Origin of the sequence: Photobacterium ganghwense, assembly GCF_003025595.1 — a bacterium.
GTDB lineage: Bacteria > Pseudomonadota > Gammaproteobacteria > Enterobacterales > Vibrionaceae > Photobacterium > Photobacterium ganghwense.
Window position 1 is genome coordinate 115,344 of record NZ_PYMI01000001.1, and the last position, 115,343, is coordinate 230,686.

Annotated in this window: 92 protein-coding genes, 1 tRNA gene and 2 pseudogenes (2 of these 95 cut by a window edge); 46 read left to right on the forward strand and 49 right to left on the reverse strand. The window is 49.5% G+C overall.

The features are described from left to right. A protein-coding gene (locus tag C9I92_RS00535; protein ID WP_047885471.1) for a basic amino acid/polyamine antiporter crosses the window boundary here: on the forward strand, positions 1–169 show its 3' portion. 1,244 nt of this gene lie to the left of the window's left edge; the window shows 169 of its 1,413 coding nt (coding positions 1,245–1,413); the start codon falls outside the window, past its left edge; the stop codon is at positions 167–169. An 88-nt stretch (positions 170–257) separates the two neighbouring features. Here C9I92_RS00535 and C9I92_RS00540 read toward each other — a convergent pair whose 3' ends face one another. The 5 genes from C9I92_RS00540 to phnW form a co-directional block, all read right to left on the reverse strand. Continuing rightward, a complete protein-coding gene (locus tag C9I92_RS00540) occupies positions 258–656 on the reverse strand; it encodes a hypothetical protein (protein WP_047885472.1) in 399 nt (132 codons plus the stop codon). A 322-nt stretch (positions 657–978) separates the two neighbouring features. After that, on the reverse strand, positions 979–2,196 hold the full coding sequence (gene glgC, locus C9I92_RS00545) for a glucose-1-phosphate adenylyltransferase (RefSeq protein ID WP_047885473.1): 1,218 nt from the start codon (positions 2,194–2,196) through the stop codon (positions 979–981). Positions 2,197–2,567: 371 nt separating this feature from the next. Continuing rightward, the gene (gene phnX / locus C9I92_RS00550; RefSeq protein WP_047885474.1) at positions 2,568–3,380 is read right to left on the reverse strand and encodes a phosphonoacetaldehyde hydrolase; all 813 of its coding nucleotides are present in this window, start codon (positions 3,378–3,380) and stop codon (positions 2,568–2,570) included. A 108-nt stretch (positions 3,381–3,488) separates the two neighbouring features. Beyond that, complete coding sequence (locus C9I92_RS00555; RefSeq protein WP_047885475.1) at positions 3,489–4,886, reverse strand: aspartate aminotransferase family protein; 1,398 nt, start codon at positions 4,884–4,886, stop codon at positions 3,489–3,491. Positions 4,887–4,994: 108 nt separating this feature from the next. Then, positions 4,995–6,092 carry a 2-aminoethylphosphonate--pyruvate transaminase gene (gene phnW / locus C9I92_RS00560; RefSeq protein WP_047885700.1) on the reverse strand — a complete coding sequence of 366 codons (1,098 nt, stop codon included), beginning with the start codon at positions 6,090–6,092 and terminating at the stop codon, positions 4,995–4,997. A gap of 297 nt (positions 6,093–6,389) precedes the next feature. Here phnW and C9I92_RS00565 point away from each other — a divergent pair, with 297 nt between their 5' ends. Further along, positions 6,390–7,403, forward strand: coding sequence for a putative 2-aminoethylphosphonate ABC transporter substrate-binding protein (locus C9I92_RS00565; RefSeq protein WP_047885476.1), 1,014 nt, complete (start codon positions 6,390–6,392; stop codon positions 7,401–7,403). An 87-nt stretch (positions 7,404–7,490) separates the two neighbouring features. On the opposite strand, the gene C9I92_RS25310 is transcribed toward C9I92_RS00565, so the two are convergent. Continuing rightward, positions 7,491–7,652, reverse strand: coding sequence for a hypothetical protein (locus C9I92_RS25310; protein ID WP_157038321.1), 162 nt, complete (start codon positions 7,650–7,652; stop codon positions 7,491–7,493). Positions 7,653–7,992: 340 nt separating this feature from the next. Here C9I92_RS25310 and C9I92_RS00575 point away from each other — a divergent pair, with 340 nt between their 5' ends. The 3 genes from C9I92_RS00575 to phnR all read left to right on the forward strand — a co-directional run bounded on the left by C9I92_RS00575 (position 7,993) and on the right by phnR (position 11,826). Continuing rightward, positions 7,993–9,069, forward strand: a complete 1,077-nt coding sequence (locus tag C9I92_RS00575) for a putative 2-aminoethylphosphonate ABC transporter ATP-binding protein (RefSeq protein WP_047885478.1) — start codon at positions 7,993–7,995, stop codon at positions 9,067–9,069. 89 nt (positions 9,070–9,158) lie between these two features. Further along, entirely contained in the window at positions 9,159–10,874 is a 1,716-nt protein-coding gene (locus tag C9I92_RS00580) for a putative 2-aminoethylphosphonate ABC transporter permease subunit (RefSeq protein WP_047885479.1), read from the forward strand. A gap of 250 nt (positions 10,875–11,124) precedes the next feature. Next, a complete protein-coding gene (phnR, locus tag C9I92_RS00585; protein WP_047885480.1) occupies positions 11,125–11,826 on the forward strand; it encodes a phosphonate utilization transcriptional regulator PhnR in 702 nt (233 codons plus the stop codon). A 186-nt stretch (positions 11,827–12,012) separates the two neighbouring features. Here phnR and C9I92_RS00590 read toward each other — a convergent pair whose 3' ends face one another. Continuing rightward, positions 12,013–13,488, reverse strand: coding sequence for a Na+/H+ antiporter NhaC family protein (locus C9I92_RS00590; protein WP_047885481.1), 1,476 nt, complete (start codon positions 13,486–13,488; stop codon positions 12,013–12,015). Positions 13,489–13,517: 29 nt separating this feature from the next. Continuing rightward, the gene (locus C9I92_RS00595) at positions 13,518–14,861 is read right to left on the reverse strand and encodes a glutamine synthetase family protein (protein WP_047885482.1); all 1,344 of its coding nucleotides are present in this window, start codon (positions 14,859–14,861) and stop codon (positions 13,518–13,520) included. A gap of 349 nt (positions 14,862–15,210) precedes the next feature. On the opposite strand from C9I92_RS00595, the gene C9I92_RS00600 reads away from it, so the two are divergent. The 8 genes from C9I92_RS00600 to gabT are packed head-to-tail and all read left to right on the forward strand — an operon-like array spanning position 15,211 to position 24,076. Continuing rightward, on the forward strand, positions 15,211–15,975 hold the full coding sequence (locus tag C9I92_RS00600) for a gamma-glutamyl-gamma-aminobutyrate hydrolase family protein (protein WP_047885483.1): 765 nt from the start codon (positions 15,211–15,213) through the stop codon (positions 15,973–15,975). Beyond that, positions 15,953–16,510: an HTH-type transcriptional regulator PuuR gene (gene puuR / locus C9I92_RS00605; protein WP_047885484.1), complete on the forward strand. Its 558-nt coding sequence runs from the start codon at positions 15,953–15,955 to the stop codon at positions 16,508–16,510. The genes C9I92_RS00600 and puuR overlap by 23 nt, the downstream gene beginning before the upstream one ends. A gap of 26 nt (positions 16,511–16,536) precedes the next feature. Beyond that, a complete protein-coding gene (locus C9I92_RS00610; protein ID WP_047885485.1) occupies positions 16,537–18,015 on the forward strand; it encodes an aldehyde dehydrogenase in 1,479 nt (492 codons plus the stop codon). Between the two features lie 18 nt (positions 18,016–18,033). Further along, complete coding sequence (locus C9I92_RS00615) at positions 18,034–19,311, forward strand: NAD(P)/FAD-dependent oxidoreductase (protein WP_047885486.1); 1,278 nt, start codon at positions 18,034–18,036, stop codon at positions 19,309–19,311. 15 nt (positions 19,312–19,326) lie between these two features. Then, entirely contained in the window at positions 19,327–20,196 is an 870-nt protein-coding gene (gene aguB, locus C9I92_RS00620; protein WP_047885487.1) for an N-carbamoylputrescine amidase, read from the forward strand. 24 nt (positions 20,197–20,220) lie between these two features. Continuing rightward, positions 20,221–21,309 (forward strand): agmatine deiminase, encoded by a 1,089-nt coding sequence (gene aguA / locus C9I92_RS00625; protein ID WP_047885488.1) that lies wholly within the window; start codon positions 20,221–20,223, stop codon positions 21,307–21,309. Between the two features lie 51 nt (positions 21,310–21,360). After that, positions 21,361–22,794 carry an NAD-dependent succinate-semialdehyde dehydrogenase gene (locus C9I92_RS00630; RefSeq protein WP_047885489.1) on the forward strand — a complete coding sequence of 478 codons (1,434 nt, stop codon included), beginning with the start codon at positions 21,361–21,363 and terminating at the stop codon, positions 22,792–22,794. 10 nt (positions 22,795–22,804) lie between these two features. Then, on the forward strand, positions 22,805–24,076 hold the full coding sequence (gabT, locus tag C9I92_RS00635; protein ID WP_047885490.1) for a 4-aminobutyrate--2-oxoglutarate transaminase: 1,272 nt from the start codon (positions 22,805–22,807) through the stop codon (positions 24,074–24,076). 124 nt (positions 24,077–24,200) lie between these two features. Here gabT and C9I92_RS00640 read toward each other — a convergent pair whose 3' ends face one another. Next, positions 24,201–25,625: an FAD-dependent oxidoreductase gene (locus tag C9I92_RS00640; RefSeq protein ID WP_047885491.1), complete on the reverse strand. Its 1,425-nt coding sequence runs from the start codon at positions 25,623–25,625 to the stop codon at positions 24,201–24,203. Between the two features lie 451 nt (positions 25,626–26,076). Between C9I92_RS00640 and C9I92_RS00645 the strand changes: the two genes are divergently transcribed. Then, entirely contained in the window at positions 26,077–27,033 is a 957-nt protein-coding gene (locus C9I92_RS00645) for a TerC family protein (RefSeq protein WP_047885492.1), read from the forward strand. 207 nt (positions 27,034–27,240) lie between these two features. On the opposite strand, the gene C9I92_RS00650 is transcribed toward C9I92_RS00645, so the two are convergent. From C9I92_RS00650 to C9I92_RS00685, 7 genes are all read right to left on the reverse strand, one after another. Then, the gene (locus tag C9I92_RS00650; RefSeq protein WP_084712566.1) at positions 27,241–29,109 is read right to left on the reverse strand and encodes a L,D-transpeptidase family protein; all 1,869 of its coding nucleotides are present in this window, start codon (positions 29,107–29,109) and stop codon (positions 27,241–27,243) included. 547 nt (positions 29,110–29,656) lie between these two features. Then, positions 29,657–33,481: a cellulose synthase subunit BcsC-related outer membrane protein gene (locus C9I92_RS00660; RefSeq protein ID WP_249037517.1), complete on the reverse strand. Its 3,825-nt coding sequence runs from the start codon at positions 33,479–33,481 to the stop codon at positions 29,657–29,659. Beyond that, positions 33,472–34,611: a cellulose synthase complex periplasmic endoglucanase BcsZ gene (gene bcsZ, locus C9I92_RS00665; protein WP_047885494.1), complete on the reverse strand. Its 1,140-nt coding sequence runs from the start codon at positions 34,609–34,611 to the stop codon at positions 33,472–33,474. The genes C9I92_RS00660 and bcsZ overlap by 10 nt, the downstream gene beginning before the upstream one ends. Continuing rightward, a complete protein-coding gene (gene bcsB / locus C9I92_RS00670; protein ID WP_047885495.1) occupies positions 34,608–36,896 on the reverse strand; it encodes a cellulose biosynthesis cyclic di-GMP-binding regulatory protein BcsB in 2,289 nt (762 codons plus the stop codon). The genes bcsZ and bcsB overlap by 4 nt, the downstream gene beginning before the upstream one ends. Then, a complete protein-coding gene (bcsA, locus tag C9I92_RS00675; protein ID WP_047885496.1) occupies positions 36,886–39,522 on the reverse strand; it encodes a UDP-forming cellulose synthase catalytic subunit in 2,637 nt (878 codons plus the stop codon). Before bcsA ends, bcsB begins: the two co-directional genes overlap by 11 nt. A 3-nt stretch (positions 39,523–39,525) precedes the next feature. Next, complete coding sequence (gene bcsQ, locus C9I92_RS00680; RefSeq protein WP_084712567.1) at positions 39,526–40,308, reverse strand: cellulose biosynthesis protein BcsQ; 783 nt, start codon at positions 40,306–40,308, stop codon at positions 39,526–39,528. Beyond that, positions 40,305–40,511 (reverse strand): hypothetical protein, encoded by a 207-nt coding sequence (locus tag C9I92_RS00685; protein WP_146149649.1) that lies wholly within the window; start codon positions 40,509–40,511, stop codon positions 40,305–40,307. Before C9I92_RS00685 ends, bcsQ begins: the two co-directional genes overlap by 4 nt. 468 nt (positions 40,512–40,979) lie before the next feature. On the opposite strand from C9I92_RS00685, the gene bcsE reads away from it, so the two are divergent. From bcsE to C9I92_RS00700, 4 genes are all read left to right on the forward strand, one after another. Then, on the forward strand, positions 40,980–42,563 hold the full coding sequence (gene bcsE, locus C9I92_RS00690; RefSeq protein ID WP_047885498.1) for a cellulose biosynthesis protein BcsE: 1,584 nt from the start codon (positions 40,980–40,982) through the stop codon (positions 42,561–42,563). Continuing rightward, positions 42,560–42,721: a hypothetical protein gene (locus tag C9I92_RS25315; protein ID WP_169776029.1), complete on the forward strand. Its 162-nt coding sequence runs from the start codon at positions 42,560–42,562 to the stop codon at positions 42,719–42,721. Before bcsE ends, C9I92_RS25315 begins: the two co-directional genes overlap by 4 nt. A 4-nt stretch (positions 42,722–42,725) precedes the next feature. Next, positions 42,726–44,357, forward strand: coding sequence for a cellulose biosynthesis protein BcsG (bcsG, locus tag C9I92_RS00695; protein WP_047885499.1), 1,632 nt, complete (start codon positions 42,726–42,728; stop codon positions 44,355–44,357). A gap of 183 nt (positions 44,358–44,540) precedes the next feature. Beyond that, positions 44,541–45,350, forward strand: a complete 810-nt coding sequence (locus C9I92_RS00700) for a YjjW family glycine radical enzyme activase (protein ID WP_146149650.1) — start codon at positions 44,541–44,543, stop codon at positions 45,348–45,350. 118 nt (positions 45,351–45,468) lie between these two features. Here C9I92_RS00700 and C9I92_RS00705 read toward each other — a convergent pair whose 3' ends face one another. Then, positions 45,469–46,392, reverse strand: coding sequence for a LysR family transcriptional regulator (locus C9I92_RS00705; protein WP_047885500.1), 924 nt, complete (start codon positions 46,390–46,392; stop codon positions 45,469–45,471). Between the two features lie 117 nt (positions 46,393–46,509). Then, positions 46,510–47,163 carry a GTP cyclohydrolase I FolE gene (folE, locus tag C9I92_RS00710; RefSeq protein ID WP_047885501.1) on the reverse strand — a complete coding sequence of 218 codons (654 nt, stop codon included), beginning with the start codon at positions 47,161–47,163 and terminating at the stop codon, positions 46,510–46,512. A gap of 356 nt (positions 47,164–47,519) precedes the next feature. Here folE and moeA point away from each other — a divergent pair, with 356 nt between their 5' ends. The 4 genes from moeA to C9I92_RS00730 all read left to right on the forward strand — a co-directional run bounded on the left by moeA (position 47,520) and on the right by C9I92_RS00730 (position 51,250). After that, positions 47,520–48,752 carry a molybdopterin molybdotransferase MoeA gene (gene moeA, locus C9I92_RS00715; protein WP_047885502.1) on the forward strand — a complete coding sequence of 411 codons (1,233 nt, stop codon included), beginning with the start codon at positions 47,520–47,522 and terminating at the stop codon, positions 48,750–48,752. Between the two features lie 29 nt (positions 48,753–48,781). Beyond that, positions 48,782–49,528, forward strand: coding sequence for a molybdopterin-synthase adenylyltransferase MoeB (moeB, locus tag C9I92_RS00720; protein WP_047885503.1), 747 nt, complete (start codon positions 48,782–48,784; stop codon positions 49,526–49,528). A 424-nt stretch (positions 49,529–49,952) separates the two neighbouring features. Next, complete coding sequence (locus C9I92_RS00725) at positions 49,953–50,579, forward strand: MarC family protein (protein ID WP_047885504.1); 627 nt, start codon at positions 49,953–49,955, stop codon at positions 50,577–50,579. A gap of 215 nt (positions 50,580–50,794) precedes the next feature. Further along, a complete protein-coding gene (locus C9I92_RS00730; RefSeq protein WP_047885505.1) occupies positions 50,795–51,250 on the forward strand; it encodes a CC0125/CC1285 family lipoprotein in 456 nt (151 codons plus the stop codon). Between the two features lie 230 nt (positions 51,251–51,480). On the opposite strand, the gene C9I92_RS00735 is transcribed toward C9I92_RS00730, so the two are convergent. From C9I92_RS00735 to C9I92_RS00760, 6 genes are all read right to left on the reverse strand, one after another. Then, positions 51,481–53,097, reverse strand: a complete 1,617-nt coding sequence (locus C9I92_RS00735) for a peptide ABC transporter substrate-binding protein (RefSeq protein WP_047885506.1) — start codon at positions 53,095–53,097, stop codon at positions 51,481–51,483. Positions 53,098–53,315: 218 nt separating this feature from the next. After that, complete coding sequence (locus C9I92_RS00740; RefSeq protein WP_084712568.1) at positions 53,316–54,323, reverse strand: patatin-like phospholipase family protein; 1,008 nt, start codon at positions 54,321–54,323, stop codon at positions 53,316–53,318. 3 nt (positions 54,324–54,326) lie between these two features. Then, on the reverse strand, positions 54,327–55,568 hold the full coding sequence (locus C9I92_RS00745; protein ID WP_146149651.1) for a DUF4056 domain-containing protein: 1,242 nt from the start codon (positions 55,566–55,568) through the stop codon (positions 54,327–54,329). A gap of 142 nt (positions 55,569–55,710) precedes the next feature. Beyond that, on the reverse strand, positions 55,711–56,970 hold the full coding sequence (locus C9I92_RS00750) for a BamA/TamA family outer membrane protein (protein ID WP_047885507.1): 1,260 nt from the start codon (positions 56,968–56,970) through the stop codon (positions 55,711–55,713). 6 nt (positions 56,971–56,976) lie between these two features. After that, positions 56,977–57,882 carry a hypothetical protein gene (locus C9I92_RS00755; RefSeq protein ID WP_047885508.1) on the reverse strand — a complete coding sequence of 302 codons (906 nt, stop codon included), beginning with the start codon at positions 57,880–57,882 and terminating at the stop codon, positions 56,977–56,979. Between the two features lie 383 nt (positions 57,883–58,265). After that, complete coding sequence (locus C9I92_RS00760) at positions 58,266–59,105, reverse strand: CvfB family protein (protein ID WP_047885509.1); 840 nt, start codon at positions 59,103–59,105, stop codon at positions 58,266–58,268. Between the two features lie 289 nt (positions 59,106–59,394). Between C9I92_RS00760 and C9I92_RS00765 the strand changes: the two genes are divergently transcribed. Further along, complete coding sequence (locus C9I92_RS00765) at positions 59,395–60,771, forward strand: hypothetical protein (protein WP_047885510.1); 1,377 nt, start codon at positions 59,395–59,397, stop codon at positions 60,769–60,771. 74 nt (positions 60,772–60,845) lie between these two features. Further along, on the forward strand, positions 60,846–62,330 hold the full coding sequence (locus C9I92_RS00770; RefSeq protein WP_047885511.1) for a protein adenylyltransferase SelO: 1,485 nt from the start codon (positions 60,846–60,848) through the stop codon (positions 62,328–62,330). Positions 62,331–62,544: 214 nt separating this feature from the next. Here C9I92_RS00770 and C9I92_RS00775 read toward each other — a convergent pair whose 3' ends face one another. Then, positions 62,545–63,408, reverse strand: a complete 864-nt coding sequence (locus C9I92_RS00775; RefSeq protein WP_242551809.1) for a putative PEP-binding protein — start codon at positions 63,406–63,408, stop codon at positions 62,545–62,547. A gap of 412 nt (positions 63,409–63,820) precedes the next feature. Between C9I92_RS00775 and C9I92_RS00780 the strand changes: the two genes are divergently transcribed. The 6 genes from C9I92_RS00780 (at position 63,821) to C9I92_RS00805 (ending at position 71,152) form a co-directional block, all read left to right on the forward strand. After that, the gene (locus C9I92_RS00780; protein WP_047885513.1) at positions 63,821–64,873 is read left to right on the forward strand and encodes a 3-deoxy-7-phosphoheptulonate synthase; all 1,053 of its coding nucleotides are present in this window, start codon (positions 63,821–63,823) and stop codon (positions 64,871–64,873) included. A gap of 71 nt (positions 64,874–64,944) precedes the next feature. After that, positions 64,945–65,427, forward strand: coding sequence for a YajQ family cyclic di-GMP-binding protein (locus C9I92_RS00785; protein WP_047885514.1), 483 nt, complete (start codon positions 64,945–64,947; stop codon positions 65,425–65,427). Between the two features lie 224 nt (positions 65,428–65,651). Then, positions 65,652–67,391, forward strand: coding sequence for a glycoside hydrolase family 19 protein (locus C9I92_RS00790; RefSeq protein WP_053061841.1), 1,740 nt, complete (start codon positions 65,652–65,654; stop codon positions 67,389–67,391). Between the two features lie 513 nt (positions 67,392–67,904). Continuing rightward, positions 67,905–69,197, forward strand: a complete 1,293-nt coding sequence (locus C9I92_RS00795) for an HAAAP family serine/threonine permease (RefSeq protein ID WP_047885515.1) — start codon at positions 67,905–67,907, stop codon at positions 69,195–69,197. A 235-nt stretch (positions 69,198–69,432) separates the two neighbouring features. Beyond that, positions 69,433–70,074, forward strand: coding sequence for a DNA-J related domain-containing protein (locus C9I92_RS00800; RefSeq protein WP_047885516.1), 642 nt, complete (start codon positions 69,433–69,435; stop codon positions 70,072–70,074). Positions 70,075–70,312: 238 nt separating this feature from the next. Next, positions 70,313–71,152 carry a pirin family protein gene (locus tag C9I92_RS00805; RefSeq protein ID WP_047885517.1) on the forward strand — a complete coding sequence of 280 codons (840 nt, stop codon included), beginning with the start codon at positions 70,313–70,315 and terminating at the stop codon, positions 71,150–71,152. A gap of 168 nt (positions 71,153–71,320) precedes the next feature. Here the strand turns inward: C9I92_RS00805 and lpxL are convergent, their stop codons facing one another. The 5 genes from lpxL to torE all read right to left on the reverse strand — a co-directional run bounded on the left by lpxL (position 71,321) and on the right by torE (position 76,512). Then, on the reverse strand, positions 71,321–72,247 hold the full coding sequence (gene lpxL / locus C9I92_RS00810; RefSeq protein ID WP_047885518.1) for an LpxL/LpxP family Kdo(2)-lipid IV(A) lauroyl/palmitoleoyl acyltransferase: 927 nt from the start codon (positions 72,245–72,247) through the stop codon (positions 71,321–71,323). A gap of 392 nt (positions 72,248–72,639) precedes the next feature. Next, positions 72,640–73,221 (reverse strand): NapC/NirT family cytochrome c, encoded by a 582-nt coding sequence (locus C9I92_RS00815; RefSeq protein WP_047885519.1) that lies wholly within the window; start codon positions 73,219–73,221, stop codon positions 72,640–72,642. 11 nt (positions 73,222–73,232) lie between these two features. Beyond that, the gene (locus C9I92_RS00820; protein ID WP_047885520.1) at positions 73,233–73,688 is read right to left on the reverse strand and encodes a nitrate reductase cytochrome c-type subunit; all 456 of its coding nucleotides are present in this window, start codon (positions 73,686–73,688) and stop codon (positions 73,233–73,235) included. 49 nt (positions 73,689–73,737) lie between these two features. After that, entirely contained in the window at positions 73,738–76,230 is a 2,493-nt protein-coding gene (napA, locus tag C9I92_RS00825; protein ID WP_047885521.1) for a nitrate reductase catalytic subunit NapA, read from the reverse strand. 144 nt (positions 76,231–76,374) lie between these two features. Beyond that, positions 76,375–76,512, reverse strand: coding sequence for a trimethylamine N-oxide reductase system protein TorE (gene torE / locus C9I92_RS00830; protein WP_084712569.1), 138 nt, complete (start codon positions 76,510–76,512; stop codon positions 76,375–76,377). A gap of 386 nt (positions 76,513–76,898) precedes the next feature. Between torE and C9I92_RS00835 the strand changes: the two genes are divergently transcribed. The 5 genes from C9I92_RS00835 (at position 76,899) to C9I92_RS00855 (ending at position 83,555) form a co-directional block, all read left to right on the forward strand. Beyond that, positions 76,899–77,192, forward strand: coding sequence for a winged helix-turn-helix domain-containing protein (locus C9I92_RS00835; RefSeq protein ID WP_047885522.1), 294 nt, complete (start codon positions 76,899–76,901; stop codon positions 77,190–77,192). A 517-nt stretch (positions 77,193–77,709) separates the two neighbouring features. After that, complete coding sequence (locus C9I92_RS00840; RefSeq protein ID WP_207103702.1) at positions 77,710–78,336, forward strand: DUF2760 domain-containing protein; 627 nt, start codon at positions 77,710–77,712, stop codon at positions 78,334–78,336. Continuing rightward, positions 78,336–80,171 (forward strand): Hsp70 family protein, encoded by a 1,836-nt coding sequence (locus C9I92_RS00845; protein WP_047885524.1) that lies wholly within the window; start codon positions 78,336–78,338, stop codon positions 80,169–80,171. Before C9I92_RS00840 ends, C9I92_RS00845 begins: the two co-directional genes overlap by 1 nt. A 251-nt stretch (positions 80,172–80,422) precedes the next feature. Beyond that, on the forward strand, positions 80,423–83,251 hold the full coding sequence (locus tag C9I92_RS00850; RefSeq protein WP_047885525.1) for an Hsp70 family protein: 2,829 nt from the start codon (positions 80,423–80,425) through the stop codon (positions 83,249–83,251). A 100-nt stretch (positions 83,252–83,351) separates the two neighbouring features. Continuing rightward, a complete protein-coding gene (locus C9I92_RS00855) occupies positions 83,352–83,555 on the forward strand; it encodes a helix-turn-helix domain-containing protein (RefSeq protein WP_047885526.1) in 204 nt (67 codons plus the stop codon). 214 nt (positions 83,556–83,769) lie between these two features. On the opposite strand, the gene C9I92_RS00860 is transcribed toward C9I92_RS00855, so the two are convergent. From C9I92_RS00860 to C9I92_RS00870, 3 genes are all read right to left on the reverse strand, one after another. After that, a complete protein-coding gene (locus tag C9I92_RS00860; protein WP_047885527.1) occupies positions 83,770–84,609 on the reverse strand; it encodes a hypothetical protein in 840 nt (279 codons plus the stop codon). Then, the gene (locus tag C9I92_RS00865; RefSeq protein WP_047885528.1) at positions 84,606–85,460 is read right to left on the reverse strand and encodes an ABC transporter ATP-binding protein; all 855 of its coding nucleotides are present in this window, start codon (positions 85,458–85,460) and stop codon (positions 84,606–84,608) included. Before C9I92_RS00865 ends, C9I92_RS00860 begins: the two co-directional genes overlap by 4 nt. Before the next feature lie 435 nt (positions 85,461–85,895). Then, on the reverse strand, positions 85,896–86,204 hold the full coding sequence (locus C9I92_RS00870) for a hypothetical protein (RefSeq protein WP_047885529.1): 309 nt from the start codon (positions 86,202–86,204) through the stop codon (positions 85,896–85,898). 437 nt (positions 86,205–86,641) lie between these two features. On the opposite strand from C9I92_RS00870, the gene C9I92_RS00875 reads away from it, so the two are divergent. The 3 genes from C9I92_RS00875 to C9I92_RS00885 all read left to right on the forward strand — a co-directional run bounded on the left by C9I92_RS00875 (position 86,642) and on the right by C9I92_RS00885 (position 89,161). Beyond that, complete coding sequence (locus C9I92_RS00875) at positions 86,642–87,673, forward strand: ribonuclease T2 family protein (protein ID WP_047885530.1); 1,032 nt, start codon at positions 86,642–86,644, stop codon at positions 87,671–87,673. A gap of 412 nt (positions 87,674–88,085) precedes the next feature. Next, a tRNA-Pro gene (locus tag C9I92_RS00880) sits at positions 88,086–88,162 on the forward strand. Positions 88,163–88,483: 321 nt separating this feature from the next. Next, on the forward strand, positions 88,484–89,161 hold the full coding sequence (locus C9I92_RS00885; RefSeq protein ID WP_047885531.1) for a SanA/YdcF family protein: 678 nt from the start codon (positions 88,484–88,486) through the stop codon (positions 89,159–89,161). 317 nt (positions 89,162–89,478) lie between these two features. Here C9I92_RS00885 and C9I92_RS00890 read toward each other — a convergent pair whose 3' ends face one another. After that, the gene (locus tag C9I92_RS00890; RefSeq protein WP_047885532.1) at positions 89,479–89,748 is read right to left on the reverse strand and encodes a hypothetical protein; all 270 of its coding nucleotides are present in this window, start codon (positions 89,746–89,748) and stop codon (positions 89,479–89,481) included. 165 nt (positions 89,749–89,913) lie between these two features. On the opposite strand from C9I92_RS00890, the gene C9I92_RS00895 reads away from it, so the two are divergent. Beyond that, complete coding sequence (locus C9I92_RS00895; protein ID WP_047885533.1) at positions 89,914–91,284, forward strand: SLC13 family permease; 1,371 nt, start codon at positions 89,914–89,916, stop codon at positions 91,282–91,284. A 379-nt stretch (positions 91,285–91,663) separates the two neighbouring features. Here the strand turns inward: C9I92_RS00895 and C9I92_RS00900 are convergent, their stop codons facing one another. After that, positions 91,664–92,644 carry a Gfo/Idh/MocA family protein gene (locus tag C9I92_RS00900; RefSeq protein ID WP_047885534.1) on the reverse strand — a complete coding sequence of 327 codons (981 nt, stop codon included), beginning with the start codon at positions 92,642–92,644 and terminating at the stop codon, positions 91,664–91,666. A gap of 157 nt (positions 92,645–92,801) precedes the next feature. On the opposite strand from C9I92_RS00900, the gene C9I92_RS00905 reads away from it, so the two are divergent. Next, the gene (locus C9I92_RS00905; RefSeq protein WP_047885535.1) at positions 92,802–93,872 is read left to right on the forward strand and encodes a ketoacyl-ACP synthase III; all 1,071 of its coding nucleotides are present in this window, start codon (positions 92,802–92,804) and stop codon (positions 93,870–93,872) included. Positions 93,873–94,126: 254 nt separating this feature from the next. Here the strand turns inward: C9I92_RS00905 and C9I92_RS00910 are convergent, their stop codons facing one another. The 9 genes from C9I92_RS00910 to C9I92_RS25640 form a co-directional block, all read right to left on the reverse strand. After that, positions 94,127–95,389, reverse strand: coding sequence for a DEAD/DEAH box helicase (locus tag C9I92_RS00910; RefSeq protein WP_207103192.1), 1,263 nt, complete (start codon positions 95,387–95,389; stop codon positions 94,127–94,129). A 255-nt stretch (positions 95,390–95,644) separates the two neighbouring features. Then, a complete protein-coding gene (nagK, locus tag C9I92_RS00915) occupies positions 95,645–96,553 on the reverse strand; it encodes an N-acetylglucosamine kinase (RefSeq protein WP_047885536.1) in 909 nt (302 codons plus the stop codon). Between the two features lie 165 nt (positions 96,554–96,718). Further along, positions 96,719–97,450 (reverse strand): tRNA-uridine aminocarboxypropyltransferase, encoded by a 732-nt coding sequence (locus C9I92_RS00920; RefSeq protein WP_047885537.1) that lies wholly within the window; start codon positions 97,448–97,450, stop codon positions 96,719–96,721. A 232-nt stretch (positions 97,451–97,682) separates the two neighbouring features. After that, entirely contained in the window at positions 97,683–99,716 is a 2,034-nt protein-coding gene (locus tag C9I92_RS00925; protein ID WP_047885538.1) for a methyl-accepting chemotaxis protein, read from the reverse strand. A 360-nt stretch (positions 99,717–100,076) separates the two neighbouring features. Then, positions 100,077–100,853, reverse strand: coding sequence for an alpha/beta fold hydrolase (locus tag C9I92_RS00930; protein ID WP_047885539.1), 777 nt, complete (start codon positions 100,851–100,853; stop codon positions 100,077–100,079). 19 nt (positions 100,854–100,872) lie between these two features. Next, positions 100,873–101,304: an NUDIX domain-containing protein gene (locus C9I92_RS00935; protein ID WP_047885540.1), complete on the reverse strand. Its 432-nt coding sequence runs from the start codon at positions 101,302–101,304 to the stop codon at positions 100,873–100,875. A 276-nt stretch (positions 101,305–101,580) separates the two neighbouring features. Further along, complete coding sequence (locus tag C9I92_RS00940) at positions 101,581–101,928, reverse strand: DUF3802 family protein (protein WP_047885541.1); 348 nt, start codon at positions 101,926–101,928, stop codon at positions 101,581–101,583. A gap of 173 nt (positions 101,929–102,101) precedes the next feature. Then, entirely contained in the window at positions 102,102–103,094 is a 993-nt protein-coding gene (locus tag C9I92_RS00945; protein ID WP_084712570.1) for a sensor domain-containing diguanylate cyclase, read from the reverse strand. Continuing rightward, complete coding sequence (locus C9I92_RS25640; protein ID WP_248827381.1) at positions 103,091–104,227, reverse strand: response regulator; 1,137 nt, start codon at positions 104,225–104,227, stop codon at positions 103,091–103,093. Before C9I92_RS25640 ends, C9I92_RS00945 begins: the two co-directional genes overlap by 4 nt. Before the next feature lie 456 nt (positions 104,228–104,683). Between C9I92_RS25640 and C9I92_RS00960 the strand changes: the two genes are divergently transcribed. The 4 genes from C9I92_RS00960 to C9I92_RS00975 all read left to right on the forward strand — a co-directional run bounded on the left by C9I92_RS00960 (position 104,684) and on the right by C9I92_RS00975 (position 109,496). Next, complete coding sequence (locus C9I92_RS00960) at positions 104,684–105,043, forward strand: glutathione S-transferase N-terminal domain-containing protein (RefSeq protein WP_047885543.1); 360 nt, start codon at positions 104,684–104,686, stop codon at positions 105,041–105,043. 302 nt (positions 105,044–105,345) lie between these two features. Then, positions 105,346–106,032, forward strand: a complete 687-nt coding sequence (locus tag C9I92_RS00965) for a DUF3334 family protein (protein ID WP_047885710.1) — start codon at positions 105,346–105,348, stop codon at positions 106,030–106,032. A gap of 175 nt (positions 106,033–106,207) precedes the next feature. Continuing rightward, a complete protein-coding gene (locus C9I92_RS00970; protein ID WP_084712571.1) occupies positions 106,208–107,380 on the forward strand; it encodes a ParB/Srx family N-terminal domain-containing protein in 1,173 nt (390 codons plus the stop codon). A gap of 253 nt (positions 107,381–107,633) precedes the next feature. Then, complete coding sequence (locus C9I92_RS00975) at positions 107,634–109,496, forward strand: TIGR00341 family protein (protein WP_047885544.1); 1,863 nt, start codon at positions 107,634–107,636, stop codon at positions 109,494–109,496. Positions 109,497–109,598: 102 nt separating this feature from the next. Here the strand turns inward: C9I92_RS00975 and C9I92_RS00980 are convergent, their stop codons facing one another. Both C9I92_RS00980 and C9I92_RS00985 read right to left on the reverse strand, forming a co-directional pair. Further along, a complete protein-coding gene (locus C9I92_RS00980) occupies positions 109,599–110,051 on the reverse strand; it encodes a YaiI/YqxD family protein (RefSeq protein WP_047885545.1) in 453 nt (150 codons plus the stop codon). Positions 110,052–110,200: 149 nt separating this feature from the next. Then, positions 110,201–111,796, reverse strand: a complete 1,596-nt coding sequence (locus tag C9I92_RS00985) for an ABC-F family ATPase (RefSeq protein ID WP_047885712.1) — start codon at positions 111,794–111,796, stop codon at positions 110,201–110,203. Between the two features lie 1,073 nt (positions 111,797–112,869). Between C9I92_RS00985 and C9I92_RS00990 the strand changes: the two genes are divergently transcribed. Together C9I92_RS00990 and C9I92_RS00995 are read left to right on the forward strand one after the other, a co-directional pair. Further along, positions 112,870–113,202, forward strand: a complete 333-nt coding sequence (locus C9I92_RS00990) for a PBPRA1643 family SWIM/SEC-C metal-binding motif protein (RefSeq protein WP_047885546.1) — start codon at positions 112,870–112,872, stop codon at positions 113,200–113,202. 177 nt (positions 113,203–113,379) lie between these two features. Next, positions 113,380–113,610 (forward strand): annotated as a pseudogene (locus C9I92_RS00995) (IS110 family transposase); the annotation flags it as partial. Positions 113,611–113,981: 371 nt separating this feature from the next. Here the strand turns inward: C9I92_RS00995 and C9I92_RS01000 are convergent. The 3 genes and pseudogenes from C9I92_RS01000 to C9I92_RS01010 form a co-directional block, all read right to left on the reverse strand. Then, positions 113,982–114,545, reverse strand: a complete 564-nt coding sequence (locus tag C9I92_RS01000; protein WP_047885548.1) for an NADPH-dependent FMN reductase — start codon at positions 114,543–114,545, stop codon at positions 113,982–113,984. 401 nt (positions 114,546–114,946) lie between these two features. Further along, positions 114,947–115,105 (reverse strand): annotated as a pseudogene (gene tdh / locus C9I92_RS01005) (L-threonine 3-dehydrogenase); the annotation flags it as partial. 100 nt (positions 115,106–115,205) lie between these two features. Next, positions 115,206–115,343, reverse strand: the 3' portion of a protein-coding gene (locus C9I92_RS01010; RefSeq protein ID WP_047885549.1) for a contractile injection system protein, VgrG/Pvc8 family. Its footprint extends 864 nt past the window's final position; 138 of the gene's 1,002 nt are visible here — the last part of the coding sequence; the start codon falls outside the window, past its right edge; the stop codon is at positions 115,206–115,208.

Here is a 115,343-nt window from a genome sequence, read left to right on the forward strand (position 1 = left end):
GTTATTATCAGCACTGCTTTACCTGCCTGGGCTGTACTTTTATATCCAGGCTAAACGCGAGCAGAATATAAACCCGTTCGTCGGAAAGGAAAAAACCGCAGCCAGCCTGCTTACTGCGGCGGCCTGCCTGGCTGTCGGCATGCTCTGGCAAGGTATGCTTCATTTATAAGTTGCGCTTAGCAACCCGACTCTGCTTGAGCGCAAAAAGAAAAAGCCAGCACTTATATGCTGGCTTGTTTTTTGGTTGATTGGGCCTGTTACAGCATATGCGCTCTGATTACTTCACCCTGCTCATCCAACAGGATGAGTTTGCACATTGATTTTGATTCGATCTCACCTAATTGTTCATCCTCGAACGCATAGGGAAGCTGGATCGTTAACTCATCAATGTGCTCTGCTCGGGCCAGACGCAACAATCGAATAATATTGTTGGTATCACTCACACTGGTAGATAAAACTTTCAGTGCCTGCAACTGCAATTTTTCAGAGTTTGTCATTCCCGACGGCATTGTCGAAGTCCATGATATTTCAAATGCCGGAACGAGTGACTTTAACGCATCAAACAAAGTCATCCTCTGTTTGCAGGATGCAGATAAGAATGTGGTGTAGTTAAACGTCACATTCTCATGACTTGAGAAATCAACTGATGTTTCCATAATCGTCCTTACAAGAAACATTACTGCTGTTGGTAATCACTCAATGCATCGGGCTGATTACAAACTACCCTGTTTCCACTATACGTCGTAGCATTATTTGATCTATGTCGAATTTATAAAAATATGCAGCGGATCTTCTTTTTAAGTCATCATGTAGCAAATAGAAAATACATAAGAAACAATTGATTAACATCAACAAAACCGACGATAAACTTTTGGCCTTTCTTGATATAAAAGTCAATTTTTGCTAGTACGCTTGGATTTTGGCAGGTAAGCAGCGCTGGCAATTCGCTACATCTCGTCAAACTGCCAGCCTGAACATTTAAAACTGATAATCGGAAGGGATCACGACAACACCATTCGGAGAGACTTTGAAACGTTCTGCATCTTGCTTTTTGTTTACGCCAATTTGGGTACCCGGTGGAATCACAACGTGCTTGTCGATGATACAATTTTCAAGGTGTGCACCATCACCGACCGAGACATTCTCGAAGAGGATGCTGTTAATCACTACCGCAGCATTATCCACACGAACCGTTGGAAACAGGATAGAGTTCTGTACCGAGCCACCGGCGACGACAACGCCGCTTGAAATGATGGAATTAATAAAAATCCCTTCATTGCCCTGTGGTGAAGAAACCGTCCGCGCCGGCGGTAATTGCGGCTCATAGGTTCGAATCGGCCATTCTTTCTGATAAAGATCCATGGGCGGCTGCGGCGATAGCAAATCCATGTTCGCTTCATAGTAGGAATCAATCGTCCCCACATCTCGCCAGTACGCATCCTGACTCACCCGCCCTTCTTCACCACCGAACTGATAAGCATACACCCGCTCGCCATCAATCAATTCCGGAATAATGTCATTCCCGAAATCGTGACTGGAATCCGGGTTCGCGGCGTCTTTACGCAGGGAACGCTCAAGTGCATCCATCGAAAAGATATAAATCCCCATCGAGACCAGACAGGCATCTGGCTTATTCGGGATAGGAAGCGGATCGTCAGGTTTTTCTGTAAATGACTGTATTTTATGATTTTCATCAACAGCCATTACCCCGAAAGCACTTGCTTGCTCACGCGGCACTTCCATACAAGCCACAGTCAGTTCGGCTTCACTTTCAACATGGTGTTTGAGCATTGGCGCGTAGTCCATCCGGTAGATGTGATCACCCGACAATACAACGACATACTTGGCTTCGCTCCGGGTCAACAAGTAGAGGTTCTGATAAATGGCATCAGCCGTGCCCTGATACCAACTGGCACCAGTGCGCATCTGAGGGGGGACGGCTGTGATATATTCCCGCAACTCCGGATTGAAAATCGACCACCCATCCCGTAAATGCTTCTGTAAAGAATGGGATTTGTATTGCGTCAGCACCAGAATGCGTCTCAGGCCAGAATGAAGACAGTTGGTGAGCGTGAAATCGATGATGCGGTATTTACCACCAAATGGCACCGCCGGTTTTGCACGATTATCGGTCAAAGGCGATAATCGCGACCCCACACCACCAGCAAGAATGACGGAAATTGTCTCTTGTTTCATTACTTATCCCCTAACGCTTAATCCATATGAGCACATTTCAAAAACATAAACAGCAAGATTCAGACCAAAATGAGGGAATCGTAACCCAATGATTATTAATAAAAATCCTTCACCTTTTCATCAGATGAGTTTTCAGCGCTTCATTTTGGTGCCTCCAGTAAGAATAGTGCACTAAAAAAGCCCTAATGGCGTATGACCGCACCATTAGGGCTAACTGGTTCATTCAGATTAGGTTTTTGTTGTTATAAGCTGTGTTTCTTTTGCTTGAAGCCCGCTTTATTAGTCAGTTCAGGTTCCCCGCCGTGGAGAACCAGATGACGCTGCACCAGATCGTGGCAGCGCAAACTAAGCCACCAGCATCAAGCGTACCCTCAAGGGCGTTCACCTTCCGCCAGACGACGCTCAATATCGGCTACAACGTCTGGCAAATCCGCAATGGTATCAATTTGGTAATGTGCACCAGAATGGGCAAAGGCATCCTGCGCTTTGGCTCGCGCGGCAGCCAGCGTCGCTTCATCAGACGCTTCAAACTCCGCTTGAGTCAGACCCGCTTCGTTACCGGACAACAGCAGGGCGACCGTCCACATACCGGCATTCAGACCTTCTGTAATACCCGGCACAGAGTCATCCACTTTAATACACGCTTTGACATCACTGACCTGAAGCTCAATCATGTTCTGCAGCACCATGTAAGGTGCCGGACGACCGCCCGCAGCTAAGTCATCAGTTGCAACCGCGCAATCCGGGCTATAACCATTCGCTTTTGCGGCTGGGATGAGAGCGTCCAGCACGACACGCGGATAGCCGGTACATGAACCAATTTTAATGCCCTGCTCGCGCAGACCATCCACAACGGCTTTCGCACCAGGGATCAAATCCGCATGCTCACCGACCTTCGCTACCTGGAGCGGCATGAAGGTTTGATAAATCTTATCGATATCCGCTTTTTCCATCGCCCGGCCAAACTGAGCCTGCCAGCGCTGACTGACACTCGGCAGCGCACCAACCGCCTGAATGTGATCCCACTTACCGAGTCCCATCGGAACACGCGCTTCTTCCAGGGAAATGTCGAAGTCGTATTCACGGCGGAATGCTTCCACAAAAATGGTGGTAGGTGCAAACGAGCCAAAATCAACAATTGTACCGGCCCAGTCAAACATTACCGCCTGAACATACTTAGTCATGGTTCTATCCTTTTCTGTGTGAGGAGCCGCCCCGGGCTAACTGCACAATTATCGGGCAAACTCAGAGTTCAATCTTCTTTGATGTAAATAATGGTGATTCAACTGCCGCTAGCAGTTGTGCTGTAAATCCGATACTTCCCGGATTGCCTGTTCGACAATGTCCAAAGCGTGCTCCAGCTCGCCCCGCTCAATAATCAACGGTGGGCTAAGCTGCAAAACGTTACCCTGTGACACTTTAAAGCTGAGTCCCAGCTCAAGGCAGCGATACAAAATAGATTCGGCTTCATCCAAGGCGCGCCTTTTCGCTTCACGGCAGGTCACCAGCTCGATTCCCCAGAGCAGCCCCATTCCCCGAATGTCGCCAATCAGTGAATAGCGCGACTGCATTGCCCGGAGCCTGTCACGCACGTAGGCCTCATCGTCTTTAACTTTGGCCAGCAGTGATTCCTGCTCAATGACTTCTATCGTGGCCAGCGCAGCGGCGCAGCCCACCGGACTTTTCTCATGGGTGTAATGCCCCAGCGATACCTGTGAAGCCGTGTTGTATTTGTCTTTGGTCAGCATGGCCGCCATCGGGACGATGCCCCCGCCCAATCCTTTTCCAATACAAAGGATATCCGGTTCGATACCAAAAGCCTGATACGTAAACCAGTGACCGGTTCGGCCCATGCCGTTCGGTATGTCATCGATGATCAGCAACACATTGTGCTTGTCACAGATTTCTCGGATACGCTGCCAGTAGGCGCGGCTTGGAATTTGTACATCGGTATTTCGCAGTCCTTCAGCGATAAATGCACCGACGCCGCCCTCTTTTTCGATTACATATTCCAAATAGTCCGCATAGTGCACATCACTGCCATCCGGTGACGGGAAAGCACCCCGGTAGGTGATCGCAGGCGGAATTCGCTCCACTCCGGCCAGTAACGGCCCCATACCTTCACGAAAACACGCTTCCCCGCCGACCGCAATCGCATCCAGGGACGCCCCGTGGAATGAGTCCCACAGCGACACCACTTTGTAATTACCGGTAACATGGCGAGCCAGCTTCAGTGCCATCCCGACAACCGACGTTCCTCCCGGCGCAAACAGTACCCGGTTCAGTTCCCCCCCGGCGATTTCTGTCAGCTTTTTCGCGCAATCAATCGCTGTCTGATTGGTAAACCGGCGCGGTGAGAACGGCAACGCTGCGATCTGATTCTGAATCCGGTTCACCACGTGCGGATGCCCGTAACCCACCTGATGGACATTGTTGCCATGAAAATCCATATACCGTTTACCAGCGGCATCCCGCAGGTAAATCCCTTCCGCTTCAACCAGCGCATCAAGGCATGGCGTTGACATTGACTGGTGCAGGAAATACCGGCTGTCCTGCTCCAGCATTTGTTGGGTCGTGGGGTCCGCAATACTTTGCGTCCAGCGTTGCCGGGCCGGCGTAATATTGGTATCCCCTTCGCTGCGCAGTAACTGTGCCGACAGCGATGATTGCGAGTGGACCTGAGTAGACATGTTCAGAGCCTTTCTTTCCCGTGATTCTTTAAGCCTGCGCTTCGTTGAGTCATGCTTCTTTTATTACCAACGCATCCGTAAATTAATGCGTCTTTACAGCCATCACTTTCAGGCCCAGTACATTGACGCACGAATTGCATCAATCAGGCGGTGCATGTCTTGGTTGTGAACGTCACCGATATTTCCGATACGGAAGCAATCAGCGTTAGAAACCTTACCCGGATAGATAACAAAGCCTTTTTCTTTCAGCAGCGTGTAGAAACGTTTGAAATCATACTCAGCATGTTCCGGTGAGTAGAAAGACGTAATGATGGGTGAATGCAGCGATGCGTCCAGCAGACAACGGAAACCCAGTGATTCCATACCTTCAACCAAAATTCTCTGATTGGTATGGTAGCGCTGATAACGTGCCGCTACGCCACCCTCGTCAGCCAACTCAATCAGGGCCTGATGGAAAGCTCGAACCGTATGCGTCGGTGAGGTAAAACGCCATTTACCCTGATTTTTTTCCATGCATGCCCACTGATCAAACAAGTCCAGAGACAGCGAACGGGCACGACCACGGCATTGTTCCAGTTCCGCCTGCTTGGCTATCACAAACCCGAAACCCGGTACGCCCTGAATGCATTTGTTGGCCGAGCTGATCATAAAATCAACACCCATCACACCGATATCCATTGGGATCCCACCGAAACTGGACATCGCATCCAGAATCATGATTTTGTTTCGGGCTTTTACTACATCACATACCGCAGCAACTGGGTTCAACATACCGGTCGTGGTCTCACAGTGAACCATGGCAACGTGTGTGATGGCCGGATCCTGATCCAGTTGCTGAGCAATATAGTCAGCGTCAGGCTGCGCCACTTCACCGAGATCCAGCACTGTATGGGCAATGTTGAGGTACTGGGCAATCTGGCCGATACGCTCACCATATGCACCGTTATTGATCACCAGTAACTTACCGTCAGTCGGTATGACACTACCAATAGTCGCTTCTACTGAAGCGGTTCCGCTGCCCTGCATCAGGACACTTGTATAACCTTCCGATTCTGTTGCCAGCGCCACCAGTTGCTGACGGATCACCTCTACAACCCCTTTGTTGTATTCATCATCCCAGGTACACCAGTCTTTTAGCATGGCTTCACGTACTGTACGGCTGGTTGACAGTGGGCCCGGTGTCAGCAACAGATATTGATTATCCAAGTTTTCCATTTTTCTCTTCCAATTTTGGACTATACCAGATTGATTAAACTATACCGACCCGGATTATTTTGTGTAAATCCCCGGCCGGGACATTTCACAAAATCTTCATATGTCACTTTCATGACAAATTTGCGCTGATTAGCCGGAATTTGTCGTCAAATCCCTTTCAATAAAATTGTTAGCAAAATGCAATATTCCAATCATCTAACTGTCATCTTTCCTTCCTAGCATCATCCGGGTCGAAAACATCTGGTAAAGACCAGTTTGGTCGCCAATATCATTCATGGAGAAAGAACGATGAAAAACCGTTGGATTATTGCCCCTCTGACTGCAATTGCAGCCCTGACCGCTTCTTCTGCATTTGCAGCTGAGGAACTGACGGTCTACACAGCATTCGAAACTGACATGCTGGCGAACTACAAAAAGACCTTCGAAAAAGCTAACCCAGACATCAAAATCAAATGGGTTCGCGATTCAACCGGTATCATGACAGCCAAACTGCTGGCAGAAAAAGACAACCCGCGTGCTGACGTCGTCTGGGGTCTGGCAGGTTCATCAATGGCGCTACTGAAAGAAGAAGGTGTGCTGAAGCCTTACTCACCAAAGGGGCTGGCTGACGTTCGTCCAAGCATGGTGGATCCACAGGACAACAAAGCCTGGTTCGGTAACGATGCCTTCTTTAATGCGGTCTGTTTCAATGAAATGGTCGCCAAAGCTCAAGGCCTGCCAAAACCGGAAAGTTGGGACGACTTACTCAAGCCTGTTTACAAAGGCCACATCGCGATGCCAAACCCGGCTTCATCCGGCACCGGCTACATGCAGGTTTCCGCCTGGATCCAATCTATGGGTGAGCAACAAGCATGGACCTACATGGAGAAACTGGACAACAACATCGCGCACTACACACATTCTGGCTCTAAGCCATGTGTTCAGGCCGGTATGGGTGAAGTGGCTATCGGCATTTCAATGGCGCTTCGCGGAGCAACCCTGAAAACACAAGGTGCCCCTATCGACATCATCCTGCCAAAAGGCGGTGTGGGCTGGGAAGCTGAAGCCGTGGGTCTGGTGAACACGAAATCTGACGCTGCGAAACGTCTGGTTGACTGGTCAGTTTCGAAAGATGCGAACAAGCTGTACAGTGAGTACTACCCGGTTGTGGCACACAAAGACGTGAGTGCGCCAGTGAAGAATTACCCGGATGTAGAAAAAGCGATGCTGAATCTGGACTTCGGCAAAATGGCAGTCAGCCGTGAAGCCGTGCTGAAAACCTGGTCTGAGAAGTTCGACGCGAAATCTGAGCCTCGCTCATAAACGTTGGCCTAATCAGCACAAACAAAAAAAGCGTGGTGACGACAGTCACCACGCTTTCGTTTTTCTCTTAAACAGTCTGGCAACGCATCATAACTGATAATGCGCATAAGAGAGGCTCACCTGTTGTTCTTGTTGTTGTGCACTCTCTTGCTGCTCTTTGCGGGCATCCAGCTTTGCCAGCTCTTTTTTCATTTCAGACAGCTCACGCTCCATATAAGAGATATTGCGAATTAACATTTGTCTTTCCATGCTTCATTCCTTATGAAGTAAGTGTAACTTTCAGGGCCCCACCTGCCCGCATTCCCAGGTGGCCTCAAAGCATTAATGGATAGACTGGCCTACACCTTTCTGGTCAGTCCCCCCTCAGACATCGACATATTGAAGCTTCCGGGAAACAAAAAACGTGGCTTGCTCGTCATACTGCTTATTTTTGTACAACAAAAAATGCCGCATTCAGCACTGGTTAAGTATGGTCAGCCCGGACAAGATTTTCCATGTCAAAAATGTCTTTTTATCGTAAAACGCTTGTCATTTAAGTGTCATGCTGCGCCTTTAAATTTGGTATATACCAAATTTAAAGAGAAACAACATGGAAACGTATCTGAAGATTGAACATGTCAGTAAGCAGTACGGTCAGTTTACTGCGCTGAACGACATCTCCCTTGATATCCGCAAAGGCGAATTTATCTGTTTTCTGGGGCCGTCGGGTTGCGGTAAAACCACACTGCTGCGTGCCATTGCCGGACTGGATCTGGCCTCTTCAGGCAAAATTACCCAAGGTGGTAAAGAAACCACGTTCCTTTCCCCTGAAAAACGCGATTTCGGGATCGTTTTTCAGTCTTATGCCCTGTTTCCTAACCTTACCGTGTCAGAAAACATCGGCCTTGGCCTGCGTAATCAGGGCAAGGACAACAAAACCGTCGATGACGCCGTCAATCACTGGCTGGAAGTTATCGGTCTGCCCGATGCTGGTATCAAGTACCCGAACCAACTTTCCGGCGGTCAGCAACAGCGTGTCGCACTGGCTCGCGCCTTATCATTATCACCAGGTTTGTTACTGCTTGATGAACCTTTGTCCGCCCTTGATGCAAAAGTGCGATCTCACCTGCGTGATGAAATCCGTCGCCTGCAACGCAAACTGGGGATCACCACCATCATGGTGACGCACGATCAGGAAGAAGCGCTGGCAATGGCTGATCGCATCGTGGTGATGAATCACGGCGTCATTGAACAGGTTGGCACCCCACAGGAAATCTACCAGAAACCGGCCTCACGATTCGTGGCTGACTTCGTGGGCAACATGAATTTCATTCCGGCGTCTGTGGTCAGCGAGCAAGACATCCGTATTGGTGAAACCCTGCTGCCAAAACCGTGTGACAGCCTGAAACGCGGCGTGCAGTTCGAACTGGGAATGCGCCCGGAAGACCTTCACTTCCTGGAAATCGGAAAACAAACCGCTTCCAGTTTCCCGGTCAAGATTGAAGAGCTGGAGTTTCAGGGCACCTATGTACGGGCTGAATGCCGCGTGCAGGGGGAATATCAGGGCGGCACGATCAAAGTAGATGTCCCTATCCGTGAATTACGTGAACTGGCGCTGGAACGCGGCCATTACCACTTCGTCAATCTGTCGAACAAACACGCCCATATTTTTCAGGCGCAAACATGAATTCGGGCATGGACACAGGAAGAGAAACTGTAATGGATACTGGAATGAGCACGTTAAGTCCCCAAGAGACGGCCAAACGACAATCGCCAATGAACACGCAAACGGCACCTATAACAACACGCCAGCGACTGGCACAATTTTCCGCCTCTCTCAGTAAAGATAACCTGATCCTCGGCACCGTTCTGCTGCTGATTCTGGCCATACTGGGCACCTTTGTAATTGGTCCTCTGTTCGCCATGCTGCAAAAAAGCGTGCTCAATGCGGACGGAGAGTTCGTCGGACTTGCTAACTTTGTCACGTACTTTGCTTCACCGGCCCTGTGGCAGTCCTTGCAAAATACCCTGACCCTAGGGATCATCGTCACACTGTGCGTCGGGCTACTGTCATTTGGTTATGCCTTTGCGCTGACCCGCAGCTGTATGCCACTGAAAGGCCTGTTCAGTATTCTGGGCTCTGCACCTATTCTGGCGCCATCTCTGCTGCCGGCGATCAGTCTGATCTATCTGTTCGGTAATCAGGGGATCGCCAAAGATCTGCTCATGGGCCATTCAGTATACGGTCCGATCGGGATCGCCATGGGCCTGATCTTCTGGACGTTTCCTCACGCCGTGATGATTCTGACTACCTCACTGCGCACCTCGGATGCTCGTCTGTACGAGGCAGCCAAAGCGCTCAATACCTCATCCCTGAAAACCTTTTTCATTGTTACTTTGCCAGCCGCGAAATATGGCCTGATCAGCACCCTGATCGTGGTGTTTACCCTCGTGGTGTGTGATTTCGGGGTACCGAAGGTAATCGGCGGCAGCTACAACGTACTGGCGACGGACATCTTCAAGCAAGTTGTCGGTCAGCAGAACTTCTCGATGGGTGCCGTCACCAGCGTATTGCTACTGTTGCCTGCTCTGCTCGCCTTTGTGGCCGACCGCTGGGTACAGAAAAAACAACAGGGGCTGTTTGATTCCCGTTCGGTGGCTTACGTGCCAACACCGAGCCCGGTACGAGACGGCCTGTGCTTCCTGTTCTGCGCCACTCTTTCGGTGATGATCCTGGCCGTGATCGGTATGGCGGTCTATGGCTCTCTGGTGACCTTCTGGCCCTGGAACCTGACGCTCAGCCTGAACAACTACAATTTTGAGCAGTTCAGTACTTATGGCTGGGAACCGTATTTCAACTCGCTGCACCTGTCTGGCATGGTCGCTTTGCTGGGAACGGTGGTGATTTTTATCGGGGCGTACTGCATTGAAAAAGGCCGCCTGTTCGCCCCGCTGCGCAGCCTGCTGCAAATGCTCGCCATCCTGCCTATGGCTGTACCGGGCATGGTTCTGGGTCTGGGCTACATCTTCTTCTTTAACGATCAGGCAAACCCGCTGACGATGTTGTACGGCACCATGGCCATTCTGGTGATCAACACCGTGATTCACTACTACACGGTCGGACACATGACGGCACTGACGGCACTGAAACAGCTGCCAGCCGAGGTCGAAGCCATTTCTGCATCCATCAAAATGCCGCAATACAAGGTGTTTTTCAAAGTCACGGTGCCGGTTTGTCTGCCAGCCATCCTCGACATTGCGGTTTACCTGTTCGTGAATGCCATGACAACCACCTCTGCCATTGTCTTCCTGTATGCGACCGACACCCTGCCTGCGTCTGTATCGGTACTGAATATGGACGATGCCGGTCAGACCGGTCCGGCCGCTGCGATGGCTGTTATGATTCTGCTGACGGCCGCAGGCGTGAAACTGCTGCAAGTGGGTAGCCACCAATTGATTGAGCGTTACACCCAGGCGTGGCGCAAACGCTAACCGCCTCAGTGATTTTGGCGCAGGCTGCCACAACTTGCCTGTTTGCCTGCCGGGCCGTAACTCCCTGACTAATAAATCCATTATTAGAAAGCGTTGCGGCCCGATTCAACAAACCGTCATACTCATCGATTACCGTCCTAGTGCCGTTGGGTTTGTGCTTACAGCCGGTCAAGCAAGCCTGATATAATGCCAATCCAATTAACCGCCCGCAGGTGCCGTTAATCGAATTTGCATTCTGATAAGGTGAATTGTGCAATATCTGAAAATCATGGAAGCCATCAACGAGCAGATTGATGCCGGTCTGTTGGTTGCCGGAAATAAACTGCCTGCAGAGCGAAAGCTGGCAGAGTCTTTCAATACCACGCGTGTGACATTACGTGAATCTCTCGCGCTGCTGGAAGCCGAAGGAAAGCTGTACCGGGAAGACCGACGCGGTTGGTTTGTCTCGCCGCAACCGCTGCGATACGACCCTACCTACACCACCAATTTTCCGGAAATGGCACGCCAGCAAGGCCGGACGGCACGCAGTGAACTGATTCAGGCCCGGTTGATCCCGGCCAGCCGTCGTGCGGCATCGCTGCTCAAAGTTCCGCCCTTGTCGGAAGTTTACCGTATCGATCGGGTTCGTTTTCTCGAAAACCGCCCTGTGGTGGTAGTGACCAACTTTATCCTGCCGCGCTTTTTCCCTGGCTTGCTGGAAAGGTCGTTTACCCACTCGCTGACAACTATCTACCGGGAAGAGTACGGCGTGCTGTATTCCAAAACACGCTACCGGGTCAGAACCACTTCGTTACTCGGTGACACGGCCCAGCATCTGCGTGCTACGGCAGGTAGCCCGGCGATGCTGGTCGAGCGACTGAACTACGACCAGCACGGCAATGTGATTGACTGTGATCTGGAATACTGGCGACACGATGCGATCAGCATTGAGTCTACCGCTACGCTCGACTAAAACCTTGACTCACCATCGCGGTGGCCAAACGTGTTTGCCACACCACAGCTTTAACCCCTGATAAAACAAAAAGCCCGGACCAATTGGCCCGGGCTTTGTTTATACGGGTGTCTCATGGATAACCGTGTGCTTATCCATCAACCGTGTTTTTTTAACAACCGTGGTTTTTATCCAACAACCGTGGTTTTAGGCAACAGCAATGAAGAACACGGCTGTCGAGATAATACCGATCAGTGCATATGGCAGCTGAGTCAGCGCGTGTTGCATCGCCGTACAACCAGAGCCTTGTGCTGACAGAACTGTTGAGTCACTGAAGAAGCACGAGTGGCTGCCCGCGGCTGATGCTGACAGTAGCGCGCCCACAGTGATGTGAACCGGCACCCCAAGATGCTCACCCAGCGGGAACACGATTGGCATCGCTACCGCAAACAGTCCCCAGGACGATGCTGTCGCAAACACCAGCCCTGTCATCACCAGGAAGATAATCACCGGGAAGAAGCCAGGTGACATCCATGGTGACACCGCTTCAATCACGTATTGCGTCAGACCCAGCTGATCGTTCACGTTTTTCAGCATGAAACCACCCACTACTGTTGCCAGTGGCACCATCATCACTTTGATACCGTCGTAGATAGCATCAAACATGGTGTCCAGGCTCAGCAGTCGCTGAATACCGTAGAAGAAAATGGTGAACATGATTGCCGCAAATACGCCAGCCAGCAGGTCAATGTCAAAGTACCAGCTCGCACCAACCAGCACGACCATTGGCAGTACAAAGTTCATCACACCCAGGAACGCATTCGGATGAGGCTCAATGTTGTCACCGAAGTTGATCTCAGTCGCGCCTTCGGGCTTCACCTGTCCGCTCTTGGCACGTGCTTCCGCCACTTTCATCGCGCCCATGTCAGGCAGTTTGTCAGTTGCGACCAGCAGTACCACCACCAGCGTTACCCAGCCGTAAGCCATGTAAGGAATCGCCTGAATATACACACCCAGACCACCCCCGGTTTCGGCCACGTTGTTATCTTCCAGCAGGGAACTGAAGAACACCGCCCAGGTTGAGATAGGAATGATGATACAGATGGGTGCCGCCGTTGAATCGACCAGGTACGCCAGTTTCTCGCGAGAGATCTTGTAGCTGTCGGTGATGCGTTTCATTGATGATGAGATGGCAATTGCATTCAAGTAATCATCAATGAATACCAGAATCCCCAACAGGAAAGTCAGCAACATTGACTGCTTGCGGCTCTTCACTTTGGTGACCAGCGCACTGCTCAGGCTAAGAATACTGCCGCCTTTTTCGAGGATGGCAATCAGACCACCCATCAGACCACACACCAGAATAACCCAGGCGATCGTCTCATCCATCATCACGCTGAGAGAGACATCGACGACCCCGCCAACCAGGTTTGCCGGATCAATCATCAGCAAGCCCATGATCGCACCACTGAACAGGGCTTCAACTGTCCTGTGAGTGATCAACGCAAACGCAAGGACAAACAGGGTCGGTAACAGGCTTACCCAACCGTAAGCCTCACCCTGTATATGGTTGTTACCGATAATGACAAAGGTAGCAATGGCGCCAAAAACGGCGACCAGATAGAACCAATAGCTATTGCTGGGCTTGACGGGGGTATCAAGCACTGTGTTTTGGGTCGTCATACAGATTCCTTCCTTTATTTTGGTCTTTGCTAAGCTGTGTGCAGCATCCATTCAACTTCTAATGGCGTGACCGCAGTTTCAAATTCAGTCAGTTCGCTTTGCTTACAGGCTGAATAAATGTGAATAAATTCCTCTGATAGATACTGTCCGAATTCGCCCTGTTCCAGTTCAGCCAATGCATCAGACATTCGGGTCGGAATCGAGGCCGCATTCTTGCTTAATGGCGGTGGGCACTGCTCCGGAGTAAAGTGCGGAGCCGCAAGAACACTTGACAACACCACTGACGCCAGAACATACGGGTTTACATCGGCGCCGGCAATACGGTGCTCAATACGACGGTTACTGCTGTCACTCATCGGAATGCGAAGCGCAACACCACGGTGGTTTTCGCCCCAGTCTGCTTTTGTCGGAGTATACGACCCGAGCGAGAAACGGCGGTAAGAGTTCACATTCGGGCACAACAGTGCAATAGAACTTGGAATGGCGTGAATCATCGCCGCCAGCGTCTGGTAAAACAGCGGGCTGGCATCCCCATTCGAGTTCGAGAACAAGTTTTCGCCATGCTCATCCACCACACTCATATGAATGTGCTGACCATTACCGGCTTCATGCGCAAAAGGTTTCGCCATGAACGTCACATCAAAGTTGTGCTGATGCGCAACCTGACGGATCAGACGCTTGGCAAAAATCAGCTGATCACACGCCTTGAGCACATCGTCGGTATGGTTGAAGTTGATCTCAAACTGACCCGGCGCCGATTCTGACAGCGCACCGGACGTATTCAGATCCTGCTTCTGCGCTGCAGTATTAAGGTCAGACAGGAACGCCGCGTAATCATCAAGGCTGTCGATGTCATACACTGCCGTGTCTTTTTCCTGACGATTCTTAGTTGGGTTATGTGCCGGTCGCACCAGCCCGTTTTCCGCCCGCTTCTTATCGACCAGATAGAACTCCAGCTCCAGCGCGATAACCGGGTATTTTCCGTCTTTATGTAGCGTGTCCAGGATCTGCTCCAGCACGTTTCGAATAAACAGACGGCTTGGCTTCTCGCCGGAGCTGTCCATCATCGAAAGCAAAAGCTGCGCCACACTTGGATTGGCAGTCGGCGTCAGCGTGCCCGGAATCGGCATACAGATATGATCCGGTTCACCCAGCGCTTCTCCCAGCCCGGCTTCTTCAATCACGCTCCCTGCATTGCTCAGTGTGATTGTTGAAACCGGCAGTGGTACACCATTCACCACCTTCTTCAAGGCATTGACAGGAATACGCTTCCCGCGAGGGGTGGCATTAATGTCGGTAAAAACGAGATCCACAAATTCGGTTTCAGGCCATTTTTGTAAAAAATTTTTAATTTCAGATTCGAATGTATCCATACAATTGTCTCCGGCTAATTTTTCATCGCCTGTCATATTCAACCGAACGCAAAAATTAATTATTTAGAACACACCATCGAATGTTACAACTAAGCAAAAAGAAAAATATTCCTTATTTTTTAATTGTTTATTCTCTGATTGCGCATTTCAATTGACTCAAGCGAGTAACAAATTATTAACACAACGATCGAGTTTTGCTCAATATTTTAAACACTATTTTGGTGATTAAATGGCATTTCAGCGATCACAATCACAAAATTTCATTCTTTTTGAGCATGAACGTTGCGTAAATCGATTACGTTTTGTAACGTCAATGTTAAATATTTCGAACAAGAAGTGTTAGACAAAAATGAATAGATCACCAGTCATCGCCATCGTTAGCTGTCAGAAGAAATTGAATGGTTATTTAATTCAATCGGTTAATGAGTTTTATATTAATGCTGTCACTGACTTTGGCGGGATCCCGGTTCTGTTACCGGCGGCACTGAACAAAGATGCGCTGGGCACACTGTGCGAACAATTTGACGGCTTCCTGTTTCCGGGCAGTCACTCCAACGTTGCGCCACACCGCTATCAGGCCACGCATGATGAGGATTACACCGATGAAGGACGTGATGAACTCGCATTGCAGCTGATTCGCACCGCTATAGAGCAACGTATCCCTGCTTTGGGGATTTGCCGTGGCTTCCAGGAAATGAATGTGGCGTTAGGCGGCAGCCTGCACCCACACGTGCGCCATGTGGGTTATAACGACCACCGCGAAAATCCGTCAGAGGACTTTGCGGTTAAATACGGTCCGGCCCACCCGATTCATGTTGAACACGGCGGCCTGTTTTCTGACTGGCTGGGCGAGCAAAACACATTTAGCGTCAATACCCTGCACAATCAGGGGATCAATCAGCTGGCGCCTGGCTTACGCGTGGAAGGTTGCGCACCTGACGGCCTGATTGAAGCATTCAGTCTGCCTGAACACCCGTACTTTGTTGGTGTGCAATGGCACCCAGAATGGCAAGCAAAACACAATCAGTTCTCACAGTTTTTGTTCAGACACTTTATTATGGCTTCATCTCAACGTAATGGAGCCAAGAGAAGTGGACAACGAAGCGATAGGTAACAAAATAGCCAGTTTGCGTAAAGAGCACGGAATGTCTCAACGCGAACTGGCAGAGAAAGCACACATGACCAACAGTGCCATTTCATCGATTGAAAACGGCAAGGTCAGTCCATCTGTCAGTTCCCTGCAGAAAATCGTCAATGTGTTTTCTTTGTCGTTATCTGAGTTTTTCACGTTTGAACAAAACGAGAAGAAAGAAGCAAAGGTTGTACTCACTGCCGAAGAACTTGTTGAAATGGGCAGTGAAAGCGTATCGATGAAGCTGGTATGTAACGGCACCAAAGAACGCAAAATGGGTTTTCTGATTGAAGAATACAGCCCACATTCCAGTACCGGCGCGGCAGTGATTCAGCACGAGGGTGAAGAAGCCGGCACCGTACTGGAAGGCGAAATAGAACTGGAATACGGCGATAAAACTTATGTGATCAAGCAGGGAGAGTCTTACCTGATTGACACAACCATCGCCCACAAATTTACCAATAAATCCGACAGGGTCTGTAAGATCATCAGTGCTCACACGCCTGCGACTTTCTAGCGCCCTGTCCTGTTCAAGGAGAGCGTATGAAATCGCAGCAGGAATGGAAGCAACTGAAAGACCAAACCCGGCTTGAAACGCGGGCATTCATCAACGGGGAATATGTCAGTGCCGCTGACGGCGAGACATTCAGTAACATTAACCCTGCGACCGCTGAAACACTGGGCCAAATCGCACGCTGCAAACAACATGATGTTGATCTTGCTGTCTCATACGCCCGCCAGGCATTTGAAAACGGCTGCTGGCAACACCAGCCACCAGCCGCTCGTAAAAAAGTCCTCTACCGCTTTGCGGAACTGATTGACACTCACCGCGATACACTGGCGCTGCTGGAATCACTCGATACCGGCAAGCCCATTGCACACGCCCACTCGACCGATATTCCAGGTGCCGCAGCTTCTCTGCGCTGGTATGCCGAAGCCATTGACAAAGTGTACGGCGAAGTCGCCCCAACCGAACATGACGTTCATGCCTTTATTACCCATCAGGCGATGGGAGTAGTCGCCGCGGTTGTGCCATGGAACTTCCCGCTCTGGCTGGCCTGCTGGAAACTGGGACCTGCCCTGGCGGCAGGCAACAGCGTGATTCTGAAACCGTCAGAAAAATCGTCCCTGACTGCTATTTATCTGGGTCAGCTGGCCAATGAAGCCGGTCTGCCTGCCGGTGTGTTCCAGGTCATTCCGGGCTTGGGCCACGAAGCCGGTGAAGCACTGGCCCGTCATCACGATGTTGACTGTATTACCTTTACCGGGTCAACCAAGATTGCCGGACACCTGATGGTGTGCGCCGGTGAAACCAACCTGAAAAAAGTCTGGGCAGAAGCCGGTGGTAAGAACGCCAACATCGTCTTTGCCAACTACCAAGATCTCGACAAAGCGGCTGCCGAAGCGGCGGCGGGTTGTTTCTACAATCAGGGCGAAGTTTGTGTGGCTGCCACTCGTCTGTTGGTTGAAGAAAGCATCAAAGATGCCTTCATCGACAAAGTGGTATCAGCTGCGCAGCGTTTTGCGCCGAAAGATCCGCTCGACCCGACATCTTCGATGGGTGCACTGATCGACCAGGATCATAAAGACAAAGTGCTGTCCTACGTTGACCTCGCCCAGCAGGAAGGCGCTACTGTGCTGTGTGGCGGTGATGTGGATGCGAAAGGTGCCTTTGTCGCCCCGGTTATCCTCGACAACGTTACTAACCAGATGCGCGTTGCCCGTGAAGAAATTTTCGGCCCGGTACTGTGTGTGATTCCGTTCAAAGATGAACAGGACGCCATTCGTATTGCCAACGACTCCCCATACGGCCTGGGTGCCGCAGTATGGAGTTCTGACCTGAGCCAGGCACACCGTGTGGCCAAGCAGCTGGAAGCCGGTTCAGTATGGGTCAACAACTACAACGAAGGCGACATGACGGTGCCTTTCGGTGGCTTCAAAATGAGTGGCAACGGCCGTGACAAGTCACTGCATGCCATCGAGAAATTCACAGAAACCAAGACCACTTGGATCCGCTTGTAAAAATAAAAGGACGTGATTATGAACAAGCACACTGATTCTTACTACGCCAACTCCATCGACAATATGCCCGATTACCCGCAGTTGCAGGACCATATCGAGGCGGATATTTGTATCGTTGGAGCCGGTTTCTCGGGTCTCTCCTCTGCCCTGCACCTGAGCCAGAAGGGATTCAAAGTGGTCGTGCTGGAAAGTGCCAAGATTGGTTTCGGCGCGACCGGACGCAACGGCGGCCAGATTGTAAACAGCTACAGCCGTGACGTCGATGTTATCGAGAAGCGCTATGAGCCGAAAATCGCCAAAGCGCTATGTGACATGATTTTTGAAGGCGGCGACATCATCCGCGACCTGATCAACACCTACGATATCCAGTGTGATCATAAACCAGGCGGCGTATTTGCAGCACTGAACCATAAACAGATGCGTGGGCTGGAAGAGCACAAAACCAACTGGGAACGCTTTGGTAACGATCAGCTGAGTTTGCTGGACAAAAACCAGATGCGTGAAGCCCTGGGGACCGATGCCTATGTCGGCGGTATGCTGGATAACCGTGGTGGCCATATTCACCCGCTGAAGCTGGCTCTGGGCGAAGCAGCAGCTGTTACTCAGCTGGGTGGCCAGATTTTTGAACAATCCGCAGTCGTGCGTATCGAAAAAGGCGCCAAAGCTGTCGCGCACACCGCAAAGGGTTCCGTAAAAGCCAGTTACCTGGTTCTGGCCGGTAACGCCTATCTCGGCGGTCTGGCACCCAACATCAGTAACAAAGCGATTCCATGCGGCACGCAGGTCGTTGCTACCCAGCCGCTGACCGATGAACAACTGCAATCTGTGCTGCCATCTGACTACTGCGTTGAAGACTGCAACTACCTGCTTGATTACTTCCGCCTGACGGCTGACAAGCGCCTGCTGTTCGGAGGCGGTGTGGTGTACGGTGCCCGTGATCCGGAAAACGTCGAACAACTGATTCGTCCGAAGATGGAAGGGATTTTCCCGCAGCTGAAAGGCATCGGCATTGATTACGCATGGACCGGCAACTTCCTGCTGACCTACTCCCGCATGCCGCAGTTCGGCTGTTTTGATAACAATATTTACTACCTGCAGGGATACAGCGGCCACGGGGTTACCTGTACCCACCTGGCGGGCAAGCTGCTGGCTGAAACCCTAACCGGCCATGCCGAACGCTTTGATGCCTTTGCATCGCTGAAACACTATGCCTTCCCAGGCGGTCGCCACTTCCAGGTGCCGTTCACTGCACTGGGTGCGGCTTATTACAACCTACGAGACAAACTGGCTATTTAATAAAGGATTATCATTATGCCTAAAAACGTCACTTTTGCTGCCGTCCAGCTTTCTATCAGCTGGGATTTAGACAACAACCTGGAAAAGATTCGCCAGCATGTCCGTGAAGCAGCCGAGAACGGTGCTAACGTGGTGGTACTGCAAGAACTGTTCGCCGCTCCGTATTTCTGCAAGAAACAGGAAGCAAAATACTTCGAGCTGGCACAACCACTGGAAAACAGCCCGCTGATCAAATCCATGAGCGAGCTGGCCAAAGAGTGTGGCGTGGTTATTCCGGTCAGCTACTTCGAGAAATCCGGTAATACCTTCTTCAACTCACTGGTCATGATTGATGCCGATGGTACGGTGATGGACAACTACCGTAAATCGCACATCCCTGACGGCCCTGGCTACAGCGAGAAGTTCTACTTCAGCCCTGGCGACACTGGCTTCAAAGTCTGGGATACCCGCTTCGGTCGCTTCGGTGCCGGGATCTGCTGGGATCAGTGGTTCCCTGAGCTGGCGCGCAGCCTGGTGCTTCAGGGCGCGGAAGTGATCTTCTACCCAACCGCGATCGGCTCTGAGCCGCAGGATCCGACTCTGGACTCCCGCGATCACTGGCAGCGCACCATGCAGGGCCACTCTGCGGCAAACCTGGTACCGGTGATTGCTTCAAACCGTACCGGTGTGGAACTGGACGACGGTATTGAAACCACTTTCTACGGCTCCTCGTTTATCACCAACCACACCGGTGAAAAACTGGCCGAAGCCAGCCGTGATGAAGAAACCATCATCTATGCCACGATTGATCTGGAAGCCACGGCCAAAGCTCGCCACAGCTGGGGACTTTTCCGCGACCGTCGCCCTGAACTTTACCACCGCGTAAACAAGCTGAGTGATAACTGATTCAGAGAGATAAGGAGATCCCCGATGGAACTAGCCAGCACGCCTGCACAGGATGGCTTTTATTTCCCTGCCGAATTTGCCCGGCAGGAACAAGTCTGGCTCGCCTGGCCGGAGCGGACTGACAACTGGCGTAACGATGCCAAACCGGCGCAACGCGCGTTTGCTGATGTGGCCAATGCCATCGTGAAAACCGTCCCGGTATGCGTTGTTATCAGCAAATGGCAGGCAGAATATGCCCGCCAACTGTTGGATGATGCGATTTCACTGGAAATCATGCCGTATAACGATGCCTGGATGCGGGACATCGGTCCGACCATTCTGGTGAACGACCAAGGCGAGCGACGCGGCGTCAGCTGGCAGTTCAATGCCTGGGGTGGCGACTATAACGGGCTGTATGACTACTGGGAAGATGATGACCAGGTGGCGGCAGCCGTATGCGCCAAACTCGGTTTAGATCACTACCGTGCACCGTTTGTACTCGAAGGGGGTGCGATTCATACCGACGGTCAGGGCACACTTTACACGACAGAGGAATGTCTGCTGAGTCCGGGGCGTAACCCGTCCATGTCCAAAGCCGACATTGAGCAACAACTGGCCGAGTATCTCGGTATCCAAAAAGTCATCTGGCTGCCGAATGGCCTGTTCAATGACGAAACCGATGGCCACGTTGATAACCTGCTGCATGTGATTGCGCCGGGCAAAGTAGCACTGACCTGGACTGACAATGTCCGCGATCCGCAGTACACACTTTCCCGTGAGGCGCTGCGAGTACTGGTGAACAGTACCGATGCCCGCGGACGCCGGATTGAAGTGGTCAAGCTTCCGCTGCCGGGACCGCTGTATCTCAGTAAAGAAGAAGCAGAGGGTGTGATTCAGTCAGAGGGCATGAACCGTACTGAAGGGGAGCGTTTAAGCGGCTCGTACGCCAACTTCCTGATGATCAACCATACGGTGTTTATGCCACTGCTGGATCCGATCACCGATCGTCTGGCAATGCAATCCCTGCAGGATGCCCTGCCCGATTATCAGATTGTGGGTATCCCGGCACGAGAAATATTACTGGGTGGTGGCAACATTCACTGCATTACCCAGCAGATCCCAAGCGGATTATGACAAATTCAGGCCGCACGCAATGCGGCGGCCTGCTCTGAATTAGGACAAACTATGCACCAGATTAACAATGCAAGTTTGCTCAGTGGACTGAGCGAACAGGGTTCTCACACCCTGACCATCACCAATCCGGCTACCGGCGAAGTACTGGGTCACGTGCCTACCGTTAGCGAATCCGCCTTACAGGACATGATTGAGGCCGCTCACCAGGGGCAAAAAGCTTGGGCAAAGACCACGGCCAAGCACCGTGCTCAGTGCCTGAACCGCTGGTTTCAGCTGATTCATGACAACCAGGACGATCTGGCACGCATCATGACGCTGGAGCAAGGTAAACCGCTGGCAGAAGCAAAAGGCGAAGTGGCCTACGGTGCCAGCTTTATCGAATGGTTTGCAGAAGAAGCCAAGCGTACTTATGGTGAGACCATTCCGGGTCATACCGCAGACCGCCGCCTGATGACCATCAAACAGCCAATCGGTGTTGCCTGTGCCATTACGCCGTGGAACTTCCCGATTGCGATGATCACGCGTAAAGCCGCCCCTGCGCTGGCAGCCGGCTGTAGCTTCATTGTCAAACCCTCAGAACTGACTCCCCTGTCTGCGCTGGCTATCACGGAACTTGCCTATCAGGCGGGAATTCCACGCGACATTCTGAAAGTGGTATGCAGTGATAACGCGCGCATGATCGGCCAGATCTTCACCGCCAGCCCGCTGATCCGCAAACTTTCTTTCACCGGCTCAACCCGGGTTGGCAAATTGCTGATGGAACAATGCGCAGACACCGTGAAACGCACATCAATGGAACTGGGTGGCAACGCGCCGTTCATCGTCTTTGATGACGCGGATATTCCGGCTGCTATTCAGGGAGCCATCGCATCTAAATTCCGCAATGCCGGACAGACCTGTGTATGCGCCAACCGCTTCTACGTTCACAGCCGCATTTACGACGATTTCGTGGCTCAGTTCCACGCCACAATCAACAAACTGGTGACCGGTAACGGACTGGATGAAGGCGTCACTATCGGGCCGGTTATCAACCAGGCCGCCAAAGACAAAGTCACCCACCTGATCAATCAGGCTTGCCAGCAAGGTGCGACCCAACTGGGTGAGCCAATTCCGGCAGACGGCCTGTTTGTTCCACCTCAGATTCTGGTCAATGTCGACCACCAGATGGACATCGTTCAGCAGGAGATCTTTGGCCCGGTTGCTCCGGTGATCAAATTCGACAGCGATGAAGCACTGATCGAGATGGCAAACGACACACCATACGGTCTGGCCGCTTACTTCTACAGCCAGAACATCAAGCGCATCTGGAAAGTCGCAGAAGCACTGGAATACGGCATGGTCGGTATTAACGAAGGCATTATTTCAACCGAAGTTGCTCCGTTTGGCGGAGTGAAAGAGTCCGGCATTGGCCGCGAAGGTGCCAAACAAGGCATCGATGAGTACATGGAAATCAAATATCTCTGCTTCGGCGGCATTAACGAATAAGGAAATGAACATGAAATCCAATCAGGAACTGCACAACCAAAGACAACAAGTGATCGCTCAAGGCATGGGTGCCGCGTATCCGCTGTACGTAGAGAAAGCCCTGAATGCCAAGGTATGGGATGTGGAAGGCAACGAGTATATCGACTTCGCCGCCGGTATCGCCGTGAACAATACCGGCCACTCCCACCCTCGCATTGTGGAAGCCGTAAAGCAGCAGCTGGATAAATTTTCCCACACTTGCGCCATGGTCACGCCGTACGCCTCATTTGTTGAGCTGGCTGACAAACTGACAACAGTGGCTCCTATTCAGGATGCTAAAGCGGTCTTTCTGACCACGGGTGCCGAGGCGGTTGAAAACGCGATTAAAATTGCTCGTGCCCACACCAAGCGCAGCGGCGTGATTGCTTTCAAAGGTGGTTTCCACGGCCGTACTAACCTGACCATGGGTTTGACTGGTAAAGTCGCACCATACAAAGCGGGCTTCGGACCGTTCCCGAACGAGATTTACCACGTGCCTTACCCAAATGCGTACCACGGTATTTCAATCGATGACAGCCTGCAGGCCATTGACGACCTGTTCAGCTGTGATATCGAACCAAGCCGTGTGGCAGCCATTATCTTTGAACCGGTTCAGGGTGAAGGCGGTTTTTACCAGGCGCCTCCTGCATTTGCTCAACGCATTCGCGCCCTGTGTGATCAGCACGGTATTGTCCTTATCGCCGATGAAATTCAAACGGGCTTTGCCCGTACCGGCAAGCTGTTCGCCACAGAATATCTGGGTATCGAACCTGACCTGATGACCATGGCAAAAGGTATCGCCGGTGGCTTCCCGCTGTCTGCGGTTGTCGGTAAAGCCGCGATCATGGATGCCGCGGGCCCGGGTGGTCTGGGCGGTACTTACGCCGGTTCACCACTGGGCTGTGTCGCAGGTCTTGAAGTGCTGAACATCATTGAAGAAGAGCAGCTGTGTAACAAAGCCCTGAATATTGGTGAAATTGCCAAAGCCCGTCTGGAAGCACTGCAACAGGACGTGCCAGCCATGGGTGATATCCGCGCACTGGGTGCCATGATTGCCATTGAATTTACTGACCCGGCAACCGGTAAGCCGCTGCCAGACCTGACGAAAGCCATTATCGGTCAGGCACAGCAAGCCGGCCTGATTCTGTTGTCCTGTGGTGTGAAAGGCAATGTCATTCGCCTGTTGCCACCGCTGACGATTGACAATGAAACACTGGAGCAGGGTCTGAACAAACTGGCTGAGGTACTGAAAGCCACAGCCTGATAACGTCTCACGATATCCCGAGATAAGACCAACACCGCCTGTCGGGGCCAGCCGACATGGCGGTGTTTTTTATTGCAAGCAAGCAAACGGAGCAACACCACCAAAAAAGAGCGATAAATGGCGGTTATGCTTTATCTGTCTTTCCGGCAGCATTGGCCAGTTTAGCCAACTGCTTATCAAGCCACAGCGGGGTTTTACCTGCGTCTTCCGCCGCTTCTTTACGTCGAATCGCATTTCGCACCAGCATGGCACCGGTCCATCGGAAAGGCTCTGGCGGGAAGTACCCTTTCGGTCCGGTTGTTAAACCGCACCGGCTCCATTCATTGTCCAGATCCAGTACCATCGCAGAGAGGATCTTTCCCCCCATCCAGGTCTGCACCACGCCATTACCGGAATATCCCAATCCGTAAATGATGTCCGAATTTTGTTTCATGCGCCCAAAAAACGGCATGCCCGTCACAGAACGATCTGAGGCCCCGGTCCAGGTGGCGACAAATTTCTCCGCTTTCAGCGTCGGAAAGAAGCGGTCAAATGCCCCACGCAACAAAGACTGGTAACGGCTGGGTTCATCAAAGACCGGGCTGATGCGGTTGGCAAACGAAAAATGGTTTCCGCCTTTCCCCAACATCAAACGGCCATCCGGCGTTGTCCGGTAGTAGTGCACAAATGTGCGGGAATCAACCACGGCTTTACCATCCTCCAGCCCGATTGACGCCAGTTTGTCCGGCATCGGTCGGGTAATCGCCATGTCGGATGAGACCAGTACCACACTGCGCCTGAACTCGGGAAACTGCTCTGTCATCCAGGCATTCAGCGCCAACACCACCTTGCGGGCATAAATCTCACCCTGGGGTGTTGAAATGGTCACCGGCACCTCAGTGTTGATACTCTCCATCGGGGTATTCTCGTAAATGATCACACCCAGCTCCTCCGCTACCCGCTTCAGGCCCCGCACCAACATCGCTGGTTGTACACTTCCGGCAGCGGGCGAATAGAAGCCTTCGCTGTGCAAATCGGAGCCGGCGGCTCGTTTGACTTTGTCGGCCTGCCACGCCTGCCAGCTGTTCAGCGCCTTCTCATCCAGCGCAGCCATCACCGAGGCCATGCTGCCTTCCTGAGCCGGACTGGTTGCGGTGTACAAGGCGCCATGGCGACGCAGTTGCGCATCTATGTTGTGGGCCTGACAGAATGCTTCCAATTCATAAACGGCCTGCTCCGAGGCCGCAACCAGACGGGCCGCTTCTTCTTCACCGTACAGCTTTTTCATCGACAGGTACTTTGTTGACCAGGTCAGCATACAGCCACCGTTTCTCCCGGAGGCTCCGCTTCCGCACAATCCCTTGTCGATAATCACAACATCCAGATCTGGCTGCTGCTGTTTGATATTGATTGCCGTCCACAATCCAGTGTACCCGCCTCCGACGATACAGATATCGGTCTGAATATCGCTGGTTAAAACGTTCGGTTGAGCGCCCTGCTCCTGCTTCATTGCCTGTGCAAACCAGAAAGGTTGGCTGGCAGTCCCGTTGTGTTGCTTGTCCTTTGCCATGTAGTGTTGTTATCCCGCTCAGCTGTTGTCAGAACTAGAATGACGATAGTAAATTGGTATAGACCAAATTTGTTAAAGGCACTCTAGCGACCAACTGTGAACGCTTAATGACAATCCTTCACAAACAGCGTATAACTGAAAACACCAGCCAGTTACTTTTCCTTTGATGCGATACTTAGCAACACCAAGGGCAAAAAAGTGATACGGGCTGAAAAAGTACTGGCGTATTTTATTTTTTCTTCTTAGAATGCGCCCGCTTTGGGGAGTAGTCACCTTAGTTCGTCTGTCGTCATCTCGAAGCCAACGCTTCCGGCAGCCGAGGGTGGAACCACCATCCTGACGAGACCAACGCCATTGAACTGACACAACTGTGTCTGTGTTTTCATGCGCGAAAGGTCTTGGCACGTCTCATCATCCCGCCCCTTTCGCGCACCTGTGAAAGGAGATTTTCATGAGTCTTATCAGCTACGAAGGGTTTGCCCTGCTGACATTGTGTATGTTGGCGCTCGATTTATACCAAACCCGAAATGGCCAGGTCACGATCAAAAAAGCCACCATCTGGAGCTTGTTCTGGGTCGGGCTGGCACTGATTTTCAACGTGGTGATTTATTTCTACTGGCCGATGATGGCGCCGGACAGCAGCTATACCAATGGTGAAGCCGCGACCGCGTTCCTGACCGGCTACCTGCTTGAAAAATCCCTGAGTGTCGATAACTTGTTTGTCTTCGCCCTGATCTTCAGCCAGTTTGCGGTACCGGAAGCGATTCGCCCTCGGGTACTGATGCTAGGGGTCGTCGGGGCACTGGTGCTTCGCGCGATCATGATTGGTGTCGGGGCTGAGTTGCTGACTCAGTTCCACTGGATTCTGTACGTGTTCGCTGCATTCCTGCTCTACACCGGTTACAAACTGTGGCGGGAAGACGAAGAAGAGGATCAGGATTTTTCAACGTCACTGCCGGTCCGGCTGGTTAAACGTTGCTTCCGGGTCAGCGACAGCTATCAAGGCCACCGATTCCTGGTTAAAGACAGTCAAGGCTGGATGGCAACACCGCTGTTTATCGTGATCGCGGTGATCGCGATGACAGACGTCATGTTCGCCCTTGATTCAATACCGGCGATTTTTGCTGTCACCAAAGAGCCGTTTCTGGTACTGACTGCGAACGTCTTTGCCCTGTTGGGTCTGCGCTCGCTGTACTTTGTGCTGGAAGGCATGCTCAGCCGGTTCTGCTACCTGCGCCCGGCTCTGGCATTCATTCTGAGCTTCATCGGGGTGAAAATGCTACTGATGGAAACGCCGTACGCCATCCCGACCCTTGTGTCTCTAGGGGTAATCGTGGTGACTATCACCGTCGCGATTGTCGCGTCGTTACGTAAAACCCGACGTATTGAAGCGCCTGAATCCAACTAAAGTCCGTGAGCACCCGTTACACTCTTGAGCGAATAGCGGCATGCTGAGTAACGGGAAACCCAAAAAAACGGGGGCAACTGCATGGCAAGCCAGAAAACAGAAAAACTGCCCCATGATACAAAGACAGAAGAGCCCTGCATTTGCAGGGCTCTTTTTCGTTGACGGCCATCGGTCAAGCGTGGCTGACTATCACAGAGACTGACACGATCACTGGGTATAACGATAGTTCTTCATTGTCGAGAACACAGGATCAGCCGGCTCATCCGTCGGCCGGTCATAGCCATAGATATCTTCCCGCATCTGCAACTGATCATTATCATCAACCCATGCCGTCAGATAGGTCATGTCTACATCAATTCTTCGCGGCAAGCTGATAGTATCCGTGGAACTGCCCGCCACCAGCTTATCGTAACTGCGCCAGCTTGGCCGCTGCTGGTAATCAATGATAAACCGGGCCAGATCCGCCGCTTTTTCAACCCGAACACACCCCGAACTCAGATTACGTTTAGAGCGGTTGAACAACCCTCTCGCCGGGGTATCATGCAGGTAAATCGCGTAGTCGTTAGGCATGAGGAATTTCACATTCCCCAGTGAATTTGTCGGCCCCGGCCCCTGCATAAACTCATACGGAAAAGTTTCTGGGGTGACGCTTGCCCACTCGATCTGATCCGGTGAGATCTCGCTGCGATCCCGCCAACTGCGGATGATCTTCAGATCTTTCTTCCGCAGATAATCCGTTGATGCTTTCGCTTTAGGAATCACATCTTTTTTCTTGATGGTTTCCGGCACATTCCAGTTCGGATTGACCACCATGACATTCAGCGCCGATGAAAACAGGTTTGTCGGACGGGAATTACGCCCGACGATCACTTTCGACTCGAACACAATTTGATCGTGGTAAGCGATTTCCATACGGTAGTCCGGGATGTTAATCCGGATACTCGGCCGGTTTTCCCCGCTGGCGACCAGTTGACTGCGGTGCAGGTTCAGCGCCAACACGCGCGCAACTTCACTATACGGCAGCGCCAGTTGTTTCGCTGTCGCCGGGCCAATAACACCGTCATCTGCCATGCCGTTGCGGTGCTGGAACCGGCGAATCGCCTGATTCACTTCACCGTCATTGAGAATTTGACGACTTGCACGATAATGGTCAGCCACCTCACTGCTCATATCCCCATACGCAACCAACACATCCAGCATTTCATGGCCTAGAGGGATCACCTGCCCTTTTTTCACCAGCACCCGCCCCTTAGGCGTATAGTGGTGAGCCGGTAAGCGTTGGTACTTCTCGGCCATTCGAACAACACGTGACATTTGCTCTGTTAGCGTCGGGCGACCCTGCAATTCATTCAGCAGCGTTGATTCATTAATACCCGAGGTGATCACCGAGACTGGCAGTGTCGTCAGTGCAGAGCGCTCAATGGGCAGTAACGACTGATGGCGGAACAGACGACTGGGTTGGGCTTTCAGTTGACGGATAAACGCCTGATACACCAGATAGCTGTCGGTCGCTAAAATATCAAAGCCCCGTTGATCATTGTCATGCTCACGCTCTTTAAGCTCTTTCACACGCTGCTCGATACCCGGCGCAAGACCTGCGTAACCCAAAGCTGTCAGACGCAGAAACAGTGCATCACGTAACGCTTTCGTGTTCCAAAGCGGCATGTAGCCATTGATGTCATAAATACGATTAACCGGCCCGGCAAAGCACACTTGTGCCGCCGAATGCGGGCACAACGCCGCCACGCTGTCGAGTGGCTTCGCACCCAGAAGACTGAAATCCAGCCCTTTGTGACTGGCCGTCGTCGACCGTGAAGCGTCACTCGCTGCGGGCGGGTTTTCCGGCGTCGTCTGTCGGCTGACAGCAGCACGCACCGGCGATGATATCACCGGGCCACTGTCAGTAGATGGAACAAGTTTTATTTGTCCCGGAACAGTCGTCACGGAGGAGACAACATAAGAAGTGCCGGACGTACGTTCAGAAACAGACTCGAGAGAATGCGCCTGTTGCGCATAACCACCTATCACAAGTGCTAACAAACTTAGTGCGGTTGGTCGGTGTCGGTAGCAAGACATCACTGGTACCCTGAGCTAAACAATGCTTTTTAATGCTCAATCCTTGAGGGAGTTATTGTAATCAATCATCCTGATTGTGATTTACTTCTCATTATATTTAGTCAAATTTTTGACATCATGACAAGTAAATAGTCATGATTATCACCAACATTATGAGACACAACGCATATATTATCATCTCGTTGCACTCAATCTTTCATGGGGATAAACCAATTCGTGATCAAAACCGTTGGATTTCAGATATAGAAAACAGTGATTGTATTTTTTTCACTTCAGGATTTGATGAATATAACTCTCAGCTAAACGAAATAATCAAGAACCCCGTCGCTATCACGCAGCAAACTTTAGATACAAATTGGGTAAACATTGAGAAAACAGTCCAGCAAAAATAATCAGAATAATGGCTGAAGAAAAATTTGAAACAACTTGAGACAAGATGACGAAAAAATGGGAATAAGATCTGTCAGATAAATGATGGAGGCTGCCCCCCATCATTAAATCACCCTACTTGACATGTTCATTTAGCAGAATGTGAAGTCAGCCTGCGTTAGTCAAAATCACTGTATAGCTTCGGTACCGCTGGTGGAAACTCAATAGGCTGCCAGCGATCATTGAAGGTATATTTGGCATAGAACATAAAATGGTTCGGCGTGTAAAAATCTGACCGTTGCAAATCAAAGGATGCCCCAAGATACCAACGTTCACTGACTCGTTTTTCTAAAGCAGCTTGCAGCGAGTAACCAAAACCACCTCCGGTATCTGACTGACCACTGGATAGATAAGGCGCATCTTCCTGCGTCCAGGAGTTCGATACCGAGCCACTGATCAAGTACGACCAGGTATTGTCATAACGACCATAGTAATTAACCGGCAAAGAGATAGAAAAATAGCTTTGCGGACTGTAATAACCACCATGCAGTAACGAATACTCGCTGAGATTTTTGTCATAGCTGAGATACATCAGGTTAGTCCCGACACTCAGGCGACGATCATCGGTAGCGATAAGCTTATAATATGCCCCTCCCAGCAGCCCCAGGCGCGTGTTGTCGGCCACCTTTTCACCATTCATAAAATGGAACTGCGCACTACTCCAGAACCCGTAAGATCCGCCGTCGTCCCAACTGGCATTGAATTTCACGCCGGTTCGTACAACACCGCCCCATTCTGTGCCGGCTGGGTCTGAAGCCTCTGAAGGGACCGTCATTCCCGCATAAGAAAGCGTACTACTGGTCTCCGGACGGCGCGATACCGTTGCCGTCCAGCCAATATCTCCGAGATCACCATCCACACTTAGACCGCCCACCCAGGTCGAATGATTAAAACCTAACGGGGTCGTGCCTATGTCAGCTCGCCAGTTTTCGGCTTCCCAGCCAACTCCCAGCGCCATACCGGATGCCTTGTTACGGAATCTGGTGATATCTTTGTCAGTATTTTTGTCGTAATAGCCCAGCTCACCGGAATCGACAGAGATATAATCCGCTCTCAGTAGAAGATGCCCCTCCCATTGGGTAACCGGAATACGTGCTTCAATGGGTATCTGACTGGATTTATTTTCACCGTCACGGGCGCTGTAATCCCAACCAATCAGAATATGGCCGTCAGTACGATCACGAAGCTTATCAATATCCGTTTTAACGTTTCGGGTTAACCAGTAATCGTCTGCTGTGTCGTAAAGCTCCCTGGGCGTTGGTGTTTCAGACTTAGCCACTGCGGTGTCTTTGCGTTTTTCGATACGATCGCTGTTTAATGCCTGATAGGCCCGCATTTCAGCCAGGTTCCACTGCTGATTGTCCATGGCAATGGCCATACTGTCGCGATAGTCCATGGCATCAGCGTCCGACCGACTATCCAGCAATGCGTTAAATTCACTGGCTTTTTGTTGATAACCCACTCGATGTAGCACTGTCGCAGCAGCCATAAGCTGACGCGCACTAAGTGAATGGCGCTTAGCATCTAAAGCCGCCACCAAATTCGGATAGCGCGCTTTATCACCTAACTCTGCGGCAGCCAGAAGCATACCTATCTGGCCCTGAGTCTGATATGGCTCTTGCTCCGATGACGCTTTTTCGTAGCCGTCAAAGGCACGTTTTGCATCGTGACGGGCCAAAAGAATATCGGCCTCTGCCAACCAACGTCGGGTTTGGAGAGCATCCAGTTCCCTCAATTCAGAGGCTGATAGTTTGTCGGAAACTGAACGTTTTCCTGTCGTGAGCTGAGGGGACAGAGTGTTGTACCAGCGATCAAAATCGGCAAAATGCATGAGACTGACCATCAGCCCGCCATACGCCAAATGCGCATCAGCGTCCCAGCTACCGGAAGGCTGTAACGTTCGGTATATACGTTCCGCCTCTTGCGGATGCCCTACATCTACCCATGCATTCGCGATACGAGAAAGAGGCTGAACCTGACCCGCAAACTGTTTCTCCAGACGATGAAGTGTCTCTCTGACCGCTGACGGGGAGATCGCATACTGCTTATGAAGATCAGTAAGATCACGGTTCAGTTGCAACCGGATCAGATTGCGCTGCATCGACTCAGTACGGTTGTTTACCGGCACACGTTCCAGTGCCGCGATGGCCGCATCCGGCTGCTCGGTATCCGCGAGATACAAGGCATACGCAAACTGCATTTCAGGATCCGCAGTCTCGGCCGCCCATCGCTTCATCTGTGCATCAGCCCGGGATCGCTCGCCCAGAGACAGCAGCACATTGGCGATATCCAGACGTAACCACGGTGACGTTGGATTAACCTCAATCAACGCTGCCAGATATTTCTCTGTCCCGGCTCTGTCATCATTCGCCATGGCTGTACGCAAATTGCGCAAAATAGTGTCCGACTGAATAGCCGCCATTTTATCGGCAACCACAGATTGTTGCGCCGGAGTATAGCGTTGCGCCAGTTTCAGAGCTCCAACAGCATCATCCTGCTCTAACAGCACATCAAGACGACCACGAAGCGCTGAGCCATTGAGCTTATCCCGCTCAAGTGCCATACGGTAATACCTGTCCGCGGCAGCGTACTTACCTTGCTGAAGGTATAACGCACCCAGCGATGTAAACGCGTAAGGCCCGCTTTGATCGATGGTGATGGCGCTTTTATAGCGCTGCTCAGCCTTGGAAAAATTGCCCCGCGCAGCAAACTTGTCCCCGTCGTCCAGATAGGTCCAGTAACTCGACGTCTGAACCAGGTTCTCCCATTTGGACTGCGTATCCGGGTTGGTATTCAGCGCCAGCGCCTGCTTGAAATAATTGAGCGCTTGCTTTTGATTGCCCGCTCTCAGGTAAACCAACCCCAGCCCGCCAAGAATGTCAGGGTCTTGAGGTCGTGTCGATAAAGCGTAACGTAACTGTTTTTCCGCCTGCGCGTTTTTCCCTTCATCCAGCAGCTTCAAGCCTCTCAGCTTAGCGAGATAAGTCGGATCTTTCCTCAGCTCCTGCTCGATTTCCCATCGCTTAGCCGCTCCCTGACTGGCTCGCTGAAGATCCATGTCCGAAGGAAAATAACTGGCAAGCAAAGAGTATTGCTTAACGACGTCGGCCGAGATAGGAACGATATCCAAAGCCCTCATCCATGAATTACGGACAGTCGTTCCCAATCCCGGGGTAAAGGCAAGCTGACGATAAGTGTTCAGCACCCAGGGATCCGCCGGGTTTTCTTTCATAATATGATTGGCCAGTGCCAGCTGATATTGCGGCACTCCCGGGTAATCAGCATTCAGGCGTTCCAGCCCGCGTTTAACGTCCGCCCAGCGACTGCTCAGATTGCCTTCCAGCTGGAGGTATTCCAGCTGCAATGCCGGTGACGGCATTCCTTGGGGAAACAGTGTGTTATACGCGGAAAGCGCTTCCTGATAACGACCTGATTTCGCCAGTAAGCGGGCATGTTGATAGGCCAGCCTGTCTTTACCGCGAAGGGCCAGAATGACGCCTAACGCCTGAGTGTGGCTTGAGCGAGGCGCTGATTTTTTCAGACGCTCATAAACCTGCTGGGCCAGTTCGGGTTGTTGCCTTTTCAGGTACATATTGGCTTCATAATAAAGCCCGGCAGGATGATTCTCTTCAATGGCGAATAATCGTTCCAGCGTGCTTTCGACAATATCATCCCGTCCGACCGCATCCGCCAGCTTAAGCTGATTCAACAACCACTCCACCGAGTTAACCCGAGGCACAGCCGTCGCAAACTGCGCTGGCTGTACCGGCTGATACACCGCCTCAAGTTGAGCCTTGGTTAAAGGTGCCGTCGAAATCTGCTGGATACCGGCGTGTGCGCTCAGGGAGGAAAAAAGGCTACTTACCCCCAAAGCAACAGGCATCAGATGCGTTACACTTATTTTTACGGCTGGTTTTAAAGCTGGACCTGTCCTTACTGGCATTGATTACTCCATGAAGGAAGAAGTTCGCCTTTAGGACCAAAACGATAACGCTCGTTGTGCCAGCCTAAACCAAACAGCGCCAGCACATTGTCATAGTAGTGATCGTAACGGTCGTGGTTAAACACTGCTGATGCCCGGTCAGCCTGTGAAGCCAGGACAGCCTGCTGGCCGGAAGCGGCCAGTAATGGCAACATAGCCGCTGAAAAACCGGCGCTTCCAGATTGGGAATAAGTCCCTTCAACGGTATTCACTTCTCTTGGCGGCGCTTGCAACTCGATTGTTGCCTTCACCATTGGCTGCATGGCTTTTACTAAGCGCGCTTTTTCTTCGACACTATCATCCAGCATCCCCGCCCATAAATAGGTACGAATGGCGTTATAGCTGCCTACCGGTCCAGTCTCAGCATCTGCTGAATATTGCCCGCCTTTCAGCCTTGCCCAATCAGGACTAAAACCTGCGGGCATCGTCTTCATCAACATGGCGGTGCTGGATTGATACAAGGATGCCCATTCCGGCTGCGGGTACAGGGAATGCATTCTTGCAACCAGCTGAAGCGGCTGATAACTCGGATTAATCCGGAATTCACCATTACCCTGCGCAAACCCTTCCGGTGCCGGAAGTAATACCATTCCGATACCATCAAGCGTAATTGTCTCTTCACGCAAAATCCGGCTGGCCAGCAGGTAAGCCAGCGACTGATAATAATAGTTGTCCCAAATACGCCCGGCTTCCGCCAGTGAATATGCGATCCACAGATCAGAATCAGAGGCCGGATTGGCATCCAGCACACCAAATTGACCATCTGGCTTGCGGCCCCACAGCCAAGCCGGTAAACGAGCCGTTAAATCACCACCACTCAGGTGTGTTTGCGTCCAGTCCAGCACGTCACTAAATGCCTGTTTGTCATTCGCGACCAGAGCAAAAAACAGCGCATACGACTGCCCTTCAGAAGTGGTGATCAGACGGGCATCACTCCCGTCAATGACCCGCCCCTGCTTCATGTAGACAGACTTAAAATGCTCCCATTGCGGCCAGTCGCAACTGTTCGCCAGTTCCTGGGAAGCAAGCACCTGTGACGAAAGCACCTGTAACGAAAGCATCATGGTCAGGATCGCAATCCACTTTCTCATTCTTCGTCCTCGGTATTTTCAGTGCGTTTCTGGGCAATCTGACGCAGTACCCGCCACAGTACGATAGTCACAATCACCACCAGCAGAGCAGCAAAGAAAGCAACGATCACCGGATGATTTGAGAAGTGATACCAGACAAGCTGCCATACCGGTAATTTACCCATATAGTAGTGCGAGCCAACGTTGTAACTGGCGACCTCACCATTACGCAGCGTCACCACAGAACCAAACATGTGTGCCACTTTACCGGAATCAGTGATTGCCTGATCCACCGCGGCAAAGTCTGCCGGTTTGGATGCCATAATGGAGACCAGAGTACGGTTTGGCGTAAATGGGGATTCCATGCCCGTAATGGCGGCAAACGAACCGCTCGCCTCAACAGAGACGAAATCAGCGGCATCCTGTTTGCTATTGGACGGATTCATCCAGTTCAAGCCAAGCTGTTGTTCGTTTTTACCCGGCAACAGAATCTGGCGTTTTCCGGCTTGCAGAACCAGATTGACCTGATCAGCATTTTGCGCAGCGTCTTTCAGTTCTGGCACCACACCAATACTCAGAATGTCTTTATTCTTCAGCGCCGCTTTATCCCATTGATCCGTTAACGTGACTTTAATGCCCGGATAGCCCGAGTCACCGCCCAGAGAGCCCATCACATTCATAAACGTTTGCAACGCTTCACGTGAGGCATTTTGCGGAATGACAACCACGGTTTCAGACAAGTCAGCCATACGCGTATACGGGAAACCGGACGTCGCAAAGGCACGCATGTTCGGCATTTCAATGTAATGCGGGAAGCCACTGAAATCGATGGTCGAATCGCCATCAATAACAGCATATTGCTTGCTCGGTTGCGTGACCAGACATTGCCCGTCAGTCACCGATGCAAAACCAAATTCAAACTCAATCTGGTTCTCACTGCCCACTTTGAACGCCGGGATACGAACCAGATCGTTAGTGCTCAGAAAACTGTCATCCAGCAGAGGGACACGAACGCGGTTGGAATCACCACCCTGTCCTGAAGTGGTCAGGTTGAAGGCTTCCACAAACTGATCGTTAATGCTCAGCGTCAGGCGCGACCCTGAGTTATCTTTAGTCGGTGGTGAATAGCGGTAGCTCAAATCCATCGGAATACCTCGGCTCTGCCAGGTAAACAGATCCGGCGGCAGACGCAAGCTGACATTGATCGGCGGCGGTGTCCGACCTTCTACCTGCAGCATGCTCTTTTGTTCAACCAGCTCTGACAACGCGACCGGGCGACTGGTGCTAACCCAGTTTGGCGCGTCATACGGCACCCGAGGCTTAATCTGCTTGACCTCGTTGATTTTAGCCATGGGACCGGTCAGCAACTGGTTACCCAGCGCCAGTCCCTGCACTGCCGTGTTCAGATCATTGCTGTCGCGGCCGATCACCAGCAGCAGTTTGACATACGGATTTGTCGGATGACTGATGATCTGCAAGCGTGGGCCATCGGCATCAGGAAAATCACGCAGAAACGCCGGTTTGTTGTCATTGCTGACAAATACCACGGCGTTATGCTCAGGAACGCTATCAAAACTCAGCGGAAAGTGAGCGCCCCGCCAACCGGCTAACGAGCCAAAATAGGATGACAAGACCCCGGCCGCTTTGATTTCACTGAGCGAATAGTTATCTCCCATGATAATCGGCAGATTCAGCGGGCTGAAATCACGCACATCAAAGAAAGGCGCTGGCAGTAAACTCAGATCACTCTCCAGTTCCGTCTTTTGCACGTACATTTCGATACGGCTGCTCTGGCTAATTTCGGCCCAGATACTGGAGTCATTCGGGTTTGAACACTCTTTTTTGGTATTACCAATCAGTTCAAAACGAATCTGGTTAAAGTTACTGAAAAAGCGCGTATCCAAAGGCATCGAGAGGCTGAGCTTTTTCCCCTGCTGACCATCTTCAATGGAAGTGACACCCATCAGTTCATTATTCAGGTACACCTTGATATGCGAAACCAGTGACAACAATGCAGGTGACGGTGTCACATCAAAGTACAAGTTAGCCTTCGACACCACCTCATCAAGACGGGAACCAAAGCCAATGTATGCGTTTGCCTCACTGCCCAACATCGCAATCGAGCGGTTAAAGCCCAATTGGTTAAACGGCATCACCTTCTTGATAACAAGGGAAGCATCAGGAGTTTGAGACTGATCGTTGGAAACTGAAGAAAGCTGACTGACTTCCACAGCGGCAGCATCACCTGCCAGACAGGCAAGGCTTAATGCCGCAGTAAGCGCTGTTATTTTTTTATTAATTTTCATGAATAATGGTCCTGTTTGGGACATTTCGAGGTCGTAATGACCAAATAAAATTGCAACCTGCCATTACCGCACTGACACAAACGGTAACCGGCTTCGGACTGTGCTTAAGCAATCGCTTATAACCATTAAGCCCGACAAGAAGAACGGCCTGCATGCTCGACAAAGGCTTATCTGACTGATAACTCTGTTGCCATTTTGCCCATGTATCCGCGCGGGCAAACGTACACTGGACGTAATCAATTTGCTGCTGGTTAGTCAGTTCAGACAACTGCAAACCAACGATGCCATTGCGCGCGTAAGCGACAACCATAGGGAAAACATACTCATGGCCGCCACGATTGAGCACGACGTCCAGCGGCTGCCCATTCTCGAACAAACCGATATCAGCCTCAGATTCACTCATCTGAATGCGAACACCACCCAAAGAGAAGTCTTTCATTTCCGCCTGCACCAAATGCCCGGAATTGAGTCGAACGGCAATAGGGATAGAAACTTCAACGCGATGATCTTTACGTACTTGCTTGGCTTCTACAGCCACCGCGACAGCAGCCCCCAGAATCAACAGGTTGTATAGCGTCCAGACGATATTGACAATGACAGTACCAATTTCGTCCTGCGGCCCCCATCCGAGTCGGTAAACACCGGCTGCCAGACCTAAAATATTCAGCGCAACCAGTGCCAGATATGGCCGGGAGATAACCCAGTCGTAATGTGACTTCTCGACCAGACCACCTTTCGCAGTTACGTTAAAGGTTCCTTTATGCGGCGCAAACAAAGCAACTGTGGTTGGCCTTGCGATATACCAGGCCAGCACCGTTTCATAGACCTCACCCCAGAATGAGTAGCGATAATCGCCCTGCATCCGCGAGTTAGTCATGCTGGCGTGAATCATATGCGGCAGCACGTACAGAATGATTGCTAACGCTGGTGCATAAATCACATAAGAGTGCAGAAGCAAATAAGCCAGTGGTGCGATCAAAAACACAATCCGTGGTATGCCCGATAAAAAATGCAGCATGGCATTGGCATAACACAAGCGCTGGGACAATTTCAGCCCTTTACCTTTAAAGGGGTTATCGACCCTGAAGATCTGCGCCATCCCCCTCGCCCATCGAATCCTCTGCCCCACATGGGCTGACAAGGTCTCTGTCGCCAGACCTGCTGATATCGGCTGCTTCAGATACGCAGAGTGATAACCCAAACGGTGCATACGTAACGACGTGTGCGCATCTTCCGTTACCGTTTCAACCGCAATCCCGCCAACTTCTTCAAGCGGTTCACGACGCAAAATGGCGCAAGAACCACAGAAGAACGTTGCATCCCACAAGTCATTACCATCCTGAATCAAGCCATAGAAAAGGTTGCCTTCATTCGGCACATTCCGGAAGTTAGACAGGTTACGCTCAAACGGGTCCGGCGAGAAAAAGTGGTGTGGCGTCTGAATCAGCGCCAGTTTCGGATCTTTCAGAAACATACCCATGGTGAGCTGAAAAAAGGCCCGGGTTGGAATATGGTCACAGTCGAAGATCGCCACGTACTCGCCACTGGTCTGCTTCAGGGCGTAATTGATATTACCGGCTTTGGCATGCTCGTTCGTTGGCCTTCGGATGTAATTCACCCCAATACTTTTGGCGAATTCACGAAAGTTGTCGCGTTTACCATCATCCAGAATATGGATCTTCAGCTTATCTTTCGGCCAGTCGACCCCCAGCGAGGCGTACACAGTTGCCCTTACAACGTCTAAATCTTCGTTGTAAGTCGGTATCATAATGTCGATTGTTGGCCATAAAGACTGATCATCCGGCAATGCCACAGGCTTGCGATTCAGCGGCCAGATATTCTGGAAATAGCCCAGAATCAGCACGACCCAGGAATAGGTTTCTGCCAGTAATAGAATGCCGCCAAGAAACAAGGCAAGCGGATCATCCCAGTTGAGCGTGGAAGAGTATCGCCACCACAGGTAACGGCACGACGCGGTGACCGACAAAATGATCAGCAACATCGTCGGGAAACGTCCCGGCATGCGCCGAAACATCATCGCCAACGACCATAACAGAAGAACAAAAACGATTTGCGCTTGATACCCAAATGGTACGGTAAAACACAGCAGTGCCAGGAACACAACCACAAACAGCAACAGATAATTCAGCAACATCGCTGACTTACTGGCTTTCATCTGTTCTCGAACTTCAGGTGATTTCGCCTGATTCGCCTTCTTCTCAAGCCATTGCACACCTTTGGTAATGAATTCAAACGGCAGGTAGAAGCACTCTGTCAGGACATCCAATGCTTTACCGGCCAGAAGATGTAAACGCTCAAGAAAAGCCATCGTCGCCTGCTGTTTGAAACACAGCAGCCAGATGCTCTGGATGATAAAGCGAAGAGGATCCAGTAACCCCGGTGCAGCAAAGTTAATCTGCGGGAAATACACCAACGGCAGTTTCCATGACGGAACACCTGCGATTGTTGGTTTTAAGAAGATAAAGGCAAAGCTGAGCCAGATTGTCAGACAGCACTCCCCTATCCAGGACGCACGGCAATCCCACTCACGTTCGTAAGTTCGCTTTTGCTTTTTGAACTGGTCAACAATCCAGTCCTGAAAAAAGAGATTCAGGCTACGAAACATAATCTAGTCATCAAGTTGATGTGAGGACAGAAACGACACGCACCAGAATGCCAGCGACTGAAAATCTTTTGCCGCCTGACTGGCCGGCGCATAGTGCTGAACTGTCGTAAGGTTGGCGACACTGTCCATGAGAGCCGTATCCTGATGAACAATAACCGGGACCAGAAGACCAGCCAGTTCCTGTTTCAGTACCAGCATAAAATCGCGGCCAACTTCCGTTTCTGGCTGGTATTTATTGGCGATAAATCGCAGCTTGCCTTGTTTGCTTAACACCTCTGCCGCAGGATGCGACTCTAACCATGACTGTAAAACCGTGTAGCTGACGGCATCTGGCGTTACAACAACAAACACCGCATCCATCGATGCCACAGCTTCTGCCAGGTATGAAGCATTCAGATCGGACATTTCCGCATGAAACAACATCCATTGTTCCCTGTCGGCAGAATCAAGCAGGTAGGTTTGCTTATTCAGGTCAACCAAGTATTGTTCGCGCGAAGCGTCAAATTGCTGTCGTTGTTCCGGTAACAACTGGCCAAAAGGTAATAAGGCAGCACCCTGAGGACTCTCAAAGCCAGCCTCATACCATGGGAGCCCTTTGAACAGATGGTGTGCCCATCCGTCAGTAGTAAAATTAGGAAGGCCAAAATGAAGGCGCAGCAGGTTAGCCGGCGCCGTATCAATCGCCAGCACATGCTTGTTGATCTTAACCAGAGCCTGAGCTAGGTTGGCGGTCACTGTCGTTGCGCCGCATCCACCTTTTAGGCTGACAAAAAGTAGTCGCTTCATACAGTATCCTGTTGTTCAGTGCCAGCAAAGGAGTGCCCTTTCTGGTCTGTATGGGTTGAAGCGATATCTTCATTTGACTGCAATACCAGCCATTTACGACGAGCCCGCAGGTACGCTTCCTTTTCTGTAATTTCAATGTACTGGTGATTGTTCACCTTATATGATGCATAGATCGCATTAATATCTTTTGCTGATTCTGACACAACAATCATCCACTAATATGAGAGGGTTAACGCAACCTTGATGTTGCTTACGAAAATACTAAGAAGAAGCTTGAGCTAGGCACGCTACATGAAAAACCAGACTGTTAAGTTTTTGTAATCAAGTCACAAACAAGAATCAACACAATATGGTAGAATTGAGACCTTAGTTCTGCACATCACAAGCATTGTCATCAAAGAGGATGAATCTGATAAGAACACATCATTAAAAATGATATTATCCCTGACAATATAATTACTTGTGATTTTTTGCTTGTAATTAATTGATTTACTTATCCATTAACAACTATTGCGCAAAATTGTATATCTATTTTTATTTTTTATCAATTTAGTTTAAGATTAAAGCGCCATTTTTTTGTCACTAATGATAAAATTCTGTCAGAAGACGTTTAAAGGCACTAACTGAAAGGCTATAACCTTTCTTAAGTTGCAAGAATTTAAGGTATTTTTATGTCTGGCGTTCAAGGCCTAACTGCTATTACAAGCGAAAAACAGCTGAGATCTGTTTATGTCAATTTATTTTCACATAAAAGCTTAGCAATCGATTACCTTGCAAATTCTTGCTCTGTTGAAGATAACATTACCTTTACAAGCTGTTCTGATAAAGAATCCTTTTATTCGGGATTAAACAACCACAGCCAAGAGCAATTTAATGCTTGCGTCAATTCACGAATAAAGAATACCTATTTCCTTAATATTAAATACTCATCAAAGTTAATTAATATTTCTGATCTATCTGAAGATCTGTGCCGTATTAAAATTCAGAATAAATCCATTTTTATTCTTCTTATTCCTGACGCATTACTTTCAAATAGCAGTGATGCAGAAATTAATGATTTTTTGAAAAGGTTCAGCTCCTTTTCAAAAAAACACACAGCAACAGTACAACTTTTTATATACGGTTCACTGGCACTGTCCCTGCTAAAGCCCAAGCTGCTAACAGCCAACAGTTATTTATCAGGTCTCGCAACGATGACCGTACTGGACGAGTACCGTTACAGTTACCTGGTGGATTTCTGGTCTAACACTCACGGTGTAAAGTCAGATGTTGAGTATATTTTGTCCCGGCTCGAAAATGGCGAAATTATTGCCGAGACGAATGAAAGTGCAGCACCAAGCATGCTAATTGAAGATAAAGCAGACAGTGAGCGTATGTATCTGAGTCAAGATGTACTTGGCGATAATACTATTCCGCCCAAAGGCGTGTATATCGCAGAGAACAATAAAGCATTATTAGGCTTACTCCAGAGTCCGCGTGCTTCTACGGTGATTTTCAGTTGCAGCAGTCAGAGCGAGATCCGTCAATTAACGATTGATTGCTTCCAACTTCGTAACCGAGCTGGTAATCAACTCAAAATCATTATTCGTGAAACCAGTCAGTGTTTACGTTACGCGGATGAAAAGTTTCTTATGCGGGCGGGGGTGAATCTGATCTCACCTTTCCAGGTGCCATTCGTAAGATTCATGACACAGGTTGAAGCTATTCAAGGACAAATACTTATCCGTCCTCAGCCAAAGAGTCTTGAAGAGTTGCTTAAATATGATCAAAAGTTCGGCCGAAAAGGATATTTACACAATAGCGACTTTACACATTATTGTCGGGACGTATTGAATAAATCCCTACAATCTAATATTCGCTTTGCGTTAATTCGCCTTCAGTTACTTCCGGGTATGAATGCAGAAGAATGTTTACGTCTTTGTCATATTCGCCGCGATGGCGATGTTATTACTGCGAGTGATAAAGCGCTATATGTTCTGTTTAGTGCAATCAGGCAAGATGACATTAATATTGCGCTAAACAATATTTTTGAGTTTCCGGTGAGGGATTTGTTCCATTCTGTTCGAACTTTCGAGAATCACCATGATATCGAAATTGAGCTCAAAAAGATTGATGAAAATGAAGTGATAATTTCTGAAGAAGTTTCAATGCTGGCTACAGAGAAACGTATTTTCTCATCAAAGCCAACATCAAACGAAAACACGCCATCACTTTATGCCGTCAAAAAACCGCTTTCAGTTAAGGTGAGCGCATGAATATTAATGATTTCCTACTCACAACCGGAGTTAGTTTAACCATAGGATTGCTTGTAGGTTATTTCATTCGGGATTTAATTGAGAGCGGTAAACGCTTTTATCAACGAAATCTCAAACGTTCGCGTTACTTTGAACAAGATATGACTACTAAGAAATAAGACAATGACGACCACTTCGAAAAACACCCCAACCCTACTGCAGGGACTTGGTTGGTGGAACATGTACTTTATTATCAAGATTGCCTTGTTTTTACAGGGGGTAATTGACTTCCACCCTGTCGAGAACTTTGCTCTGCTACTGTTGATCTTGTTTCCACTGCGTCAGAAAGCAATCAATGTGACCCGCCATATCGTTGCGGTTCCATTGGCTGTCTGGTTGATGCACTACGATTCATACCTGCCGCCGTTGGATCGGCTATGGGCACAAACCGGTCAGCTGCTGCAGTTTGAAACCGCTTATCTCATCGAATTACTGGGACGATTTGTCACATATCAGGTAATGATCGTGCTGTTCGTGCTCTGTACGGCCTATTACATATTGAGTAAGTTTTTGCGTGTGTCGGTACTTGTTGTAGCAACCATGATGTACATCAGTATCCCCCAACAGCAGACAGCACAAACCGTGGTGGCAGCGCCGATCACAAACCAGCAAACAGGTACTGCGGCCGGTAGCAAAGGAAACATGACAACAACACCTGTTGAAATCAATGACAGTGTTCTAAACAACCTTAAAGCGGACTTCTTTGAACGGGAATCAGCTCGTCAGGTTAATTTCAGTGCAGACAGCAGCAACGATGTTCCGTTTGATCTGTTGTTTCTCAGTATCTGTTCTGTTGCTTGGGATGACATCGAAATTACCGGCCTTGGTGACCATCCCCTGTTCAAAGAATTCGACATTATGTTCGATAATTTCAGTGCTGCTACCTCGTACAGTGGTCCGGCGGTCATTCGTTTGCTTCGAGCCAGCTGTGGCCAACAAAAGCAAGACGCGCTCTTTGAACCTGCACCAACTCAACAGTGCTACCTTTTCGACAACCTGAAAAACCTGGGCTTTGAAGAAAACCTGTTATTGAACCATAACGGTGTATTTGACAGCTTCCTGGATTTGATCCAGAAAAACGGCAACCTGCAAGCCAATATGATGCCTCAGACGGGATTAACCCCTTACCAGAAGTCATTTGATGGCTCGACAATTTTCAGGGATAAGCAAGTCTTAAATCATTGGTGGAACGAACGCTTGTCCAGTAACAGCGACAAAGTTGTGGCTCTGTACAATACCATCTCGCTTCATGACGGTAACCGTATCATCAGCGCCAACTCGTCAACCTCCATGGTGAGTTACAAGCGACGCCTCAATAATTTACTGGATGACTTGTACGATTTCTTCCAGACCTTGAAGGCATCAAAACGCAACATCGTGGTCGCACTTGTTCCAGAGCACGGAGCAGGTATGCGTGGTGATCGGATGCAAATCTCCGGTATGCGTGAAATACCGGCTCCGACCATTGTTCACACACCAGTAGGGCTAAAAATCTTTGGTGAAGGGATGGAACGTATTGGTGACAGCGTCGCAGTGAAGGCACCATCCAGTTATCTGTCTTTATCTCAGTTGGTGGCGAACATCCTTGAACAGGACATTTATAAAACCAAGCGTTATTCTCCAATCGCTTTAACTAAGGGTCTGCCTGAAACTCGTATGGTTTCTCAAAACTCTGGTTCTACGATGATGGAAGTAAATGGCAAGTATTATGTCACGCTGGATGAATCAAGCTGGAGTGAATACCCGGTTAAATAACGCAAACCACGTACCTCAGTCAGCCAGGAATAGATCATTCGACTGACTGAAAGACCACAGTACTCATCCAGTAACCCGCCGGATGAGTACTGCAACCTCAGGCTAAACTCTATTTAACCTTCTGGCCGCGTATGCTGAGCCGTTTTATCGTTCCTGCCGTCATCATTTACATCGGAAAGAACAATGAAACCTGACCTTCTAACTACCATTAGCAGTGATATTTTGCACTTTTCCTGCCACAGCGCACCGGGCAACCGCTTAGCACTGTATCTGCAAAATTGCCGTTCCCGCAGTCCCAATTGCCATACTCCTTCGTCTTCTCTCCCCTCAACAGATGTTGTGAGTTACCGGGTTCCATCTTGCCTGTGCGACCCTGCTGCCAACACTTTTGCACTGTCCGTTGAAGAGGCATTGACGCATATTCATCGCGAGCTACCTTTTATATCTGGCATCACGATTAGCTGTAATGAGGCAACACTGAAAGCCGATCTGGCGTTAGAATTGACGGTGGCGCTTTTCTCCGCCATCAAAAACAGTCCGGCACTGTGTCATTTGACTTGCTTGATCGACAGTAGCGGTTGTTTCAGTGAGGAAGGCTGGCTGAGACTGATGCCGTTTATGGATGGAGCGATGATTGATCTTCAAACCTGGCAAGCAGATACCCACCAATGGGTCACCGCTCGAGATCAGCACCGAGTAATTAGATCAATTGCTTTACTGTCACGTCATGACAAAGTGGAAGCGCTGAAATTGTTTTATATTCCGGGCATCACAGATTTTGAAGAAGAGTTAATTGAGCTTGCCCGTTGTTTAGGACAATTACCAGATAGAGCGCAGATTCAAATCAATCGATTTCAGCATCATGGTATGGATAGTGAGGTAGTGAACTGGGATATCTGCACCCACTATCAAGCAGTCGAATTTACTGAACAACTCAGGTTACTGGGAATAACCAGCGTCTGCCAAAGCGGGCTTGAAAAGAGGAAGAGCTAATGTGGCAAGGCAGTGCATTCGCTCCGACCCATCCGCTCCATTCATTCACTTTTCAATGCTTTCGATTTTCAATAGTATCACTTTTCAATAAAGAGGCAGATGGCTGGAACTCTGGTGATTAGCTCTCGCGAGCAACATGGACAATCTGCTCATAGAGCCACCGCTGGGCTGGATCATTCATGCCGGGCTGATGCCACACCAGTGAGTAAGCCACTTCACCGTAATCAAACGGCAGGGATTTAACCACTAAGCCCTTAGCCTGCCGCGCCGTTTCCGCCCACTTTTTCGAGCAGGTGAACAACAAATCGCTTTCGTGACACATGACTGCTGCGCTGCCAAAATCAGGCAGTTGTACTGACACCCGACGATGTCGGTGCTGCTGAGCCAATTGCAATTCAAAATATGGCACCGCGAGTTCACCATCAGAGATGCCAACATGGTTAAATCGCAGGTAATCATCAATCGTTAACGAATAAGCGGCCAGCGGATGCTCAGGCCTCATCAGGCACACCATCTCGTCATCCAGCAAACGTTCCCAGACCAGGTTACTCTGCGAGCTGGGCGGCTGGCTTTTGTCATGCGGCAAAATGATAAAATCCAACTGACCTTTACTCAGGCTATCGAACCCCATACTATCCCGCGAACAGATTTCCAGTCTCATGCCCGGAGCCTGACTCAATACCCGCGCGGACAATCGAGCAGCCAGCAATTCAAATGTACTTTCACGCATCGCCAGAGAAAACCGCCCCTGATAAGACGCCGGATCAAATGCCTCCTGCGTCAGCATCTGGTTCATTTCATTTATCATCTGGTGCACGGTTGGCCCCAGCCGACGAGCCAGCGGTGTGGCAATCAACTGATTACCGTGCCGGTAGAAAAGCTCATCATTGAGGCTTTCACGTAACTGACTCAGGGTTTTACTGACAGAGGAAGGACTCAGGCATAGCCGCTCAGCACTCACCGTCACGCTCAGAGTGTCCAGCATGACATGCAAAGTGATGAGGTGTTTCATACTGACACGCGACAGCTTGATAAGATCCATAACCCTTCTCTGGCTGAACAGTGGTAACAAAGGACGTTTAAACGTGAAAAAAGCCAGCAGTGAACCTGCTGGCTTATTGATAGTATCTGAACCGAGTGGTTATCTTCAAATGAAGATTTATCTTACACCATGCAGAAATTCAGCACGGGTCGCAGGGTTTCGTTTGAAAATCCCCCCCAGTGCCGTTGTGGTGGTCACACTCGTCGCATCCATAACACCACGCGCTTTCACACAGTAGTGAGTGGCATCCATGGTCACAGCCACATCGTCACTTTCCAGCAAGGTTTGTAGTGCAACCAGAATCTGCTGAGTCATACGCTCCTGCACCTGCGGGCGCTGAGCAAAGAAGCGAACAATGCGGTTGATCTTTGACAGACCAATAATTTTGCCACGCGGAATATAAGCGACAGTCGCTTTACCGTCGATAGTAACCAAGTGGTGCTCACAGGTACTGGTCAGTGTAATGTCTTTAACACGTACCATTTCATCACAGTTCATTTTATTTTCAATGACCGTGATTTTTGGGAAGTTGGCATAATCCAGACCAGAAAAGACTTCGTCGACATACATTTTCGCGATGCGATGTGGTGTCTCAACCAAGCTGTCATCGGTCAGATCCAACGACAAAAGCTCGAGGATTTCACGCATGTGATACTCAATCCTCTCTTTTTTCTCTTCGCGGCTGACAACCTTGTCGGTCATCGGGGTTTCAAGGCCACGATCAATCAGTGCCTGGCGCACCTTCAATGCAGATTCGCTGTATGCAGTCATTCTTTTCCTCCAACCGGCTGGCCGTACGACAAAACCATCTGCAGTTTTTGACTGAGACAACTTTCCGCTCTCCTTCCCCGTCATAAATCGGGACTGTCTTCTTTTTGCCGTCAGTAAATCGCATGCAATAAAAGAAGACCTGAGCTCCTGAACCTTCCGCAGCGATGAACACGAAAGACGCCTGAAACCCAGCAATGACATGAGATGAGAGCATGCCAGCAAACTTTGAGACCGAAGGATACCTGTAAATGGGAACAATTACACCACGAATTTGATCGGGTATTAGTGAACAACTTATTTTTTTGTCATAATAAGTGCTTACACAAAACAACGAAGATTATAGACGGATAGCAATTATGGGATGTTGTGACACACCAGGGTTGATGCCAGTTGAAGACGCACTGCAGAAGATTCTGGAACAAGTTAAACCACTGGAAACCGTCAATACGGTATCCCTGGCAGATGCCATGGGGCTGGTACTGGCTGAAGATATTCGCTCGCCGATTAATGTACCGCCTTTTGCCAACTCAGCGATGGATGGTTACGCCCTACGCAGTGCCGATCTGGCGCAGTCAGATACCTTGACCCTTGCCGGTAAATCATTCGCCGGGATCCCGTTTGAAGGCACCTGCGAAGCAGGCCAGTGTATCCGTATCATGACCGGTGCCCAAATGCCGGACGGTACTGATACAGTAATTATGCAGGAAGAGACCGAAGCGCATGGCGAGCAAATTCGCTTTCTGACGAAAGCGCCGGCGGGTGATAATGTGCGCCCGATTGGTGATGATGTTCGCCAGGGGGATGTTGTGGTTGCCAAAGGCACCCGTATCACCGCACGTGAAATGCCGTTACTTGCCTCTCTGGGTATTGCTACCCTACCTGTTTATCGTCGCCCTGTTGTTGCTTTCTTCTCAACCGGTGACGAACTTAGTCCGGTGGGTGAACCACTGGAAGCCGGGCAGATCTATGACAGCAACCGATACGGCATTCGTGCTCTGCTGGAAAAATTCGGTTGTGATGTGATGGATTTGGGCATCATCCCGGATTGCCCGGAAAAACTGTGTGATGCCTTTGCGGCGGCCACTAAAGCGGATGTTCTGGTCACTTCCGGCGGCGTCAGCGTCGGTGAAGCAGACTACACCAAAGATATTCTGGATGAGCAGGGAGAAATTGGTTTCTGGAAAATTGCCATGAAACCGGGCAAGCCATTTGCTTTCGGTACCATCAAAAACACCTGGTTCTGTGGTCTGCCCGGCAACCCGGTATCCGCCATGGTAACGCTATACCAGCTGGTTCAGCCTATGTTGGCTAAACTGTCTGGTCATACTCAATACCAGCCACCGCAACGCATGAAAGCTAAAGCGGCGACTGTCTTTAAAAAACGTCCGGGCCGGGCTGACTACCAACGCGGTATTTATCAGATTAATACCAATGGTCAGCTGGAAGTCTCCACCACCGGTAATCAGGGCTCTGGCGCGTTCAGCTCAATGCACCTTGCAAACTGTTTTGTCATCCTTGAGCAAGAGCGCGGTCGCGTGATGCCTGGCGAAGAGGTGACTATTGAACTGTTTAACCAGGCCATGTACTAATTCAAGGCAGTAACTGACAGGATATACCCGTGGTAGAACTTACCGATGCAGAGATGCTGCGTTATAACCGCCAGATCATTCTGCGCCAATTTGATTTTGAGGGTCAGGAGGCACTAAAAAGTGCTTCTGCCCTGGTACTGGGAGCTGGCGGACTTGGATGTGCCTCAACCCAGTATCTGGCTGCAGCCGGTATTGGCACGTTAACCCTGATTGACGACGACAAGGTGGAAGTCTCAAACCTGCAGCGTCAGGTACTGCATAACGACAATACGGTCGGTATGCTCAAGGTTGAGTCTGCGAAGCAAGCATTACAGACCATCAACCCGAATGTATCCGTCTCCACCATTGCCGCACGTCTTGATGACAACACTCTGCATGATTTGATCGCAAAGCACGATATCGTGCTGGATTGCAGTGATAACGTGGAAACCCGTAATCAGCTGAACCGTTTGTGCCACCAGCTGAAGACGCCTTTAGTGTCAGGGGCCGCCATTCGCATGGAAGGCCAGATCAGCGTCTATACCTATCAGGCCAATGAACCTTGCTACCAGTGCCTGAGCGCACTGTTTGGACAACAGGCACTGACCTGTGTCGAAGCCGGAATCATGTCACCTGTGGTCGGTATCGTGGGTGCAGTACAGGCAATGGAGACCATCAAAGTGATTGCTGACATGGGGCAGCCCTTGTCAGGAAAAATCCTGATGCTGGACGCCATGACTATGTCGTGGCGCGAGATGAAGCTCAGTAAGCAACCTGCCTGCCCGGTGTGCGGATAACAGACGCCATCAGCTCATTGATATAAACGGGCAGCGAACAAGAATTAATCGGTTTATTAGTTCACTGCCCGCTTTTTTATTGTCGATTTTATTTTGGTTTCTTGCTTCTGACAGGCTCACTGGTAAACAGGCGAGTTCGCGGACTCCCCTATGCTCCGTACTATTACGGCGTTGCCTCTTCAAATTTTGGCGACAATCTCATCTCTGTAATTTGGCAATACGACGATTGTGCTTACGCACGCCCATCTTGATTTTCAGCAATCAGCGCACTTTTGCCTCCTGCTTACCTCCTGCGCTTGCGGAGGCTCCTTCCAAATCGATCAAGTTCTCAATTCACCGACTAACCTTCTATAAGGCAATCACAACGCACTAGAATAGATTCAAAGACTTAGCGTTATCAGATCCCTTTGCTCAGGAGTATCTCATGCAGGACTTATTCACGGTTATCGTTACGGTATTTATGGGTTTTTTTGCCATTATGAACCCCATTGCCAATACCGCAGTATTCGTCGGCCTCACCGGACAACAATCCGTCGAACAGCAACGCAGAACCGCTTTTAAATCAGTATTTACCGCTTTTTTGGTTGTCGCCGTATTCAGCCTGTTAGGCAAAGCCATTTTCTCGCTTTTTGGTATCACACTACCGGCATTACGGCTGTCTGGCGGTATTCTGGTTTTTATCGTCGGCTACCACATGCTGCAAGGCAGTAGTTCAACCATGCACAGCTCTACTGACAATTCTGACCAGGACATTGCTATTTCCCCGCTGGCAATCCCGATTCTGTCCGGGCCCGGAACCATTGCCACCGCAATGAACTACTCGGCAGCAGGAGGATTCTTACAAATTCTGGTAACCATTGTCGCTTTTGCCATTTTGTGTGTCATTACCGTGGTTTGTTTCCTCTACGGTCAGCGGCTCGTGAAATATATGGGTTCGGAAGGCATAGGGATTGTCACGCGTCTGATGGGACTCATCCTGACAGTCATTGCGATGCAGATGTTTATTCAGGGTGTGCATGATGCCAAGCACCTGTTTGATAAGCTAACCTGATTCGCCTGACCGTAACCAGAACGTGTCTCAGAGCAAGATCCTAATGCACTGTACAATGTATGGAATTGTATGGATTTAGGGTCTTAATAGTGCATTGCGATAAAAAGTCGTTATGATAGCCACCAACAAATTGAACAACGTTTTATATCAAGGTTATGGGCGACCCATGCGGATATAAAACCGTGATACAAACACAATGGCTTTCGAGAACGACGATGAATAAAGCAAGCATGACACTCTGTGGTTTAACTGCACTGATCCTGGCAGGTTGCGCCACCCCTTATGACACCGACAAAAGCTCCTTCTGGTCATTCGGTAAAGGATTCGAAGTAAGTAACCTGTCCAGCGATACCTGGCAAATCAGTTTTGTCGGTAATGAATACACTGATCGCACCAAAGCCCGTAATTACCTGCTGCACAAAGCTGCGGAACTGGCGCAGAATGCCGGTTACCCTTACTTCATGCTGCGTGGCGAACAGAATTATCGCGATCAGACCGGCACCAGCGGTTTTGGTACCAGCAGCCATGACTTTCTCTATGGCGTAGGCAACATTACTTCAGAAACAACCGTCATGGTAGAAGCTATCGGCCTGAAGGAAAAGCCGCAAAACAGCACCCTGCCAGTCTACGAGTCAGGCTTTATCCTGCAGAACATTCAGGTTAAGTCTTAACCGCAGGTCCGGCCGCTACCACCAGCCTGCAACGTTTAGTCGAAGATAAAAAGCCGGACCATGGTGGCCCGGCTTTTTCTGTTTTGATCTTGCTGATTTATTTCCGGTTGCCTGATTCCTGCGTGTGATACGGCAGTATCTGTAACAGGCATCAGGCATCAGGCTTCAGGCTTCAGGCTTCAGGCTTCAGGCTTCAGGCTTCAGGCTTCAAAGTTCAGACATCATACGAATTACTGGATTTTATACAGATCACGGGTGTACCGGGCATCCGACGCATTAGTAGTTGAGTAACCACCGACTTTCGGGTTTTTCAACACAGAACGAGTGTAGTGATACAGCGGGATAGCCGGCATTTCTTCTGCAAAAATCTGCTCAGCCTGCTGATAGTAATGATTACGTCCTTTACTGTCTTTTGCGAGAATTGCTTTCGCCATGACCTCGTCATACTTCGGATTTGACCAGTCACCGTAGTTCATACCCTGGCTGTCAAAGAAAGACAGGAAAGTCGATGCTTCATTGTAATCCCCCATCCAGGCATAACGGGCCACACTGAAATTACGCTGTGACAGTTTTTGCAGAAACGTTTTCCATTCCTGATTGGCGAGTTCAACGTCGGCGCCCAGCGTTTTCTTCCACATCGAAGACATGACAATGGCCAGCTTTTTATGCGCTTCCAATGTGTTGTAAACCAGTTCAAACTTCAGCGGATTCGCCGCGTTAAAGCCTGCTTCTTCCAGCAACTGTTTCGCTTTCTGATTACGCTCTTTCTGATTCAATTCACCCCAACTCAATCTCGGCGCAGCAAAACCGTCCACTGACGGTGGTGTCAGGCCATAAGCGGGAATCTGTCCCTGCCCCAGAATCACATTAGTGACAACGTCACGGTCAATCGCATAAGCCAGCGCTTTTCGTACCCTCGGGTCATCAAACGGCTTCTTGTTAACATTGAACAAGTAATAGTACGTGCCGAGCGATGGCATGGTCAGCAGTTCATCCGGGCGCTGCTTCTTAATCGCATTGTACTGCTCCAGCGGAAACGACGACGTAATATCAATTTCCCCGGTACGGTAGCGATTGTATTCAGCGGTCATATCAACAATCGGCAAATATTTCACCTGGTTGATAACGGTCTTCGCGTTGTTCCAGTAATTCGAGTTTCGTTCCAGCACGATACGCTCATTCAGCGTCCATTCTTTCAGCTTGTAAGCACTGCTGGTAACAATATGCTCTGGCCTCGTCCAGGTGTCGCCGTGCGCTTCAATGGCTGGCTGATAAACCGGATAAGTGGATTCATGTACCAGCATTTTCAGCAAATACGGTACCGGCTTATCCAGCGTGATTTGAAACGTCTTATCGTCCGGAGCAGAAACACCCAGCTCTTCTACCGGCACCTTCCCTTCACTGATTGCGGTGGCATTTTTAATGTGTGCCGTACCGTAATACCAGGCATAAGGCGCGGCTGTTTTAGGGTTGATGACACGTCGGAAGCTGTAAACAAAATCACCGGCGGTAATGGGTTCACCATTGGACCAGGTGATGTTATCGCGAAGGTGGAAGGTATAGACTTTACCGTCAGCGGATTGTTCCCACCGGGTAGCGAGCGCAGGAATGATTTCCCCTTCAGGACTTTGAGTCACTAACCCTTCAAACATATCACCTATAACACGGGAACTGGCAGAGTCAGATGAGAATGAGGGATCCAGCGTGGGCACCTCATCACCGTTACCGCGTACAAGCACCTGCTCTTTTGCCAGTGTGACATCAGACGGCACATTTGCGGCCCAGGAGGGTGAGCTGGCGACAAGTCCGATAACCGCTGCGATAACGGAAAGTTTACTTCCTTGCATATATTGTCCTTTAATGCAGTTGTCTCTTTAGTGAAAACACCCATTAACATACACAGTTATAAAACATGACGATAGGTTTTCGGTCACAAAAAAACGGACAAAAACCATGCAAAAAGCCATGCCTTAAAACAAGTCAAACTGTTCCGATTAAGTCATACAAAACTGACAGCTTTTCATAGAGTTAACCGTGATTGAAAGCCGAAGGATAAACAGGCGATTTACGATGCTTTTTTATTCTTTTTATCCGCTTGGCTAAGCAATTGTTTCAGTACCCCGATTTGTTGTTTCATCGCGAGATACCCCGCATCGACTGCCGCTTCACGCTCCGGCGTGCGCCCGAAATTTACCAGGCTGTTATCCGGTGGGATGGGAGTGATCACCATATCAGCACTGGCAATTTCATCGCTGGCCAGCTGACAGCTTTGCAACCAGAAGGTATTCGCCATGGTATCAACGGCCTTCTCTCCCAGTGGAGGTGGTTGACTGCAGAAAACATCGACGGCAATAACGACATCGGCTCCCAGTTGGCGGGCGGCATAAACCGGCACCACAGACAGCACCCCGCCATCCACCAGTACATCCCCATGATGATTAACAGGCACAAATACCCCAGGTACACTGGCTGAGGTCTGAACGGCCTGCCCTACGTCACCGGCAGTAAACACCACCGGTTTATGACGGGTCAGGTTCGTGGCAACAATGCCGGTTGGCATTGGTAGCTTGCGTATATCATCGTAGGCAACATGTTTATTAACCCACTTCGCGAGCGCCTTTCCTTTCAGCACACCCTCTGGCGAGAGGTTGACATCGGTAATGTCATGCTCGGCAAATTGAAACAGCAGGCGATGAACGGCGCTGTAATCATTCGCACTGTATAACGCTGCGGCAATGGCGCCCACAGATGTCCCCGTTACAATATCTGCTTTGATACCCTCTTCTTCCAACGCCTTCATCACTCCAAGATGCATCATGCCTCTGGCAGCACCACCGCCAAAGGCAATCGCCAGTCTAGGGGGATAGCGCCCGGATGAATCAGTACGTGGACTCGACGGAACAGAATCAGCTGGCCGACGAATCTCAGTTGTTTGCAAGTGGTCATACTGATTGACCGTGGAACATCCCGACAACGTCAATGATGCCAGTGGAACCAACACCAGCATCGTAAGTGCGTTTCGTAAATGGTGAAAAGGTTGCATCTGGAGCCAAACATGTTTCCTGTACGCCATACCTCACTCCTCCGGACCCGATCTAAGCCCTAACCGCGCAAGTTCCTTCTGATCTTCCTTTTCGTCATACGCTGCTATATCCCTGAACGTGAGGTGAGTAATACGTTTGCGCCACAGATTGTCCGGAATATGGGAGAAAGATGAACGGTACTTGCTGTTAATTTCCAAAACCAGCACAGCAATCTTATCCAATTCCAGGTCATAAAGGCGTGATGGCAGAGACAAGATTACCGGAAAATCAGTGACTTCACTCACCTGCGATTTAGCCAGATACGGTCGCTGGGTATCTCCCAGTAAATAGTGACGTTTAAGTACCATGTACTTGCTAGGGATCGATTCCTGCGAGTCCCACCAGATGCCATCAACTGCATCCAGCGCCATTCTGGCCTGCGTCTTGTCAACGGCATCCAGCTGACGCAGACTGGCATCCAGCCACAGCGTCAGATTCCGATTGTAGTCTTCTTCACTTAATATCTTGCGCTGCTGAATCAGCGCCAATACCAGCTTCGCCCCAAGCATGTTGGAATAGAGATCTTCTATCGAGTAGGCAGAGATCGTCTCCGGCCAGGCTGTAAAGCTGCTGTAACCGTGCCACTGGGCAATTTCATGGGATTCTGCTTTGAAATAGGCCAGTCGGGCTGCAACATGAGCGGCGATTTGCCACCGCTGTTCGGCGGTCAGCGCTGACGTATCAAAAGCTTTTAGTTCGATATACCGAGGACCAAGCTCCGAGGGCAATTCAATACGATGGGCCTTGCCTAAGTGAGCCAGGATGTCAAAAAACAGCGCAATAGTATCGTCTGCGGTATCCCGAACATGCGCCAGGTCGATAAACCCACCGCGCCTGGTGTACATCAATCTGTTATTCTCCCCACCCGCTTGGTTCAGCGCAGAAGCCGACGCGGGGGTAAAATGGTAAATACCGCTGGCAAATTTATGCGGGCCCACATCCTCTCTGGCTCGCAGGTTGTCGAGACGGAAAAACGGCACCGGGACAGCGCTGACATTCACTTTCTGCATATCACCAAATGCGCAGCATGGCCTGACATTCTGGGGAACCCGAAACTGAGGGTAATGATGCTGACTGAGTTGCCACGAATCTTGGTTGATCGCCTCGCCATTCAGCATGGCATGAATCTGCTGCTCATCAGGCAGCGTGTTTGTATTCCACGATTGTGTCGTGCATCCCTGTACGGCCATTATCACGGCTGATAATAGAAAAACACTGAAAGTCTGTCTTTTCATAGTAAAGAAAGCGCCATATGCACTGAAAAATGTTGTTTCCTGAGAGGCTGTGTTAGCTGGATGCTCTATGCATTGGATAACTTATTGGCAGGATTACCTATTTAACTAACTGGCCACATAGCCAGCCGGGCAGTCCAGCCCCCTAAAAGGCTTCATTGATAGAAAAGTAAAAACCGCTCTGATCGTTGCCAAACCCCATATCCAGACGGAGGTTCACCCGCTGCTTTATTTCAAAGCGATAGCCAACACCGGCTGAATACAGCCATTTGTCCTGCCCCAGCTCGGAAAAGTCGCTGGCTAAGGTGCCGCCTCCCAGCCAATACACCATCCCGTGACGTCCACCCAGCGGCCTTCGGTATTCCACCTGAGAAAGCAACATATTGCGATCGCGGTAATGCCCTTGCTCATAACCACGCAATGCATCGGCACCACCCAGTAAGGCCATTTGATCCCAGCTGACATCACCGCGGTTAGATTCGAGCCGCACCTGCCAGGCTACAATTCCTGGCATGCCGGGTATCCCTTTCAGCGTCAGGTAATCGCTGTAGTTCAGTTTTATCCGTTCGAAATCATGATCCGAGCCTAAGGCTTGATCAAAATAAAAGTATTCAATCTGAACGAGTCGGCCAGACGAGGCATTCAACGCAAAGTCTCGGGAGTCATAAGTCAACGAGGCTTTTAGACCGATGTGGTTTTGTTTATGCGGAAAAGCGGTCATTGCTGGCATATCCGCTGCGTCCCGATAAGCAATATCTGAGTTACCGTTTACAGAGCTGTTTGCTACAAAACGGGGGGGTTCATCCCCTGTGTTTACCGAACCGTCACTGGCTTCCGTGCGAGTAAATTGCGCCCCCAACCCGAAATACGTAGAAGGAAAGATTTTCCTTTTTCCTTCCATTGAAACCGAATACGCCCGTCGAGTGTAGTCAACTCGAGGGTTGTACTGTCCGGCATCAATCCCGACCCCATAAAAGATATCCGGTGAATCAATCACTTCTGCGTTAAAGTACAACCGATATGTATCACGCTGAAGGTAACTGGCGTTGCTGACAGACAAACCATACGCGCCGTTTATCGACGCAAAGCCATTCAGCGTCACTGCGCTGGGTTGCGATACCTGATCATTCAGATCGGGTAAATACAGCCCAATCGCGGAAACCCCAACCCCCAGCTTTTTCTCCGGGGTATAAAACGGCCCAGGCATGACACTCCAGTCGATGCCTTTTTCCGGCGTAAATTGTCCGTCAGCACCCAGCTCCAGCAACAAGTCGGAAAACCATGCCTGAGTTCGCTGATACAAGCTGAGGTCATTGTCAGCAGGTGGTGTCTCGTTTCCCGCCGCGGGTTTTGCCACCGCGGACACGGTAAACAACATCGCAAGCCATAGTCGCTTATGCTTCATACTGACTTAAAACCGCCGACCTAAGGAGAAAAACAAGGTCTCGCGGCTACCGAAACCGGCCTCAAACAAGGCTTCCCAATCGCGGTTGAAGGCATACTGAAAACCAATCACCGAGTTCCATTTGTCTTCCGCATGCTGACTGACCTCAAACTCACCATCGGGTGCCAGTGATCCAAGCAGGTGGTCGAGTTCTGACGGAAGCCCAATATCACGTAGGTTGCCGGACAAAAACTGTTCAACGTTCTGATACATCGCACCGGCAAACACCCGCAGCTCCCTGCCGCCGTCATATTCCCAGCGATAACCGACCCGGGGTGCCGCAACAAACGTTTTGATATTGCCGTTAATCGCCGAAATGCTGGTGTAGGTATAGTTCATATCAAGCAAGGCAAACCAGTTGCCAATGCCACCCGCCAGTGTGGTGCCGACCCCATACGTGCCGCCATCCATATCGAGCACAAATTGGGTATTCTCCGGTAACGATTCGCCGCCCTTGTCTATGGCGGCGCACAACAAGCGGTTAGGATTCAGCAATCCCGGAAACTGACTGGCATCACAGTGGACCGCATTGATGTTTGCCTTACTTTTCCCCTGGGTATAACCGATGATGCCGTACACATTCATAAAAGGGAAAACCCAGACATCGCCACGTAAAGTAATGTTTGAGCCTGAAAAATGCGCCTGCCTGGCATCCACATCAACGGCGTTGAGTACGGGGTGGCCTGAAAAAGAAATGCTGTCGATAGTAATCGGATTATTCATGTCCATGTAAGACAGAGATAACCCATAAGGCTTAGGTAATGTGTATCCGCGCTGCTCTGCTTCCTCGCCCCAGATAGGGAAAAAACTGTCCTGGGCACTGAGGCACGACGAGGTCAATGCGGTAAGTAATAATAGTTTTTGTCGTTTCAAGGTGGTGTTTCAACCTATCCGCCCATTAACCATGAGCTAAAAGTGGTTATTAAAAGGGGGCCAGTATGGTTTCGGAATACTTAATGATTTCTTAATCAACCTTCCAATAATCCCAAGAGTCATATTTTCAATGTGTAACAATTCATGATTTTAACGCTAACTCATTGTCGGCATGTGGAATTATTCAGCGCTGTTTACATGTAAAAAAAGAGGGGGAAATGAGAGGCAAGCAAGAGGAAAAGAGATGGGAAAACGTAGGTCAATTGTGGTTCTCCTGTCGCACCTGATACACATGAGAAACACACGGGGAAACGGGCGAGATAACCGGCATAACGCACGGATAAAAAAATGCCCCGTGAATACGGGGCACTTTCGAAGCAGTATTAGTTATCGTTCAGACGGATACCGTCACGCTCGATAATGATCAGTCCCTGTTTGTATAAGCTACCGATGGTTTTTTTGTAGGTCGCTTTACTGGTACGGAACTCTTTAAAAATTTCATCCGGGCTGGATTTATCGCTCAGCGGAATGAAACCGCCTTTGCGTGCCAGTGCGGTCAGGATTTTATCTGCCAGATCATCAACGCGTGCACGACCCGCTTTTTGCAACGACAGGTTAATCTTGCCGTCAGGACGAATCTCTTTAATGAACGCTTTCAGCTTCTTACCCGGGAACAGTTTACCGAACGCTTCAGTTTTGAAAATCAGTCCCCAGTGCTCACCTTCAATCACTGCCTTGAAGCCAAGATCACTCACTTCGGCAATCATTACCTTTACTTCTTGGCCTACTTTGTAGTTTGCAGGGGTTTTATCCAGGAAGCGGTTAAACTTGGTACTGCCCACGATACGACCTGATGCCTTATCTGTGTAAATGCGCACCATGATTTCCTGTCCGACTTCCAGACGACGGCGCTGCTCACTGAACGGAACCAGCAAGTCTTTCTCCAGACCCCAGTCAACAAACGCTCCGACACCGCAGATACCCACGACTTTCAGGCGTGCAAACTCACCAACGGTCGCCAGTGGCTGCTTCGTGGTCGCAATAATTTCGTCTGATGAGTCAAAATAAACGAAGACTTCCAGTTTATCACCCAGCTGAGTGCCGGCAGGAACGGAAGCATTTGGCAGCAGGATGTTACCAAAGTCCTCACCACCATCAAGAAAGACGCCAAAATCTACCATCTTAACGACTTCTAATGTGTTGTATTGTCCGATTCTAATCATTCTCTCGACACTCTCTGGATACATGACATGGCGACGTTACCCACAGGCACACAACTTGTCACAACATGTCTCACAAACTATGGCCGCGCATTATACGTGATGTTACTCCACTGCGCCTGACCTATCTTAAAATTATTGGCTACTTTTCCACCTGTCAGCCTTATCATGGTGAATAAGCCATGCTAATAACTGATTAATTCATCTAAAATTAAAGTCATTTCCGACGCCTTAATACATACTGTCAGCCCCCTACTGTTTCCCCGCGGCCCGAAAGAGGATAAATACAAGCGTGATCACTGTTGAAAAGAAAGACGGACATAAGATTAAAATCTCTCATGTCATTCAGGAAACCACCAACAGGCAGCTTGACCTCTTCATTTTTGTCCCCGGCGAACTGGGGCTGAACAGCCATATTATTTCCGCTGACGAATTTTACCATAATGCCATTCAGGGTAAGCGGACTTACTACAGTGACGTGAACCATTTACCTTTGGTACACAGTCGGCTGGCCAGTCGCGGTAAACTCTCTACCGAGCAATACCGTCTGAGCCTGAGCCTCTATGCCTTCCAGTATGCGCTGGCATTAGAAAAAACGACCCAGGCGCTGCTTGATTCGCAGGAAGAGCGAACGCTGGAAGAAGTCGAGGAAGTCGCCCAGCTCACCATCCGTATCCTCAAGCGTCTGCGCCGTAATGTGCCGTCCGACAAGAAACTGCACAAATACTACGAGAACATCGACAATTACCTGTCATGGTTTACCGAACAGCGCCTGCTGGAGCTGGTTGCCCACCTGCCACGTAACAGTGAATACAGCAACATCAAAACCATGCTGCTGGAAGTGTGCGAAAACGAGGCCGAACACCGACTGAATCACGAGTACAATTCGTCAAAAGCCCGGTCTGATTTAACCCGGATGTCCAACAAAATGCGTCTGCTGCGACGGTTGATCGAATATCCGGTCACCATGAAAGAGAAGACGGACGAGCTGGGTCAGAACACCCGCAAAATTGTCACCGGTTTTGCCGCAGGTTTTGTGATGATTTTCGTGACCCTGATGCTAATCAAAGCCCGAGGCGTACTCGGGGACATTACCGCCTCCTTTATTCTGGCGTTGTCTTTCATTTATGCGGCCCGCGAAGTGTTCAAGGACGACCTCAAACTCATGCTCTGGCGCTGGGTACGCAAAGGCAAACCTAAGTGGCGCAAACAGTTTTACGACGTCAACACCAATCAATTGATTGGCCGTCAGCTGGAATGGATGGAGTATTGCAGTTTCAAAAATCTGGATGAAGAAATCCGCCAGATTCGTAAACACAAGGTCTCACAACGGGAAGAAACCATCCTGCATTACAAAAGCACCACCCGTATGTCTCCCACTAAATTCCTGAGTGGTTATGAACAGACGCTGGAATCGCTGATGCTGGATCTGCGCGGTATCACCAAGCTGATGGAAAAAGGCTCTCAGAAAATCTACCAGCTTAACGATGGTCAGGTTTCCAAGGAATCGGTCGATAAGCGCCACCTGATCAACCTGATCACCCGTGAAAGGGATGAAGACAACACGGTGCGAATCCAGCGCTGGAAAATCGTCATGAACCGCTCAAAAATCGTTGATATTGAGCCAATAGAGACCGAAAGCAGCACCGAACCTTCCGGGCTTGAATAGCCCTACTTTCTTTCCGTTGTAACCTGAGACCAAGTTGTTACGCTTAAAGGGAGAATTTTAAATCCGAGCCCTTTATGAAAACACTGTCGCAACTGGTTTTTAATAACACTTACCGTCAACTGCCAGCGTCTTTTGGCACCCCGGTTTCTCCTCAACCGCTGGATGACCCATTTCTGGTCAGCGTGAATCAGAAAGTCTGCCGCTGGCTGGAGCTGGATCCGGCGGATGCCGCGACGCCCTATTTCATCGACGTGTTTACCGGCAACGAAGACCATGACGGGTTTGAACCTTTTGCCATGAAATACACCGGTCATCAGTTCGGCCAATATAACCCGGACCTCGGCGATGGCCGCGGCCTGCTGATGGGCGAAATCGTGACGTCTGAAGGTAAAAAGTGGGATGTCCACCTCAAAGGGGCTGGCATGACACCCTACTCACGTCAGGGCGACGGACGGGCAGTATTGCGCTCCAGCATCCGTGAATACCTGGCCAGTGCCGCCATGGAAGGACTGGGGATAAAAACCACTCATGCGCTGGCCGTGTTATCCAGTAACACGCCGGTTTATCGTGAACGTATTGAGCGCGGAGCGACTCTGATCAGAATCGCGGAAAGCCACATCCGTTTTGGCCATTTCGAATATTTCTTTTATACCAACCAGCACGCAGAATTACAGTTGCTGGCCGATTATCTGGTTACACACCATTTCCCCGAAATTGCCCAGCAGTCTGACAGCCGTGACCCTGAGCGCTATTCCCTACTATTTCGGGAAATTGTCCGCCTCACCGCCGAGATGATCGCAGACTGGCAGGCCGTCGGCTTTGCCCACGGGGTAATGAATACCGATAACATGTCTGTACTGGGGCTCACCTTCGACTACGGTCCGTATGGCTTTCTGGATGACTATAACCCCGGCTTTATCTGTAACCATTCCGACTATTCCGGTCGTTATGCCTTTAATCAGCAGCCATCCATTGCCCTCTGGAACCTGTCTGCACTTGGCTACGCCCTGTCACCGCTGCTGGACAAAGAAGCTATCGACGATGCTCTGAACAGTTATCAACCAATACTGCAGACAGCCTACAGCCGGAACATGCGCAGCAAACTCGGACTCAAAGAAAAACGGGATGAAGACACGCCGCTGTTTTCCGATTTGTTCCAGCTGATGACCCAGCAAACCGTTGACTATACGCTGTTTTTCCGCACCCTATCGGACATTGAGAGCTCGGCGCTGCCAGACGCGGCAGAACAATTCGGTGCTTTCGTGAAGCAGCAGCCACCACTAAAAGAGTGGCTGGGGCGCTATGCAGAAAGACTGCAACACGAAGTCGTGCCGGACGAAGAGCGTCTCACCCTCATGCGCGCCGTCAATCCGAAATACATTTTGCGGAATTATCTGGCGCAACAGGCCATTGAAAAAGCAGAAGGCGGCGACTTCGCAATGATTGATCAGCTGCTGCATGTACTCGAAACGCCATATCATGAACACCCTGATTACGCGTATTTCGCCGACCTGCCACCGGAATGGGGTAAACACCTGGAAATCAGCTGCTCATCGTAGCATCGTCTTCAGGCACTCTGGTCAACAGCCAAACAAAGCCCGTCCGAGCACCTAATAGGCTCGGACGGGCTGCTTTTTGAATCGGTGATTTTGCGATTTTTTTGTTAACTAGATTTTTGGGTTAACTATATGGTTAGCTGTTTGGTTTGCTTGCGGGAAAAGGCAAGGGGGAATAGGTGAAAGGCAGCGCCCGCTCCCTTCCCTCACGGCTTCTTTAGTAAGCAATCACCCGAGTCATCCCCTGTTCCAACAGCCACTGCTGCAGGTTCGGTGCCTTGCTGATAAAGTGGCTGAGTACTTCTGCCGGTTTACCGGCTTTGCGTGCTGCACGGAGAGACTGAGCAACCAATTGCAACACGGCTTCGTTCTGATCATCATGCAGATATGCGAGCGCCGGATGATCAAAGTCCACGCCCAGCGCAAACCGGGCAAGCTGGTCAACATCAATGATCAAACCATCAAAGTAGTGCAGGAAGGTTTCAGCAGTCAGGGCATTTGCCGGCAACTCGGCCATCAGATGCACCTTCAGGCCGTCGGTTCCCCGGCTGAGCCCCTGCTCGGCCAGCAAATCCATCACTGTCGCCGCTTCGCTGAACGTGCGTACAAACGGGATCACCAGCTCTATGTTTTTCATTCCCGCTGACAAACGTGCCCGTTTGATGGCCTCACATTCCAACTCAAACGCCTTGCGAAAGGTGTGATCAGCAAAACGCGACACACCACGCAGCCCGATCAGCGGATACGCTTCTTTCGGCTCTAACTCCGCCCCCGGCAGCGCCTGACGGTGGCTGGAATCCGCGCCACTGAGACGAACACGCAGCGGCTGCTCTCCGGCCAACTTCGCCGCCTGCACCAGGTGCTCTGAAAGGGTCGAAACAAAAAATTCAGCCGGATTTCCCTGACAGCGCTTCAGCAACGACTGCTGGCTGTCCTGAGCAAGCTCAGCCACATACGCGGCAGCATAAGGGTGAATGTTCAGTTCACTGATTAAGTCATCCATTGACACCAAACCTATCGACACCTGTCCGATGGCAACATCCTGGTTTGCCAGTTGTTCTGACGACGTCATCACCGTCATGAATTGAAGTCCAGACTGAGCACAACTTGTCATAAGGCACCTTACTGCTAGCGAATATGCACATTGATAGAATGGCAGGCTCCGGACAGCTATCCCGAACATGCGCGACTGGTATTCAACTTACTGACAACATATGGATAACGCAAGGTGTTACTGGGCATCCCGTCTTTCCTTTTGAACAGGCAGATATTATTCCTGCAAGACTATTAGTTGACAGCATATTGATCGGCGGATTGCTTCACTGAATGTCTAAAAACTCACCACGCATTGATCCGGGTTGACTATTTTTGAATAAAAGGAAAGACGCAGAGAATAAAAAACTAAGCTATATCACAAGTTTGGTTTATTCCTACCGGCTTTTAAGCTATCTTTACGCGTTATTAATTTTTGCAATACCGAGATAGGCACGACTATGCCAATGAAAACCGATGAACTTCGTACCGTGAGTCTGGGCCCTATGCCTACACCTGCTGTGGTCGAAGCCGCATATCCGATTACGGATGCTATTGCGGAGCATGTCGCCCAAGCGCGTCGTCAAGTTGAAGCAATTCTGACGGGTGAAGACACTCGCCTTCTGGTTATCGTTGGTCCTTGCTCGGTGCATGACCCTGAAGCAGCCATTGATTACGCCACCCGCCTGAAAGCGTTGCTGGACAAGTATCAGAATGAGCTGTTCCTCGTCATGCGCACCTACTTTGAAAAACCGCGTACTGTGGTCGGCTGGAAAGGTCTGGTTTCCGACCCGAACCTGGACGGCAGTCTGGACTTGGCAAAGGGCCTGCATACCGCACGCAAATTGCTGGTAGATATCAATCGCCTTGGCGTGCCAACCGCAACGGAATTCCTTGATATGATCACCGGTCAGTACATTGCAGATCTGATTGCATGGGGAGCGATTGGGGCTCGGACAACAGAATCTCAGATTCACCGTGAAATGGCCTCGGCCCTGTCCTGCCCAGTAGGTTTCAAAAACGGTACTGACGGGAATATTAAAATTGCGGTAGATGCCATTCGTGCCACCCGTGAGCCACACGTCTTCTGCTCACCGTCTAAAACCGGCGAGATGACTATCTACCGTACGTCCGGTAACCCATACGGACATGTCATTCTGCGTGGCGGCAAATTGCCTAACTATCATCAGGAAGACATTGATGCTGCGTGTGAAACGCTGGCATCCTTTGAATTACCACCACGTTTGGTGGTGGATTTCAGTCACGGCAACTGCCAGAAGCAACATAAACGTCAGCTCGACGTTGCCGCAGACATTTGCCGACAAATAAAAGCCGGTAGCCGCCATATTGCTGGTATTATGGCTGAAAGCTTTATTGTCGAGGGGAACCAGAGTGTTGACGCAGGCAATCTGGACGCCCTGACTTATGGCCAGTCGATCACGGATCCGTGCATCAACTGGGACGATACCGTTACCATGCTAAACATGCTGGCGGAAGCAGTAAAAAATTCTTAAGCCGTCTGAATCGACAGCGGCTATGCTGAAAAACATTACAAACACACTGTGAAAGACGTTAGGACATCAACATGCCTTCTTTTGACATTGTCTCTGAAGTAAACACTGTAGAACTGAAAAACGCGGTTGAAAACGCCATCCGTGAACTGGATACCCGCTTTGACTTTCGTAACGTTGAAGCCAGCTTCAAACTGAACAAGGATATCGTGACCGTTTCTGCGGAATCTGACTTCCAGATCAGCCAAATGGTGGATATTCTTCGCAACAACCTTGCCAAGCGCGGCGTTGAAGCTAAATCCATGGAACTGAAAGACATTGTTCATTCCGGTAAAATGTTTAACCGTGAAGCCCACTTTGCGCAAGGTATCGACACCATGACAGCAAAGAAGATCGTGAAAATGATCAAAGATGCCAAGCTGAAGGTTCAGGCTTCTATCCAAGGCGAAAAAGTACGCGTTACCGGCAAAAAGCGTGATGACCTGCAAGCGGTTATGGCACTGATTCGTCAGGCTGATATGGACAAACCGTTCCAGTTTGAAAACTTCCGCGACTAATTATCCGGAAAAACGCAAACAACACAGCATGAACGCAAACGGGAAAAGGTCACTTTTCCCGTTTTTCTTTCTGTGCAGAATATCTCAATCATATTAGCTCTCGCTGCCCCACCCGTTTCAAAGTGAGTGAAATGACTCGCAACCTCATGGTTTCGCCCAGCGATAATTCGCAATAAAAACTATCTTGTTTTTTGTCTTTGACAATCAACATCATAAGGAAAACCATGATAAAACGTTCTCATAAGCCGTTGCCGCACAAACACCTGCTTATTGCCGCCAGTATTTCCGCAGCCATGTTTGCCGGCAGTGCCTTCGCCAGTTATCCGAATTACAGTGCTGATGCCGTCTATCACAGTGGTGATCAGGTGCTCTATCAGGGGCAGGTCTACAAAGCAAAATGGTGGACCACCAATGAGCTGCCGGGTAGCAGCAGTGGTGTCTGGGCTCTGGTTGATTCAGGCACGACTCCGCAACCAGAACCCACCCCTGAGCCGCCCCCTGTTCCGGAACCGACACCAGAACCAACGCCTGAACCAATTCCTGATCCGGCTCCGGGTACTGCAACCTACCCTACGTACGAAAACGGAAAAGTGTATGTCGGAGGCGATAGAGTCAGCCATAACGGCAAGCTATACGAAGCCAAGTGGTGGACGCAGAATGAAGCGCCGAACGCAGCAAACGGCACTGGAGTTTGGCAATACATTGGAGAAGGCAGCACAACGCCTGATCCGGGTCCAAACCCTGACCCGACACCGGATCCAGATCCCACACCAGACCCAACTCCGGATCCTGTTCCTGAAAATGGCATCATCGGGCAAAACCCAGACGGCAGCTATATCATGAGTAAAGCGTATCTGGATGCCAAAGAAGCCGCACTCACCAATTCACCTCAGTTTGATCAGGTGCTGGCATCCATTGCAACTCAGCCAAACAGTGTGGTTGAAGCAATTCAACCGGGCGCGACCACTAACCCGGATAACGTAAAACGCGTTGAATCGCTAATCTCTGAGCAGCAATGGGACTACACCTTCCCCGAGCGTAATCCGGTCTACACCTATACCAACTTCCTCAAAGCTGTGGGTAAATTTAAAGGGTTCTGCGCTACTTACACTGACTACAGGGCTGCGCAGTCAGATGACATCTGTGCCAAATCGCTGGCCGTGATGTTTGCTCATTTTACGCAGGAAACGGGGGCCCATAATCCCCACTCACCTAACGAAGAATGGCGTCAGGGGCTGTATTTTGTTCGCGAATCCGGCTGCTCTGAAGAGGCTGGCTCCTGCGGCTACAACAGTGAATGTGCCGCAACAAACTGGCAGACAGAGCAATGGCCGTGCGGTAAAAATGCAGATGGCAGCTACGTGAAATATTACGGACGCGGCGCCAAGCAGCTTTCTTACCACTACAATTACGGTCCATTCTCTGATTTCATCTTCAATGATGTGAATGTGCTGCTGCAAGATCCGGATCGGGTGGCGAACAGCTGGCTGAACCTGGCTTCTGCGGTCTTCTTCTTTGTCTATCCGCAACCGCCTAAACCTTCCATGCTGCATGTGATTGACGGCACCTGGCAGCCAAGCGCGACCGACATTGCCGAGAAACGCACAACCGGTTTTGGTGTCACGACCATGATCATCAACGGCGGGATTGAATGTACCCTGGAGACGGAAAAGCCGCAGTCGGTCAACCGTATCAAGTACTACCGTGGCCATGCTGCGGCGCTGGGTGTACCTGTTCCTGCTGACGAACAACTGGGCTGTGCCGGTATGAAACCGTTTAAGAAAACCTCAGATAACAGCTTCGGCCTATACTGGGAAAATGACTGGGGTTACTACCCGAATAATCCGGGCGGTGCCAGTTTCGCCTGCCGGATTGAATCCGGTTACCAAACTGCACATACCACACTGAAAGAGGGTGACTACGCGAAGTGTGTTCAGAAATACTACAATGTGACCATTGAATAACACCCGTAGTTATTAATAGCTTTTATCAAATTACGCCCACTTTTTAATATTTGAAAGTGGGCGTTTACAATTAGTTACCCTTATACATAACTGCCTATAACCCTGATTATCAGGGGGATCTACATATGCTGTAATTTTATGCAAACAGCGCAGCCAGAGTCGAAAATACATAGGTGTTAGATAGCTAATCCCATATACTTTCTGTGTCCTATTTAGGGTTCAAATTGTTGTTGATTAAAGGTAGATAATAAGAAATATAGAGCGAAAATGACCAAGTAGCGTTCTACTTGTATGGAAACAATATCGCCAGACCCAGGACGTCACCCCTAACATTTCAGGAAATTGAAACTGTTAACTCCCCAGCACGCTTCTTTATCATTCCAGATGAAAAAATCTTTTTCAGGCTGCTCATATTCCTTTGCCAGATAACTTTTTATGATGGCAAAGCAGGGAAGGTACACAGTGTGAACCCTTTAAGGCTAATAAATAATACCTATAAAGGAGATGTCCATTATGGGCACTGTGAAAACAAATACAGTTCATTCTCAAATTACAAGCAACACAAAACCAACTTGGAAAAAAAGCGATACACTTTGGGTACTTGGCCTTTATGGCACAGCTGTCGGCGCTGGTACTCTGTTCCTGCCAATTAATGCCGGTGTCGGCGGTCTGATCCCTCTGTTGGTGATGGCTGTTCTGGCGCTACCTATGACATTCTTTGCCCACCGCGGAATGACACGCTTTGTGCTGTCCAGTTCCAACCCGGGTGCCGATATCACTGAAGTGGTTGAAGAGCATTTTGGTACAGGTATGGGTAAAGTGATCACCCTGCTCTACTTCTTTGCCATTTATCCGATTCTGCTGGTGTACAGTGTCGCCTTGACGAATACCGTTGAAAGCTTCATGCAATACCAGCTTGGCATTGAGCCACCAGCCCGCGCATTGCTGGCCTTCATGCTGATTATCGGCCTGATGGCAATTGTCCGACTGGGCGAGCAGCTGATTGTTAAAGCCATGAGTGTACTGGTGTTCCCGTTTGTTGCGGTGCTGCTCATGCTGGCGCTGTATCTGGTTCCTTACTGGAACGGTGCAATTTTTAACAACGTGATTCCGGCTGAAAATGGTGTGTCATCTATTCTGATGGCTGTCTGGCTAATTCTGCCTGTGATGGTATTTTCCTTTAACCACTCACCGGTTATCTCATCGTTCGCAGTCGCAACCCAGAAAGAACACGGCGCACAGGCAGAGCAGCAATGTTCACGCATTCTGGCCCGCAGCCATATCATGATGGTCGTGACAGTCATGTTCTTCGTATTCAGCTGTGTGCTGAGCCTGTCTCCGGCTAACCTGGCGGAAGCCAAAGCGCAGAATGTTTCGATCCTGACTTACCTGGCGAACCATTTTGATACGCCGATCATTGCTTACGCGGCACCGGTTGTGGCGATTATCGCGATCACCAAATCGTTCCTGGGCCATTACCTGGGTGCAAGCGAAGGTCTGAAAGGTCTGATGATTAAAATGGCACGTGGTCGTGGTAAAACGGTCGGTGATAAAACCCTGAACACGGTGACTGCCTTGTTCATGCTGGTTTCGTCTTGGGCGGTTGCCACTATCAACCCGAGCATTCTGGGTATGATTGAAAGCCTGGGCGGCCCGATCATCGCTATGCTGCTGTTCATCATGCCGATGTACGCGATTCAGAAAGTTCCGGCTATGCGCAAATACTCCGGTGCGCTGAGCAATATTTTCATCGTCGTGATCGGTCTGATTTCAATCTCAGCGATTTTCTACTCGCTGGCGCAATAATGATCAGAGGCCATCTTCGGATGGCCTTTACTGTTTTTTTTCATCATCAACTTCTTCATATTGTTCTTTTTTCTTCTACATTTTATTGGCCCTTTAGCCGGGCACTCTTAGCACACTTTTTCTGCAGCCACTTAGCCCAACATTTAATCCCCCTTGCCCTACATCAACATCCGGGCTTGAGCTTACCCGGTCGGCTCTGATAGCCTACTACACTGATTTTTGGACATGAGCGTTTATGCTACAGCCTCAACCACAGCCCTCAGTACCCACACCAGATCAATATGAAAACCCGTTTGTCTGGCCGATATACAATCTGCTCTGCAATCAGTCTGAAGGGTGGAAAATCCATACTCTCGCGGCGGAGTTAAGCGCCAGGAAATTGCTTACCCGACTCGACAATGATGACTATCAGCATCTGTTCAAAACCAATTTTCTGATCATGAATGCGCTGTATCAGTTGCAGAACTTGTTGCTGCCAGCGCAATGGTTGCAGGTTGATGCCATGAATATCCGCCTGCAGTCCGCGCAAGAAATCGGGCAAGCGAACGCAACCCTGCCATACGCAAGTGATTCACTGCGTGATTATTACCTTGACTGGCAGCACTACACCTTGGACTCAGAAGAAATTCAGCATCTGCTGACTGACTTCTGGACACGCTATGCTGCCTATCAAGGATTAGCCACAGCATCAGCCACAAGCCTGGAAGATGATTTACAAGCATTCGGCCTTAGCAACAACGCTTCAGCACACGACGTACGTAAACGCTGGCGACAACTGGCGCTGAAATGGCATCCGGATCGCCCGAACGGTAACGCAGAGCAATTTAGGTCACTGTACGTCGTCTGGCAACGCTTGCGTGTCAGCACCCCGGCCTAGCGTGTGTCTCTAAGCGTAAACCTCTACTCCACATCTTCTGAGCAACCCAGTAGCCTCCCACGATAAATACTGCGTTATCTGAAGCTTGCCTTTGATTAAACGCGTTATACAAAGTCATTCAAATTTTTGAAACAAGCTGTTCGTTTCAGCCCTCTGTATGTCTGCCCTAATGCTTTCTACACTGTGTGCATAACGATTACATGCCGTATCAGAGCAAATTCGCATTCAGGAGGCCACCATGGCAATTCGACACGTCAAACAGCTCATTCGTTCTCACCCATCAGCAGATGGTGACGGCGTTAAAATTCAACGTGTAGCAGGATTTGATAACCCGGTGTTCTCTCCTTTCCTGATGATCGATGAGCTAAAATCAACCAGTGCTGACGATTACATCGGTGGCTTTCCTCCGCACCCCCATCGTGGCATTGAGACCCTGACTTACATGTTAAATGGTCATTTTCAGCACAAAGATCATATGGGTAATGTCGGCGAGTTACGTGACGGCGGCGCGCAATGGATGTCTGCCGGACGTGGCGTGATTCACAGCGAGATGCCAATCATGACAGCGGGCCAGTTGCACGGTTTCCAGATCTGGATAAACCTGCCCGCCGCCAAGAAAATGCAACCGGCTGACTACGCAGATTTTCAGCCCGAAATGATCACGGAGCACGCCCTCAACGACAACAGCCTGATCCGGGTGATCGCCGGGGATCTGACCATTCGCGGTACGACCCTGACCGGCCCGCTGCAGAAAACCGGGGTTGCTACGACCATCGCAGACTGGCATGCCAGCCGTGGCGAAGTACTGACCAGCTGCCTGAACCCGGATTTTCAGGCACTGATCTATGTCTATCGCGGGGAGGCTGAAATCAAGGGGGTCAGCATTGATGCCGGCACACTTGCTGTACTCGATCATGGCGAAGGTATCGAAGTTAGCGCGAAACAGGATACCGGTCTGCTTTTACTCTCCGGACTGCCGCTGAATGAGCCGGTTGTTCACTATGGGCCGTTTGTCATGAACTCACTGGAAGAAATTGAACAAGCCATCACCGATTATCAAAACGGTCAGTTTGTTTAGTTCGTAGCAAATGTAAAACCCGACGAAGCAGTCACCATTGGCTTTCCATAACAGCCTTGTCACCACGGTCATCGCCATAGTTGGCTGTTTAGAAATAAAAAAGCTTCCCACAGTGGGAAGCTTTTTTCACAACTTTAGTTTAGATAACCTGAAATGCTGTCAGCGCACTCAGTAAAGCGACGGCTCGCCTTCAGGACGCGTTTTGAATCGGCGATGCAACCACATATACTGCTCTGGCGCTTCCATGATAGAACGCTCAATCGCTTTATTGGTATACGCAGCCGCTGCATCCGGATCATTGTGCGGGAAGGCGTCCAATGGCGGGAAAACCTTCAGCGTGTACTGACCAGAATCGGTATTGCGGACCATCGCAAACGGCACCACAGCACATTTCGAGGCGTCCACCAGCAGGCTGGTACCTGTGGTGGTACACGCTTTCTCTACTGCAAACAGTGGCGCAAAGGTTGAACGGCGGCGACCGTAATCATGGTCAGGTGCATACCACACACGTTCTGCTGTGCGCAGCGCTCGCAGCATCCCTTTTACGTCTTTACGATCAATCATATATTTGTTAGAACGCACGCGGCCTTTAAACTGAAAGTAGTCAAAGCACGGGTTCTTATTAGGACGGTACACCCCAACCCCCGGCGTTTGCATACCAAAAGCACGCGCACCCAGTTCAAGGTTCAGGGAGTGGCAAGCAACTAGCAGCACGCCTTTGCCTTCCGCTTCCAGCTGACGGATATGTTCCATACCTTCATAGGTTACATGGCGGCGCACACGAATATCCGGCCAGAACCAGGCCATGCCGGTTTCGAACAACGCCAGACCGGTATTATCAATGTTCTTTTTCACCATCTCGTCGCGCTCTTCCTGCGACATCTCAGGAAAACACAGCTCCAGATTTCGAACGATGGTTTTCTGGCGTTTTTTAAGCAAACGAATCCCCAACCGCCCCAGCAACTGACCCAGACGGAACTGGATGAAATAAGGAAGCCAGCTGATCAGATACATCAGACCAATCATGACCAGTGTCAGCCAGTAACGCGGATGAAGAAGCGCCTTGGTGAAAGTAGGAGCTGTAAATTTACTCATTAGAATCGCTGTCCCGTTGTCTTTATTGTTATCGCACCCAGTCATCGGTAAGAGTCTGAAGCGTAAACTGAACAGCAAATTTTATGCTGCTGCCCCCGGTCATGCAAGGCTTAACACCTTCACATAAAGGGGAAGGTGCCTTTCCGAACCAACCCTAGCAGTAACCTGCTTCACCGGTTCACAATAATGCGGACAATCAAACGAAACAGAGGCAGAAAAAGGGATGACTCAGAATGACACGGCGGATGCCGTCACGGTGCAAACCTGACGACAGTCGTTTGCAGATCGCGTGCTACAGAGAGCGTATTGCAGAAAGCGCTTGCTGAATACGAGCATAAATCAGGCGGCTGCATCCTGCAGCCTCATCACATATCTCTAAGATAATAAATCCATTAAAATCCTTCCACACCACTCATATTCGGCAAACGGTGAGCAATCCCTTTGTGGCAATCAATACAGGTTTTTGAGCCATCAGCCAGGGAGCTTGAATGTTGTGTGGATGCCCGTGATGATTGACGGGTGAAGTCCATATAACTGAACTCATGGCAGTTACGGCACTCCAGCGAATCATTTTTCTTCATTCGGGTCCACTCACGCTCAGCCATGTGCAGACGACGGGCATCAAACTTTTCTTTGGTCGAAATCGCACCGGTTATCCAGGCCCACACTTCTTTGGATGCCTGCATCTTACGCGCCATTTTATCCGTCCAGTTGTGAGGTACATGACAGTCAGAGCAAATCGCCCTCACCCCGGTTCGGTTGGTAAAATGGATCGTGCCCTGTATTTCCTGATAAACATTGTTTTCATGACAACTGACACAGAAAGGTTCGGTGTTGGTCAGTTCCATCCCGGTATTGAATGCCCCCCAGAAAATGATCCCGGCGATGAATCCGCCAAGAGTAAGGAAGCCCAGACTGAAATATTTCGCCGGTGAGCGTATGATTCCCCACCACTTCTTAATCCATTGCCACATAGGATCCTCCGTTACTCTTGCTGATCTAGCAATGTATCGAGATCAGAAAAAGTGGTCCCGACGGCAGGCTTAGCATCTGTCTGCACCACGTGGCATTGTTGACAGAAGTAGCGCCGGGGCGAAAGCTCTGCCAGAAAGTTACCGTCACGGTCCATATAGTGCGTCACACTGATCATGCGGGCCTGTGTTTCTTCCACCCGGCTGCGAGCATGACAGGCCATACATTTGTTGGCATTCAGATCGACCTGATAATTATCGATCTTGTGCGGGATCACCGGCGGCTGCATCGGATAATTGCGTTTCGGTATCCGGTCGGTGTTGAGTGTATTGTTCATTGCCGGCGGCTCTGGTTCGCCCACCAGAGCAAACTTACGCAGCGTCGCCAGCTCATCGCCCTTGATCACAGTGGTGGCGGCAATCACTCCGGTAGTAAACAGCAATATCATCAGCATTATGATGCGGTTCATAGCAGGCTCCTGAGCCAATGCTTGGCTGTTGGGTATGCTCTTCTCGGTATCAGGCCTTCACGACCTTAACGGCGCATTTTTTGAAATCGGTCTGTTTGGATAACGGATCCGTTGCATCCAGTGTCACCTTGTTGATGAGCTGACTGGCATCAAACCACGGCACGTACACCAGACCTTTCGGCGGTTTATTCCGTCCCCGGGTTTCAACCCGAGTAATGATCTCACCTCGCCGCGATATCACTTTCACCGCATCACCCCGTCGCAGACCTCTGGTACGGGCATCTTCCGGATGCATGAAGACCTGTGCATTCGGATAAGCCATGTACAATTCCGGTACACGTCGGGTCATTGAACCGGAATGCCAGTGCTCCAGCACCCGTCCGGTTGAGAGCCACAAGTCATACTCTTTATCAGGACTTTCCGCCGGCGGCTCATAAGGCAGCGCAAAAATCACAGCCCTGCCATCCGGTTTTCCGTAAAATTCAAAACCGGTTCCGGGTTTCACATACGGATCGGAGCCTTCTCGGAATCGCCATAAGGTTTCTTTACCGTCGACGACCGGCCAGCGCAGCCCGCGTTCTTCGTGGTATCGCTCAAACGGTGCCAAATCATGACCGTGACCGCGTCCGAACTGGGCGTATTCTTCAAACAGCCCCTTCTGGACATAGAAACCGTATTCGGTCGATTCGTCATTACTGCGACCTTCGGCAATCTCTTCCAGCGGGAACTGATTCACCTGACCGTTAACGAACAGCACGTCAAACAGCGTTTTATCCTTATACGCAGGGTTGGCATCTAACAGATCTTTCGGCCACACCTCATCGGTCTTGAAGCGTTTGGAGAATTCCATCAACTGCCAGAGATCTGACTTGGACTCTCCCGGTGCATCGACCATCTTGTGCCAGAGTTGGGTACGGCGTTCGGCATTGCCATATCCCCCCTCTTTTTCGACCCACATGGCCGTTGGCAATACCAGATCGGCTGACTGCGCCGTGACCGTCGGGTAGGCATCCGACACCACGATAAAGTTATCCGGATTGCGATACCCCGGCAGGGTCTCTTCATTGATGTTCGCCCCGGCCTGGAGGTTGTTGTTAACCTGAATCCAGTAAACATTAATCAAACCGTCTTTGAGCATCCGGCTTTGCAGCACCGCATGAGCCCCTACCTTTTCAGGAACGGTTCCCTCCGGCAGTTTCCAGATTTTTTCAGCTGTTTTACGGTGTTCCGGATTGGTTACGACCAGATCAGCAGGCAGTCGATGCGCAAATGTCCCGACTTCACGCGCAGTACCACATGCTGACGGCTGCCCGGTCAGTGAAAATGGACTGTTGCCCGGAGTCGAAATTTTCCCGGTCAGAAGGTGAATGTTGTACACCAGGTTGTTACACCAGACACCGCGGGTATGCTGGTTAAATCCCATCGTCCAGAACGAGGTCACTTTGGTTTCCGGGTCGGCGTACAGCTCAGCCAGTTCAATCAACCGGTTTTGTGGTACACCCGACATTTCGCTGACCTTTTCAACGGTGTACTCCGCCACGAAATTTTTGAATTCATCAAAGGTCATCGGATCCGATTCGCCGCTGTCCGGATTTTTGGCTTTTTGCTGCAATGGGTTATCCGGTCTCAGACCATAGCCGATATCGGTCGCCCCACGGCGGAAATTGACATGCTTATCTACAAAGTCATGGTTCACTTTGTCGTTGGTGATGATGTAGTTGGCAATAAAATTGAGAATGGCCAAATCCGTCTGCGGGGTGAAGACAATCGGAATATCGGCCAGTTCGAAGCTACGGTGCTCAAACGTCGACAGCACAGAGACTTTAACATGCGGATTCGACAGACGCCGGTCAGTCACCCGAGTCCACAGGATCGGATGCATTTCTGCCATGTTCGATCCCCACAGCACAAAGGCATCTGCTTCTTCGATGTCGTCATAACAGCCCATAGGCTCATCGATACCAAATGTGCGGATAAACCCCACAACGGCAGAAGCCATACAGTGTCGTGCATTGGGTTCAATGTTGTTTGAACGGAACCCGCCTTTCATTAACTTTGACGCGGCATAGCCTTCATAAATCGTCCATTGGCCGGAACCAAACATCCCGATGGCCTCTGGGCCTTTGGCTTTGAGGGTCGCTTTCCATTTCTCAGCCATGATGTCGAACGCCTGCTCCCAGGTGATTGGCGTAAAATCACCCTCTTTATCAAATTTGCCGTTTTTCATTCTTAGCAACGGCTGCGTCAGGCGATCCTCCCCGTACATAATTTTGGAGAGGAAGTATCCTTTCACACAGTTCAGGCCGCGGTTTACCGGCGACTTAATATCGCCATGAGTGGCCACCACCTTGTCGTCCTTCACCCCGACATTCACCGAACACCCCACGCCGCAAAACCGGCAGGGTGCCTTTTCCCAGGTGATTTGCGTTTTGCTGGCATCGGTAACGACATTACTGGCCACAACCGGTATGGAGATACCAGCAGCGGCAGCAGCCGATGCGGCGGCCTGCGCTTTGATAAAGTTACGCCGTGAACATTTCATTGCGTCCTCACTCTGCTGCTTAATCTATGCTGACAATCTGCTGTGCCTGATCAGCAATCGGCTGTAGGCTCAATGGCTGACCAAGGCTAATAGTAGGCTCTGTAAACTCGCTCTTTAGCTGTTTTTTCATTTGGCGCTAAGTGTTTATCCCGCCATGACCTGTAAAAACCACACTAGGAAGCCGTAGCCACCAACCACAGCGACCGCCAATACAGGAAACAAAATAACGGTGATAAACAGGAAGGCTTTCAGCTCTGAGCCTCGACGATTTGCGTCACTCATAGTGATATCCCAATATCCATTCCCTATCGGTTTATTATGTTTAACTCTAGTTAGCTTCTGAGAATTTGATAACTTAGTCAGGCGGGAATTAGGACTAAAGGGGTAGCCGATCGGCGCTGACGCACGGTAGAAAAGCGATCAAGACAAAGAACCTCGATACAATGAGAATGGACTGTTGCCGGACCCATTTCAGTGATAGGCTTATTTACAGCCTAAACACCTGCTAACCATTTGTTTTATAGGCACCCTGACGATAAATGTTCAGGCTGAGAAAAACGCGTTCACAAACTGTTCAGCCAAACAGAATTCCATCAGGTATGCGAAGGGAAATGCCGGGCAATAACAAAGGCGACGCAATAAGGATTTTTCAAGAAGGACCGTCTGAAATGACAATTAGCAAGACCAAAACCAGCTTTTACCGCCGCCTTTATGTGGCATACCTGATAGATAACGGCATCGCCACGGTGCCGGGGTTACTGGAATACACCGGTATGCCGCGCCGTACAGCGCAGGACACCATCAAAAGCCTTGCTGATCTAGATATTGTCTGCACGTTTAAGCAGGCGCAAGGTGAACGCAATCGAAGCGGCATGTATGTGATTGAAGAATGGGGTGCCATTAACAAACACTGGATTCATGACAATCTGAGCGACATCAAAATGGTGCTGGACTACCCGTAACATCCCGGATTCGCCAGCGAGGCCAATCCGCGTGTTTGCGTCCTGGCTTGCACCTTTACTTGCACCTTTAGCTAAACTATTCATTGCACTCTTAGCCGCGCAATTAACGTCACTCCGCTAACTTAACTCTGCACGCTCTTTGCCCGGCTCACGTCAGACGGGCAAAGCATGTTTTGATTCCACTGCATTAGCCTCATTGCCAAAAACAACCGGCAACGGAGGCATAATCCGTAAACATTTTCCTGCAAACCCAGCCAGATACGCTAAAACTGAAAAGGGATACGCATCTTGTGGCCGACCGGGCAGATTAGCATGCGTATTTTTCCGCGATGACAGAGCTTTGTCAGAGATTTTTGATGGTAAAGTGAGCGACAGCGAAACGAATTGATTTAATTAGGGCAAAAAAATGACAGGCTTAGATGTAATGCACCCTGATTATGATAAGATTCGCCCTAATTTTGAATAAGAATCTCACTGTTTATAGAGAATACGGAATATGGCTTTTGATTTTTCTAATCTGACTGTGGATCTATCGGCAATGCCGACAACTATCGACATGGGTCACGCCTGGCTGGCAGGTCTTGTCGTTGTTCTTCTGGTGCTGTACGTCGCCAAAAAAGGCAAACCGGTAGAAATCGAGAAAGTCGTTGAAAAGGAAGTGGAGAAACTGGTCGAGGTTGAAATACCCGTCGAGAAGATTGTTGAAGTTGAAAAAGTGGTTGAAGTCGAAAAGATCGTCGAAGTTGAACCAAAACTGAAAACCGCCACGCCTGATGCGGCACTTCAGTTACTTTCACTGCTTCAGCAGGAAGCCCGTTTCATCGACTTCATGCAAGAAGATTTGAAAGGCTTTGCCGATGCTGAAATCGGTGCTGCTGCGCGCGTTATTCACGAAGGTGGCCAGAAAGTACTGAACGAGTACTTCAGCTTTGCCCCAGTGCGTAGCGAAGACGAAGAAACCCGCATTACCCTGCCACAAGGCTTTAATGCATCAGAAGTTCGTCTGACCGGCAATGTTGTTGGTGAAGCGCCATTTACCGGAACATTAATCCACCGCGGCTGGAGAGTCACTGACGTCAAACTGCCTAAACTGGCAGAAGGTCATGATGCGCGTATCATTGCCGCCGCTGAGGTAGAACTGTAATGCACGAAACACAAGAACACCGTTACAGTGTCGGTATCGACCTGGGTACCACACACTGCGTTTTATCTTACGTTGATCTGCAAGATGAAGATGCTCGCGTCAATGTGATGCCGATTGCCCAGCTGACTACGCCAGGTAATGTCGAAGAAAAAGATCAGCTGCCGTCTTTTATGTATCAGGCTCACGAGTCTGAACTGGCACCGGGCGACACGGCCCTGCCTTGGAACGGTCAACCGAAAGCCATCGTCGGTGCCATGGCTCGCCAATTAGGCAGCAAGACCCCTATCCGTCTGGTTGCCAGTGCAAAAAGCTGGCTGTGCCATGGCGGCGTAAACCGCCGTGATGCGTTTCTGCCGCTGAACAGCCCGGAAGAAGTTGAGAAGGTGTCGCCACTGGAAGCGACCCGTCAGTACCTGTCTCACCTGGCTGATGCATGGAATCACCAGCACCCTGACTCTCCGCTGTTTGATCAAGACGTGACCATTACGGTACCGGCCTCGTTTGATCCGGCAGCCCGCGACCTGACCGCCGATGCGGCCCGCGAAGTCGGTTTCCGACACATGACGTTGCTGGAAGAGCCACAAGCCGCGGTATACAGCTGGCTGAAAAACAATGAAGAAAACTGGCGTGACCAGGTTTCTGTCGGCGACGTGGTTCTGGTTGTTGATATCGGTGGTGGTACTACTGACCTTTCACTGGTTGCCGTCACTGAAGAAGACGGCAATCTGGTACTGAACCGTGTTGCAGTCGGCGATCACATCCTGCTGGGTGGCGACAACATGGATTTGGCGCTGGCTTACCGTCTGAAAATGAAACTGGCGCAGGAAGGCAAGCAGCTTCAACCATGGCAGATTCAGGCCATCACACACGCTTGTCGTGATGCGAAAGAAGCACTGCTGAGCGACCCAGAGCTGAAAACGATGCCGATCGTGGTGCCTAGCCGTGGCTCGAAGCTACTGGGCGGCACACTGCAGACTGAACTGACTCAGGAAGAAGTCCAACAGACACTGGTTGAAGGCTTCTTCCCACGCAACAGCGTTAACGAACATCCTGTCGAAATGCAGCGTGGTGCACTGACCCAGATGGGTCTGCCATACGCACAGGATGCAGCGATTTCCCGTCATGTTGCCGGCTTCCTGAGCCGTCAATCTTCTGCGGTTGATGAGCTGTTTGAGAAATACGACCAACTGCACGAAGATTTCATTCGCCCGACCGCGATTCTGTTTAACGGTGGCGTTCTGAAATCGGATCTGCTGTCACAGCGTCTGATGTCCATCATCAACAGCTGGCTGACCACCGCAGGCAGCCCGGAAGCGAAGCGCCTGCAGGGTGTGGATTTGGACTTGGCCGTTGCAAGCGGCGCCTCTTACTACGGTTCGGTGCGCAAAGGCAAAGGCGTTCGTATCCGTGGCGGTATTGCAAGCAGCTACTACGTAGGTATCGAAAGTTCAATGCCTGCAATTCCGGGCATGGAGCCACCGTTGGAAGCTCTGTGTGTGGCACCGTTTGGGATGGAAGAAGGCACTCATGCCGACGTCCCAAGCCGTGAATTTGGTCTGGTGATCGGTCAGCCGGTTCAGTTCAAATTCTTTGGCTCAACGGTTCGCCGAGAAGACCCGGCCGGCACCCATCTGGACTGGTGGCAACCGGAAGAACTGGAAGAGCTGCCTGCGATTCAGGTTACCCTGCCAGTTTCTGAAGGTCGTACTGCAGGTGAAGTGGTCCCTGTTCGTCTGGCTTCTCGTGTGACTGAACTGGGTACTTTGTGCCTGGAAGCGATTCCGACTGACGGCGGCCAGAAATGGCAGGTCGAATTCGACGTTCGCGACAAGTAATCCCCTCCATAAAACGGCGCTTAATGCGCCGTTTTTCTTACCGTTCGTTATTGTAATCAAAGATTTGACTCAACAGAGACCGGTTTACAACGTTATAATGGCCGCTGTCTTTTTGCATACTAATCTGAATAAGGAAGATTCAGTTTCCGGTCAGTCCCCTTTCAGCCCATCCTGATAAGGTGATTTTCAAAACCTGTATCCGCACTGAATCCTACATGTTCTGAACACTGAATGATCAGCCTGGAGTAATCATGTCATCCCCTCGTTATCTTGTCGGTATTGACCTCGGGACAACCCATACCGTTGTTGCCTACACCCCGATTTCTGACGATCTAGAATCGAGTCCAATCAAGATATTTGAAATTGATCAGCTCATTGCTCCGGGAGAGGTCGCCCGTAAGCCGCTGCTTCCGTCATTCCGGTACCACCCTGCCGACGGTGAGATTGATCCGTCACAGCTGGTGCTGCCGTGGGACAATACGCCGGTTCGCGGTGACATTCCTCATGCCATTATTGGTGATTTTGCCCGTGAACTTGGCGCTAAAGTAGAAGGCCGTCAGGTCGTCAGTGCAAAAAGCTGGTTGTCACACACCGGCGTTGACCGTAATGAGCCTATCCTGCCTTGGTCTGCCAACACCAGCGTGCAGAAAGTGTCTCCGGTCGTTGCCAGTGCCAGTTACCTGAACCATGTACGCCAGGCGTGGGACTACCACCACCCGGATGCCAAACTGAACAGACAGGAAGTCGTCATTACAGTGCCGGCTTCTTTCGATGAATCAGCCCGTGCGCTGACCCTGGAAGCCTCAGCCATGGCCGGTTTAACCAATATTCTGTTATTGGAAGAGCCACAGGCAGTCTGCTACGACTGGTATGCACAGAATAAATCGCAGGCGGAGCATCTGCTGCAGGATATTCCGTTGCTGATGGTCTGCGATGTCGGCGGGGGAACCACAGACCTCAGCCTGATTAAAGTCGGTACGAAAGCAGGTAAACTTACATTGGATCGTATCGGTGTCGGGGATCACCTGATGCTGGGTGGTGACAATATTGACCTGGCTCTGGCACATCTGGCTGAAAAACGACTTCACGGCGACAGTAAAAAGCTCAGCGCCGCCGGACTATCAAAGCTGATTCAGCAAACCCGCAAAGTCAAAGAACGTCTGCTCTCTGGTAACGCGCCGGAAAGTGCCAACATCACCATGCTTGGCAGCGGTTCACGCCTGATTGGCGGAGCAAAAAGTGTGGCTCTAACCCGTGATGAAGTACACGGAGTTGCGCTTGATGGCTTTTTCCCTCGCACTGCGTTCAGTGATCAGCCTGCCCATCGTCAAGCTGCCGTGGTAGAGTTTGGCCTGCCCTATGCTGCCGATCCGGCAATCAGTAAACACCTGGCGCAGTTTATCTCATTGCACGACAGTGTTTGCCGCGAATCTCTTCGTGAAAAAGGCATTGAGTTATCCAAAGAACAACCCGCAATTCCGGCCGCTGTGATCCTTAACGGCGGTGTGTTTAACAGTCCACTGCTCTCCGAGCGGGTGCTGGAAAACTTTTCCGCATGGCGAGGTGACACTGTCACTGAGCTTGAGAATCCACATCCGGATCTGGCCGTCGCCTTTGGTGCTGTTGCGTATGCCAAAGCCCGTCACGGGGCACAGCTTAAAATCGGTGGCGGTTCAGCCCGCTCATTCTTTCTGGTTCTGGATGACAAGAAAAAAGACAGACAAGGCTTATGCTTGCTGCCGAAAGGGCTGGATGAAGGCACTGAAATTCGTCTGAAAGATCGTAAATTTGCCCTGACGCTGGGCGAACCGGTTCGTTTCAACCTTGTTTCTTCCACTGACGATCAGCACACACAAGCCGGCAAGCTTTACCCTATCGATCATGAGAGCTTCGTTAGTCTGCCGCCTTTCATTGCCACACTCGACAGTGAGCGGGATCGCTCTGAACTGGCTGCCAACCAGAAAGATCGCGAGGAAGTTACCCTGGCCTGCCAGCTTACCGAGGTGGGAACACTGCAACTGGAATGCGTCAGTACCCAGGACGACACCAAACGCTGGAAAGTCGAATTTGCCATCCGAAAAGATCTGGCAAAACTGAATCAGTCTGGTCACGCGAATCTGGCCGAGTCCGGTGTACCAGCCAAAATGGATGACGCAGTAGCACTCATTAAACAAGTGTACGGTGGCAGCACCAAAACGGCCGATCCAAAAGCCATCAAAACCATCAACAAACAACTGGAAAAATTACTGGGGAAACGAGATAGCTGGGAAACGCCGTGTTTGCGAGAGCTGGCCAATGCTCTGCTCGACAGCCGCAAGCGCCGTCGCCGTTCAGATTTACACGAACGAAACTGGCTAAAACTGGCCGGATTTACGATGCGTCCCGGTTTTGGTTACCCATCAGATGAATGGCGCATGGAGCAAATCTGGTCGCTTTACCAGCATGGTATTCAGTTTGATAACCCGAAAACCTGGAGCGACTGGTGGACCTTCTGGCGGCGCGTCGCCGGGGGGCTGACTCAGGAACAGCAAAAACTGATTTTTAAGGAAATTGCCAAGTACATTAATCCGTCGGCATTGCGAAACAGTAAGCTGGCTAAAGAAATGCAGGATCGCAGCTACGAGGACATGGTTCGTTTAGCAGCATCACTGGAAAACCTGCCGTTTGAGTACAAACTGCAGCTGATTGAGTGGCTTTTCGGCCGCTTGCAGAAGCCCCAGTTCGCTCAGGCACATTGGTGGGCCATTGGCCGGATTGCAACGCGTAGCCCGTTTTATGGCAGTGCGCATAACCTGCTAACACCACAGCACGTTGCCTACTGTTTACCAGAGCTGATGGATCTCGATTGGCGCAATGATTCCAACATCGCCTTTGCGGCCGTTATGATGTGCCGCATGACCGGTGACCGGGCACTGGATGTGGATGATGAAAGCCGTCAGGCTGTACTGGAAAAACTGAAGCTCAGCAAAGTACCTGAAAGCTGGATTGAGATGGTATCTTCCGTGAAAATGCTGACAGAAAGCGAAACAAAACGCGTATTTGGTGATGCACTACCAGCAGGTCTTCGCTTGCTCGATTAAGGTTCTGTTAGGGTTCGGCTGGTAATCTCTGTGGCATAAATAAAACGACTTTTTACTTTTGAGCAATTTTAGTCCTTTTTTGCCGAGCGAGTAATACCAGATGAACCGAGCCCAATACCAAATTATCGCACAACGTATTTTTAAATCTGACAATCAACGCGTTGCTGTCGAAGCTGTAGTGTTTGAAGGCCTTTCCAGCTACGAAGCTGAGAAACGCTTTGATGTTCCTAAGGGCACACTGTCACGTAATGTTCGTAAGTACAAGCGTGAAGTAGACTACATCAAGAGTGTCACAACAGCCTGACCGCTGTTGCTGACAGGGAAGAAAATAAAAACGGAGAGCAGTGCTCTCCGTTTTTATTTCTATCAGTTCAAGGTGCTAAACAGTGCCAGTTTCCTGCAAGCAAACACCTACTAGCAAGCACCTACAAATAAATACTCGCAAACAAGCACCCGCAAACCATCACTGGCACAAAAAGTGTGTCCTAACTGGCTCTGTTTGCTGGCTAATGTCGCTATCACATACGTAGCATTTCGTCTCGCCCGCGTAACCAGACGGATGCCAGAAACATCAGTACACTAGCAACCAGCAGTATCGCGTTCAACCAGCCTAACATCAAATAAGCGGGCAGAGGTTCACTGCTGGTCAATACGGTTACCGGTAGCCAGTAAATATCAGAGAGTCGACTTCCCAGTTCCGTTGAACCCGTCGCCTGAATCATCGCAACCTTGAAGATAACAATCGCCATAATCACTGTTAATAGTGGATAACGTGTCAGCTGAGAAACTGCCAGCAGCAAGGTGGCAATCGGCAATAATGCCAGGCTCATCAAGCCAAGGCGCGTCACATAACCAATCCAGTGCATTGCGGCACCAGTTACTGAAATGCCCAGCGAGGCAATTACGTCCTGCGGCATAAAGAGCGACGCCAGCACCCAGACAATGGCATCAGCGCTAAGCAACAAAACGGAAGAGATAGCGGGAATAACCACCAGCGCGAAACAAAGCTTGGCCGCCACTGCCAGCGTGTCAGACACAGGCATTGAACGCCAGAACATCAGACTTCCCTCTTGTTTTTCTTTACGCATCGTCTTCGGAACATAAATAAAAAACAGCACTAAAGAAACAATACCGGCGAGCAACTCATTCAATTTCCCGATGAGTCCCGCAAACGCATCCGCTTCGATTCCCCAGTCAATCATCGCGCCCGAGCTCTTTACAGAGAACATCACCTGACTGTCTCCGCTAAGAACAATGGCAAAATTGACCACGGCAAACACGACAAGAAACAACGGCAGCTTGATAACGATTCGATATTCCAGCAGTTCTTTCTGTAGCAACGTCATCCAGCTTTTCATTGTTCCTCCTGCTGTAATGCCAAAAACACTTCTGCCAACGTTGGGATAGAGAGTTCCCCTAAGCGAGCCAGTTTTTCAGGGGGCTGATTGCGGTAATACCCCACTCGAGAATTTGCCCCATGTTGAATCCAAACCGGGCGGGCCACTTCTGCAGCATGGTATTGCTCGGGCAATAACTGTACTTTCGTCAGTTGAGTAACCGCATCGGCAATGGTTCCCATAAACACAGGCTTGCCGCGTTTTAAAATCAACACATCAGTCAGTAAATGGGCAATTTCATCAACTTCGTGGCTGGCAATAATTAACGCTCGGTCGTCTTGCTCAAACCATTGCATCAGGTGCTGGTAAAATGTCTCACGGAACATTAAATCCAGTCCCAGAGTAGGCTCATCAAGAATCAGAACTTTTGCCTGACTCGACATAACCAACCCTAAATGCAACTGCACTTTCATGCCTTTAGACAGACGAGAGATTCGGGTTGATAACTGTATATTTGTTTTTTTCAGAAACTCATGAACAGCGTCTTTACTGAATTTCGGGTGCACGCCGGACACAAAATTGATCACCTGCTTCACGGTCATCCACTCCGGTAACATGGCAACATCAGAGATGTAGGCCAGATCCCGGACGATGTTCACCCGATCCTTACGGGGCGACAACCCAAAAACAGAAAGCTCGCCATCAAAATCATGGGCACCAAGTAAACTTTTGATTAATGATGATTTTCCTGCACCATTGTGGCCAAGCAGCCCCATCACCTGCCCGGCTTTCAATTCAAAACTGACATCCATCAGGGCTTTAAACCGGCCATAAGATTTGCTCAGTTGTTTCGCTTTAATTAAAGTTTCCACACTTTACGCCTGTATATTTTTTCTTTGCATTTATTTTTTGACAGGCCAGATTTCTTGGCACAATCAATGCTGAAGCACTAGTTTATACCAAGCCTAAATTGATATACAGAATCCGATAGATTGCTCAGTTGATAGCACAGAATGAGCAAGATGACAGCGTCCGTTTCAATTGTAAGAAACTTATATTACATCAGACAAAGGAAAGACAATAAAAGACAGAAGCGCCAAACCATATTTGGCGCCCAAGTAAGAGGTAAAGAGAAAATCACTCTCTTTAATCATTAGAATTCATTGAGAGTTAACTGTGTACGCATTACACGCAACAGAAAATCGATAATTAAATGGCTTAATTATCGGTGAACAAGATATCTTTTTCTTATTCACGAATCAGAACTTGGTGCTCAAAACTCGTTAACTAAATATATGCAGTCAGTTTTATACTTCGTAGCTGTTTTCCAGCAATTCTTCCGGGTGTACCCCGTCTTTTTCCATCTGCGCCAGGATCTCATTCATACGAACCTTACGCGACTCTTCTTTAAACTCGTGCAACACAGCAATCAAGTTATTAATCTTCTGTAATGGAATACGCTTAATTACAGCTTTCTGACGACCAGGAACCTCATCAGCAAAATCAATCAATATCTGGCGGTAATCAACGCGCTCTTCTTTAACTGAACCTGATTTACTATCAACGCTTTTCAGCATCGCTGATAGCGCCTTTTCAGCGGCAGCAAAATTATCCATGAATTATACCTCTTAAACCGAATACCACATCCGGCTCATTCTGAATCGACAGAAGATATGATTGACTCTCAGCGAGGCACGGAATTGATAATCGAAAAGTCACAACAAAAAACACAGCCTCAGAACTGAGCTGGTTTGACAAACATTCTGAACCACATTCAATATGCAGGACACTAGTCATTTAAAGCATTGTCATTGAGAGCATAGAGCGTGGCAATCAGAAACCACTAAGGTTAGACAGGCCGATGATACCTCTACTTCTTGTACATGTGAACTTAAATTTCTGCAAAATTAACCTTCGTTCAGGTAGTAGCAGGTTTTTGTTCTTTCAAAATGAGTGTGGTTCACACTTGTTTGTTTGGCAACAGTTTATCTATATGAATCGTATCCTCTATAATATCTGCAAATATTTCCATACATACGCGCCTAATTAAATCATGCCAATTTCACAGACTCGTCCAATTAAACATTTCGCTTTTCTGCTCATTGCCAGTTTAGTCCCAATTACCAGTTTCGCTTCAGTTAAGGTTAATGGATCGTTCACTGCCTCAGAACGGTGCCCGGCTTTTCAATCCATCAAGAAACAAGCTAACCCGGGCGACTGGTACACTGATTCCGGCAACACCTATCAGGCATTACAGCTTAACAAACCAAATGGCGACTGGGTTCAGTTGGCCATTCCTGGTGCTCACCCGCAAGAACGCTGGGTAAACCTTAATTGCGGTAAAGCGGATTTCACACAATCTCAGTCGCCGCCATTTACGGCATCTCAGAATAATAAACGCCAAAACAACCAATGCCAGATTCCAAACCAGCATGACTCCTATGTTCTGGCTGTCAGTTGGCAAAAAGGATTTTGTGAGCACAACAAAAATGCCAATCAAAAACCTGAATGCCGTGCGATTAACCACAATAAACTCACTGTTAATAATCTGACCTTGCACGGTTTATGGCCGAATCGAAATGTTTGTGGCACCCAATATGGGTACTGTGAACCCGCTGAGCCAATGCGCCTTTCACCTTCCACGATAAAAGCGATCGCTCCCTGGATGCCTAACTTTTATTATGAAACTGACTTTGGTGAATACCAGTGGAAGAAACACGGTGCCTGCCAGAACCGCGCAGATGACGACTATTTCTTATTGGCCACAAAATTAGTGCAACAGGTCGATCAGTCTGTGGTAGGGCAATTCATTAAAGCTAACATTGGCAAATCCGTCCCTGTAACTCACTTCCGTGAGATGATGGTTGCGTCATTGGGCGAAAGTGCAACCCAAGGTATTCAGCTTTCTTGCCTGAACGGTCATTATCTGCAAGAGATACGCCTTTCACTGCCGAATGATTTTGAACAACACTCAACACTACGTGCCAAGCTTGAAGCATATTCTGCCCAGACCGGTTTTAAAAAACGGGGACAAGACAAGGCGTTCAGAGGGAACTGTCAGGCCAATATCCGCATCGAGGATTAAACGCTCCCCCAGTTATTGCCAGGAATCCTGATTTTCCCACAACACAAATGTTCTCCCATGACACGAATGCAGCCTGTAATGGCCTTACCGGCTGCATTTGTTTCTACCCTTAGCACGCTATCCTTACTTAGCGCCGCTCCTCGTCATGGTTTGATTAAACACCGCGAATGCTTCTCTTGCATTTTTACGACAGGCACACAATCATCAGTCAATCAGTAGCCAGTAGCCAGATATCCAATAACAGACATACACAGCCAGACAGTTACAAACCAGAGATAAGATGGGGAATTTTTCACCAAACAACCGACCTGTTCTGAGAGATAGCTTAAATTTCTCGTGGAGAGGCTATTGCATTCTTTATTTTCTTGAGTACACTCATTTGCACTAACGTAATGAATATAAAGCCTTTTGGCGGACATTAGCGCAGCCTGGTAGCGCACTACTCTGGGGGAGTAGGGGTCGCTGGTTCGAATCCAGTATGTCCGACCAGAAGGCTTTTTTATTCTGATGCATCTTCCCTACTCTCAACATTCACTTTCAGAGCACCTTTTTCATGCCTCCTTCGGCTGAAGGTATTTTTCTGTGTACCTTTCCTCAATCCTTTGTTACCAGTGAAATTTTAGTCATCTCTGATTAATAATGCCGCAGATCCCGTCGCGACATGATGACGATTCTGACCGTTAGTTTACAGAAAGTTATCAATAAATTAAGGTAGTATACTTACAGCAGGCTTGAGCGTATGTTGTTCAGTCATGCTGCTAATGATGAATAGTAATGAGGCTTTCACAGATATATGGTTCCACTTCTTTTATGAAACTGCTGTTTTTCTTACGCATCAGTGTTGTTTTTCTGATTCTGTTTGCCTCATCTGCCTTGCTTGTTGATCGGTGGTTTACGTCTCAGGCTTCGTCGCGAATTTTTGAAGATACTGCAGATATCCCAGCCCGCTCAGTCGGTCTGGTGCTGGGCACCAGCAAATATATCGCGAAGTCACTGAACCCCTACTATCAATACCGGATGAATGCCGCCCAAAACCTGTACCAGTTAGGTAAGGTAAATGTGCTGCTACTCAGTGGTGATAATGCCCATCGTTCTTACAATGAACCCTGGACCATGAAGCGGGACTTATTGAAGGCCGGGATCCCGGATCAAAACATCGTGCTGGATTACGCGGGGTTCAGAACGCTGGACTCTGTAGTGCGCGCTAAAAGTGTGTTCGATGCCGACCACTTTGTCATTATCACACAGCGCTTTCACTGCGAACGGGCACTCTTTATTGCTAAACAAAACAACATCGATGCCATTTGTCTGGCCGTACCTGAACCCAAAGGTGCTGCGGGAATGAAAATCCGTGTTAGGGAAGTATTCGCACGCGTAAAAGCGGTTATTGATATCTATGTGCTAGATATGCAGCCGAAGTTTCCGGGACCGAAAGAGCCAATCTTGCAACAAAGGCTTGAACAGGATGCCCCACATTCATCACTGTAAGCCCGCAACGCACACGCTGACGTAAATATAATGCTGTGTCATCAATTCCTTTCGATGAACCGGCTGACTAACGGATACAAAAACGCCACTGAGTTTCAGTGGCGTTTTTCATCACAAATACTGTTCAATTGACTTTCGCCTTAGAGCCGTCGGCAAAGGATCTGATAAATTTTTCTCTTACGCTACGCATGTGAGTTTGTACTTCACTCTGAATGCGCTTTTTCATCAAAACCTTCTTTGTACTCATTGTGTCCCTAGCCTTTTTGTATATTAATTATGATTCCTTTTTACTTATGATACATAAGGCATAACAGTAACTAAATACTGTATTCATCAGGTGCCAACCTTAATTGGAGCAAGATCACACTTGTTTCGCCAAAAACCTGCTGTGCGTCCATAACACCAGTCAAAGTATTGACATTGTTGTTCAGGTCAGATTCATCCAAATGATGCCCTTCTGCCAGGCGAACATCATCATTACGCCACGACTTTTTTGTTAACATATCTGACGGTGTACCCCATAAGATGCGACGGGGAATACTTTCTGTTTCATGGGTGACAGCTTCAATGGGTATATTCCCACACATTCCCTGAACACCAACTCACAAAAAGAAAAACCCACCCGATAAAGGCACAACATTTGCGCGCTCTTTGGTTAACAATAGCCATACAACTGATAACATCTGTACCCGATTCACCGCCAAGACAAGCACTTGCTCGGTAATAACTATAATCTAGCGAAAGGAACTATTATGACAGCCTTGACCATGACCCTACGTAAGTGGCTGTTTGACCGGAACAGTATTATTCTGCTGGCAGACATCGCCCTTTTTACAATACTGCTGAATACCCTGCCTTTTGACCACAACGTGGTTGTCGGCCTGAGTATTCTGGTGTTCGTTGCTGTACTTTGGCTGACGGAAGCGCTACACGTCAGTATTACCGCTATCCTGATTCCTATTCTGGCAATTGGATTTGGCATTTTCCAGACGCCTCAGGCGCTCAGTAACTATGCCAACCCGATTATTTTCCTTTTCCTGGGTGGTTTCGCTTTGGCAGCCGCACTGCATAAGCAAGAACTGGATAAAGCGATTGCTGACAAAGTACTGCTGATGGCTAAAGGCAAGATGTCTGTTGCCGTATTCATGCTGTTTGGGGTGACTGCAGGCCTGTCTATGTGGATCAGTAATACAGCCACTGCTGCAATGATGCTGCCACTGGTACTGGGTGTCCTGAACAAAGTTAACGCCAAAAGTGAACGCAGTACTTATGTCTTCGTGTTGCTGGGTATCGCTTACTGTGCAAGCATCGGTGGTATCGCAACCATCGTTGGTAGCCCACCAAACGCCATTGCCGCTGCAGAAGTGGGTCTGAGCTTTACAGAGTGGATGGCATTCGGTGTGCCAGTTACAGCTATCCTGCTACCTGTTTCTGTAGGTTTGCTGTACCTGCTGCTTAAACCAAACCTGAACCACACGTTCGAACTGGATCATAAGCCGGTTGAATGGACCAACGGTAAACTTGCGACACTGGTTATCTTCTCTATCACTGTCTTCCTGTGGATTTTCAGCAAACCGATTAACGCATTCCTGGGTGGTTTCGGCAGCTTCGACACTCTGGTAGCTCTGTTTGCCATCGTCATGCTGGGCACCTCGCGCGTTGTTGAGTGGAAAGATATCCAAAAATCAACTGACTGGGGCGTTCTGCTGCTGTTCGGTGGTGGTATCTGTCTGAGTAATATCCTGAAAGCAACCGGCACCAGTGTGTTCCTGGCTGAAGGGCTGAGTGGTTTCCTGGATCAAGCTGGTCTGTTCTTCACGATTCTGGTTATTGCGGGCTTCGTTGTCTTCCTGACTGAGTTTGCAAGTAACACGGCAAGTGCGGCACTGCTGGTGCCAGTATTTGCGACCGTAGCAGAAGCGTTGGGTGTATCACCTGTCATTCTGTCTGCTCTGATTGCTGTTGCCGCTTCATGTGCCTTCATGTTGCCAGTGGCAACACCACCTAACGCAATCGTGTTTGGTTCGGGCCACATCAAGCAGTCTGAGATGATGAAAGCCGGTATCTACCTGAACCTGGCTTGTATTGTGGTGCTGACACTGATTGCTTACCTGTTCTGGTAATCCGCCAGCCTGCTCAAACATTCAATAAAAAGGGCCTCTCAAATTGAGAGGCCCTTCTGTTTCTGCCATATCCCGGCCCAATTACCCCCAATCGCCCCAATAAAAACGCCTTCATAGCACTCACGGATGCCAATCTACTGCCCTCTCGTCGTAATACACGAATGCTCCCTAGCGACAAAAAAGCCAGACAAGCATCTCCTGGCCGGGTTACACACAGATTCAAATAAAAAGACCAATATGAACAGCTGTAAGCTGAACATATCGGTCTTTTTTCGTTCATCAATATCGTGCGTCTAAAAGCACCTGTGTTTTTAGGTATCCTTCAGTTGCTGCTTATACATCGACTCAAGTCAGACGAGCAGTATTCACTGATTAGGTATTACAGCTTATCGGCCGGATAGCGCACACCAATAATTTCTCGAGCCTGAGTAATGATTGCACTGACAATCTGGCTGCGCAGTAACCCTTCATGGTCAACCTGCTGGCTCTCTACCAATTCGGCAAAAACTTCGGCCTCATAGCGCATCGCATTCTCATCCTGCGCTACGGACAAATCGACGACGGGTTCACCTCGACGGTGCAGTTTTACACCATGACATTCAGAAATAAAATCAACCAGTAACGTACCCTGCTCGCCCTGAATTTCACTTGGGATAATTCCATCGCTCACTTTTGAGTGACACACCACCACGTCACACTCGCGGTAATGCAACACAAGCGTACCGTGCGCATCAACACCCGAATCCAGAAGTGCCCCCTGTGCCGTAAAACTGTTAGGCTCACCAAACAGTGCAATCGCCGTGCTCAACGGATAAATGCCAATATCCATCAGTGAACCATTGGAAAACGCCGGGTTAAACGTATTCGGATTTTCACCGTCCAGGTATTTCTGGTAACGGGAAGAGTACTGGCAGTAAGACAAATACACTTTGCGCAATTTACCCAACTTCGGTAACGCCTGTTTCATGGCGTAAAAGTTCGGCGTATACGTTGCTTTCATAGCTTCAAACAGCACCACCTGATTCTGTTGCGCGACATCAATCAAGTCCTGAACTTCAGTGAAGTTCGATGCAAGCGGCTTTTCACCAATCACGTGTTTACCTGCCTGAAGAAACTGTTTCGCCTGCGGGGCATGAAACGAGTTCGGGCTGGCAATGTACACTGCATCGATAGCCTCAGAGGCCGCCATCGTTTCCAGCGAGTCAAAGCACTCAGCGGTATCATATTTTGCGGCAAAGGCTTTCGCCTGCTCCATTGTCCGGGAGTATACCGCTGCCAACTGATACTTGCCTGACGCGAGCGCTGCCTCGATAAAACGGTCGGTAATCCAGTTTGTGCCTATTACACCCAAGCGAATCATGGTTTATTCCTTTTTTTAATGTGTACCTGCTGATTGTAACAAATCCTTTTCCTGATGAATCGCTCCATATTTCAAGCTGACGCACTGATTTTCTGTTGTAATTACGTTAAGGTGTCATGGCGAAATTGTGTTGGACAACAATAATAAGAGTCATCCTATGTACTATGCCGAAATTACTGGTTGGGGAAAGTGTCTGCCGCCAACCGAACTGACAAACGAAGAACTGAGTCAGTTTGTTGATACTTCTGATGAATGGATCCGCACCCGCACCGGTATTCATTCTCGTCGCATCAGCCATGTGAAAACTTCTGAACTGGCCAAAGTGGCTGGCGAACGCGCACTGGCTGCGGCAGGAATTGATGGTTCCGAGCTGGACCTCATCATTGTCGCGACGTGCTCACCGGATACCCTGGTTCCAAATATCGCGTCGAAAGTCCAGCTGGATTTAGGGGCTAAGAAAGCCGCAGCATTTGATATGAATGCGGCATGCACAGGATTTCTCTACGGGCTGGAAACAGCCAGTAAAATGATTCAGGCCGGCAACTATGAGCATGCACTGGTTATTGGTGCTGAGCGTCTGTCCTGGTATCTGGACTGGAGTAAACGTGACACGGCAGTTCTGTTCGGTGACGGTGCGGGTGCTGTGGTATTAAGCCGCTCCACACAGCATTCTGGACTACTGACAGCTCAGCTGGGTTGTGATTCAGAAGGTCGCGACGTACTGGCGATTCCGGATTTTGGAGTCGGGATGGATCGCTACAGCCCGGATGCAGGACACTTTGCGTTCAACTTTGTCGGACGTGAAATCTTCCGCCGTGCGGTGCGTGGAATGGGAACCGCAGCCAAAATGGTCATGGAGCGCGCTAACCTGACGCAGGATGACATTGACGTCGTCATCCCCCATCAGGCAAACCAGCGCATTATTGAAGCGCTGTGCGAGCATTCCGGCATCCCGCTGGAAAAAGCCTTCATCAATATCCATAAATACGGCAATACCTCGGCTGCCACTGTGCCTATCGCGCTGTGTGAAGCCGTTGAAGAAGGCAAAATCAAGCCTGGAGACACCATTCTGTCAGCTGCCTTTGGTGCAGGGTTGACCTGGGGGGCTGGCGTCATTCAATGGGGACCGAGGGTTGAGCCACGCCATCCGTGCGATGCGGATTTGCCTGAATGCCACTTCACAGCCACAGAATTACTGGCCGACGCCATCAAAAACTGCAAACGTTAACAGCAGTTATCGGATATGTCCGTCATGAGTCTCTGAAACAACAAAACCCGTGCAGCCTAATGCACGGGTTTCTTTTCGTCGAGAGCACACCTTTTGGGGGCTGAAATATTCTGGTACTTAAGGTGAAGGCTGTGGAAAGTTACGCGATATAGCCAAATACCTATTAACCAAACAGCTATTAGCTAAACACATATTAGCCAAACATCTATTAGCCAAACATCTATTAGCCAAACACCTATTAAATACAGATACCGTTAGCGGCTGACACGACGCCCACGATTCTTATGAATCTGATGCTTAGCTTTGGCGCGGCGCTTATCGCTTGAACGACCTCGACGGAGATTTTCCAGTGGTTCTGCCGTTGGATCCGGCTCATAACCTTCCAGCCATTGCTGCGGCAAGCGGGTATCCAACAGTTCTTCAATGGCTCGCAGCGCCCATTCTTCATCAAGACTCATCAACGAAATTGCCTTGCCGGTCTGGCCTGCACGCCCGGTACGACCGATACGGTGCACATAGTCTTCTGCTTTAAACGGCATATCGAAGTTCACAACATGCTCTAGCTGTTCGATGTCCAGCCCTCGAGCGGCCACATCCGTCGCCACTAATGCACGCACTTTACCTTCTTTGAACTGCTCAAGCGCACGTTGACGAGCGCCCTGACTTTTATCCCCGTTAATAGAAACCGCTTTGATCCCATCTTTACCCAGCTCTTTGGCCAGTTCATCGGAGCCCTGTTTGGTTTTCGTGAAAATCAGTACCTGCTGCCAGTTGCCGGAACCGATCAGATAAGAGAGCAACTCGCGCTTACGATGCTTATCTACCGGGTAGACCATTTGTTCTACCGTGACGGCAGTACTGTTTGCCGGAGATACTTCAATTTCTTTCGGATCCTTGAGGATACGGTACGCCAGCTCTTTCACTTTCGGGCCAAACGTCGCAGAAAAAAACAGTGTCTGACGCTCAGCTTTGATGCGCTTCATGATCCGTTTGATATCGTCAATGAAACCCATATCCAGCATGCGATCCGCTTCGTCCAGCACCAGCATGCTGATCTGGCTGAGATCAACGGTCCCGACATAGGCATGATCCAGCAGGCGTCCCGGCGTTGCGACCAGAATATCCACGCCCTGTTCCAATGCTTTTACCTGCATCTTAATACTGGTTCCACCGTAAGCCGTGACAATGCGTAAATCGGTTTCTTTGGCATAACCGCTCAGGCTTTCAAAAACCTGCTGCGCCAGTTCACGGGTCGGCGTCAAAATCAGCGCCTTCACGGTTTTAGCGCCATAAGAACGTGCCGGTTCCGCCATCAGCTGCTGGATCAACGGCAAGCCAAACGCTGCCGTTTTGCCGGTTCCGGTCTGCGCGCCCGCCAACACATCATGCCCGGCAAGCACTTCAGGAATAGCCTGTTGCTGAACCGGTGTCGGCTGTTGAAAACCCAGAGCATGGATATTGGAGATAAGTTGGCTGTTAAGCCCTAAAGCTTGGAAAGGCATGTTGGAATCCGGCATTGATAAAACGAGCGGGGATTCTAGCAGAGTTCATTCACAACCGTTAGCATCTGGCGAGATTCATTACACTTTCTCACTGTCTACCTTTTCATGATTCTGGCTGTACCCCGTCAGTATCAGCCAACACGCGGATTCCCCGAAAAGCAAAAAAGCACCGCCAGCGGTGCTTTTTTCATTGAGGTTATTTCTTTATAACCTTGTGTCCTTATAAAGAACAAAAATAGTTTTGCTATGCGATTTTGCTACAGCCGCCGATTAGCGGATGTTCAGGAATGCCGCACCACGAACACCACCAGCATCACCGTGTTTCGCTTTGATGATTTTAGGTACGCGGGCAACCGACAACAGGTGCTTAGGCAGTCGTTTAGGCAACTCTGAATACAGCAGGTCAAAATTCGACAGTCCACCACCCAGCACCACCACATGCGGGTCAAACGCCGTGAACAAGTTTGCCAGACAGATTGCCAGCATTTCCATAAAGCGATCGACATGCTCAACGGCTTGCACTTCACCTTCGCCGTACTGCTTGATGATGTCTACCGCTTTCAGATTTTCGCCATAGTAATGGGCATACAGCTGCTCGAAACCACGACCAGACAGGTAGTTGTCAATACAGCCTTTATTGTTACAGCCGCACTCAAACAACGGTGCTTTCTCGCCCAGATGGAACCAGGCATCGATAGGCATACGCGTATGACCCAGTTCACCCGCGACGTGATTTTTGCCGGAGAAGACCTGGCCATCAATGACAATGCCGCCACCAAATCCGGTGCCCAGGATCAGACCCAGTACGGATTTTTCACCCTGCAGCTCACTGTCCCACGCTTCTGAAAGCGCAAAGCAGTTAGCGTCATTATCAATCTGAACGCTACGACCAATACGGCTTTCCAGATCTTTACGCAGGAAACGGCCTTTGGCTGCAGGCACATTTGAAGTCAGTAGTGCACCATCTTCCGCATCTTCCATACCCGGAATACCAATACCGATCTGGCCCTGAGTTCCAAATTCACGGTCGGCTTTTTCAATAATGTCGACAAGGATATCCACCAGCTTGTCGTAATCATCCCCCGGTGTCGGTACTCGCTCAGTAGCCACCCGCTCCAGTTTTTCGTTAAAGGCGCCAAATTCAATCTTGGTTCCGCCAATATCAAAGCCGTAGTACATCCCGCACTCTCCGAAAGTCATTTAAAAACAAAACTGTAAAAAATTATCCACACTTCTACACCTACAGACTGTGATGAGGTACAGATTTAGCGGGGTCTGTTCCATGCGCTCTGTCGCGATTGCCGAAAGAAACATCGATATGTTGCATATTGTAACGCAGGAATGTCATTTTATTACTGAATAGCCGGCCATACATTCGGACAAATCTTTCAGCGCGTTTGCTTCCGGCAAGGTGCGATTGAGCTTGCCGGTCATGTAGCGTTCGCGAAATACATCAAACCACAAGTCGAGCACCTCGGCATTTTTTGTCTCGCCGTACAGATCCACGATACGTGCAGCCACTTCAGCAGTTCCCAGCTGATTGGCTTTGGTGGCTTCGCGCACCTGATAACGGGAAGGCTTATCCGGATCTATCGACAGCACAGGCAAGTGATTCAGATATGGGCTCTTCCGGAACATTTTCTTGGCTTCCGCCCAGCTGCCGTCCAGCAAAATAAACAACGGCCGCTTATCCGGTTGCGCACTGACTTCCGCGGCCACTCGCTCAGGTACCGCGTATTCGGCTGGGAAAATCACATATGGCTGCCACTGTGGATCATTAAGCAGGGCCAGCATGTCGGGATTGGGTTCCGTCCGTGACCAGATAAACGCAAACGTATCTTTGAACAAATCGGCCACTAATCGCCCGGTATTGCTTGGCTTCAGCACTTCATCGTCATACATCAGCAGCATAAAGGCAGCCTGAGAATCAATGTCTGGCTTACTTGAACAAATACACAGGTGAGTACGTAACATGCAGTAGAGACAGCGCTCAACTTTACCGCCTCGAGCCAGAAATGGCCGGGTTGAGCGAGCAAGACGCTCATCATACAACTTATGAACAGCATGAATACGCATAACAGATACCAAACAATAAAAAACGCCAGCATTGTACTGGCGTCTGAATCAGTTGCAATGATTACGCGTTAATTCCTACCGTTAGACGTGTTCTCATGGTGTTTTTTACGCTTTTTCTGCTCTTTTTTCACAGGGCTTTTTCGCAGGGCATTTTCACAGTTTTTTTTCTGCTCATTGCCTCTGTTGCCTGTTTACCAACAACCTTGCCCGACGGGAAAACAGGCTTATCCGTTCACAGTTTGTAAGTTGCCAGTAAGTCCTGCTGTTGATGAGCAATGTCCGCCACCGCTGCGGCCTGTTTTACCAGGGTCAGTAACTGAGCGTTATTACGTTCTGCCTGCCCGGAAACCTGTCCGACGCTTCGCCCTACTTCGACCGAGGCGTTCTCCTGCTGCTGGGTAGCGGCTGCAATCGTGATGATTTTATCGTTAATGCCCGTGATGACTTGCTGCATCTGGTGAATGGCCTGCTGCACCTCGTGACTGAGGGTGATTGTCGAGGTCATCTCCTGTCGACTTACCAGCATCGCTTCGTTCGCATCCCTCGCGGCGCGGTGCAGTTCGTTAATGGTCTGTCGAATGGATTCTGTTTGCATATTGGTTTCTTTGGCCAGCTTGCGGACTTCATCCGCCACCACCGCAAAGCCCCGCCCCTGCTCTCCTGCTCGGGCCGCTTCAATGGCCGCATTCAGTGCCAACAGGTTTGTGCTGTCCGCAATCGAGCTAATTAGCTCCACCACTTCCGTGATCTTGTTAACATGGGTATCCAGCTCGGTCATGCGCTTTTCATTCACCGCAAACTGATTATCCAGCTCCCGCAGCCTCACAGTACTGCGTTCTATAATTGCTACGCCGTTTTGCGCCAGCTGGCTGGCCTGCTCTGCCTCAAGCTCAGATTCAGCCGTACTGCTGACAATTTCTTTTATTGAAATTTCAAGCTGTGAAATCGCCGCTGAAATCGTATTCAGCTCATCGCTTTGTTCATTCAGCGCCTGACGTGACTGAGAAGCCGCCTGCTGACTGCTCTCTGCGGCAAGATTCAGTTCGTGGCTGTTAGTAACCAATCGCGCCAGGATTTGTCTGTTATTGGCATTTGACTGTTCCAGCAACGAACCCAGCACCGCAAATTCCTTTGGCATGCGTTGCTCAACCTGAACCGTCAAGTCACCTTCACTGGTCGCTTTGACAACCCGGTCAATTGTCTTTATCGATCGTTGTACCGACACACTGATCCAGACACTGGAAAACAGAGCCAGTATCAGCCCCGCGATACTCAATGTTAAAAACAGCGCCGTCGCCTGTTCGCTGGCATCAATGACTCCCCGCTCACCTTGCGCCACCAGCTGATTGGCCCCCGCAGTCAGGGTTTCGAGCTGTCCCATCATCTCATCAATATGCAGTCTTACCCGTTCAGCTTTTCCCGCCTGGGTTTGCATCAGTGAAAGGGTTTGCAGTTTCAGCGCGATAATGCCGTCATCGGCAAACAGCGCTTTCACCATATCAAACGGCACGGTGACGCTGGTAAACTCTGTCATCGCCGGGTTGATCCGGTTCATTTCCTGCCAGGCGTATTCCATACCGGATAAATTGGTCCGGCGTAAATCTTTGGCCAGCTCCTGCGCTTTATAGACATCAGTTTCCAGCATCAGCGCCATCAGATGGCTCGCCATCTCAAGCGAATGATTCACGAAGTTGGTCACTTGGTTCATACCGGTCGGATTATCATAAAACACATCCTGTCCGACACGGCTCATTTCTGCTCTCACTGATGAAACGGCATAATTCATCATGGCTTTATCGGCAAACAGGCGGGTTTGATTCTTCAGGATCTGTTGTTGTGACTGATTGAGCTGCTCGCCCATCGTGACAATTTCCGCATGCTGTTGCTGCAACTTCACCACACCATCCGTTAACCATCCAATACGGTGTTCAGCCGACAGGCTTTCGAGCGTCGTCAGCGAAGTGGCCATGGCGGTATACCCGGTTTCAAACTGTCGGTAAGCCGTTTCTAACTCCTCGACCGAGGCGCTATTGATAACTGACGACAAAGCTTGCGCAGATTCCAGAGCGGCCTTGACCATGACAGCATTATTCATGGTGACCGGAATCGCCTGCTGACTCAGTGTTTCAAATTGCCGCGAAACATTTTTAAGGCCATCGTTACCAAAGAAAGACAGTAAACCGCCAGTGGTAACCAAAATGAGGAACACAATCTGAATTGAACGAACAATTGAGACTTTTGCGCCGCTCGGAGAGAGGATTTTCATTATTGTCATATTCCTTTATTTCTGTTTTTGGCGAACAGCATCAGTGCGTGATGGCCTTATACGGAACCGGGATCACACTGATTATCGCTAGCGGGCAAAGTACAAGAGAAATATGACAGGGAGATTTCAGATTTACGGGATTATCAATAAAAACAAAGTGATTGCCTTTACCGGTAACTGTACAAGCAATCCCTTTGAGTGGGAACCTCGGGATAGATAACCTCGAGAATGGTAATTCCGTGAATGGTAATCCCGTAAATGGTAACCCCGTGTGGGGCAACCCTGTGTGGGGCAACCCTGTGTAACCATAGGGTTGCTTATTGGCTTTAAGAAAATTCGGGTAATTCGCTGAACGACGAATCAACTACAGTCAGTGTTCAGCAGGAATCGGTTAACGATGTTTCCTACCGTCTGCGGGTCTTCATGGTGACAAGCATGAGAAGTAAACGGCAGGTTGGCAAACTCGGCATCGGGAATACTCGCTTTCAGCAACACTGCTTCCTGTAGCGCAAACAGAAAATCATTATCACCGCGCATGATCAGTACCGGACACTGAATAGCTTCGACCGTCTGATTCGGGTAGCCCGTGTGTGAAACATCCAGCCAAACGTCTTTCACCGCATCGACCAACCGCGAGAAATCCGGAGTCGGATTGATGGCCTGATACCTCGCGACATCCTCAGGGAAACGTTGAGCCCAGAAATCCGCTGACAAGCTTTGCAGTACACGAATCGCGGGATCATCAGGCTCAAGACGCCATTGTGAACCGAGTGTCACCAGCCGTCCGACCTTATCCGGATGGGCTGCTGCCAGTCGATACCCGACAATTCCGCCATCACTAAAGCCAAAAATGGCGTACTGATTTACCTGCAGATGATCCAACACAGCCTCAATATCTTGTTGGTATTGCGCGTAACTGAGCGGAGCATCTCCCAGTGCTGATCTACCATGCCCACGAAAATCAACAGCGATAACAAAAGCGTCGGCGGGAATATACGCCCACAGAGGCTCCAAATCATCGATGAACCCAAGACCGCCATGCAGTACCAGCAGCGGTTTGCCATCCCTGTTCCCCGATAATTCATAATAAATATCGGCGCCATTGACCGTTAAATAATGTCCTGTTTTATTCATCATCGTTCCTGATTTATTACACCTAGCCATGTATTTGAACTGAGTCTGTCTCGACGTCCACCAGCAATGTAACGGCGATATCTCGTGCGTCCATCGGGTAAAGCTCAAGCGTACTCAATTGCTCAAAAGGCAGCCAAACTAACTCATAACGGTTTCTGATATTCTGTTTTTCAAGCTCAGGTCCGTTTCCCAGCCTGGCTGGTATGTTATCAACATTGGCAACAAAGAAATGCTCTCTTCGCCCCATATTCAACAATGAAAATACAGGAGAAAACTGCTGAAGGACAAAGGAGGTTTCTTCAAGTGCTTCGCGCTGCGCCGCGGTTAACAGGCTTTCCCCTTGCTCTACACCGCCACCGGGAAACACCCAATAGTCTCTTTCTTCCTTGATACGATGAATAAGCAGGATTTCTCTCTTCGGATTAATCAGAAGTAAACTCACGCGCGGTTTCATGGCTAATCTCTTTGCTAACTTTTATCTGATCTTTTCCTTGGCTTCTCTTTTTGGCCTTGCATCCCTTTTAGCTTGCCTTTTTTAACTTGCCTGTGTGTGGCTTGTTCGCTTCGCCCTTCGCTTTTAAGCTGGCCTGACGGGTTAAAGCCATGCTTGGTCAATGCGATCAAAAAAGGCAGCTGAGCTGCCTTTTTACCATTCGGTCTTTAGATGTTTTTGAGACCTCTGTTCGCACCACATGGCCTGCCGTGACCAAGTATCAGGAACATGGTTTACTTACTGAACGTGCTGACTGATCGCACTGTCAAACAGGTTTTTGACAAGACCAATATAGTCTTCCAGAAACATCACCTGCTCATTAGTCGGACTTCGCATCAAGGCCCCGGCGAGGACTTCATTCAGGTCTTCCATCACAGCATCGGCTTCCTGCATCAACCTGAAGCGAAAATCAGGTTCCAAATCTGGGTTTTGCGAAAACACAGCCATTAAATTGGTTGCAATCATGTCCGTGACAACATCTTCAACCGTCTCATTACACGCTTCTGTTTCCGACTTCTCAAACAGTGATAAGTGCTCGGTAAAATACTCAATCAGCGCGTGATAACCTTCTGATTCAACAACCATAATTATTGTAACTCGTTCTAATACTCATTCTAACAGCACAGGTATCGGAAGCGCCGGTGAGCAATCCATTCTGCTACAGCGTTTTCATCACTGGCCTCAATAACGACATTATTGTAGGAGCAAATGAAACAATTACAATGATATAACTAATAAAACCAATAATTTGCCCTTGATTACGTCAAAGACATCTTGTGAGGAGCAGATTCGCGCTGGGTAATGAACACAGTACTTCGGTTACGCCCCCCCTGCTTGGAACGATACAAAGCTTCATCAGCACAAGCCAGCCACTGATTATAGTGCTTCATCCACGGCGCCCACTCACAAATCCCCAGGCTGATAGTGACGCCAATTTCCCGCAGGTCGATTTTTACAGACGACTCATCAACTCTGGCCCGTAATCGCTCGGCAAAATAACTGGTCAGTTCCGACGTTGTCTCCGGTAAAATGACCGCGAATTCCTCGCCGCCATAGCGACCGGCGAGATCATTCTTACGTTTGGCCTTACGCAACATAACCGAAATGTTTTTAATTACAGCGTCACCGGCCACGTGACCGAAGGTGTCATTCACCTTTTTAAAATGGTCGATATCAAACATCACCAAGGTCGACGGAGTCTGTCGCTGCCGGCAGCGTTCAAATTCTTCTTCCAGGCAACGTTCCCAATGACCACGGTTGTACAACTGTGTCAGCCCGTCAGTAATGCTCAAATGAGTCAGTTGAGCGTTTGTCTCACTGAGCTGCTTCTTACTTTTTGCAGTATCAGACACATCATAGATGGTCATGCAGACATAGCTGTATTCTCCCGTCAGGGATTTAAGTGGAGTCAGCGTCATGTTCTGATACATTTCGACCGAGCCCCCAGTCACCGGACTAAAATTCTTGAAATCAAAAATATACGGCCGATCTTCCCAACAACTGAAAGTACGGGTGCGGAGCTTAAACGTGGAGGCTATTTTCTTTTTCAGCCAGTCATAGGGTAATCCGGGCACGACATCGAACAGGTTTTTCCCCATGATTTGCTCGGCGCTGATCCCACTGTAGGCCTGCATAAACGTATTCCACGCCTGTACGGTGTAACTACGGTCAAGCAAAACGACACCGGCGTCGATATTATCTATCAGCTGGATCGTCAAATGAAAATCAGACAGATTCATCAGGTCTTTCAATGTAACGTCTCCATCACTCGCTTAATTACTTCCGTCGAATTGTGATCCATCATGAATAAGACATTACACTCGACATCCAAATTTTCTGACTGATAACAGTATTCCACGGTAAATAATTCGCGTTGATCCCGTTTACCCTCTCCCCATACCATATAGTCTTCCATCACAACCGGCTGACGAACAGAAAAAGGGATATTCATTTGTTCAGATAACGAGACCAGAAATGAAGATACCATCAGGTTGGCAATATCCATTACCACCTCACTTTTGAATTCGTCTTTTTGCCCGAAGCCCAGACGATAACCAAATGCTTTAATATCCTGACCATGCAGGCACACCAGGGCCTCTCCATGTATGCCACCACCGACAAAGCGCTGCGCAATGGCTTTAGACTGAGCCTGCTGCTTGATATCAAGAATGGCCATAGCCAGTTCCCCCGTGCTCAGCATCGCCACATTGGGCATGGGCATTTTAATAAATTCACCGAAATGATCAGAGATAATTGCAGCCCCCCGCCCCAATGCCACATTCGCTACTTCTTTAAACACGGTCAGAAAATCGTCCTGGCCAACATGGTTCCGATCAGGCTGGGTGGAAGCAATGGCAGACGTTGAGGAAGATGCAGCCGCTGACAATGCGTTTGGATGCGAATTCTGATGTACGTATGAGTTTGTTTCAGGGCTATCTGTTTGATGAACCTCGGTTTGAAGGCTTACGTTTTGCGTGCTTGCTGTATCACTGTACGAGGCTTGATGAAAAGCAAGCGTTATGCCGACCCGCTCCAGGGCTTTAACAAGAATGGCTTGATTGAATGGTTTCGGCAGGAAAAAAGTGGCTCCATTCTGGATACAGCGTTCCATCGCCTGTTTTTGCACATCCGCAGACAGAATAATGATTTTCGTCGGGTACGGATTCACCGGTAAGGTTTGCAGTACTTCAAACCCATCCATTACAGGCATGGTTAAATCAAGAAAAAGAACATCCACCTTGTGCTGTTTCATGCATTCGATGGCTTGCTCACCATTTTCTGCATTGAGCAGGGTCAGCGCTTCGGCGTCCCCCAAATATTTCATTACAGCTTTATGGACAACCGGCGAGTCATCACAAATTAAAATTGTCTTTTTACTTTGCACGAACTCATGCCTTCTCATAAATTATTCATCGATTATGATAATGAATTAAATAAATAATGAAATTAGGTCGCAACACAAAATGATGATGCAGTGAGATAGATCGTTTTTTTCATCATCGCCTCCTATTATTTCTATGAATAAATAGCGATGAAATATAAGCGTGCTACTGCAACAGCAGGATGCCGAGGGAATTATTCACATCAATACAAAAGTTTCATTCCTCAATAATGCCACGATCCATCTTCCATTTTCGCCAAATAAGTACCGTATTAAGTACCAATATGGCGGCAAACATAAATACCTTTGTTCATTTTCGGGCGCTTAGTTGATCCTTCGTCAGCCTGCATCACCAACCGCCATACCCCTCCTTTAATCATGGTTTTATCAGAACATGAAAGTCGCTATCATGTCGGCCACAACATGGTGTTAAGAATTGTTTCAAAAGGATAGTCCCTCATGAAAGTCATCCGATTGGTTTTGGGCCAGCTTATTCTGTTGCTCAACGCTATTTTTTCTCCACGTGCAATGAAACGCAGTGAAGATGCTCAGCAACAAGTCAATGATCAAGCAAAACAGCTTCAGCTTTATCAGTTTGAAAGCTGCCCTTTCTGCGTCAAAGTTCGTCGTTCGGCTAAACGCCTGAACCTGCCTCTGGCGACTGTTGATGCCAAACAACCGGACAATGAGCAAGTGCTGATTGAGCAAGGTGGTAAACGCAAGGTACCTTGCCTGCGTATCGAAGACAAATCTGGCCAGGTAAAGTGGATGTACGAGTCAAACGACATTGTCGCTTACCTTGAACAACGCTTTGCCTGATTTGTACTGACTCGTTGTTCTGACTCAGCCAGCAGGGATAAATCCCCTTCGCCACCTAGTCTCGGTCTCCGGTGCTGGCTGATATTCCTCTCCCCGTTTTTTCTTCCATTTGTGTGATCGCTTTTTTCAAGCCGCTTCACAACAACAAGCTTTATCGCTTTGTCATGTGCAGATTCTTTCCACTTTTCCTGCCTGCTCCCTGAGAAATTAGTGAGCAACATCAACTCCCCGCTTTCGGAGTTGTGCAATTTAACGTGTTTAGTGCCACACTGCGCTTTCGCACGTTTAACTCATTTTGTGACATGAAAAAAACAAAAATTATTACAACTGACGATATTCTGCTGAAACTCTGTCAGTCAATTGCTTCGGTTTTATCCACCGCTACAGACAGTCCTGTTCATTACTCTGCCATGGTGCAGAAAATTCAAAAAACCAGCCTAAAGCCAGACATCGGTTGCTTTGTCTTATTTGACGGCGGCTTTACCGGCCTGGTCGTCACTAATTTCTCTCAACAAGCTGCACTTGAGCTTTATCAGGAATACATGCTGAAAATGGGCATGGCTCAGGATGAGCTGGCTATTCACCACACGTCTGATGAAGTTGCCGATGTACTGGGTGAATTAATGAATCAGGTGGTGGGTGATTTCACCCGTAAAGTTCGTCGTGAATTGCAGGTTTCTATCACTCAGAACCAGCCTAAAATGCTGGCACTCAACAAACAGGTTATGCTGTCAGTCGATACTAACCTGGAGCGTCCGCAGGCTCGCCGAGTCAGTTTTACTACGGCTAAAAACAATATTTTCTATCTGGAACTGGCGATGGATAAAACGGAGTTTATCCAGATTGAAGAATTTGAACATCCGGATGAACTTGATCCAGACAGCATTATTGAGCAAACCCGCCATTCACAGGCCCAAGCAGCATCAACCCACGCGAAAACGCAGCACGCCGAAGTTGATTTAGATCTGCTGGATGAACTGGGTATTTAACTGCTAACCTAGGCGACACCTCAGTTAGCGCATACCATCGGAAATATGGGCTAACTGAATCTTGGCATCAGTGACAAGAGCTTGACGGCGTTTCTCTTCCCCTCAATGATGAAACACGTCTTGCAACTTGAATTTGCTAGACTTCTATCATATTTCGACTCGGGGTTTCTTTATTATGCGCGGTAGGCATCGTCATCTTCGTTTACTCACTGGCATTCTTTGTGGTGCCTTGCTGATTCCTGTTTGTCAGGCTGACGAAGAGAGCGCAAAAAGCCAATACAGCAATCTGGAGAACGGCGATATCATTTCCGTTAGCCTTGATCAGCTCCTGCCTACTCAGGCTGTACTCGATTACGATGCCATTTTCGCGAATTTGCAGCGATATGCTAATGACCCGGCGAATATGTTCAACGATTTGTGTCGCCTTAACGGGGCACAAAAAGTGAAGTCCTGGACAGAGGACTCCATGCCTACTAACCCGGACAGCTATACCTGTACTGCCAAAAACGGCAGCGATGCTGACGCACTGGCCACGGTTGTCGTTGGGCCTGAAAATGGCGTGCTCTATCTGACCAGTCGCCTGACAGCGCTGTCGACGTTCTGGGATATGCCTAACGGTGGCACCAGCGTGCCAATCACGGTAAAGGTCAGTCATAACCTCATTGAATCCGGTGATGATTTCTGGGCCGAAATGAACCATGACAACGCCGTCTGGCTTTACGATTTCAAGGGAAAGAAAGTCAGCCCGGATGATTTGCCGGAATACATTGGCATGAAGCAACTTAAGCACGACAAATACCTGACCCTGGTTAACCTGTTAAACGGCATCAGCTACACCGCACCGAAGCCGGATGGCAAAGATAACACCAGTGCTACGGTGCCGTTTCTGCATCTGCAATGGGCGCTGGAACTTCGCAAACAGATGAAAATCTCTGAATACGACCTTAATGATCCTGAAGAGTTTGCCACCGCGTTAACGGAAGCTGCCACCATTATGGTTGATCTTCTCGATGATCAGGAAATTGGCAAATCCAAACGTACAGCACTGATGATGGGTCAATTCGATCAGGTGGACAGCAAGGCGCTAGAAGCCCTGCTAACCAACGAAAAATCGCCGTTTGGACTCAGCGTGGCCTATCGACTCGCCCAGAAAGTCAAATCGACCCCGAAAGTCGTTCTGGAAGAAGAGAAAGCCAAAAAAGAGAAGGCCAATAAAGCAAACAGTGAAGAAAAGTCGGACGCTGGCTCTGGCAAAGAGCCAAACAGCACTGACAAACAAAGCAGTGCAGATAAGCAAAGCGCTACTGATAAACAAAGCACTACCGAGAAAGAAACACCGGAAGAATAAACGTCCGCCAACATGTATGAGGATGGATTTAGCCCGTTATCAGCCGGGTTAAATGCCCCTTGCCACCTCGAAGTGGATTTCATTCTATTTTCCAAAGCTAACTTTCCCAATGATCTGATTTCAGCAAAACAGGCCACTGACAGCCTGTTTTGCTGACTATACTTTCCGCTGTACAAGCCCTTTTGTTTCAAGAGCATTCTGAACATGCCACCCCGAATGCAGGCTGAGGCACTTTCTTCTCCCGGAGGAGAGCATGGCGGATACCTTTCTTCTTTTTTCAGCATCCGACAAAGACAATGTCAGCAAAGAAGTCATCCCATTATTCAGCGACACCCTTTTGCCTGTCATCTGGCCATCAGTGGAACCCATTACGCTGACACCAGACTGCCGGGTATTTGTCTATATCAGTGATGCTCATATCCCAGCGATTATTGATGCGGCTGTCGCTCATCAATGGCAACTGGCGATTCTTCCGCACCCGGAAGCCGGTCATGCATGCCGTGGTTTTGGTATCCCCAAACAACTTGATAACGCCATTCAGTTGGCCTGTGACGCAAAGCCCCTTCATGTTGATGTGTTACGCTGCAACGGCAGTGTCGTGCTCGATACCGTTATTCTGGGACGAGGCAGCATCTTTGGCCTGAATCGCCAAAACCTGAACTGGCAGGAAAAGCTGAAAAAAGTCTTCGTCAACCTCAGTAAAGTCAAAACCTTCATTCCGGCGAAATTTACGATTACGACGGAAAGCGAGAATACAGTGGAAACTGCCGCAATAGGCACGTTGATCATTTCCCATGCTCATGGCACGGCGTTATCACGCAATATTCTCAGTACCTCCAGTGTCAATGACGGCATGTGCCATGCGATTGTGCTGGCACCACACAGCATTATGGAACTGGTACGGTTATTTATTACGGCCCCATTTCGCCGGGATCCCCGTCTACCGGGTTTACTCGGTTTTATCAAATCACGCACGCTGATGCTGTGCGTGCAAAATCCGATGACCTTCCTTCAGGACGGGATTGAAAGTACAGCCCAAGAGCTGATTATTGAAACAACCCCCCGCAGCTTGTGTATTCTGGGCGGTGAGCCTCTTCCGGTAAGTGACAACCCCGGTAGCAGCAAAGAAAGCCGGAAAATTGTTAACTTACCGGCCGGAGGGGCAATTGCCGCCATGATTGATAAGCCACTGCCTTTCATTACGCACGCGGCCACTGATGAATTTAGAGAACTGTATCAATTGCTGCGGGAAAATGCGTCGGCGACACCCTCTTTCCTGACCCTCATGGTGCTGTCTACCCTGCTGGCCAGCATTGGGCTATTTGCCAGTTCAGCCCCCGTGATCATCGGCGCAATGATTCTGGCACCGTTAATGGCTCCAATCATTTCCCTCGCGATGGCCTTAGTCAGGCAGGACACCTCACTGCTGAGTGCCAGCTCACAAACCCTGCTGACCGGCCTGCTGATGGCCACCAGTTTCGCTGCGCTGGCCAGCTTTATCCTGCCGATGGAAATTGTGACACCGGAGATTCAGGCCCGTCTCAGTCCTAACTTACTGGATCTGGGAGTTGCCGTCATTTCCGGTATTGCGGGCGCTTATGCACATGCCAGGATCGACGCGTCAAAAAGCCTGGCGGGCGTGGCTATTGCGGTGGCTCTGGTGCCCCCACTGGCCGTGACCGGCATTGGGATTGGCTGGGCAGATCTTCATGTCGCTTGGGGGGCTTTACTGCTGTTTTTAACCAACCTGGCAGGCATTGTTCTTTCTGCATCAGTCACCTTTCTGATGTTGGGGTTCGCCCCCTTCACCCGGGCAAAAAAAGGGCTTGCCGTTGCCCTGCTGGCAGTTTTTATTGTGAGTGTGCCACTGCTGATTAGCTTTGTGCATTTATCGCACGAAGCTAAAATCATCAAAGCTCTGGAGGGACTGACTATCAATCAGGTTGTGCTGCGGCAGGTCAGTGCACGGGATGTGAAACCGCTGGAACTGAGTTTAGAAATCATGACACCGCATGCTCTGAGCGAGCAGGATCTCGACAACATCAAACAGGCGATTGAGCAAGAACTACAAACGCCTGTGATTCTTGAGGCCACACTGGTCATTCGCCGCGAATAAAACGGAAAGAGCTCTACAGCTCTACAGCTCTACAGCTCTACAGCTCTACAGCTCTACAGCAATGATGGCTATGACTGGCTCGCCATTCAGGCCGAAGTAAGATTACGCCTTTTTATAGCGGCTCAGGTACCGATCCAGCTGGTTACCGAAGTTCTGACGGTCGGCCTGACTCAGAGGAGCCGGTCCACCGGTCTGGATACCGGAACTGCGCATGGTTTCCATAAAGTCACGCATTTGCAGGCGCTGCTTTATGGTGTCTTTGGTATACATTTCGCCACGGGGATTAAGAGCTAACGCTCCTTTCGTAATCACTTCGTCTGCCAGCGGAATATCGGCAGTGATAACCAAATCACCCTGCTCTGCCTGCTGAACAATATAATTGTCTGCCACATCAAAGCCGGATTCGACCTGAATGGACTTAATGTGCGGGGAAGGCGGCACACGAATGAACTGATTGGCTACCAGTGTCACTGGGATACCTACCCGATTTGCCGCTCGAAACAGAATTTCTTTGATGACATTTGGACAGGCATCAGCATCGACCCAGATTTTCATTTTGGCTCCACTTAATTAAGCGCAATGGTTTGCGCTCTGTAACGTTTGATTTTATCAGTCTGACTCGTCGAAACCCGCCTGTGTTAAAAAGCCGCCCATAAGGCGGCTTTAGCTCGTCGATGACGACATACAGTTAAGCGTATTGAAAATTAGCCTTCCAGGCCTTTCTTCGCCAGGTACTCATCGTAAGTACCGTGGAAGTCTTCAATACCGTCTTTCGTGATTTCGATGATACGCGTCGCGATAGACGATACAAACTGACGGTCATGGGAAACAAACAGCAGTGTGCCTTTGTAGTTTTCCAGCGCCAGGTTCAGCGATTCGATAGATTCCATATCCATGTGGTTGGTTGGCTCATCCATCAGCAGGATGTTTGGTCGTTGCATAATCAGCTTACCAAACAGCATACGGCCTTGCTCACCACCAGAAATCACACGTACAGATTTCTTGATGTCATTTTGTGAGAACAGCATACGACCCAGAATACCACGAACGGTCTGCTCATCTTCGCCTTCATTTTTCCACTGACCCATCCAGTCCAGCAGGTTCATATCGGTATCGAAGTCTGCAGAGTGATCCTGCGCGTAGAAGCCAATATTGGCATTTTCAGACCACTTCACCATACCTGACATCGGTTCCATTGCACCGGCCAGCGTATTCAGGAACGTGGATTTACCAATACCGTTCTCACCAATGATCGCAATGCGCTCACCCACTTCAACCATCAGGTTAACGCCGTTAATCAGGATGTTGTCACCGTAGCCCTGTTTCAGACCTTCCACTTCCAGCGCGTTACGGAACAGTTCTTTTTCCTGCTCGAAACGGATGAACGGGTTCTGACGGCTTGACGCTTTCACTTCTTCCAGCTGGATCTTGTCGATCTGCTTCAGACGTGAAGTCGCCTGTTTAGCTTTAGAGGCGTTAGCAGAGAAGCGGCTCACGAAGGTATTCAGCTCTGCAATTTGTGCTTTTTTCTTCGCGTTATCAGCCAGCAGACGCTCACGCGCCTGAGTCGCCGCAACCATGTACTCATCATAGTTACCAGGGAACAAGCGCAGTGCACCGTAATCCAGGTCAGCCATGTGTGTACAAACGCTGTTCAGGAAGTGACGGTCGTGCGAAATAATAATCATGGTGCAGTTACGCTCAAGCAGAACGCGCTCCAACCAGGCAATCGTGTGGATATCCAGGTTGTTCGTCGGTTCGTCAAGCAGCATGATTTCCGGGTCAGCAAACAGAACCTGCGCCAACAGAACACGAACTTTCAGGCCCGGAGCAACTGCACTCATCAGACCGAAATGCAGATCTTCAGGAATACCCAGACCCAGCAGCAGCTCACCGGCACGCGCTTCAGCAGAGTAACCGTCCATTTCGGCGAATTCTACTTCCAGGTCCGCAACACGCATACCGTCGTCTTCAGACATTTCCGGCATTGCGTAAATACGGTCACGCTCTTCTTTGATTTTCCACAGTTCTTTGTGACCCATGATCACGGTATCAACAACGGTGTACGCTTCAAATGCAAACTGGTCCTGGCCCAGTTTCGCCATGCGTTCATTAGGATCCTTGGAAACAGTACCGGCAGAAGGCTCCAGTTCGCCGCCAAGAATTTTCATGAACGTCGACTTACCGCAACCGTTCGCACCGATCAGGCCGTAACGGTTACCTTCACCAAATTTAACGGAAATGTTCTCAAACAGAGGCTTATCGCCAAACTGCATTGTGATGTTAGCTGTTGAAATCAATGTACTGTTCCAATAATTAGGTCTTTCAAGCATTAAAAAAGCCGTTTCAGGGTCAAAGCCACGCTTCCTGCCTGAACGACTTTTCGTGATGAGCGTGGAGTATATCAGTTTCTGCCAGTGGCATCACCCCATAATAAAACGGGTCTGAAAGCCCGTTGTTAGCGATAGCACAGGACGGTTTATGGGCAGAGGTAATGGGAAGGTTATGGATAGGCACTCACGCCTCTCTACAGGTGAAACTTACAAGGCTTTGCCTGAATACCACCATCTGTCTATGGCATTGATTTGGCCAAACATTCGTTCAGTATCCACGGTGAAGATGAGCAAGGCAAGGTACTGTTCTATAAAACAATAACTCGCTCAAAAGTCCTCTCAACGTTTGCCACTATCCCCCATCCATTGTTGGAATGGAAGCATGCGGAGCTTCCCATTAGTGGGCTCGTGAACGGGTTAAGTTGTGCCACACTGCAGAGATAATGGCATCTGAAGCCGAGCGGCGGGGTTTTAAACGGGCCATTGTTGCTCTGGTCGCCCAAAATACTCGGATACTATGGTCGCTGCTCAGTAACAACACCGAATACCAACCTATATAAAACCAAGCTGTTTTCTAACGGAATAGCTGACTTCTCCAGGTCATTGCAATAGCCAATGATGATGTAAGGTTAAGACCTTTTGCGGGAGAGCTGATAATGCGGCGGGTACTGTAGAGCCTTCTAACGAATGAGGAACCGCAACCGCGTAGGGTCACAGGGTCATGGCATCAAAAGCTAATAAACAGACCGAATATAGAGCGGCAGTCCCAAACCGTCCATCACCTGACACTGTTGTTGACAACCTAGAGGAGTCCATGTAGCCCGGTTAAAGGGCTGACAACGCAAAACCCTGAACTCAAAATCAAAACCGTAATCACAACTACTGATTTGAACAACTGAGAGCGCCACGCGCTGGCAGCCCCTATTGAACCGTTTGCGATATCGTGAACCGATGCACAACGTAGGAACTTCTTTATCAATTGCCATAGTCCCGTATAATCGCGGCCAAATTACACCACACCAATCATCAGTGAGTTTCAAATGTCCAAACTATTTTTCAAAGGTCGAATCGATGCTAGACAAAACCACGTCATTTCAGGCTACAACGTAAATCGTGATGTAAAAGCAGGCACTGAAGAAGCTCCAATCAATGTTGTCGTCCCAACCGAGGCTCGTAAAGCAGAGATCGAAACATTGCTTTCTGAGCACTCAATAGTGGCCCATATTGTCATAGACTCAAACCAACCAGAGAGCACAGTTGAGCTTGATACGCTATTAAACAAGCCTAAAACTATTACCTATGACAAAACACCAAACCGTAATGAGCCATGCATTTGCGGAAGTGGGAAAAAATACAAAAAGTGCTGTGCTTAAGCTACTGATAATTAATTTAAAAGCCGTCATCTGACGGTTTTTTTGTAAACTAGATCTAACACTCACTTGATACGGTGCTCTGTGCCTAAGTTAAAGCGGTATAACGAATGACATGGACTCCCCCTCATCAGGCTCTGCCACACTGGGTAAGTCTGACTACCGTCCTTGGAGGACACCATGTCACTATCAATTTATGGCATTGATTTAGCCAAACATTCGTTCAGTATCCACGGCGAAGATGAGCAAGGAAAGGTACTGATCCATAAAACAATAACTCGCTCTAAAGTCCTTTCGACCTTTGCCAATATCCCGCCAGCCATTGTCGGGATGGAAGCCTGTGGAGCTTCCCATTATTGGGCTCGTGAACTGGTGAGGTTGGGTCACACTGCAAAGATAATGGCATCTAAAATTGATACAGCGGATAAATTCCCGCATGCTTTTTCTCACCAAGAACCGTAACGACTTTTAAAGGGTCAGACACTGCCTCAGCAACAATCTCTTTAATTGCTTCCTGTCCGTCTTGGACAGCATTAAGGCAATCCAGGATAAACTGGTTTCGACTTAACATCACGACATCTCCCACACTCTTCTTCAAGTGTGCCTTAGCTAGTTTGCCGACAATTACTAGTAGTATAGCCATAGTGGGTTTCTGAACATTCAGTTCATGTTGAGGGCTTTATTGGCTATCTGCTTGCCAATTTTAGTTTACGAGCCAGAATACCCATGAAAATAAAATGTGTTTTTTCACCAATCGTCATTACTGGCTTTATGAAAAGCTCCTATCGAATGGTTTTAAGGGCTCGGGTCCATTTTGCCAATTCATTCAGCATGGCTGTTGCCGATGATTCATGGTGTTTGGCTGGACTAAAATTACCATTTTCATCAATCAGGGAGCTGGCCATTTGTACCATCACGCCCTCCATCATTGGCATCATTTTTACTGTGGTCGCCAATTGTTTTGCCAATTGTGCTGAACGCAGGCCTCCCGATACACCTCCGTAACTCACAAAACCGCAGGGCTTATAATTCCACTCCTTGTACACATAATCGAGTGCATTAAAATAGCTTGGCGGTGGGCAGTAGTTGTACTCGGGTAAAACAAAAACGAATGCATCAGCCGCTTCAACGGATCGCGACCATGCCTTAGTGTGGCTGTTTTGGTATTGTTTTAAAGATGGATGATTGGGTTCATCGTACATTGGTAGTCCAACGTCTGCTAAATCAACCAAGTTGCTATTGAACTCATCATGTTGATTGGCAAATTCATCAAACCATCGGGCAATTGATGGACCAATTCGACCAAGGCGAGTACTACAAATAATAGTGTTCAATTTGTATGGCATCGTGTCTATCTCCCTCGTCTAATAGGTAGCCATAGAAACCACTGTCTCGCCGGTATTTCTGATGACTTATAAAATCTTGAAATTAGGGTCATAAAGAGGTTTACCTCTTCTAAGTATGACAAGTACACAGTCGGAAGTCTTATGAGTCAGTGTAGATCCTTATGACTAAAGGAAGGTAGATTATCGTTTCTCGCTTAAAGCGGCACCGTATAAGTGATGATCTTACAAAACGGGTACCCATATATCAGTCACACACCCCAACGTACGGCATGCTGGGACAATCCGTGGGACCAAAATGGAACCCTTCGTGGGGCTAAATAACGTTCCGCCTCTTCCATTTTACTGTTTATGCATACAAAACAGTGGAAATGAAAAAGCGAGCTTTCGGAGTGTTCTAAATCTTATTCCCAATCAAGGATAACCTTGCCAGAACGCCCGCTACGCAAGGCGTCGAAGCCTTTTTGGAAGTCATCAACCTTTAAGTGGTGGGTGATAATTGGGTTAAAATCCAAGACAAGTTGGAACAAGCTTGCCATCTTGTACCAAGTTTCGAACATATCCGGTAAGATAGGATATAAATACTTTAAAATCATAACCTTATTTATTAACCCCTATCCCGTGGGGCTAAAATGGGGCTATTTAAATAATGTAGATTTCTTCTTAGCTGGCGCCGTGGTCACCAGAAATCCTCAGCTGCAGCCCGGTTTCACTAAGTGACCACTCAACCGCCTTAACGCGCCATTTCCCGTCTTCCACATCACCGAAGCCATCTAGGGTTACATGACCTTCAGCAACCAG

Excerpts from the sequence above, each read along its gene's own strand:
- C9I92_RS00705 (WP_047885500.1), bottom strand. The coding sequence starts at position 46,392 with ATGGATCTTATCAAGCTGTCGCGTGTCAGTATGAAACACCTCATCACT.
- C9I92_RS00795 (WP_047885515.1), top strand. The coding sequence starts at position 67,905 with ATGGGCACTGTGAAAACAAATACAGTTCATTCTCAAATTACAAGCAAC.
- C9I92_RS00645 (WP_047885492.1), top strand. The coding sequence starts at position 26,077 with ATGAGTCTTATCAGCTACGAAGGGTTTGCCCTGCTGACATTGTGTATG.
- C9I92_RS00750 (WP_047885507.1), bottom strand. The coding sequence starts at position 56,970 with ATGAAGCATAAGCGACTATGGCTTGCGATGTTGTTTACCGTGTCCGCG.
- glgC (WP_047885473.1), bottom strand. The coding sequence starts at position 2,196 with ATGAAACAAGAGACAATTTCCGTCATTCTTGCTGGTGGTGTGGGGTCG.
- C9I92_RS00960 (WP_047885543.1), top strand. The coding sequence starts at position 104,684 with ATGAAAGTCATCCGATTGGTTTTGGGCCAGCTTATTCTGTTGCTCAAC.
- C9I92_RS00835 (WP_047885522.1), top strand. The coding sequence starts at position 76,899 with ATGACAATTAGCAAGACCAAAACCAGCTTTTACCGCCGCCTTTATGTG.
- C9I92_RS00815 (WP_047885519.1), bottom strand. The coding sequence starts at position 73,221 with ATGTGGCAATGGATTAAGAAGTGGTGGGGAATCATACGCTCACCGGCG.
- C9I92_RS00640 (WP_047885491.1), bottom strand. The coding sequence starts at position 25,625 with ATGGCAAAGGACAAGCAACACAACGGGACTGCCAGCCAACCTTTCTGG.
- lpxL (WP_047885518.1), bottom strand. The coding sequence starts at position 72,247 with ATGAGTAAATTTACAGCTCCTACTTTCACCAAGGCGCTTCTTCATCCG.
- C9I92_RS00770 (WP_047885511.1), top strand. The coding sequence starts at position 60,846 with ATGAAAACACTGTCGCAACTGGTTTTTAATAACACTTACCGTCAACTG.
- bcsZ (WP_047885494.1), bottom strand. The coding sequence starts at position 34,611 with ATGAGAAAGTGGATTGCGATCCTGACCATGATGCTTTCGTTACAGGTG.
- C9I92_RS00745 (WP_146149651.1), bottom strand. The coding sequence starts at position 55,568 with ATGAAAAGACAGACTTTCAGTGTTTTTCTATTATCAGCCGTGATAATG.
- gabT (WP_047885490.1), top strand. The coding sequence starts at position 22,805 with ATGAAATCCAATCAGGAACTGCACAACCAAAGACAACAAGTGATCGCT.
- bcsG (WP_047885499.1), top strand. The coding sequence starts at position 42,726 with ATGACGACCACTTCGAAAAACACCCCAACCCTACTGCAGGGACTTGGT.
- C9I92_RS00780 (WP_047885513.1), top strand. The coding sequence starts at position 63,821 with ATGCCAATGAAAACCGATGAACTTCGTACCGTGAGTCTGGGCCCTATG.
- C9I92_RS00935 (WP_047885540.1), bottom strand. The coding sequence starts at position 101,304 with ATGAAACCGCGCGTGAGTTTACTTCTGATTAATCCGAAGAGAGAAATC.
- C9I92_RS25310 (WP_157038321.1), bottom strand. The coding sequence starts at position 7,652 with ATGGAAAGACAAATGTTAATTCGCAATATCTCTTATATGGAGCGTGAG.
- bcsQ (WP_084712567.1), bottom strand. The coding sequence starts at position 40,308 with ATGAAGCGACTACTTTTTGTCAGCCTAAAAGGTGGATGCGGCGCAACG.
- C9I92_RS00820 (WP_047885520.1), bottom strand. The coding sequence starts at position 73,688 with ATGAACCGCATCATAATGCTGATGATATTGCTGTTTACTACCGGAGTG.
- C9I92_RS00805 (WP_047885517.1), top strand. The coding sequence starts at position 70,313 with ATGGCAATTCGACACGTCAAACAGCTCATTCGTTCTCACCCATCAGCA.
- C9I92_RS00595 (WP_047885482.1), bottom strand. The coding sequence starts at position 14,861 with ATGGATACATTCGAATCTGAAATTAAAAATTTTTTACAAAAATGGCCT.
- C9I92_RS00885 (WP_047885531.1), top strand. The coding sequence starts at position 88,484 with ATGAAACTGCTGTTTTTCTTACGCATCAGTGTTGTTTTTCTGATTCTG.
- C9I92_RS01000 (WP_047885548.1), bottom strand. The coding sequence starts at position 114,545 with ATGCCATACAAATTGAACACTATTATTTGTAGTACTCGCCTTGGTCGA.
- napA (WP_047885521.1), bottom strand. The coding sequence starts at position 76,230 with ATGAAATGTTCACGGCGTAACTTTATCAAAGCGCAGGCCGCCGCATCG.
- C9I92_RS00555 (WP_047885475.1), bottom strand. The coding sequence starts at position 4,886 with ATGTCTACTCAGGTCCACTCGCAATCATCGCTGTCGGCACAGTTACTG.
- C9I92_RS00790 (WP_053061841.1), top strand. The coding sequence starts at position 65,652 with ATGATAAAACGTTCTCATAAGCCGTTGCCGCACAAACACCTGCTTATT.
- C9I92_RS00610 (WP_047885485.1), top strand. The coding sequence starts at position 16,537 with ATGAAATCGCAGCAGGAATGGAAGCAACTGAAAGACCAAACCCGGCTT.
- C9I92_RS00730 (WP_047885505.1), top strand. The coding sequence starts at position 50,795 with ATGAATAAAGCAAGCATGACACTCTGTGGTTTAACTGCACTGATCCTG.
- C9I92_RS00930 (WP_047885539.1), bottom strand. The coding sequence starts at position 100,853 with ATGATGAATAAAACAGGACATTATTTAACGGTCAATGGCGCCGATATT.
- torE (WP_084712569.1), bottom strand. The coding sequence starts at position 76,512 with ATGAGTGACGCAAATCGTCGAGGCTCAGAGCTGAAAGCCTTCCTGTTT.
- C9I92_RS00870 (WP_047885529.1), bottom strand. The coding sequence starts at position 86,204 with ATGGATAATTTTGCTGCCGCTGAAAAGGCGCTATCAGCGATGCTGAAA.
- C9I92_RS00565 (WP_047885476.1), top strand. The coding sequence starts at position 6,390 with ATGAAAAACCGTTGGATTATTGCCCCTCTGACTGCAATTGCAGCCCTG.
- C9I92_RS00615 (WP_047885486.1), top strand. The coding sequence starts at position 18,034 with ATGAACAAGCACACTGATTCTTACTACGCCAACTCCATCGACAATATG.
- C9I92_RS00760 (WP_047885509.1), bottom strand. The coding sequence starts at position 59,105 with ATGATTAGAATCGGACAATACAACACATTAGAAGTCGTTAAGATGGTA.
- C9I92_RS00965 (WP_047885710.1), top strand. The coding sequence starts at position 105,346 with ATGAAAAAAACAAAAATTATTACAACTGACGATATTCTGCTGAAACTC.
- C9I92_RS00575 (WP_047885478.1), top strand. The coding sequence starts at position 7,993 with ATGGAAACGTATCTGAAGATTGAACATGTCAGTAAGCAGTACGGTCAG.
- C9I92_RS00990 (WP_047885546.1), top strand. The coding sequence starts at position 112,870 with ATGTCCAAACTATTTTTCAAAGGTCGAATCGATGCTAGACAAAACCAC.
- C9I92_RS00850 (WP_047885525.1), top strand. The coding sequence starts at position 80,423 with ATGTCATCCCCTCGTTATCTTGTCGGTATTGACCTCGGGACAACCCAT.
- C9I92_RS00845 (WP_047885524.1), top strand. The coding sequence starts at position 78,336 with ATGCACGAAACACAAGAACACCGTTACAGTGTCGGTATCGACCTGGGT.
- bcsA (WP_047885496.1), bottom strand. The coding sequence starts at position 39,522 with ATGTTTCGTAGCCTGAATCTCTTTTTTCAGGACTGGATTGTTGACCAG.
- aguB (WP_047885487.1), top strand. The coding sequence starts at position 19,327 with ATGCCTAAAAACGTCACTTTTGCTGCCGTCCAGCTTTCTATCAGCTGG.
- C9I92_RS00980 (WP_047885545.1), bottom strand. The coding sequence starts at position 110,051 with ATGAAAATCTGGGTCGATGCTGATGCCTGTCCAAATGTCATCAAAGAA.
- C9I92_RS00970 (WP_084712571.1), top strand. The coding sequence starts at position 106,208 with ATGCGCGGTAGGCATCGTCATCTTCGTTTACTCACTGGCATTCTTTGT.
- C9I92_RS00660 (WP_249037517.1), bottom strand. The coding sequence starts at position 33,481 with ATGCCAGTAAGGACAGGTCCAGCTTTAAAACCAGCCGTAAAAATAAGT.
- C9I92_RS25315 (WP_169776029.1), top strand. The coding sequence starts at position 42,560 with ATGAATATTAATGATTTCCTACTCACAACCGGAGTTAGTTTAACCATA.
- bcsB (WP_047885495.1), bottom strand. The coding sequence starts at position 36,896 with ATGAAAATTAATAAAAAAATAACAGCGCTTACTGCGGCATTAAGCCTT.
- C9I92_RS00740 (WP_084712568.1), bottom strand. The coding sequence starts at position 54,323 with ATGGCGTACAGGAAACATGTTTGGCTCCAGATGCAACCTTTTCACCAT.
- folE (WP_047885501.1), bottom strand. The coding sequence starts at position 47,163 with ATGACTGCATACAGCGAATCTGCATTGAAGGTGCGCCAGGCACTGATT.
- C9I92_RS00875 (WP_047885530.1), top strand. The coding sequence starts at position 86,642 with ATGCCAATTTCACAGACTCGTCCAATTAAACATTTCGCTTTTCTGCTC.
- C9I92_RS00920 (WP_047885537.1), bottom strand. The coding sequence starts at position 97,450 with ATGCGTATTCATGCTGTTCATAAGTTGTATGATGAGCGTCTTGCTCGC.
- C9I92_RS00590 (WP_047885481.1), bottom strand. The coding sequence starts at position 13,488 with ATGACGACCCAAAACACAGTGCTTGATACCCCCGTCAAGCCCAGCAAT.
- C9I92_RS00540 (WP_047885472.1), bottom strand. The coding sequence starts at position 656 with ATGGAAACATCAGTTGATTTCTCAAGTCATGAGAATGTGACGTTTAAC.
- C9I92_RS00580 (WP_047885479.1), top strand. The coding sequence starts at position 9,159 with ATGAACACGCAAACGGCACCTATAACAACACGCCAGCGACTGGCACAA.
- C9I92_RS00630 (WP_047885489.1), top strand. The coding sequence starts at position 21,361 with ATGCACCAGATTAACAATGCAAGTTTGCTCAGTGGACTGAGCGAACAG.
- C9I92_RS00895 (WP_047885533.1), top strand. The coding sequence starts at position 89,914 with ATGACAGCCTTGACCATGACCCTACGTAAGTGGCTGTTTGACCGGAAC.
- C9I92_RS00650 (WP_084712566.1), bottom strand. The coding sequence starts at position 29,109 with ATGTCTTGCTACCGACACCGACCAACCGCACTAAGTTTGTTAGCACTT.
- C9I92_RS00735 (WP_047885506.1), bottom strand. The coding sequence starts at position 53,097 with ATGCAAGGAAGTAAACTTTCCGTTATCGCAGCGGTTATCGGACTTGTC.
- C9I92_RS00785 (WP_047885514.1), top strand. The coding sequence starts at position 64,945 with ATGCCTTCTTTTGACATTGTCTCTGAAGTAAACACTGTAGAACTGAAA.
- C9I92_RS00890 (WP_047885532.1), bottom strand. The coding sequence starts at position 89,748 with ATGTGTGGGAATATACCCATTGAAGCTGTCACCCATGAAACAGAAAGT.
- C9I92_RS00800 (WP_047885516.1), top strand. The coding sequence starts at position 69,433 with ATGCTACAGCCTCAACCACAGCCCTCAGTACCCACACCAGATCAATAT.
- C9I92_RS00775 (WP_242551809.1), bottom strand. The coding sequence starts at position 63,408 with ATGACGGTGATGACGTCGTCAGAACAACTGGCAAACCAGGATGTTGCC.
- nagK (WP_047885536.1), bottom strand. The coding sequence starts at position 96,553 with ATGTACTACGGCTTTGATATTGGCGGAACCAAGATTGAATTTGGCGCC.
- bcsE (WP_047885498.1), top strand. The coding sequence starts at position 40,980 with ATGTCTGGCGTTCAAGGCCTAACTGCTATTACAAGCGAAAAACAGCTG.
- C9I92_RS00925 (WP_047885538.1), bottom strand. The coding sequence starts at position 99,716 with ATGAAAATCCTCTCTCCGAGCGGCGCAAAAGTCTCAATTGTTCGTTCA.
- moeA (WP_047885502.1), top strand. The coding sequence starts at position 47,520 with ATGGGATGTTGTGACACACCAGGGTTGATGCCAGTTGAAGACGCACTG.
- C9I92_RS00910 (WP_207103192.1), bottom strand. The coding sequence starts at position 95,389 with ATGCCGGATTCCAACATGCCTTTCCAAGCTTTAGGGCTTAACAGCCAA.
- C9I92_RS00940 (WP_047885541.1), bottom strand. The coding sequence starts at position 101,928 with ATGGTTGTTGAATCAGAAGGTTATCACGCGCTGATTGAGTATTTTACC.
- C9I92_RS00860 (WP_047885527.1), bottom strand. The coding sequence starts at position 84,609 with ATGAAAAGCTGGATGACGTTGCTACAGAAAGAACTGCTGGAATATCGA.
- C9I92_RS00725 (WP_047885504.1), top strand. The coding sequence starts at position 49,953 with ATGCAGGACTTATTCACGGTTATCGTTACGGTATTTATGGGTTTTTTT.
- C9I92_RS00975 (WP_047885544.1), top strand. The coding sequence starts at position 107,634 with ATGGCGGATACCTTTCTTCTTTTTTCAGCATCCGACAAAGACAATGTC.
- C9I92_RS00905 (WP_047885535.1), top strand. The coding sequence starts at position 92,802 with ATGTACTATGCCGAAATTACTGGTTGGGGAAAGTGTCTGCCGCCAACC.
- phnX (WP_047885474.1), bottom strand. The coding sequence starts at position 3,380 with ATGACTAAGTATGTTCAGGCGGTAATGTTTGACTGGGCCGGTACAATT.
- C9I92_RS00600 (WP_047885483.1), top strand. The coding sequence starts at position 15,211 with ATGAATAGATCACCAGTCATCGCCATCGTTAGCTGTCAGAAGAAATTG.
- C9I92_RS00700 (WP_146149650.1), top strand. The coding sequence starts at position 44,541 with ATGAAACCTGACCTTCTAACTACCATTAGCAGTGATATTTTGCACTTT.
- aguA (WP_047885488.1), top strand. The coding sequence starts at position 20,221 with ATGGAACTAGCCAGCACGCCTGCACAGGATGGCTTTTATTTCCCTGCC.
- C9I92_RS00855 (WP_047885526.1), top strand. The coding sequence starts at position 83,352 with ATGAACCGAGCCCAATACCAAATTATCGCACAACGTATTTTTAAATCT.
- C9I92_RS00900 (WP_047885534.1), bottom strand. The coding sequence starts at position 92,644 with ATGATTCGCTTGGGTGTAATAGGCACAAACTGGATTACCGACCGTTTT.